At 43.9% G+C, this 102,534-nt stretch carries 80 protein-coding genes and 3 pseudogenes; 42 read left to right on the top strand and 41 right to left on the bottom strand.

Features of this window, described 5'->3' with window-relative positions; genetic code table 11:
• The 5 genes from IQO02_RS22275 to IQO02_RS18530 all read right to left on the bottom strand — a co-directional run.
• Positions 1-661, bottom strand: a 661-nt coding sequence (locus IQO02_RS22275; protein WP_228006066.1) for an ABC transporter ATP-binding protein, incomplete at its 3' end; no start/stop codon positions are given.
• The gene (locus IQO02_RS18545) at positions 661-1,446 is read right to left on the bottom strand and encodes an ABC transporter permease (RefSeq protein WP_016789989.1); all 786 of its coding nucleotides are present in this window, start codon (positions 1,444-1,446) and stop codon (positions 661-663) included. The genes IQO02_RS22275 and IQO02_RS18545, both read right to left, overlap by 1 nt.
• Positions 1,446-2,339, bottom strand: coding sequence for an ABC transporter permease (locus tag IQO02_RS18540; RefSeq protein WP_010432260.1), 894 nt, complete (start codon positions 2,337-2,339; stop codon positions 1,446-1,448). The genes IQO02_RS18545 and IQO02_RS18540 overlap by 1 nt, the downstream gene beginning before the upstream one ends.
• Complete coding sequence (locus tag IQO02_RS18535) at positions 2,336-3,223, bottom strand: alkaline phosphatase family protein (RefSeq protein WP_010432256.1); 888 nt, start codon at positions 3,221-3,223, stop codon at positions 2,336-2,338. The genes IQO02_RS18540 and IQO02_RS18535 overlap by 4 nt, the downstream gene beginning before the upstream one ends.
• Positions 3,224-3,284: 61 nt before the next feature.
• The gene (locus IQO02_RS18530; RefSeq protein ID WP_010432253.1) at positions 3,285-4,367 is read right to left on the bottom strand and encodes an ABC transporter substrate-binding protein; all 1,083 of its coding nucleotides are present in this window, start codon (positions 4,365-4,367) and stop codon (positions 3,285-3,287) included.
• A gap of 211 nt (positions 4,368-4,578) precedes the next feature.
• Here IQO02_RS18530 and IQO02_RS18525 point away from each other — a divergent pair, with 211 nt between their 5' ends.
• Positions 4,579-5,307, top strand: a complete 729-nt coding sequence (locus IQO02_RS18525; protein WP_010432250.1) for a UTRA domain-containing protein — start codon at positions 4,579-4,581, stop codon at positions 5,305-5,307.
• A gap of 108 nt (positions 5,308-5,415) precedes the next feature.
• Here IQO02_RS18525 and IQO02_RS18520 read toward each other — a convergent pair whose 3' ends face one another.
• The 4 genes from IQO02_RS18520 to IQO02_RS18505 all read right to left on the bottom strand — a co-directional run bounded on the left by IQO02_RS18520 (position 5,416) and on the right by IQO02_RS18505 (position 8,688).
• Positions 5,416-6,270 carry an amino acid ABC transporter ATP-binding protein gene (locus IQO02_RS18520; RefSeq protein ID WP_010432249.1) on the bottom strand — a complete coding sequence of 285 codons (855 nt, stop codon included), beginning with the start codon at positions 6,268-6,270 and terminating at the stop codon, positions 5,416-5,418.
• Positions 6,263-6,928 carry an amino acid ABC transporter permease gene (locus IQO02_RS18515; protein WP_016800450.1) on the bottom strand — a complete coding sequence of 222 codons (666 nt, stop codon included), beginning with the start codon at positions 6,926-6,928 and terminating at the stop codon, positions 6,263-6,265. The genes IQO02_RS18520 and IQO02_RS18515 overlap by 8 nt, the downstream gene beginning before the upstream one ends.
• 119 nt (positions 6,929-7,047) lie before the next feature.
• Complete coding sequence (locus IQO02_RS18510; protein ID WP_010432242.1) at positions 7,048-7,689, bottom strand: amino acid ABC transporter permease; 642 nt, start codon at positions 7,687-7,689, stop codon at positions 7,048-7,050.
• 132 nt (positions 7,690-7,821) lie between these two features.
• Positions 7,822-8,688, bottom strand: a complete 867-nt coding sequence (locus IQO02_RS18505; protein ID WP_032544965.1) for a transporter substrate-binding domain-containing protein — start codon at positions 8,686-8,688, stop codon at positions 7,822-7,824.
• A gap of 239 nt (positions 8,689-8,927) precedes the next feature.
• Here IQO02_RS18505 and IQO02_RS18500 point away from each other — a divergent pair, with 239 nt between their 5' ends.
• Positions 8,928-10,442, top strand: a complete 1,515-nt coding sequence (locus IQO02_RS18500; RefSeq protein ID WP_016787466.1) for a PLP-dependent aminotransferase family protein — start codon at positions 8,928-8,930, stop codon at positions 10,440-10,442.
• Positions 10,443-10,629: 187 nt separating this feature from the next.
• Here IQO02_RS18500 and IQO02_RS18495 read toward each other — a convergent pair whose 3' ends face one another.
• On the bottom strand, positions 10,630-11,946 hold the full coding sequence (locus IQO02_RS18495) for an aspartate aminotransferase family protein (protein WP_016800449.1): 1,317 nt from the start codon (positions 11,944-11,946) through the stop codon (positions 10,630-10,632).
• A gap of 362 nt (positions 11,947-12,308) precedes the next feature.
• On the opposite strand from IQO02_RS18495, the gene IQO02_RS18490 reads away from it, so the two are divergent.
• A complete protein-coding gene (locus IQO02_RS18490; RefSeq protein ID WP_029203719.1) occupies positions 12,309-13,004 on the top strand; it encodes a sulfite exporter TauE/SafE family protein in 696 nt (231 codons plus the stop codon).
• A gap of 12 nt (positions 13,005-13,016) precedes the next feature.
• Positions 13,017-13,769, top strand: coding sequence for an SDR family NAD(P)-dependent oxidoreductase (locus tag IQO02_RS18485; RefSeq protein WP_010432215.1), 753 nt, complete (start codon positions 13,017-13,019; stop codon positions 13,767-13,769).
• A gap of 91 nt (positions 13,770-13,860) precedes the next feature.
• Here the strand turns inward: IQO02_RS18485 and IQO02_RS18480 are convergent, their stop codons facing one another.
• Complete coding sequence (locus tag IQO02_RS18480; RefSeq protein ID WP_016800447.1) at positions 13,861-16,236, bottom strand: response regulator; 2,376 nt, start codon at positions 16,234-16,236, stop codon at positions 13,861-13,863.
• Positions 16,237-16,324: 88 nt separating this feature from the next.
• On the opposite strand from IQO02_RS18480, the gene IQO02_RS18475 reads away from it, so the two are divergent.
• Positions 16,325-17,083: a substrate-binding periplasmic protein gene (locus IQO02_RS18475; RefSeq protein WP_010432210.1), complete on the top strand. Its 759-nt coding sequence runs from the start codon at positions 16,325-16,327 to the stop codon at positions 17,081-17,083.
• A gap of 255 nt (positions 17,084-17,338) precedes the next feature.
• On the opposite strand, the gene IQO02_RS18470 is transcribed toward IQO02_RS18475, so the two are convergent.
• Both IQO02_RS18470 and IQO02_RS18465 read right to left on the bottom strand, forming a co-directional pair.
• Positions 17,339-17,827, bottom strand: a complete 489-nt coding sequence (locus tag IQO02_RS18470) for an NADAR family protein (RefSeq protein ID WP_016800446.1) — start codon at positions 17,825-17,827, stop codon at positions 17,339-17,341.
• 263 nt (positions 17,828-18,090) lie between these two features.
• Entirely contained in the window at positions 18,091-18,285 is a 195-nt protein-coding gene (locus IQO02_RS18465; RefSeq protein ID WP_004736928.1) for a PA3496 family putative envelope integrity protein, read from the bottom strand.
• Between the two features lie 362 nt (positions 18,286-18,647).
• Between IQO02_RS18465 and IQO02_RS22600 the strand changes: the two are divergent.
• The 3 genes and pseudogenes from IQO02_RS22600 to IQO02_RS18460 form a co-directional block, all read left to right on the top strand.
• A pseudogene (locus IQO02_RS22600) lies at positions 18,648-19,031 on the top strand (ATP-binding cassette domain-containing protein); the annotation flags it as partial.
• Positions 19,023-19,267, top strand: a pseudogene (locus IQO02_RS22595) (ABC transporter ATP-binding protein); the annotation flags it as partial. The pseudogenes IQO02_RS22600 and IQO02_RS22595, both read left to right, overlap by 9 nt.
• Positions 19,264-19,809, top strand: coding sequence for a hypothetical protein (locus tag IQO02_RS18460; protein WP_016793252.1), 546 nt, complete (start codon positions 19,264-19,266; stop codon positions 19,807-19,809). The pseudogene IQO02_RS22595 and the gene IQO02_RS18460, both read left to right, overlap by 4 nt.
• 387 nt (positions 19,810-20,196) lie before the next feature.
• Here the strand turns inward: IQO02_RS18460 and IQO02_RS18455 are convergent, their stop codons facing one another.
• Positions 20,197-22,176 carry a replication initiator protein RctB domain-containing protein gene (locus IQO02_RS18455; RefSeq protein ID WP_010432193.1) on the bottom strand — a complete coding sequence of 660 codons (1,980 nt, stop codon included), beginning with the start codon at positions 22,174-22,176 and terminating at the stop codon, positions 20,197-20,199.
• A 1,260-nt stretch (positions 22,177-23,436) separates the two neighbouring features.
• Between IQO02_RS18455 and IQO02_RS18450 the strand changes: the two genes are divergently transcribed.
• The 4 genes from IQO02_RS18450 (at position 23,437) to IQO02_RS18435 (ending at position 29,943) form a co-directional block, all read left to right on the top strand.
• A complete protein-coding gene (locus IQO02_RS18450; protein WP_010432190.1) occupies positions 23,437-24,654 on the top strand; it encodes a ParA family protein in 1,218 nt (405 codons plus the stop codon).
• Positions 24,655-24,659: 5 nt separating this feature from the next.
• On the top strand, positions 24,660-25,634 hold the full coding sequence (locus tag IQO02_RS18445; protein ID WP_016767931.1) for a ParB/RepB/Spo0J family partition protein: 975 nt from the start codon (positions 24,660-24,662) through the stop codon (positions 25,632-25,634).
• A 93-nt stretch (positions 25,635-25,727) separates the two neighbouring features.
• Complete coding sequence (locus tag IQO02_RS18440; protein WP_016800445.1) at positions 25,728-27,866, top strand: GNAT family N-acetyltransferase; 2,139 nt, start codon at positions 25,728-25,730, stop codon at positions 27,864-27,866.
• Between the two features lie 406 nt (positions 27,867-28,272).
• Entirely contained in the window at positions 28,273-29,943 is a 1,671-nt protein-coding gene (locus tag IQO02_RS18435; RefSeq protein WP_010432183.1) for a DUF342 domain-containing protein, read from the top strand.
• A gap of 141 nt (positions 29,944-30,084) precedes the next feature.
• Here IQO02_RS18435 and IQO02_RS18430 read toward each other — a convergent pair whose 3' ends face one another.
• From IQO02_RS18430 to IQO02_RS18405, 6 genes are all read right to left on the bottom strand, one after another.
• Positions 30,085-32,199, bottom strand: coding sequence for a type I secretion system permease/ATPase (locus tag IQO02_RS18430; RefSeq protein WP_010432180.1), 2,115 nt, complete (start codon positions 32,197-32,199; stop codon positions 30,085-30,087).
• A gap of 18 nt (positions 32,200-32,217) precedes the next feature.
• Positions 32,218-34,128 (bottom strand): LapD/MoxY N-terminal periplasmic domain-containing protein, encoded by a 1,911-nt coding sequence (locus IQO02_RS18425; RefSeq protein ID WP_010432174.1) that lies wholly within the window; start codon positions 34,126-34,128, stop codon positions 32,218-32,220.
• A 5-nt stretch (positions 34,129-34,133) separates the two neighbouring features.
• A complete protein-coding gene (locus IQO02_RS18420; RefSeq protein WP_010432171.1) occupies positions 34,134-34,802 on the bottom strand; it encodes a transglutaminase-like cysteine peptidase in 669 nt (222 codons plus the stop codon).
• A 59-nt stretch (positions 34,803-34,861) separates the two neighbouring features.
• On the bottom strand, positions 34,862-36,253 hold the full coding sequence (locus IQO02_RS18415; protein WP_010432168.1) for an HlyD family type I secretion periplasmic adaptor subunit: 1,392 nt from the start codon (positions 36,251-36,253) through the stop codon (positions 34,862-34,864).
• 112 nt (positions 36,254-36,365) lie between these two features.
• Positions 36,366-37,664: a sigma-54-dependent transcriptional regulator gene (locus IQO02_RS18410; protein ID WP_010432165.1), complete on the bottom strand. Its 1,299-nt coding sequence runs from the start codon at positions 37,662-37,664 to the stop codon at positions 36,366-36,368.
• Between the two features lie 70 nt (positions 37,665-37,734).
• Entirely contained in the window at positions 37,735-39,690 is a 1,956-nt protein-coding gene (locus tag IQO02_RS18405) for a sensor histidine kinase (RefSeq protein WP_016800443.1), read from the bottom strand.
• 167 nt (positions 39,691-39,857) lie between these two features.
• On the opposite strand from IQO02_RS18405, the gene pdxH reads away from it, so the two are divergent.
• Entirely contained in the window at positions 39,858-40,493 is a 636-nt protein-coding gene (gene pdxH, locus IQO02_RS18400; protein ID WP_016767927.1) for a pyridoxamine 5'-phosphate oxidase, read from the top strand.
• A gap of 100 nt (positions 40,494-40,593) precedes the next feature.
• Here the strand turns inward: pdxH and IQO02_RS18395 are convergent, their stop codons facing one another.
• The 3 genes from IQO02_RS18395 to IQO02_RS18385 form a co-directional block, all read right to left on the bottom strand.
• The gene (locus IQO02_RS18395) at positions 40,594-41,313 is read right to left on the bottom strand and encodes a PAS domain-containing protein (RefSeq protein ID WP_010432139.1); all 720 of its coding nucleotides are present in this window, start codon (positions 41,311-41,313) and stop codon (positions 40,594-40,596) included.
• A 437-nt stretch (positions 41,314-41,750) separates the two neighbouring features.
• Positions 41,751-43,580, bottom strand: a complete 1,830-nt coding sequence (locus IQO02_RS18390; protein ID WP_010432136.1) for an SUMF1/EgtB/PvdO family nonheme iron enzyme — start codon at positions 43,578-43,580, stop codon at positions 41,751-41,753.
• Positions 43,581-43,747: 167 nt separating this feature from the next.
• Entirely contained in the window at positions 43,748-44,851 is a 1,104-nt protein-coding gene (locus IQO02_RS18385; protein WP_010432133.1) for a PEGA domain-containing protein, read from the bottom strand.
• 484 nt (positions 44,852-45,335) lie between these two features.
• Here IQO02_RS18385 and IQO02_RS18380 point away from each other — a divergent pair, with 484 nt between their 5' ends.
• From IQO02_RS18380 to IQO02_RS18360, 5 genes are all read left to right on the top strand, one after another.
• Positions 45,336-46,160, top strand: a complete 825-nt coding sequence (locus tag IQO02_RS18380; protein ID WP_016767923.1) for an AraC family transcriptional regulator — start codon at positions 45,336-45,338, stop codon at positions 46,158-46,160.
• Between the two features lie 181 nt (positions 46,161-46,341).
• A complete protein-coding gene (putA, locus tag IQO02_RS18375; RefSeq protein WP_016800442.1) occupies positions 46,342-49,479 on the top strand; it encodes a bifunctional proline dehydrogenase/L-glutamate gamma-semialdehyde dehydrogenase PutA in 3,138 nt (1,045 codons plus the stop codon).
• Positions 49,480-49,490: 11 nt separating this feature from the next.
• On the top strand, positions 49,491-50,195 hold the full coding sequence (locus IQO02_RS18370; RefSeq protein WP_016785434.1) for a 1-pyrroline-5-carboxylate dehydrogenase: 705 nt from the start codon (positions 49,491-49,493) through the stop codon (positions 50,193-50,195).
• Positions 50,196-50,313: 118 nt separating this feature from the next.
• Positions 50,314-51,840, top strand: a complete 1,527-nt coding sequence (putP, locus tag IQO02_RS18365; protein WP_016767920.1) for a sodium/proline symporter PutP — start codon at positions 50,314-50,316, stop codon at positions 51,838-51,840.
• 601 nt (positions 51,841-52,441) lie between these two features.
• Positions 52,442-52,612 carry a hypothetical protein gene (locus IQO02_RS18360; protein WP_022571093.1) on the top strand — a complete coding sequence of 57 codons (171 nt, stop codon included), beginning with the start codon at positions 52,442-52,444 and terminating at the stop codon, positions 52,610-52,612.
• Between the two features lie 61 nt (positions 52,613-52,673).
• Here IQO02_RS18360 and IQO02_RS18355 read toward each other — a convergent pair whose 3' ends face one another.
• On the bottom strand, positions 52,674-52,844 hold the full coding sequence (locus tag IQO02_RS18355; protein ID WP_010432118.1) for a hypothetical protein: 171 nt from the start codon (positions 52,842-52,844) through the stop codon (positions 52,674-52,676).
• Positions 52,845-53,123: 279 nt separating this feature from the next.
• On the opposite strand from IQO02_RS18355, the gene IQO02_RS18350 reads away from it, so the two are divergent.
• Complete coding sequence (locus IQO02_RS18350; RefSeq protein ID WP_010432115.1) at positions 53,124-53,612, top strand: Lrp/AsnC family transcriptional regulator; 489 nt, start codon at positions 53,124-53,126, stop codon at positions 53,610-53,612.
• A 141-nt stretch (positions 53,613-53,753) separates the two neighbouring features.
• On the opposite strand, the gene IQO02_RS18345 is transcribed toward IQO02_RS18350, so the two are convergent.
• Positions 53,754-54,458, bottom strand: a complete 705-nt coding sequence (locus tag IQO02_RS18345) for a DUF445 family protein (protein WP_016767099.1) — start codon at positions 54,456-54,458, stop codon at positions 53,754-53,756.
• Between the two features lie 304 nt (positions 54,459-54,762).
• A complete protein-coding gene (locus tag IQO02_RS18340; RefSeq protein WP_016800441.1) occupies positions 54,763-56,613 on the bottom strand; it encodes an ABC transporter ATP-binding protein in 1,851 nt (616 codons plus the stop codon).
• Between the two features lie 529 nt (positions 56,614-57,142).
• On the opposite strand from IQO02_RS18340, the gene IQO02_RS18335 reads away from it, so the two are divergent.
• Complete coding sequence (locus IQO02_RS18335) at positions 57,143-58,117, top strand: arginine deiminase-related protein (RefSeq protein ID WP_016787458.1); 975 nt, start codon at positions 57,143-57,145, stop codon at positions 58,115-58,117.
• A 139-nt stretch (positions 58,118-58,256) separates the two neighbouring features.
• Here IQO02_RS18335 and IQO02_RS18330 read toward each other — a convergent pair whose 3' ends face one another.
• The 6 genes from IQO02_RS18330 to IQO02_RS18305 all read right to left on the bottom strand — a co-directional run bounded on the left by IQO02_RS18330 (position 58,257) and on the right by IQO02_RS18305 (position 64,311).
• Complete coding sequence (locus IQO02_RS18330; protein ID WP_010432104.1) at positions 58,257-58,886, bottom strand: esterase/lipase family protein; 630 nt, start codon at positions 58,884-58,886, stop codon at positions 58,257-58,259.
• A 332-nt stretch (positions 58,887-59,218) separates the two neighbouring features.
• On the bottom strand, positions 59,219-59,794 hold the full coding sequence (locus tag IQO02_RS18325) for a mechanosensitive ion channel family protein (RefSeq protein WP_010432101.1): 576 nt from the start codon (positions 59,792-59,794) through the stop codon (positions 59,219-59,221).
• A complete protein-coding gene (locus IQO02_RS18320; protein ID WP_010432098.1) occupies positions 59,794-60,729 on the bottom strand; it encodes a CorA family divalent cation transporter in 936 nt (311 codons plus the stop codon). The genes IQO02_RS18325 and IQO02_RS18320 overlap by 1 nt, the downstream gene beginning before the upstream one ends.
• Before the next feature lie 328 nt (positions 60,730-61,057).
• The gene (locus IQO02_RS18315; protein WP_016785431.1) at positions 61,058-62,680 is read right to left on the bottom strand and encodes a phosphoethanolamine transferase; all 1,623 of its coding nucleotides are present in this window, start codon (positions 62,678-62,680) and stop codon (positions 61,058-61,060) included.
• A 232-nt stretch (positions 62,681-62,912) separates the two neighbouring features.
• Positions 62,913-63,482, bottom strand: coding sequence for a porin family protein (locus IQO02_RS18310; RefSeq protein ID WP_016767103.1), 570 nt, complete (start codon positions 63,480-63,482; stop codon positions 62,913-62,915).
• Between the two features lie 250 nt (positions 63,483-63,732).
• The gene (locus IQO02_RS18305) at positions 63,733-64,311 is read right to left on the bottom strand and encodes a porin family protein (protein WP_010432088.1); all 579 of its coding nucleotides are present in this window, start codon (positions 64,309-64,311) and stop codon (positions 63,733-63,735) included.
• A 350-nt stretch (positions 64,312-64,661) separates the two neighbouring features.
• Between IQO02_RS18305 and IQO02_RS18300 the strand changes: the two are divergent.
• Positions 64,662-65,200, top strand: a pseudogene (locus IQO02_RS18300) (isochorismatase family protein).
• A gap of 53 nt (positions 65,201-65,253) precedes the next feature.
• The gene (locus IQO02_RS18295; RefSeq protein ID WP_016787456.1) at positions 65,254-65,787 is read left to right on the top strand and encodes an AAA family ATPase; all 534 of its coding nucleotides are present in this window, start codon (positions 65,254-65,256) and stop codon (positions 65,785-65,787) included.
• Positions 65,788-65,807: 20 nt separating this feature from the next.
• Here the strand turns inward: IQO02_RS18295 and IQO02_RS18290 are convergent, their stop codons facing one another.
• Together IQO02_RS18290 and IQO02_RS18285 are read right to left on the bottom strand one after the other, a co-directional pair.
• Positions 65,808-65,972 carry a hypothetical protein gene (locus IQO02_RS18290; protein WP_010432080.1) on the bottom strand — a complete coding sequence of 55 codons (165 nt, stop codon included), beginning with the start codon at positions 65,970-65,972 and terminating at the stop codon, positions 65,808-65,810.
• 112 nt (positions 65,973-66,084) lie between these two features.
• On the bottom strand, positions 66,085-68,148 hold the full coding sequence (locus IQO02_RS18285) for an ATP-binding protein (RefSeq protein WP_010432077.1): 2,064 nt from the start codon (positions 68,146-68,148) through the stop codon (positions 66,085-66,087).
• A gap of 208 nt (positions 68,149-68,356) precedes the next feature.
• On the opposite strand from IQO02_RS18285, the gene IQO02_RS18280 reads away from it, so the two are divergent.
• The 4 genes from IQO02_RS18280 to lhgO all read left to right on the top strand — a co-directional run bounded on the left by IQO02_RS18280 (position 68,357) and on the right by lhgO (position 74,663).
• Positions 68,357-69,700, top strand: a complete 1,344-nt coding sequence (locus IQO02_RS18280; protein ID WP_102282467.1) for a sigma-54-dependent transcriptional regulator — start codon at positions 68,357-68,359, stop codon at positions 69,698-69,700.
• Between the two features lie 318 nt (positions 69,701-70,018).
• Complete coding sequence (locus IQO02_RS18275; RefSeq protein ID WP_016789976.1) at positions 70,019-71,032, top strand: TAXI family TRAP transporter solute-binding subunit; 1,014 nt, start codon at positions 70,019-70,021, stop codon at positions 71,030-71,032.
• Positions 71,033-71,245: 213 nt separating this feature from the next.
• Positions 71,246-73,423 (top strand): TRAP transporter permease, encoded by a 2,178-nt coding sequence (locus tag IQO02_RS18270; RefSeq protein ID WP_016767107.1) that lies wholly within the window; start codon positions 71,246-71,248, stop codon positions 73,421-73,423.
• A gap of 25 nt (positions 73,424-73,448) precedes the next feature.
• A complete protein-coding gene (lhgO, locus tag IQO02_RS18265; protein ID WP_016789975.1) occupies positions 73,449-74,663 on the top strand; it encodes an L-2-hydroxyglutarate oxidase in 1,215 nt (404 codons plus the stop codon).
• A gap of 171 nt (positions 74,664-74,834) precedes the next feature.
• On the opposite strand, the gene IQO02_RS18260 is transcribed toward lhgO, so the two are convergent.
• From IQO02_RS18260 to IQO02_RS18240, 5 genes are all read right to left on the bottom strand, one after another.
• Positions 74,835-76,385, bottom strand: a complete 1,551-nt coding sequence (locus IQO02_RS18260; RefSeq protein WP_065099302.1) for a M28 family metallopeptidase — start codon at positions 76,383-76,385, stop codon at positions 74,835-74,837.
• Between the two features lie 128 nt (positions 76,386-76,513).
• On the bottom strand, positions 76,514-78,868 hold the full coding sequence (locus IQO02_RS18255; protein WP_016785423.1) for a M4 family metallopeptidase: 2,355 nt from the start codon (positions 78,866-78,868) through the stop codon (positions 76,514-76,516).
• Positions 78,869-79,429: 561 nt separating this feature from the next.
• On the bottom strand, positions 79,430-79,705 hold the full coding sequence (locus tag IQO02_RS18250; protein ID WP_010432049.1) for a hypothetical protein: 276 nt from the start codon (positions 79,703-79,705) through the stop codon (positions 79,430-79,432).
• A 249-nt stretch (positions 79,706-79,954) separates the two neighbouring features.
• Positions 79,955-81,262, bottom strand: coding sequence for a sensor histidine kinase (locus IQO02_RS18245; RefSeq protein ID WP_010432046.1), 1,308 nt, complete (start codon positions 81,260-81,262; stop codon positions 79,955-79,957).
• A 36-nt stretch (positions 81,263-81,298) separates the two neighbouring features.
• Positions 81,299-82,003: a response regulator gene (locus IQO02_RS18240; RefSeq protein WP_010432042.1), complete on the bottom strand. Its 705-nt coding sequence runs from the start codon at positions 82,001-82,003 to the stop codon at positions 81,299-81,301.
• A gap of 279 nt (positions 82,004-82,282) precedes the next feature.
• Between IQO02_RS18240 and IQO02_RS18235 the strand changes: the two genes are divergently transcribed.
• From IQO02_RS18235 to IQO02_RS18170, 14 genes are all read left to right on the top strand, one after another.
• Positions 82,283-83,380, top strand: a complete 1,098-nt coding sequence (locus IQO02_RS18235) for a hypothetical protein (protein ID WP_016789972.1) — start codon at positions 82,283-82,285, stop codon at positions 83,378-83,380.
• Positions 83,381-83,775: 395 nt separating this feature from the next.
• Positions 83,776-84,378, top strand: a complete 603-nt coding sequence (gene betI / locus IQO02_RS18230; RefSeq protein WP_010432037.1) for a transcriptional regulator BetI — start codon at positions 83,776-83,778, stop codon at positions 84,376-84,378.
• Between the two features lie 96 nt (positions 84,379-84,474).
• Complete coding sequence (gene betB / locus IQO02_RS18225; RefSeq protein ID WP_016768994.1) at positions 84,475-85,935, top strand: betaine-aldehyde dehydrogenase; 1,461 nt, start codon at positions 84,475-84,477, stop codon at positions 85,933-85,935.
• 72 nt (positions 85,936-86,007) lie between these two features.
• Positions 86,008-87,720: a choline dehydrogenase gene (gene betA, locus IQO02_RS18220; RefSeq protein WP_010432031.1), complete on the top strand. Its 1,713-nt coding sequence runs from the start codon at positions 86,008-86,010 to the stop codon at positions 87,718-87,720.
• A gap of 136 nt (positions 87,721-87,856) precedes the next feature.
• On the top strand, positions 87,857-88,834 hold the full coding sequence (locus tag IQO02_RS18215) for a choline ABC transporter substrate-binding protein (RefSeq protein WP_016768995.1): 978 nt from the start codon (positions 87,857-87,859) through the stop codon (positions 88,832-88,834).
• Between the two features lie 71 nt (positions 88,835-88,905).
• A complete protein-coding gene (gene choW, locus IQO02_RS18210) occupies positions 88,906-89,748 on the top strand; it encodes a choline ABC transporter permease subunit (RefSeq protein ID WP_010432025.1) in 843 nt (280 codons plus the stop codon).
• Between the two features lie 2 nt (positions 89,749-89,750).
• A complete protein-coding gene (choV, locus tag IQO02_RS18205; RefSeq protein ID WP_016787449.1) occupies positions 89,751-91,022 on the top strand; it encodes a choline ABC transporter ATP-binding protein in 1,272 nt (423 codons plus the stop codon).
• Between the two features lie 360 nt (positions 91,023-91,382).
• Positions 91,383-91,865: a MarR family winged helix-turn-helix transcriptional regulator gene (locus IQO02_RS18200; RefSeq protein WP_010432019.1), complete on the top strand. Its 483-nt coding sequence runs from the start codon at positions 91,383-91,385 to the stop codon at positions 91,863-91,865.
• Positions 91,866-92,140: 275 nt separating this feature from the next.
• Positions 92,141-93,556: a coniferyl aldehyde dehydrogenase gene (locus tag IQO02_RS18195; protein WP_016768999.1), complete on the top strand. Its 1,416-nt coding sequence runs from the start codon at positions 92,141-92,143 to the stop codon at positions 93,554-93,556.
• Positions 93,557-93,610: 54 nt separating this feature from the next.
• Positions 93,611-94,054, top strand: coding sequence for a hypothetical protein (locus IQO02_RS18190; RefSeq protein ID WP_102282466.1), 444 nt, complete (start codon positions 93,611-93,613; stop codon positions 94,052-94,054).
• A gap of 237 nt (positions 94,055-94,291) precedes the next feature.
• A complete protein-coding gene (locus IQO02_RS18185; RefSeq protein WP_016769000.1) occupies positions 94,292-95,497 on the top strand; it encodes an iron-containing alcohol dehydrogenase in 1,206 nt (401 codons plus the stop codon).
• A 195-nt stretch (positions 95,498-95,692) separates the two neighbouring features.
• Entirely contained in the window at positions 95,693-96,124 is a 432-nt protein-coding gene (locus IQO02_RS18180) for a tetratricopeptide repeat protein (RefSeq protein ID WP_010431998.1), read from the top strand.
• A 107-nt stretch (positions 96,125-96,231) separates the two neighbouring features.
• Entirely contained in the window at positions 96,232-97,977 is a 1,746-nt protein-coding gene (locus tag IQO02_RS18175) for an arylsulfatase (protein WP_010431995.1), read from the top strand.
• Positions 97,978-98,095: 118 nt separating this feature from the next.
• The gene (locus tag IQO02_RS18170) at positions 98,096-99,343 is read left to right on the top strand and encodes an anaerobic sulfatase maturase (protein ID WP_010431991.1); all 1,248 of its coding nucleotides are present in this window, start codon (positions 98,096-98,098) and stop codon (positions 99,341-99,343) included.
• A 105-nt stretch (positions 99,344-99,448) separates the two neighbouring features.
• On the opposite strand, the gene IQO02_RS18165 is transcribed toward IQO02_RS18170, so the two are convergent.
• Positions 99,449-100,027, bottom strand: a complete 579-nt coding sequence (locus tag IQO02_RS18165) for a TetR/AcrR family transcriptional regulator (protein WP_010431988.1) — start codon at positions 100,025-100,027, stop codon at positions 99,449-99,451.
• A 320-nt stretch (positions 100,028-100,347) separates the two neighbouring features.
• Here IQO02_RS18165 and IQO02_RS18160 point away from each other — a divergent pair, with 320 nt between their 5' ends.
• The gene (locus tag IQO02_RS18160; RefSeq protein WP_010431985.1) at positions 100,348-101,004 is read left to right on the top strand and encodes a Qnr family pentapeptide repeat protein; all 657 of its coding nucleotides are present in this window, start codon (positions 100,348-100,350) and stop codon (positions 101,002-101,004) included.
• A gap of 285 nt (positions 101,005-101,289) precedes the next feature.
• Here the strand turns inward: IQO02_RS18160 and IQO02_RS18155 are convergent, their stop codons facing one another.
• Positions 101,290-101,505: a hypothetical protein gene (locus IQO02_RS18155; protein ID WP_010431981.1), complete on the bottom strand. Its 216-nt coding sequence runs from the start codon at positions 101,503-101,505 to the stop codon at positions 101,290-101,292.
• A 440-nt stretch (positions 101,506-101,945) separates the two neighbouring features.
• Here IQO02_RS18155 and IQO02_RS18150 point away from each other — a divergent pair, with 440 nt between their 5' ends.
• Positions 101,946-102,206, top strand: a complete 261-nt coding sequence (locus tag IQO02_RS18150) for a DUF5062 family protein (protein WP_010431978.1) — start codon at positions 101,946-101,948, stop codon at positions 102,204-102,206.
• Positions 102,207-102,534 lie beyond the last annotated feature (328 nt).

Here is a 102,534-nt window from a genome sequence, read left to right as displayed (position 1 = left end):
TCTCTTCGGGTGTGCCGGCTTGCACGATCTCGCCTTTGTTCATCAAGAAGATACGGTCAGACATGATCATCGCTTCTTCTTGATCGTGAGTCACGAAGATCGTGGTCAGGTCCATCTCTTTTTGGATGTCTCGAATCTGTTGGCGCAGATGTTTACGGATCTTCGCATCCAGCGCTGAAAGCGGCTCATCCAACAACAAGATACGTGGTTTAACTACCAAGGCTCTTGCCAAAGCGACACGCTGACGCTGACCGCCTGATAGCTGATGCGGGTAAAACTTCTCTTTGCCCGTTAAGTCCACCAGCCCAATCACTTTCGCGACTTCGCGTTTAATTTCATCGGCAGCAAGCTTTTTCATCTTGAGACCAAACGCAATGTTGCCTTCAACCGTCATGTTCGGGAACAGCGCATAAGATTGAAACACCATGCCGATGCCACGCTGTTGCGGCACTTGGTGAGTAATCTCTTCGCCATTCACCCAGATTTCGCCACCATCAACAGGATTCAAGCCTGCCAAGCTACGCAGTAGAGTTGATTTACCGCAGCCACTCGGGCCAAGCAGAGTAATGAATTCGCCCTTCTCGATTGAGAATTCAATGTCTTCAAACACTGTGTTGTCACCAAAACGCTTGGTGAGGCTTTTCGCATTTACATAGCTCATTATTTTGTTCCTTGGCTGAAACGACTTGCCAACCAAGTCAGTAAGAAAATAAACAGGAAGTACGTCATCACAAGGGCTGACGTGAAGTGACCACTGGTTTGACGCATGTTGTATAGGTAGATTTGCAGTGTCTCGTAGCGTGTACCGACCAAGATGTTGGCGAACACGAACTCACCCAGTAGGAACGAGAACGACAAGAACAGCGACGCCATTAAGCCTTTCTTAAGGTTTGGCAGAATAATCAATAGAAATGCCTTAGTGGTGCTTGCGCCGAGCAGGTGAGCAGCGTCCATCAAGTCGTGCAGGTTGATTGCTTCAAAACTGTTGGCAATCGCGCGATACATAAATGGCAACGCGATAGTGAAGTAGGTGCCAATCAAAATCCACGGCGTGCCTATCAGTGAGATTTCACTGTCTGCATACAATTGAAGTAAACCCACCGATGACACCACAGGAGGCACTGCGAACGGCAATAAGATAAGGATATTCATCACCTTGTCGAGTTTCGGGAAATAGTAAAACACCACGAAAATCGCAGGCAGAACCAACACCACACTCAATGACAGTGCCGCCACGCAGATAAACAGTGAACGACCAAAGGCTTGCAAGAAGCGAGGATCCGTCAGCAGGTTGATATACCAATCTAACGTGAAGCCATCCGGCAGGATCGTTGCGCCCCATCGAGAAGAGATCGAGTAGATAAAGGTCGCTAAGATCGGGATCATCATGATGCCGACAATCGAATAGACAACCGTTTTATGAAAGCGAGTATCTACGGTGTTCATTACTTTCTCTTCCCTACGTAGCTTTTGCTGATCAGCCATTGGTTAATCACGGTGATGAAGGCCAGCATCGCCATCAGAATTACGGAAATTGCGGCAGCTAGGTTGGGTTCTAGGAACAAGTCGCCCGATACTAAGCTCGCGATTCGAATCGTAATCACGTTGTAGTTGCCCGAGGTCAACGCATACACGCTCGCATACGCACCAATCGCATTGGCAATCAAGATGATAAAGGTGCCAAACAAGGCAGGAGATAGCACAGGCAGCGCAATTTTAGTCCAGTATTGCCAAGTTTTCGCACCAAGCAGTGCTGAGGCAGCTTGCCAGTCGTCACTCAGAGCATCAAACGCTGGATAGAGTAACAACACCGCCAATGGGATCTGGAAGTAGATATAAATCGCCAGCAAGCCCCACTTGCCATACAGGTCGAAATCACCCAATAGCCCGTACTGCTTAAGCAGCAAGGTGATAGCACCGTTGGTGCCAAGGATGATGATGAAGGCGAACGACAGAGGCACGCCTGAGAAGTTACTGCTCATGTTGGTAAACGCAATCACCGCATCGCGGATTTTAGAATCAACGCGGCGCAGTGAAGAAACCAGCAGAGTCGCAATCGCCAAGCCAACAATGCTCGACCAAATCGACAACCATAAACTGTTGCCAAAAGCCTGCATCATAAAGGCAGAGTCGAACACTTCAGCGTAATTTTCGAGAGAGAGTTCGTCGTCATAGAAAAAGCTGTTGATCAGCACCCAAACCATAGGTGCCAGTTGGAACAGATAGAAAAATAGGGCGAAAGGCGCAAGCCACAAAGCGGGCTTGAAGCGTTTGAACCAAGATTTGGTTTTGGGTTGAAGCGCAGAGCCATCGCTCTGCGTGATTACAGAACTGCTCATAGGGCCAACAATTCCTGAGTGTAAGACTTATCGTGTTCAAGGTTGAGTAGCTGACAGACGCTGCCGCAGATGTCGGTCTGTTTCACTGAACATTCTTGGTGTGTGAACTTATCGCCAATCACAAAGAATGGCACTTCACGCTCTTCGGGCAGAATGCCACCGTGAGACAAGTCATTGTTCATGCCGTGGTCACTGGTGATGATCACTTGATAACCATCATCTACCCATTTCTCAAGGTAATTCGACAGGTAGATATCCGCGCCACGTGCACTGTTGCGGTATTGGCGAGAATCCAGCCCGTGCTTGTGTCCTATGTCGTCAATGTTCATTGGGTGAATCAGTAAGAAATCAGGTTGATGAGTGACGCGCAGGTGCTCTGCATCCAAGAACAAGGCTTCATCTGGGTAGTGATCCCAGTGATAGAAACAGCCATGTTGAATGTTCATGGTCTCATCGTTGGTAAAGCGGTCACGCACAGCATCAAATGGCGCTCGGTTATACAGCTCACTCACCCAATGATAGGCCGCTGCAGCCGTCACTTTACCTTGCGATTTAGCCAAGCTAAAGATCGACTCATGATTCGATAAACGCACGATTTGGTTGTTAACGATGCCGCTCTCGACAGGGCGGACTCCCGTTAAAATGCACTCATACAGTGGGCGTGACATTGACGGCAATTCACATTGCACAGGGTAAAGAGTGGCGCGCAGTTTGTTTTTTTGCGTGCTCATGATTTGCGAAGTGCCCTGTTGATTTTGGGAAACGCTGTGATTACTGTTTTTCGAGTCACTAAGTTCTAGAAGGCCGTTCAGGTAGCCCATGCAATCACGGGCTACCTGATAATTCAGTCCATCTAAAACAACAAGGATAACCTTATTGCTCATGGTCTATTCTCTATTGCTTGTTACTATAAGCCACCCATTACAGGTGGCGTGTTAAGCGGGGTTATTGCTGGTGAATCAATACGCTTTCTTGCCATTGACGTGGCAAGCGACGTGCTGATTTTTCCCATGCTGAGAAGTCAGATACTGGGTGCACGTTGCTGTATTGCTCGTTCGAGATCAGCTTGTCTTGTACTGATTGAGGTAGCGTAACGCTGCTACGGATTGGACGTGCGTAACCTTCTGCTAGGTTAATTTGGCCTTGGTCACTAAAGATGTATTCACGAGCCAACTTCGCCGCGTTCGGGTTTTTCGCGTATTTATTGATGATGGTGGTGTAACCAGAAATCACTGAGCCATCTTGTGGAATGTTTACCGTAAAGCGCTCACGGTCGATCGTGTCGCGGTAGTTCAATGCGTTGAAATCCCACATGATCGCAACTTCCACTTCGCCTTTTTCAAGGTTTGCGATGCTTGGATCTGTGTAAGATAGGCGACCTTGCTTCGCTAGCTCACCAAAGAATTTAATCGCTGGTTTTAGGTTTGACTCGTCACCGCCGTTAGCAAATGCAGCCGCTAGAATCGCGTTGTTTGCTTGCGCTGCTACGCCTACATCACCGACTGTTACTTTGTAGTCACCTTCTAGTAAGTCACTCCAAGATTTTGGTGCATCTTCAACAAGGTTGTTGTTTGAAATGAACGAAATAGTACCGGTGTAAGCCAGAGCCCAGTGACCATCTTTATCCTTTGCCCAATCTGGAATGTCATTCCAAGTGGTTGGTTTGTATGGCTGTGTTACGTCTTTTTTCACAGCGACACGTGCAAATGCGAAACCAACATCACCGATATCTGCGGTTGCGTTTCTTTTCTCTGCTTCAAATTTCGAGATCTCTTGTGCCGAGCTCATGTCCGTATCCTGATGCTTCAAACCGTAGTTTGCTTTCAGGTCTGCCCATGTGCCTTTCCAGTTTGCCCAACTGTCTGGCATACCCACACTGTAAACCGCACCTTCTTTTTGAGCGGCTTTTACCAGTGACTCAAGATCAGCATCCTTCGCCATCGCTGGCATTGAAAGTGTTGCCGTTATTAATGTTGCACCTATTAATTTAGCTGGCGATACAGTTGAACGGCTAAGCAAAGTTTTCATTGTCTCTATCCCTCTGGACTAGGTCAGTAAGTTCGTTTTGTATGCTATCGCCGGAGTGTGACGCTTTCGCGCAACTTATTTGACAGTTCAGATGCATTTCTGTGGCAGTTATATTTCACTCATATGACAGTAAGCCTTTGTTTACTGTCACATTCCTGTTAACTCCGTGGTTTACCTTATTGAGCACACGAACCTATGGACTAGATCAGTAATGAGAACATTGGCAACAGGGCAATCAGGGACACAGCTAGGCAGAATTAAGGCGAGCATCAGAGAGCAGATTCAATCAGGCATCTTCACCGAGGGGCAAAAACTGCCATCGGAAAGAGAGCTCAGCGAGCTGTTTTCCACCACACGAATCACGCTCAAAGATGCATTGGTGTCATTAGAAACCGAAGGTCTGATATACCGAGAAGAGCGCCGTGGCTGGTATGTATCACCCGAACGAATTCGCTACAACCCATTGTCTCGTTCTCATTTTCACCAAATGATTCGCGAACAACATCGTATTGCAGAAACAAGGCTGCTGAGCACCCGCACAGAGATGGCCGCGGGCGATTACGCCAAAGCATTAGAGATAGAACAGATAACGCCGATACACGTGATTGAGCGACTACGCTTTATTGATGGCCGAGCGGTGCTGTTCGTTGAAAACGTCTTGAAAGCGGCACTGTTTGAAAAGGTGTTGTCAGAAAACCTCACTATGTCGCTGACAGGTATCTACCGAGAAAAATACGGCTACGAGACCCAACGCTCTCGCTTTGACGTGGTCCCTACCTCTGCCCCTGCCCATGTCGCCAAGGCATTGAATTTGGCTGAGGGCCAGCCTGTTCTTAAGATCTGCCGAGTGAACTACAAACAAGATGGCGAGTTAATGGACTGCGAGCTGGAATATTGGCGACCCGATTCTGTGGTGCTCCATATTGATAGCATTGGGTAATGCTGTGCCTGCTTGAGAGAAGAACCCCACACATACAAAAACTCCGACTGATTCAGTCGGAGTTTAGGATTTAGCGGTCAAACATTAAGGTGATGTGAATCATCTAGTTCATGAATCAAGCTTGAGGAACTGTCTAACCCTTGGTGAATCTGGGTTAGTGAAGAACTTCTCTGGGTTGGATTTCTCAATCAATATCCCCTTCTCAAGGAATACTACTTGATCCGACACCTGACGCGCGAATTCCATCTCATGAGTCACCACTACCATGGTGTAACCCTCTTGCGATAGCTTCTTCATTACCAGTAACACCTCTTCGACCAATTCAGGGTCGAGCGCCGAAGTTGGCTCATCAAACAACAATACATCTGGCTCCATCGCGAGCGCCCTAGCAATCGCGACACGTTGCTTTTGTCCACCCGATAACATACTTGGATAACTCTCTAGCTTGTGAGACATGCCAACCTTATCAAGTTGCTTACGAGCCATCTCCTCTGCGTCAGATTTCGCTATCTTCTTAACATGAACCAGCGCTTCCATCACGTTTTGCAACACGGTGAGATGCGGCCATAAGTTGAAGCTTTGAAATACCATGCCAAGGCGCTCTCTGAGTTTCGCTAACTCTTTGTATTTGAGTGGTTTACCCGTTTCAGAGTTGATCCCAATGCGTTCATCACCCATAAAAATCGTGCCGCGCTCTGGCTGCTCTAGCCAATTCATGCAGCGCAATAGTGTTGACTTACCCGAACCTGACGAGCCGAGAATACTCACCACATCGCCTTTTTTTATAGTCAGGTTGATGTCTCGCAGTACTTCGATTCCATCAAACTGCTTCGACAAGTTTTCAACGCTGATGATCGTCTCTCGTTCTTCCAATAGTGGCTCACACTCAATCACTTCCAAACTCACTCCCAAAGAGGGGTTAATCGGTGCTTCTGTTTCAATAATCTCTGATTGTTTAAGCATGGCTAAGCCCTCTAAGTTCAACTTTGGTTTGGATTCGTTTGGTGATGGTTTCAAGTGCAATACTCACAGCCCAGTAGAGCGCGATAGCAATGATGAACGCATTCAATGGGATAAAATATGTGGATTGAATACTGTTAGCCGCCGCAGTAATTTCAGCGACCGTAATAATGCTGAGAAATGCAGTGTCTTTTAAGCAGATAATGAGTTGGTTAGTGATCAGAGGAACCGACTTAAATAACACGTTGGGCGTGATGACTCGGGTGAAGGTTTTCAGCTTAGAAAAGCCATAAGCGTGCGCTGCTTCGATGTAACCAGGCTCTAACCCTTTACGCACACCGCGGAAAATCTCACAGAAATACGTACCATGATAGAGACTGAGCGCTATGATTCCCGCTGTCACTGCGTCCAATCGAATACCAACCTGAGGTAAACCGTAATAGAGCAGGTAGGCTAAGATCAGAAACGGTAAGGTACGCATAATGCCGATCAAACTGTTGATGGTGTACTTAACACCGAGTCTCGAGCTTTCGAGACAGTACAACAAACCAATACCTATGACGAAACTCAAGATTGAAGACGAGACAAAAAGATAAAACGTGGTCACAAAACCAGAAGCAAACAGCTCTTTTTGTTGCCAGATAATATTCCATTCTTCCATATTTACTCCTTATATTTACCCACGAGATAGCACTTCAATACGCAGATAAATCGTGTTTCTGACCAAGTAATCATAACGGCTAAACTGCGACTACTGCTGCTGTTAACAGATGTATGCACTTATTGCTGTAGATAAGTAGCTCGGTTTTCAGCCACAGCTTGCAATTTCACCAACACGCCAATAATCAACATGTATATGGCACCCGCACACAGAATTGGCCCAAGTGGCTCATAGGTAACCGCTGCAATTCGGTTGGTGACACGGGTTAAATCAACAATACCAATCACCGCGATGGCAGGGCTGCCTTTGATTAAGAACGACATTTCATTGACCAATGCAGGTAGGCTCATGATCACCATTTGTGGGAACATGATTCGGCGAAAATAAGTCAGCCGCCTCATACCAATAGCCTCGGCTGCTTCCATTTGCCCTTTTGAAAAGTTGAGAAAGGCATTGCGCCAAATTTCCGCATTAAATGCCGAGGTGTTGAGTGTAAGCGCTAAAATGGCAGAAACGTGTTTGTCTAAATTGATGCCAAATGAGGGAAACGAAAGAAAGATAAACAGAGCCAGAGTCACCAGAGGTGTTGCTCTTGCCCAACTGACATAGATGCCCAGCATTTGATCGACAAATGGGATTTTCATCATTCGAATTAAGGCAATCGCTAGCCCAATCACCACACCCAATACAATCGAGACTGCCGATATCCATGCTGTAGCCCACGCGCCCTGTAGCAACTGTTCCCAAGCGTAATAATCCATAAACGACCTCTTTAAAAAGCGACTTCTTGCAATAGGCTTTTGCGCGAATGACAAATGGGTAAAATCGCTCTAGCCCTTTTGTCATCGGCACAAACAGCGGTTAACTGTTTGTGCCAGCGCGTGCTTACTGATCTACTGGACCGCTGTTAGCTTGTGATACTGCTCTACTGAAGTGATGGCTTCCGAAGGAAGATGCTCGAACGATTCACCGAACCACTTCTTCTGCAACTCTGCCATTTTTCCTGTTTGCTCTAGGTGAATGAAAAACTCAGTGAGGTAAGCCAATAGCTCAGGGCTCTCTTTTGGAACAGGCCAGCTTACGAAACCAGGGCCAGATACCGCCTCACCTTTTTTAAAGACGTTAGACTTAGATTTCACTACCTCGTTAACCGAGACCACACTGTTGATGACGTAGTCGATTCGACCAATAGCTAAATCTGAATACGCTTCTGGGTACGATTGGTACTGAACGACCTTACCTAAAGATTTACCTTGTGCTTCGAGCATTTCTTCGAGCTCTGGCAGTCGCTCTAACAAAGCACTACCCGCTTGTAATCCCACCGTTTTGCCGTCTAGATCCGACACCGTATTGATGTCGTCAGCATCCGCTCTGGTTAAGAAATAATGCTGTGCTGAGGCAATAGGCGGCGTAAAATCAAACACCTTCAATCGAGCGTCTGTCACGATAGCGCCCGTTAGCGCCACATCGTATTGACCCGCAGATACTGAGGCGAGCAACCCTGTCCAGGGTAAGATCTCTTGTTCAATATCGAACTTTGAATATTCACGCAGCTCATCAAGCAAATCTTTATTGATCCCCGCAGGCTTGCCTCGGTCAATGTAGTTGAATGGTGAGTAGTTATCTTCTGTCGCCACTTTCATAAAGCCTTGCTTTTCAATGGCTGAAAGTTCTGATGCTTGTGCAACACCAAAACAACCCAGCACAACGGTTGCTGCCGCCGTTGAAACCCATGCCTTCATCGTCATTCCCTGTCTCATGTGCTTTCCTTATCGAGATTATTTGCCTGCCTTTACTTTATGAACGGAATGCATCTAAGACGTAGAGCCAATTTAATTTTCAGGTTGGGACAGAGCCATTTTCATATAAAAGACAGATCAAATTTCGGGTTCGAGACAGAGTAAAAAATCACCGTTGAGAATTGATATGAACTCTGGCTCATTTCTTGCTCTTTTATACAAATTGGACTGAGGTTCACTGAGAATAAGGACTGTATCTCATGGCGATAAATCACAATTGTTTCATCGAGTTTGATTCCAAAAGAAGCCTGCAAGAACAAGTACGTAGCTATTTGGTGACGGCGATATTGAATGGTATTTTTCCGGCTGAACAAGCGCTCCCATCTTGTCGTAAGCTCTCTAGCCAATTAGGTGTTTCACGCAATACTGTGTCCTTGGTGTACGACAGTTTGCTCGACGATGGCTACCTGATAAGTAAACCTCGCAGTGGTTATTATTTATCAGAAAAGTATCAAAATCCGAGCGATGAAATTGACTCTAGCTTGGATCATTTTGAATCAACAGACAGCAACAATGCACCGGATTGGAGCAAACGAGTGAAGCTGCAATTAAGTCAATACCCACGAATAGTCAAACCGTCGCACTGGAGTTGCTATCAATACCCATTTATTTTTGGCCAGCCTTCAATCAATGACTTTCCATTGGCTCAATGGCGAGAAGCGACAAGAAAAGTGACCTCAGATCCTCATGACCACCGCTGGCTGTGTGACAAAGTTGATAAAGACGTCGATATGCTGGTGGAACAAATACGCACACGGGTGCTACCACAACGAGGCATCCACGCTCAAAGTGATGAAATCCTAATTACAATGGGCTCGCAGAATGCGCTCTATCTGCTTTCGACTTTACTGATGAATGCTCAAAGCCGAGTCGGCGTCGAAAACCCCGGCTATAAAGAAGCAAACCATATTTTTAATCTCTCAGGTGCGCAGTTACACCCTCATCAAGTGGATGAGCAGGGGTTAAAGCTCAATGAACACTCTTCGCTGTGTGACCACTTCTACGTCACTCCGAGCCACCAAGCGCCAACTGGGGTTACCATGAGTGACGAACGTCGAACTCAGTTGCTTGAGATGGCAAAGGCCAATGATGCCATCATTATCGAAGATGACTACGATGCCGAGTGCAACGTTGAGTGGAATCCCAAACCGGCACTTAAAGCTAATGATAAAGATGGCCGAGTCATTTACGTCAGCAGCTTTTCCAAACTATTGGCACCCGGCTTGAGATTAGGCTACATCGTGGCACCCGAAGAGCTGATTTATGACTTAAGAATCTTGCGACGGTTAATGTATCGACACGCACCAAGCCGTATTCAAATGGAAGTCGCGCATTTTATTGAACAAGGCTACTACGACAGTTTTGTAAGACGCTTCAGAGAGAACACGCGTCAGCGTTGGAAACTGCTCAATGATGCCGTCTTAAAGTATTTACCTGATTGCAAACGACTCGCACAAAGCGAGCAAGCCAACTCATTATGGCTACAAACACCGAGCCACATTAACAGCCAACGACTGGCTTCACGAGCCGCACAGAAAGGGATACTGATTGAAACTGGGTATTCACACTTTATGACTAATACCGAAACGGAATCGGGTTATGAATCATTGTCAGAATATGATCCCAACTCTTATTTCCGATTAGGATTTCACGCCATCGATAAAGATCTGATCGCTCCCGGCATCAAAGAGCTGTCTGAAGTAATGAAGATTTAGCATCACTTAGGGCTGTTTACCGACACTATCCATGAGCATGACTTAAAAAGAGAATGACGTAAAAAAGAGCATCAATTGATGCTCTTTTTAGGATCGACATAACAATCTAAAAGCCAGACACTTAAACAAGAATGGGGAGTCCTTATCAAAGTGCCTTGGTTTCGTTACTGGTTATCCGATTGAAAAATTAAGATGCAAGCTCACACAAAACGTCGTCAATGATCTTAACGCCTTTCTTTATCTCGCTTGGTTGAATAACCAAAGGAGGAGCTACATGAATACGATTATTAACAATAAAGGTTAGCAGGCCTCGTTTCGTTAGCTCCGCTTTCAATTGACCCATTTTCTCATTGCTCAATGGCGTTTTACTTTCTCGGTCTTCGACCAATTCAAGCGCCCAGAACATCCCTTTACCGCGCACATCACCAATCATAGGATGCAGCTCTTGAAGACTAAGCAGAAGCGGCCCAAGAACGCTATTCCCGACATTATCAGCATGCGTAACAATGCCCTCTTGCTCCATCACATCGAGCGTTGCAACGATCGAAGCCATCGCTAGAGGGTGACCAGAATACGTTAAGCCACCCATAAAGAAGTTCGACTTAAAGTACTCAACGATCGGTTCGCTGACCACCACACCACCAGCTGGAACATAACCCGAGTTAACCCCTTTCGCGAAAGTAATAAGATCCGGCACGACATTAAAGTGTTCAAACGCAAACCACTTACCCGTTCGACCAAAACCAACCATAACTTCATCAAAGATCAATTGAATGCCGTATTTAGTTGCAAGCTCACGCACACCAATAAGGTAATCTTTTGGCGGAATGAGGAATCCCGCTGTTCCCGGAATGGTCTCTAGAATAATAGCCGCAATCGCCGTTGGCCCTTCGCATTCAATCACTCGCTCTAAATGCTGCAGGGCACGTTCACTCTCTTCTGCCTCAGTCGCCGCGTTGAACTCGCTTCGATAGAGAAATGGATTGAAGAAGTGAACGTGCCCACGGCTATACTCGTTTGGAATACGGCGAAAATCGCCCGTCGCCGCAATCGCTGTACCGGTATTTCCGTGGTAAGAGCGATAAGCAGAAAGCACCTTATCGCGTCCTGTGAACTGTCTTGCCATACGAATTGCATTTTCGTTGGCATCTGCGCCTGCGTTGGTAAAGAACACCTTCTTAAACGTGCTTGGTGCTTTAGACAAAATACGTTTAGCGGCCAAACCACGAGTGAGGTTTGCTGTCGCAGGGGCAACGGTCACCAATGAATCAGCCTGATCTTTAATCGCTTTAATCACTTGTGGATGCTGATGACCAATGTTGGTGTTAACCAGTTGGCTACTAAAATCAAGGTACTCTTTACCTTCGTAGTCCCACATTTTGCACCCTTGCCCACCAGCAATGGCGATAGGCTCAGCCGCTTCTTGAATCGACCAAGAATGAAATACGCTCTTGTCGAGGTCGATAATATCTTGGTTTACAAGCTGTTCTGTTGATACTTCCATTTCATCGTCTCCATAAACAACACTAGATTCACAACCGCTCGTGCTTGACTCATCTTCGAGAATAAAAGACGCGAAACACGAGATTGAAAAGGTTGCGCTATCGGATGCAATAATCTTCGTCCCAAACAGGGCGAAGCTCATAGTGTCAGTTTCAACAAAATCTTGGGCCAGTGAATCAGCTCAAATCTCGTCCCCGATCCAAACAACAGCCTGACCCAATCCAATCGTCGATCTGGCTCTATTCAAAATTCTTAGGTGTGAATAGATTGAAAGGCAGACGAGACAAGTCTCATCGAACGCTAATTAACGCAGCAGCAATATCAAAAGCAAAGAGGTGAGCAAGAGTGGAAATGGGATTGGCGATGACAATGATTCTGCTTGCTGGAGTAATTCGAGGTTATTCAGGGTTTGGGTTTGCGATTATCGCAGCACTCTCTCTCAGCTTTATTGTTTCACCATTGCAAGCAGTAACCATCGCTATCCTGTTGGATTTTTTAAGTACCTTTCCTCTGCTCAAGCGAAGTAAAACCACCATTAATATCCGGCTTATTGCGCCGCTGTGTATAGGCATGTTGGTTGCGGTGCCTTTCTCGCTGTATTTCATTAGCGCGATATCGGAATCAGGCTTGAAGACCTTTATCGCGATGATGTCTTTAGTGGCTGGTGCACTGATTATTTTGGATTTTCGCCTGACATGGTTACACCATCGGCACGCATTTTGGGCAGGAGCTATATCCGGTTTCAGTATGACCGCGGCCTCTTCTGGCGGGCCTCCGTTAGTGACGTATTTAATGAATATCACTATTGAAGCCAAAGAGCAGAGAGCAACCGCCATTGTATTTTTCTTGTTGAGTTCTGCTGTTTCATTAAGCGGATTTATTTGGATCGGTGCATTCAACCAAAACACGTTTACCACAGGCTTATGGTTACTTCCGACGGCTGTGATTGGCAATTTATTAGGGCAGAAACTGTATATCTCAGTACCTAACTTGCCTGCAAAAACAACGACCGCGCCGATCCTTATCGGCATGGCACTACTTATGTTAATTTCAAATTAGAAGGATTTACTTATGGATAAGATAGCGTTCATTACAGGGGCGACATCCGGATTTGGTAAAGCAGCAGCAAAACGCTTTGCAGAAGACAATTGGTCGCTCGTATTGTCGGGTCGTCGTATTGAAAGGTTGCTCGACTTAAAGGAAGAATTGACGGTGCCTGTACATGTGATTCAACTCGACGTTCGAGACGCAGACGCCGTAAAAAAAGCAGTTGATTCGCTACCCGCTGAGTTTTCATCGATTACAGCGCTGGTTAACAATGCAGGCTTAGCCTTGGCACCGGAAGGCGCACCTGATGTGGATTTAAAAGATTGGCACACTATGATCGACACGAATGTCACTGGATTAGTCAATGTCACGCATGCTCTACTTCCGAAGTTAATTGAAAGCGGTGCGGGTAGCTCAATCATCAACGTAGGCTCAATTGCTGGGCAATGGCCGTATCCAGGAAGCCATGTGTATGGCGCAAGTAAAGCATTTGTAAAACAGTTTAGTTACAACCTACGCTGTGACCTTCAAGGTACTGGCGTGCGCGTGACTGACCTATCCCCTGGCATCGCAGAAACAGAATTTACTCTAGTGAGAACTAAGGGTAACCAAATGGCATCAGACAACCTTTACCAAGGCACCACACCACTTTCGGCAGAAGACATCGCAGAGCAGATGTTCTATATAGCAACGCTGCCTGATCACATCAACATCAACCGCGTTGAAGTGATGCCGACTCGCCAAGCATGGTCGCCGTTCGCCATCGACAGAGACTAGTTTCAAACACTCTGAATCAAAAAAGGTGGTCTATTCGACCACCTTTTTTATTACCTTTTAACCCAATACTCAGTCTTCAAAGGCATTTAACCTAAACAATCTTCTGCTCATTTTTACTCGTCGATTCACTATCTTTAGATAAGAACCCTTCGACAATTTCTCTCAGTTTGCCTTGATTTACCGGCTTGGGTAAAAACTCATCCATACCGACATCAAAACATAAATGCTTGTCTCTCTGCACAACGTTGGCCGTCAGCGCAACGATTGGAATATGCTTTGAAGAATCTTCTTCGAGTACTCGGATCTGCTTAGTCGCTTCGAAGCCATCGAGAACTGGCATCTGGCAATCCATAAAGATCATCTCATACTCATTAGCCTTAAATTTCTCTACCCCAATTTCACCGTTGTCTGCAATATCAACCTCGAACCCTAGCTTTTTGAGCATCATCTTGGCCACTTGTTGATTCACTCTAGAATCTTCAACGACCAATACTTTACCGCTAAACAAGGCTTTGGCCGCTTCTGGCTGTAGATCTTCTTTAACAACAACTTCAGGTTTAGTCGATGGAACAGGCTCATTGTCCTTGAACGCAACCTCACCTCTGTTTGAGTAAGTAAATATTTCAGTATCGGCCGCTCTTACGAGGACTTCACTCAGCGTCCATTTAAGCTGGTTATCTTGATAAGGGCGAGCAATGTAGGCAACAAAGCCCACTTGTTTGGCACGCACTTCATCTTGTTTTCGTGGGTCAGCCGATATCATGACCAATTTAGGGCACGCTTTACCGAAGCGCTCGATCAAGCTTCTGGCAAGCTGAAAACCATCAACGTTTGGCATCACTTTATCAATCAGCACCAGATCATAAGGCAATGACTTCACCACAGACTCTGAAACCAGCTCTATTGCTTGACCTGCTGTCTCACAACACTCTGAGGTAACGCCGAACGACTGCAGTTGTGTCGACGTGATACGCATGTTCAGTTGGCTGTCATCCACCAATAACACCGAGACCTTATTGAAATCAATATTACTTTCATCAACATCCAGGCACGGATCAAAGTCAGCCGTAAAGTAAAATGTACTCCCCTTGCCTTCGACACTGGTCAGCTCAAGTTTACTGCCCATCAAGGTCACAATCTTATCGCATATCGTTAGACCTAGCCCTGTGCCTCCGTAAATACGGGTAGTACTGCCGTCGGCTTGTTGGAATTTATCGAAGACTGATTTTTGTTTGTCTTCCGCAATACCGATGCCACTATCAGTAACCTCAAATCTCATCCTTAGTTTTTGCTCAGGTTCTATCACTTGCTCTAAATGGATGGATAGCGTGACATAGCCATGTTCGGTGAATTTGATCGCGTTACCCACTAAATTATTGAGCACTTGTCTTAATTGAGTACCGTCACCAATGACCATGGTTGGAATCTTGGGATCTATCGCCAACTGGAACCTCAGTCCTTTTTGCTCTGCTTTGACTCTGAAGGTCGATTCAACATCAGCAGCGATACCCATCATTTTCATCGGTTCTTGTTGCAGTTCTAATCGACCCGCTTCAATTTTCGAATAATCGAGAATGTCGTTGATTAGATCAAGGAGAGTAAGCGAAGAGGTGTTGAGCATATCGACATACTCTTTTTGCTCTTTCGACATGTCCATTTCAGAGAGCAATGATGACAACCCAATAATCCCATTCATTGGGGTGCGGATCTCGTGACTCATGTTGGCAAGGAATTCACTCTTGTTGCGGTTAGCGATTTCAGCGGTGTTTTTAGCTTTTTCCAATTCTTGATATTGCTGACGAATTCGTTCAATAGATTGGTTGTAGCTAGACTCTAGTGTCGAGATCTCATCTTGATAGGCAGATTCTGTAGGGGTAAGAAAACGTGGCTTATTGTCTTCAACCTGCTGTTCATTGATCTGAGAAGACATAGTCATTAGTCGTTTCACGACCAGGCGATAAACAATGGTTAAACACACCACAGACAGCAAGAAAATTTTAACCGCTTCGAAGGCAAGCAATAAGAGAACTCTCTCCTCGAAATCATTGAGGATCATGCTTAAATCAGACTGCACAGTGAGCGTCGCCAATGGGAAGTCAATGCCGCCCATTTGGTGCACCATTTCCCAAGATTGGGAATAAGACTGACCAGAGGTCTGTTGCCCTAATTCTACGATTTTTTCATCGGGGCTCTCAATCAACAAGTAGCTCACAGAGGGGAGACGGGAAATGCCTTCAGCTTGTACAAGTAATTGGTCGCGATCTTCCACCCACAAGCTAGAAGTTAAGCCAGAAAGGTATCCTGCTTTAACCTGTTCGATCTGAGAGCTGATAAAAGAAACTCGATTTTGGTACTCCACATACAAACCCAGACCTGTCACTATGACTGTAAATAGGGTGCTGATTGCAATGATTGACCCGATCAATTGTCGAGAGAGTCCAATATAGCGTTTTCCTTTTTTCACCATACAAAATTTACCATTATTGTTATCCTAGCAAACTACAATTACTCAACTAGTATAATAGTAGTCATTCATCAAATAACTAGGGAAGGTTATGAAAAAACATCTTATCGTTGCATCCATAGTCAGTTTGTTTTCAAGCAGTTATGCTTTTGCAAGCGAACCTCTTCACTACTACATTATTGCGAGCCAAGCGCAACCTTTTCAAATCGAATCTGACGGGTCATCTCACAGAGGAATGGTTTCAGATATTGTTGAAGCGGTATTCGACGACAGCCAATACGAGATCAACTACCACACTTACCCTTTCAATCGAATGATCGACAAGCTCGATGCTAGAGAAAACCCAAACTGGGTAACCTACGGCAGCCCTAGTTGGGGAAACATCCAGTCGGTTAATCTGTCTGAAGAGCCAATTTACAATGTAAAACATGTATTACTCAGCAGCGGCAAGGAGCCATTTGAGTTTAATACTATTGACGATCTAAACGGAAAAGCCGTTGTGTTGCTTGTAGGTTTCGAGTATCCGAACCTAGAACCTTATATCCAGCAAGGTAAGCTCAACGAAATTCGAGTAAAAGATTATACAGCAGCGTTTCGTGTACTAAATCGTGCGCCAGGCGATACCGTGTTTGTTGAAATGGAATCGAGAATTAAATACAACCTAAATCAGCAAAAGTTAAGTATCGATGACTATCAGATGCAAGAATTTGGTTCAGTGATCAATAATTACCCTATCCATTTGGCATTTGACCCTGAGATGGATCCTAAACTGCAAACGTTCATTAACCAGCGTCTTGATCAAATGAAAGACGATGGCCAGCTCGAAGACATCGTACAAAGCTATCTATAGCTTCAGTTGGTTATATTAGTTTTATATCAAGTTATAGGACCTCACTAGCCCTGTGGCACTTATTTATCTTTGCAACGCCAGTATGACGCGGTAACGCGTTTTTGTACTTTTACTCACACTGAGTCAACTTCCCAAGAAAAAGGCCGCCCTGTTCGCTGAGCGGCCTTTAAAATTCAGTTTTGGTGACGACAAGTCGTTTAGTTAAAATCCAATAGACGAATAGGTTAATGCTAAGCGGTCAGATACAGTAATCGGTCAAATACAGTAATCGGTCAAATGTGATGGCTGAGTACGCAGCTGTTGTCGCACCGCCATCAATATCTCGCCCAAACGGTTCTCGCCAGTTCCATCGCCCCCATCCCCCCAAAAACTATCTTTGTGAGAATGTTCTTTAATCACTGAATCACCCGTATTAGTAAGAAACAAAGCAAACTGCGGATTCTGTCTGAACTTCTCGGCTACGATGAACTCCATCACTTCAACACGAATGTCGTACCAATCCTCACGTACTTGGTCTTCATAATCACGACTTAAGGAAAAGGCTTCTGCGGGCGTTCTGGCTTCGAGAATGATATTGCGTAACGCTTGAGAGGAGAACTTCATCGCTTGGTAATAATGTTCGCTGGTAGCCCAAATATGGTCACCAACCTCGATAGGACAAGCTGCAAAGTTTGAAAGGTATCCGTTTGGATCTTCAGGTTCATAAAACAGCACCTCTTTCGCGTGAGCCACAGAATTAGACATAGCTTTCTCCTTACCAACGACATCGCATATTTTTGCGTTAACTTTAAAATTAGTGGCGTTGAATATTGCTGTCAAACCACTTAGTTCAAGAGTATGTCTTGAGCGTATATTTAGTTAGAAAGAAGGCATATTAAAAAGACGAGGCAGGTTTCAAAGGCAGGAATAAAATCATCCATATTAGGAGTTGGACATAGAAAAATCATAAAAACACTTATAAATCAAAGGGTGGCATTGCACCACCCTCTTAAATGCAATGGGAATGATTAGTGAATCAGACCTAACTCCCTCGCCTCTTCCAGACTCAAACCGCTTTCTCTAATTTCTCTTAGAGCCTCGATACGGCGACGAGCTTCAGCAGATTTCATTTTCTTCTCTGGTTTGAAAGATACTTCTTCTTCAGCATCCCACTTATTTGCAATATTTGTCATTTCATCATGGTTGATAGAATTAATGGACATGTTTTCCTCCGAAAAGCACCATGTAATGGACAGGTAATCTGTAGCAAATGCTATTTCGGTTGTTAAGAAGTTCTGTACTGAAATGTGATGATTCCGACGCTTCACAAAGCTAATTAATAAATGCCTCATTTAAACTTTGCCAAAGCCATTTTCTGCAATTACATTTAAAAGATTCCCCATAAGAAATGTGGTTTGATCCAACTCTCATTTTCCCCTCTTTCAATGCTTCTCTTCTGCTGGAAATTCGTGAAATAACCCAAGATAAATTTCGAGGCACTTCATCCTTTTCGTGCTCGTCGCTTCCACTAAATCCAACACATATTAATGATAATGGTTATCAATATCATAACTAAGTATCAATCATGTCTATGGAAAATTCAGATACACCTCTTCTTGAAGTAAAAAATCGATGTGTCGACTACATCACCGATGACGGTGATTTCAATGCGGTCAAATCCGTTAGCTTTAGCATAGGCCAAGGCGAAATTTTCGGCTTAGCCGGAGAATCAAGTTGTTGCAAAAGCACTATCGCATTTGCCATTAACCGCCTGCAAAGCCGCCGGCTTTCATGTCAGGGGGAAAGATACTGTTTAAAGGGCAAGACCTATTGAGCTTGTCGGATAACCGCTTGAATACATTGCGTTGGAGTGAGATTGCGATGGTATTCCAGAGTGCAATGAACTCTGGAATACCCTGTATTAACCATCGAAGAACAATTTGCCGATGTACTACGTCATCACAAAGGGCAGATCGTCGAATGGGGATCAACTCAGTCGATCTTGACCAATCCACAACACCCTTACACTAGTTGTTGATCTCTGCAGTTCCCGATCCCAATCTACCATTTGGCGAACTCGTCAAAAATGAGCCAAACTATTCAATAGACGCTGATCGTATTCGAGATCAGAGCAGCGAAATACAGCATAAAATCAAACAAGTTGCCAATAATCACTTTGTAAAACAATGGGATAAAATTGCATGAATGAACTAGACACTTGGTTAGAGCGGATCGGAGATTGGTACAAAAACCGAAAGCATGATCAAGTGGACCGGTTAGAACCTTTGATCTTAACGCCTCCAGATGCACTCTGGGGGCCATTGATCACGAACGAGCAGAGCAAAGGCATCGCATGTTGGCTAGACGGATGCCTGAGAATCTTTACGTTTTATCGACATAAAGACGTAACGCTGACGACATCAACAAAGTTTGCAGCACCAAGCGTATCATCGCTCTCAAACGAGGCTGGTGGTTCGCACAATCAAGAAAAGGCCTATCAATACCTGATGTTTGCCTATAGCAAGCTGCAGGCCGTGTCATGCGATCCAAAATCAGAGCCTGACTTGCAAGAGTGGTGTACGCAGCGGCTCCAGCATTTATGTGTACTGGCTTTGGAATTTACTAACCAACAACAAGAACCGCGCTGGAAAGAAGAGTCAGAAAAACTGATCGAATCGCATGTGCGTTTTATGGCAAATCAGCACCAGAACGATGATCAAGGTAATATTCAAAGTCACCTCCACTGATCAAGCCCTTCACGATCAAACATCAAATCAGAATCTCATCAGAGTTAGATCCACAGAAAGAATGATCTAACCTTGATCATGCTTCAGTATCTAATTCTTTAAGCTATTGAATTTTAATGATTAGCTGAATTTCAGGCAAAAAAAAGCGAGTCCCTCAGGAACTCGCGAAAATCTATTCAGTATGATGTAACAAAATATGAGCCAATCTATTAATCATAAGAAAGGACAAAGGTTGTCTATTCGGGATAAATAATAATCAACTGGATGCGTTACATTGTCATCAATTTGTCAGCATTAGGTGCGATTTTAATCAACACCCAATGTGTTCAACCTATCCATTCATCGACCATCAATACGGGCTTACTGCTTGCGGGAAACGGATAATGGCTAATGGCCGATCGCCATTTCATCGAGCGCTAGGAATACATTCTCGTCCAAATGGCCTTCGTGAACTTGTTTACATACTTTGCGACGCACAGCCAAACCTGAGATCAAACGTTCAATCGACAAGTGTCGGTTGCTGGTGCTATCACGGTCGTTATACAACTCAATCAATCGACTCAACGTTTCGTATGGGATGACCTCATCTCCTACTCTCAGCCAATCAAGCTTCTCAATAAGCTCAGAGCACTCTTCTTTGATTGAGGCATGTGAGTGCCCTGTCATTGCTGATAAAGCCGTTATACTGCGCTCCAGGGCCTCTGCAGAGGTATATTTAGAGAGAGTTATCATGATCTCGTCGGCATTTATCTCAACAGAGTGTTTACGCTGTTTAACTCGACGTCCCAATTTACCTCTTGGTGACGGTGCTTTACGTTGGATAGGTTCAAACTCACCATCAATAATCTCAGACAGCTCTTCTAACTTCTGCTTAGATACCATCTCATTACGAAGTGGATTCGGTAACGTTGGTGCCATATTGCGCTTACCGGCGTTAGTGGTTCGTGCTCTTGAGTAACGTAATACCTCTTCCACGTTACACTTGATATCCACTTGGTAATCGGTCGTTTTTCCTTTTTCGATCAGCGAGGTGATCGTCAAGTGGTAACCCCACAAGTTCACTAAGAAGGTGTCTTCTTGATCCCCGACTTCACCTAACTTTCTGAGTTCACGTACCAGATCCATCGAGAAGCGACGCCAATCGATGTTACGAGCTAGTTTCTGATTGAGTTCGCTCAACAACATACAGTCCGTATGCCGACGTGCCATGCGGCTTCTGAAGTAAGAATACATTTGGAAAACCAAGGTATGCTGCTTCAGGATTTCTGGCGGGAATAGGAAGAAATAATCACGGGTTAGAAGCTCTTCATAGAACGAAGGTTCCCAGACTAGGATATATAGGTTCGGTTTAATGCGAATTTCGCCGTCAGAGCCTTCTGTAGGCGCTTCTTCCGACGCGGTAATGGTTCTCGCTAGGAATCGGAAACGATCACTCTTAAAGCCTTCTGGCATGTTCTCACTAAGCCAGCGGCCAGTAAGTTCATGAAGTTGGAAATCGGTAAACTCGATACGATCAATACTATCGCGGATAGAGTCACGAGCTGGACCACTGTCCTTCTTGCCTCGTAATGACAAAATATCCGTAATGTAGAGCGGTGTTTTGTTCGGGGTATGTTTTGCGTCTAGATGGTAGTCATCTTGGTGATGATCATGATACTGAACAGTAAGTGTGAATAACGCAAATAACGTCATCAGATCATCAACCGTCATAATATTTTTAGAAGATCGTGTCTCGATCACAGCTCGAGTGCCAGAGATCGAAACCATCGATTTTTGGTAGCTCTTGCGCGTTCTTGGTGGCGCTAACGCTTGATCAATAATCCCTGCCCAATTGGTTGGCGAAACAATGAATTGATCCGCTTCGTCTTTCATCGTTGGCGGGGTATTGAGTCCGTGTTCATTCAATAAACGTTTGTTTACTTTGGTTTGCGCCAGCGCTTTAGAACGTTTTTGTTTTTCATTTTGCTTAACGCTTTCCGTTACTAAGCTAGTAGCACCTAATACCGATATTAATTGGTTTGGATTAACAAAGCGATGCAACATAGTTTTACCTGCAAGACCTTCTTCAAAGCGAACTGGAAGTTGCTTGAAAAGACCGATATTTACAGCGGCTCTAAGCCTTTGTTGCAAAGCAGCTCGAGTTACTTGACCATCGGTTGATTCGATAATCTCAGTGGTAGAAACATATCCGTCTTTGCTACTAAACCCGCGTAGTGAAATTAGGTTAAGAAGCTCAACTATGCTTTTAGTGACACCTTTGAAGTGTTGATATTGTTCTATCCATTCAACGGCTGTTTCAGATACCTCAAATAAATGACCATCTTTGTGGCTTCGTGCCTTAATTAACAATTTCTCTTCTGGTTTCATTTTTGATCCGTATCACACTAACCGTAATTTCACTATAGTTCCAAAATGATAAAGAAAGAATGATCATAAAGAAAGAGAATTTATTGGTTTTTAAATAACTGATCTTTTTGATTAATATGATCTTAAATGATTAAGTGATCTAATGATCTGTGTGCAAATTCTAATTTAAGTATTTGAATTTAAATAATTAAAAAAAAACCACTTGGAAAGCATGATCATAAAGAGCACGAAACTATGATCATTAAACTTAAGAAAGCATGATCACAGAACTTCAGAACTATGATCATTAAGTGATTGTAAGCATGATCATTATTGATTCGAAAGCATGATCATTGTGCTTGTACAGCTTATCCACAGTCCACAATTCTTCAAGCACCTCTTCATCACTTCTAAGTCGCCAATGTGGATATTTTTGACAGCCAATTCATCGGAACAATGATCAAGTAATGGGGCTTTTATATCGTTGCTCCCCTTTTATGTTTAAAAATTGGTCGAGATTGGTCACACCGTCAGTGGTTGGGCACTTTTAGCTCGCAACATAATAAATCAGGAAGCATGATCATGAAATTGTCATGTTTCTGCATTTTCATTCTGTGTCGATTGAATTTCTAACCAATCAGGCCTTATAGAGCTTGAATCCCCATTGCAAAAGCATTTGTCCGTAAGTTAGCTATAAATTTATATGCTTCCGGAACGATATTTACTTGATCATTTTTCCGGAGGTTGATCATTTCGAACGGACATTCATACGGATCAATATTGATGAGTTTACACCTTGATCATGCTTCATAATATGGACTTATCAATTTTCTGACGTGTTATATATACCATGATCATTCTTCCGGTTGAGGCTCAATTCTCTTTTGTTTAGTGACGTCTCATCTTCGCTTTGTTTTCTATTAACCAAGCTCTTTTTTAGGTTTTACTCTTTGTTGGTTGAAAATCTGTCAATTTCTAATGCAAATCACACAAACCGTAATCTACGGCTGTATTTCAATCGTTCCGAAGTTTTTTCTCTGAAATTCCATTTACATTGTAAATAAGTGATGCTGTAACATTTAAAATGTAAGGTAGAAATAACACTGTTATCGGTGACAAAAATGGATGTTTTTGTGTTCATCTAAGACTAAGTTTCATCAAATTGTAAAAACTCAGTCTATTTTATGTGATTTTACTCATAAATGTATGTTCACGTTTTTGTTGTGTTTGTTGTTAATCGCTGTACAATTTGTACTTGGTTAATCATTACGGAAACTGGCAATGAAAAGAGAACAAACGATTGATAAGCTCTATCAGCTAGCCGAACAAACTCAACAAGTTCAGGCTGACCGAATTGAGATTATTTTGGAAGAGCGAAGTGATGAACATTTCCCTCCAATGTCTAAAGCTATGATGGAGACTCGTTCTGGCTTAACTCGTCGAAAATTGGATGAGGCTATTACTAAGCTTGAAGCGGACGGTCATCAATTTACCAAGAACAACGCCAATCATTACTCGATTTCATTGACCGAAGCTCATATGCTGATGGACGCGGCTGAGGTGCCAAAGTTCCATCAACGCAAGCAGCATGTTGACAATAAACCGTGGATTATCAACGTACAAAACCAAAAGGGTGGTACGGGTAAATCAATGACAGCGGTTCATTTAGCGGCGTGTTTGTCTCTGAATTTAGATAAGCGTTACCGTATTTGTCTAATCGACTTAGACCCACAAGGTTCTTTGCGCCTGTTCTTAAACCCACAAATTAGTGGTGCAGAACACGACAGTATCTATTCTGCAGTCGACATCATGTTGGACAATGTGCCTGAAGGCCAAGATGTTGACCTAGAATTTCTGCGCAAGAATGTACTATTGCCAACTCAATATCCAAACCTAAAGACCATTTCTGCGTTCCCAGAAGATGCGATGTTTAATGCTGAAGCGTGGCAAAGCCTGTCGCAAGACCAGTCACTTGATATCGTTCGCCTTCTAAAAGAGAAACTGATCGACAAAATCGCCGATGATTTTGATGTGATCATGATTGATACCGGTCCGCACGTAGATCCTCTAGTTTGGAATGCCATGTACGCATCAAACGCACTTTTGATTCCATGTGCTGCAAAGCGTTTGGACTGGGCTTCAACCGTTAACTTCTTTCAGCACTTACCAACCGTGTACGAGATGTTCCCGGAAGATTGGAAAGGGCTTGAGTTTGTTCGTCTAATGCCAACCATGTTTGAAGATGACAACAAGAAGCAGGTCTCTGTTTTAACTGAAATGAATTACCTGTTGAATGACCAAGTAATGATGGCAACCATTCCACGAAGCCGTGCATTTGAAACCTGTGCAGATACCTACAGTACGGTTTTCGATCTTACGGTGAGCGATTTTGAGGGCGGTAAGAAAACGCTAGCTGTCGCTCAAGACGCCGTGCAAAAAAGTGCTCTAGAATTAGAGCGTGTATTACATAGCAACTGGCCTTCACTTAATCAGGGATAACAACAATGGCAATTAAAACATCTGACTTAAATGCGAAGCTATTTGGTAAAGCAAACAAACGTCGCGTAGCAACGCCGCAAGAAGCGCAAACTGCTGCTAAAGAACAGGCTCAAGTCATCGAGCTTTCTGTTGCAGGCGAAGATTTGGTTTCATTTGAATTAGTTCGAATTCCAGCAGCTGAAGTTGCGACTCGAACGGTTGTTTTTGAAGAGAATGCACGTGAGCAATCTTTCTTAAATGAACATGCGCTTTCTGACGTTCTTACAACGTTAAAAGAGCGTGGTCAGCAATATCCAGCGGTTGGTCGTAAGAACAAAGACGGTAAGATTGAAGTTCTTGACGGTAGCCGTCGTCGTATGTCATGTATTTTGGCCGACAAAGAATTCCTAATTTATGTTGCTGAAAACATTAATGGCGAACACGCTAAGTTCTTATCAGACGTTGCTAATGCTCATAAACCACTTTCTCTGTATGAGAAAGGTAAAGAGATGCAAGCTAAGCTGGATAAAGGTGAAGCTGAAGACCAGAAAGCACTAGCGAAAATGTTCCAGTGCAGCGAGGCTTTGGTGAGTGGTGCGTTGAAAGCGGCTGCTTTACCGCTTGAATTGCTACAAGCTTACCCAAATGTGAGCGACCTTGGTCGTCCTACAATTGTTAAACTACACAAACAATTTGGTGGTTTGACTAGCGAACAGCAGCAAGCATTACTAGCGAAGTGTGATGCTTCAGAAGGCTTTGTATGGCAGCGTAGCGAAGCTCAAGGGGTCACTCGTTTAACGAAAGACGTGACAGAAACTTTGGAAGGTTGGATTCTTGAATTGGCGCCGGCTCCTGCGAAGAAAGCATCTCCAAAAGTTGAGCTTATTAAAGGTCGTGCATCATACAGCCGTAAGGGGTTGAACTTAGCACTAAACCTTAAGAAAGTGGATGATGCAACAATGGAAGAGATTCTAGCGTTCGTTCAAGCTAAACTCGATTAAGTCGACTGCTTTCCATCACTACTCTAGAGCCGCTTTATGCGGCTTTTTATTTGGCTGTGATAAACTGTGTTCAGACGAATCTGGACGCTAACTATGACAAACCCAACCAATACTTTTCTCCATACTCTTGCCGATATTGCCCAACATAATGATCACCGTTACGGCGTTGTTTTTGATGGTGACTTCAATTGGCAAAACATGGCTATTTCCGCCTTTCTTGAAAACGCCAAATCTCAAACTACTTTTCAGCTTGGTGGCGTTCCGCTTAACGACGTGACTCATGCTCCAGTAAAAAAAGGTCAGAAGCTACTTGGTCGCGAATGCCAAGTTCTTGTTTGTGATTTTAGAGAACAGTTTGACGCGAATGGTTTCAGTGCTGCATTGGGGTCGTTAATGGGGGGCGGTTTATTATTGGTGATGCCGCCAAGTGTTGGTAAATCTGAAACTGGGTTGGATTCAGATTTAGGCAAACGTTGGTTGAAAATGCATTTTGACCGATTATTTTCAGTTTCGCAGAGCAATGAATCCGTAGATGTGATTCAAGCGGGTAACTCACTTCCAGAAAAGAGAAAAACCGAAAAAGAAGTAGACCGATTTGAACAGCAAAACACGGCTGTAGATTTAGTTAAAAAAGTAGTCTTTGGACACCGTAAGCGTCCCTTAATTCTTACTGCCGATAGAGGTCGTGGAAAAAGCTCAACATTGGGTATCGCCGCAGCGCAACTTTTGCTTGAGCGTCCTGGTCTAAACATTATTGTTACCGCGCCTTCGATGAAAGCGATTGAGCCAGTTTTTTCTCACGCAAGCCAACGACTCGATGCTTGCGAAGCTATTGATGCGGCCTATATTTGCTATCAAGGTGGAAGCCTAAGGTTTGTAGCGCCAGACGAGTTACTTAAATCTAATCCAGATTGTGACTTACTTTTGGTGGATGAGGCTGCGGCTATTCCTGTTCCGATGCTTAAATCTATGGTCGATATTTATCACCGCATGGTTTTTTCGACCACTGTTCATGGATATGAGGGAAGTGGGAGAGGTTTTGGACTTAAGTTTGAAGCTTGGCTTTCTGAGTATCGCCCAGGCTGGAAAGGCTACAAACTTGAACAACCTATTCGTTGGAATAACAATGACCCGTTAGAACGTTGGCTGTTTGATTGCTTCCTATTGAATAGTGACTTATCAACTAATGACTCAGCTTTTAACGAGCTAGCTAGTTTTGCAGAAAATGGAATAAATCATCTTAACTTGGTTGAGTTGTCCAAAGAAGATGGTCTTGCTTACCCTGAAAAACTTCAACAATGTTTCGCACTGTTGGTCGATGCTCATTATCAGACGTCTCCAAATGACTTAATGCAGTTCCTTAACAACCCATCTATTCACTTATACGCGGCTTGGCAGGAAGATAACTGTTTAGGCTGTGTGTTAGTGACGGAAGAGGGCGGTTTGGGTGATGAATTAATTCTTCAAATCCAAACTGGGAAACGAAGACCACAAGGTCATCTCGCTCCGGTTTTGTTGGCAAATCAACTTGGCTGTGCACAAGCGGCAACGAATCGTTGCGTTCGAGTGATGAGAATTGCTGTTTCATCCCGACATCAAGGTTTGGGCATCGGCAGTTGGATGCTGGCTAAGTTGTCTGAGCAAATGGAACAAACCGATTATCTGGCGACGAGCTTTGGTGCGACTAGTGAGTTGATTTCTTTTTGGCGAGATAATGAATTTTTACCTGTCCATATTGGCCACCAGCGAGATCAGGCAAGTGGATGTCACTCTGTGTTAATGGTTAAGCCACTTAACAAGATAGCTCAACACTGGATCAGTAAGCTAAAACATCACTTCGAAAGTAGCTTCTGTTTTTTGGTGTCCGGCTCTTTGGTCTCGCTTGAAACTGAAATGGTGCGAGCGTTACTCCCCAATATTTCTAATCCGATTTCTGAGTTCGAAATCCAACTTCTCAAGAACTATGTCGACGGTGGCAATAGCTACGACAGCATTGGTTTTAGTGTGTTGAAGCTGGTTTTGCTGAGTAATGCTTGTCAAATTCAGACAACTAAATCAGAGCTTGTGGGCAATGCTAGTTTCGTTGTCTCTGACTTAGTTATCGCGAAAGTGGTCCAACAGAAAGAGTGGGGGACATGTGTTGAACAATTTAGCCTTGTTGGACGTAAGCGAGCAGAGCTTCAATTTAGACAAGATGTCGGTGTCCTATTATCCAATTTACAGTGTAAATAGCGTAGCTGGTTTTTGAATTGGATTTACAGTGTAAATTAGAATGACGAATTTACACTGTAAACTGAACTTCAATATTGATTCCCAACCTTTCCCATTATCCCCAGACTCATTTATATCATTGATTTTCAATTTTCTCCTGCTATCACTAAATCATACTTTGGCTAAACTAGTTTGAATTTAGCTGATTCACTATTCATTGCGTTTAACTTTAAATGGCGAAAGACATCCCACTCAACCTTTGTAAATACGAATTTGAAGATAAAATGGGTAAGTCTTATTTATGAGTCAGCTTTGCAAGATCGAAAGTAAGTGATGTGACGCTGATTATTCAAATGCGGAGATTCTAAGGTCTGAACGAATTATATAGACTGAATATCAACTGAGTCATTAGGGATACTCAATTCGAATGTGGGATAACATCGTTACATTGTCAGAAGACAAGCAACAAGTAGTTGCTCGTCTACCATCGGGAGTTGTGGTCGACGCAAGCTTCGACAACAAGCCACTACCATCAGTTTTGGAAACGTTAGGCGCGTCTAACTATTTTCTTTTTGAAGAAGAGGTGTTGCGCTTTGTGACTCTTGCTAAAGAAGGAAAAGGTGAAGCGTACGACGGTATGTTGATTGCTGAGGTGCGTGATGCAAGTGTTGCTGTCGAACTGTCTGATGATGAGATGCTCGCGAGTCTTGTGGTTACTGGGCCGTATAATGGTAAACCACTGCTTGGTAGTGACATCATTCACTGCTTAGCTCTGGCACACATAACAAAAGGGATTAATAAGTTAGCGCTCAGAAAAGTATTGATGATGAGTAGCAAGCTGAAACCGGGTGAAAAGTTTATTCAGCCGGTTGCTAAAGGTACACAACCGGTAAAGGGTAAAGACGCTAAGTTTGCCGCGTTAGTTGAAGATATCACGCGACAAGTATTGAAGCCACGTAGTAAAGACGAAGGCAAAATTGATATGCGAGACTTAGGGCAAACCATTACTGTTGGTCAAAATGATCACTTAATGAAGCGCACTCCTGCCACCAAAGGTATCGCTGGTTTTACGGTCCAAGGTCGAGTTATCCCGCCTCTTCCCGGACAAGACAGTTTGATTAAGCCCGGAAAAGGCACTTATATTTCCCCTGATGATCCCAATTTACTCCTCGCTTCATACCCCGGATTACCCATCATTAAAGATCGAACCATTGAAGTGGATGACGCCTTGTGTGTTAGCAACGTCGATGTATCCACCGGCCACGTTAAATTTAAAGGCAATGTGTTTGTCTCTGGAAACATAGAACCGGGAATGATAGTTAAGGCGACGGGGAGTATTACAGTTGGTGGTTTTATCGAGTCGGCCGAAGTTCAGGCTCAAGGTGACATTAAAGTCGCTAAAGGCATTATCGGCCACACCACAAAAGAGGGTGAGCCAAAAAGTTGTAAGGTATTTACGAAAGGATCTATAACAGCAAGCTATGCGCAGAATGCAGAGCTGCAAAGTGCGAATGACATCCGACTTGGCGTACACAGTATGAGTAACGACATTCGCTGTGGCAACAACCTTATTGTCATGGATTCTTTGAAGAAACACGGAACGCTCAGTGGGGGCGAAGCTAAAGTAGGCGGCAAAGTGGAATGTGTGTTCTTAGGCGTTGAGGGAGACACCGCGACCAAGGTCCATGGATTTGCACGTTACGATGGATATAGACAAAAGATTGTTGAACTAAAGGAAACTTATAAGCACGCTCAAGAGCAAACCATGGAAGTGATTCGTCAAGAGCTTGAATTTAAGAAACGCTCAAAAGCCGAGAGAACTGAGGCTGAAGCACTAGAAATAGAGCAGCAACGAGAAAAGAATAACCTCGCGATTGAGAATACCAAATCACACTTGGACACACTCGAAGCCGAGTTTGAAACCAACCTTGCTGAATGCACTGTTGAGGCTCATGAAAAGGTATACACTCGAGTTACGATTCAGTTTGGTGATGAGACAGTCACAACCAAGCGAACCCACGGCGGCAGCGTGTTCTCATTTAACCAATATGAGATCCAGTGTTCGTTTAAAATGGAACAAGAAGACCTCGCTCTGTAACCAAGAGATTTGGCGTTAATTAGTTGATTGATTGGTTGGTTTTGTTGAGTGGCTAATTAGGTGTGCGGCAAATATAAGAAAGGGGAGCTAATGCTCCCCTTTCTATTTCTACTCGCGTTTAAATTCGTTTCATTTTTCCAATTAGCTAGCAGCCCTTACTTTGCCTTGCTTGAGGTCTGATAGAACTTGTGCTTTTGGACCGTCGGCGATAATGCTGCCTTTTTCCATCACAATTACTCTGTCTACAATATCCAACATCGAAGTCTTGTGCGTAATAAGGATTAGGGTCTCACTTGGTTGCAATTGACTCAGCTGATGCTTGATGTGCATCTCTGAGCGATTATCCATGGCGCTGGTTGGCTCATCTAATAAAAGTACTGGCGGGCGACCTAGGAATGCTCTGGCAATGGCGATCGATTGACGCTGGCCACCAGAGAGCAAAGCACCGCCTTCACCGACTTGACGTTCTAAACCTGCAGGATCTTGCTGAGTAAAGGCGGTAACACCGGCACGGTTGGCTGCATCCATCACATCACGATCGTCGACTAGAGGGCGGCCTAATGTAATGTTGTCTCTCACTGAACCATAGAATAGGTTACTGTCTTGAGGAACACAGCCTATGTTGCGTCGTACGTCGACATGGTGCAGTTGTTCCATATCGGTGTCATCAATGCGTACATGGCCTTCTGTGGGCTTATACAGGCCCATAATCAGGCGTTCCAGCGTTGTCTTACCCGAGCCAATACGACCAATAATGGCAACTTTCTCACCCGGAGAAATGTTTAGGGTGAGATCTCTGATAGAAGCAACTGGAGAATCAGGATAATGAAACGTTACTTTATCTAGCGCAATATGGCCTTGGATAATAGGACGGTGGATGTAGCGTTTACCTTCTTCTTGCTCGTCTGGCATCGACATCACTTGTTCAATCAAAGTCATTGATGATTTCGCTTGGTTATAGCGGGTCGAAAGCAGCGACAACTGAACAAGAGGGCCAATGGCACGGCCGCTCAACATGGTTGCGGCAATTAAACCACCCATAGTGAGTTCACCTTCCGCGATGAGATACACCCCGAAAATGATCATCCCAACGTTGGTACTTTGTTGAACGAAGCCAGCAGTGTTTTGGATGCTGTCGGTGATACGTCGACTTTTAATGTTCCAGTTTGCCATATGAGCAACGGCTTCTTCCCAGCGGAACTGAAATTGGCTTTGCGCGCTGAACAGTTTAACCGTCTCTAACCCAGCCAAACTTTCAATTAAGTTCGCGTATTTTTGAGAAGCAAGACGTGACCCTTCTTCAATCGTACGACGCAGTGGTCCTTGGATTAACAGTGCGTAGATAATCAGGACTACTACACCAGCAACAGGAACAAACACGAGGTTCCCTGCCATTAACCAAATTAAAGCAAGGAACATCAACGCGAATGGTAAATCGATTAATGAACCAATAGTTGCAGAGGTAAAGAACTCACGAATAGACTCGAACTCTTGCAGGTTTTTTGCGAAAGCGCCAACTGAAGCGGGCTTGGCTTCCATGCGAATCCCTAACACTTTGCTGAAAAGCTTAGAGGAAATAAGGATATCGGATTTCTTACCCGCGACATCAATAAAGTAACTTCGCATTAATTTTAAAAGCAGGTCGAAAAGGAAGACGACAAAAATACCACTCGCCAATACCCATAGGGTTTCAAATGCGAGGTTAGGTACTACTTTGTCGTATACCAAACGAGTAAACATTGGCGCAGCAATCGCGAATATATTGATCAGAATAGAGGCAATCAACACATCTCGATAGATGTTTTTAGATTCCCAGATCGTACTCCAAAACCAGTGACCCTTACGTGTTTTTAGGACTTCTGGTGAGCGCTCATCATAACGGAACTGTTTTTTTACTAGGAAGTAACGACCGATGAATTGCTCTTTCAGCTCGTCTAGTGGAATGATGATCGGCACCATTCCACTCTCTGCTGTGATGATCTCTGCTTCTTGTTTTTCTGAATCAATACTATTCAGAACGCATGCCTCGCCCTGCTTGAGAAGTAAAATAGCAGGTAGAATGAGGTGAGGAATACTTTCTAAGTCGCAACGATTTTCTTTCGCCACTAATCCTGCTCGTTCAGCTGAACGAGGGAATAGGAAAGGGGTTAGCTTCCCATCAGATAGTGGTAGCCCATTGATCAACGCTTCGGGCGAGTTAGCTAACCCGTAATACCGGCTAACGTAGATCAATGAGTTCAATAGTGGATCTTGCATGTGATATAACCCTTACAACTATTTATCAACAATGAAGCCTTGGAACACTTCTACGTAGTTATCAGACAAAATGTCTAATTGAGTCTGAGTTTCGATTCGAGACGCAATAGTTGTCACGCCTAGGTTGTGAGCGGTTCTAGAGATTGATGTTAAGGTGAATTTCTGTTTTTCGTCATCAAGGTTATGTGTGAACAAGTAATCGAGCTTCACATAGCTTGGACGGTATTCGTTGATGTAATCGAGCGATTGGAAATTACGGCCGTAGTTATCGACACCAAACACCGCATCTGCGTTACGAATGGTGTTACACAATAGCGCCGTGTAGTGTGGAACATTGATGAAGCAACTTTCTGGAATCTCAAAGTGAAGCAAGTGTGCGATAGAAGCGTTTTGATCCAGAGTATTTCCAATCCAACGGATAAAGCTTGGTTGAGAAATACTGCTCGGTGAGATGTTGATAGCAATTGGGCTGGTCACCTCTTTTGCATTCAGTTTCTCAATCATCTTCTCGATAACGTATTGGTCGAGAATGTGGCTCATTTCAAGTTGTTCTAGTGCGTATAGATACTGGTTAGCCCCGTAACGAACACCCTCTTTCTCAATCGCAGAGAACACCTCTTGGTGATACGTTTTGCCAAAAGCGTTATTCGCCGCTTGCAGACGGAAAGTCATTAGGTCGTTGATGATCGCTTCTTCAACCAGCATGCGCCATTGTTGTTTGCCCATCACTGCACCGTGGTCATCAGCTGTTACGTAGCCGTAAGCTAGCTCGCGGTTTGCTTTCGCATTTGATAATGCGTTATCCACCAGCGACATAATTTCGGTACTGGTTTTTCTCTTGTTACTGTAGGTAACACCAAGTGCAATGTGTGGATTCGCCATACCGGTTGGATCTGAACCTAGGTTTTGAATGCAGTTTACGATACTGCTCGCGACGAGTTTAAGTTCGCTCTCGTCGATGTTTGGCATAATAAAGCCAAATTCGTCACTAGAAATTCGAGCTATAGTTATATCTGGCGATGAAATCGAAGCTTGCAGCAGATCGGCAAGTTGGTGTACCAATGCATCGCCTTCTTGATAACCTTTTTCATCGTACTCTTCACTAATAAACTCGGCTTTTAGTACCGCTAAACCACCTAAACTTGACTCTTCTAACCACTGAGTTAACTGAGACATGTAGTAAGCGCGGTTACCTAGTTGAGATACAGGGTCGATATAAGCGCGTTCACGTAGCTTCTGCGCTTCTTTCGCTTGGTTCTTAAAGGCCTGTTCAACTTGTGTCGACATGTGGTTAATTCCATCAACCACTAAGATCAAATCTTTTGTTTTCGGACGAACCAATGGTTCACCAAACTGATTCTTGGCGATTTGATCCATTTTGGTAATGATCAATGAAAGAGGACGCAGTGCTCGTTTAAGGATCCAAGAGATAGAGACCAAACCCAGCAAGAAGATGGCTCCAAATATGGTCACTAAGCGCGTAAATGCTTGCCAAAGTTGATCGTAGGCTGGGCCTGGATGGCTTACAATCTCGACTTCTGCCAGTTGCATCCAACCACTGGTAATTACGCGACGGTCATGAACCGGTTCAAACAGGTTAAGGTTGGTAAACCACTCTGGTACGCCTGTTGGTTTTACTGGGTATGAGCGAAGAATGTCGTCACCGCTGTCGAGAAAAATCAATCGTACGACAGAGTAAGAGCTGCCATCAAACAGGGCGTTGATAACAGACTCTACAGCCACCTTGTCCTTTTCTTCTAGGTAAGGGGCGAGAGCCAGTCCAACAGTATTAATGGTATTACTTACCTCAGAGCGTTGCTGCTCTTCTAAGTATCCACGGGTGGTGTTGAATTCGATCATAAAAACTGACGTCATCAGCAATATGAACACTGCAACCATCCCGACCACAAGCTGTTTATATAAAGTCATTGTACCTACTCATCGTAATTGATAATGGGTTTGTTTAATTTAAGAGAGCGCTCACGAGAACGTAAGTCGTTCCATAAGCTCAATCGTGAAGATTTCCCTGCTAGCTTTCCGCTGCCTGCTGCCGACTTGATCAACCAAAGGTTTTTACCGTTGAAACTGTATATCGGTCGCAGGTCTCTGCGTTTGGAGCCGCGTTTTATTTCAGGGTTTAAGTTGTCTAAAATTAGTGGTTCGGCACTGGGTGTTGAGTAGTATGCCAACACCATATGGAATTGGTTTAGCTCAAGTGCTTTTACATACACTAATCGTAATTTTTTATCTGAGACGCCTAGTTCAAGTAAAGAGAAGTACTTTGCGATAGTGAAATCTTCGCAGTCACCGGCGTTGCTTCCCAAAAATTCCAGTGGTGTCGCCCAATAGTCGTTCTTTCCCCAAAGTATGCTGTCGTCGACAAAGTACATTTGGTTAAAGAACTGGTTAACAGACTCGAGTTTCTCTTTTTCACTCAATCCATCGTATGACGTCATATTTGAACGCCATGTTGCGACTCGCTTTCCGGCTCTTTCCCCATAGGTTTCAGAGACGGCATCTATCCATCGTTGGTCGCTCTTGTTCAGCGCCCCAGAGGTAAAAGAGGTAAGGACTAACAACAAGAGCGAAAATTGAGACTTCATAGCCTCTGCTCTTGTCTGTTTTCCGAGTGTTTAAAGACGTTGTAAACCATCAAGCGTCCTTACTCTTTTAGTGCGTTATTTTGAGCGCTGAGGATCGGTTTCAACATGTACTCAAGCACAGTTCTCTTGCCGGTTATGATATCGACTGAAGCCGTCATACCCGGAATAATAGGTAGCTCTTCATTGTGGCCAAAGCTGTATTTCTCGGTACGTACACGCACGATGTAATAGCTATTGCCCTCTTCATCTTGGGTAGTATCGGCACTGATGTGTTCTAGCACGCCCTCTAGACCACCATATTTAGTGAAGTCATAAGCGCTAAATTTAACAATGGCGGGCAGCTCAGGGCGTAGGAATGCGATGTCTTGTGGGGCGATTTTGGCCTCGACTAATAGAGAATCTTCAGTCGGTACAATCTCTACGATGTCCATACCCGGTTGGATAACACCGCCCACGGTATTAATACCAAGCGTTTTAACGGTGCCAGTTACAGGAGAAACCACCACTGTCCGATTTACTCTGTCTTCAAGCCCAACCGAAGATTCTGTCATTGCTGAGAGTTTGTCTTGCGCTTGGTTGAGCTTTTCCTGTTGTTCTGAGCGGAAGCTCAATGCGGCATCGATACGGCTTAGCATCGCTTCTTTAATCGCTGAGCGTAGGAGAGGGATTTTGAGCTCGCTAGAGGTCAATTCTCGACGAGTATCATTCACTTGTCTTTGAAGCTTGAGTAGCTCAATTCTTGGTACTACCCCTTCATCTGCAAGTGGTTTGGTGATGTCTAGTTCTTGGCGAGCAAACTTATAACTCTGTCTCAAGTTATCGACACGTGCTTTTATCTCAATTAAATCTTGTTGTTTCTGTTCAACTTGTTGATCAAAAACGGAAAGTTGGTTTTTTAGGTTGTTCAAATCTTGGCGGTATTCTGCTTTTTGGCGATTGACCAATTTAGGCTGAAGCTCGTAAAGTGCGGGTGGGAAGGCAAGTTTACCGTAGTCTAGAAGGACACTTTTTTTCCAGTTCTCGACCGAGAACTCTTCATTGATCACGACACTGTTAAAGGAAGCGGAAAGCATTAAAACGTTGGCGGTTAAGTTGGCGACTTGTTGTTCGCGTTCTCGGAAGTCAGAACGAAATCGAGTATCATCGATCAAGAGCAACTGTTGACCTTTTTGAACTTGTTGACCTTCTCGAACTAATATCTCTTTTACCAAGCCGCCCTCAAGGTTTTGCACCACTTGAATCTGGGAGGAGGGGATGACTTTGCCTTGGCCAACGGTGACTTTGTCGATTTCGGCCCATGCAGACCACCCAATAGCAGCAATAAAAAACAGAACGATCACCCATAGCATAATACGCGCACTGGTTGGCGTATTGAGGAGCAGCGCCGCTGTCTTATCATCGACGTACTCAAGTTCGGTTTCGTTCAATTTGCTGAAATTCTTCTGACTCATAACAGTCCTTGTTCGCTAAATAAAAGTGCAAGCCTATTGAGTGTATTCTTACTTTTGATAAATGTTAAGATTTTGCTCCTTTAAATCTTTGAATTTATATATTTTTTAATTCTTATCGATTTTTGAAATCCGTTTTATCAAGTTGGTGCTTTCTTAGCTTGTCATACAGTGTCTTTCTCGATACTTGCAGCTCTTGCTGTACCTCTTTTAATCGTCCTTGGTGGCGATGTAGTGCTTCGATCAAGATGATTTGTTCAAAGCTATCAGTCCGCTGACTTAGTGACTGCTGTTGTTCTTCTATGCTGACATCAAGCTTATTCTCACCAACTTGCTCATCATCTTCATTACTGTCGAGCGGTGGCTGCTTGATTTGCGTTAGTACTCTGAGCTCGGCATGTTGACGAAGTTGTCGAATGTTTTCACTCCAATGAGTGGCAATTAACCGTTGAATCTCTTTTTCAGTAATAACAGGCGGTGGTAACTGATATCGACTTGCCGCACCGCGAGCAAAATGTTTGAACAAAGAGCCAATGTCTTCTGTTCTTTGCGCCAAAGGTAGTAAATTAAATCGACGTAGTTCATTGGTAATTGTAGTAGGAACTATTGTGGTTGCGATAATGATACAAGTTGCATTGGTCTTGCATGAATTTTCACGAAGTAGAATGGGTTTTAGACGTGCCAACCACAGCCACTGTTCTTGAGTTAGTGCTTGTGTTTCATGAATATAGATCGTTCCACCTTGATATTTGTGGAACAGTTGTAAAACAAACTGCTGAAATGTCGCTTCATCGCTGCGTGGTAAATTGAAGGCGGCGATTGGACAAAGCTCTGCTGTGTGATGACTGTGTAAATCATGGGTGTATTGCGCTGTAACTCTTTTTCCTGTTCCTATGTCTCCAACAAACAGCAGTAGTGGGGTTTCTTTACAGTTCAGAGTGATTAACTCACGGCGTAAGGCCTGCATCGCTGGTGATTGACCGATCAGTTTTGGCCCTACTTGATTTTGCATTGCCAATTCTTTTCTTAATAGGTTGTTCTCTTCAACTAATGCGAGTTTATCTGCTGCTTTTTTTACTGCTGTCAGCAGATCGTCGACCACAAAAGGTTTCTCTAGAAAGTCATAAGCGCCGGATTTCATCGCAGATACCGCTGTTTGGACGTCACCATGTCCTGTGAGCACGATGATTTGAAAGTTGGGGTTATGGCTCAAAAGCTTGTGGGTGAATTGAATGCCATCCATTACTGGCATGTGAATATCTGTTATCACGATTCCTGCTTGCGCGACGTCGATCTGCCTCAATGCCTCAATGGCATTGGGGAAACAGACGATAGTGATGCCTTCTATGAGCATGGCTTGTTCTACAGAGTCCCTAATCGCGGGTTCGTCATCGACAAAATAGAGTTTGGGCATAGAGTGCAAAAGCCGAGTCCTTAACAATGGTGTGAAATTGGCATAATCGTGAGTAAACAAAACAAGGGAACTAACCCTGATTCTTATAGAGTGGAATATTTAACGAGAATACCATGCCTGACGGCTCTAACTGTGCTGCGTTAATCGTGCCGTGATACGCTTCAATGATTCGCTTCGAGATCGATAGACCAAGCCCTAAGCCTTCTGGTTTGGTGGTGAAAAATGGGTCGAAGAGCTGTTCAAGCTTATCTTTAGAGATACCTATGCCGTTGTCCCATATGATCAGCTGGCAGGTGTCATTCTTGCGCTGCCATTCCACTCCAATTTGTGGGATCGTTTGTATGTCTAAAGCTTCTAGCTTGGAGCTTTGCTCTTCTAAGATGCTTTGCCCCGAGGTTTTTAGTCTTGGAGTTGACTGTTCCATAGCCTGCTGCTGAAGTGCTTGAGTCGCGTTGTGAATCAGGTTAACCAACACTTGTTCTAGCTCAGTTGGGTGAATGGCTAGATTTATGTCATCCGGCATTGTACTTAACCTCAGTGTAATGCCTTGCTTAATCATCAGCGCACTGAGAATACTGGTGGCGTTATTGACCGCTTGATGCAAGTTTGCCACGTGATGCTCTTGCTTGGTGACTTTGCGGGTGAAGACCTTGAGGCGCGCGATGATCTCAGTAATTGATGTATTTAAAGCAATCATTTTATCTAGGTTGCTTTTGACTAAATCTGTTCGTTTCATTTCAAGCAGCTTCAAGCTGTTCTCGCTGTAAGTTCTCAGCGCTGCAAGTGGTTGGTTGATTTCGTGATTAATGCTAGCCGACAATTCGCCCAATACCGCTAACTTAGCCGTCTGAGTTAACTCTTGTTCGGTCTGCTTTAATTTCAGTTGTGACTCTTGGTATTGAAAGATGGTTTGTTGGAGCTGTTGGTTAGATTGCTTTAAATAATGAGTTCGTTTATCAACGGTCTGTTCTAGGTTCTCATTGAGTCGAGTTAACGCGACCTTCGCAATGTAGGTTTGACGCCACGACCAAGCAATCAGCATCACCAAGCTATAGATGATAATAAAGATGACGTCGATCTGTAGCACTTTAAGCAGCTCGGTTTTTGTCTCTTTTAGCGCAACGACTTGATACTGATTATTGCTAATAGGGGCAGGATATAGGTTGAAAGCACCAAGTTGAAACAGCTGATTGGAGACGAGTTCTTTTTGAATCTGATTTGGTTGAAGATCGTTAGGTAGGATTGTGTCGTTAGCTTTTTGTTGAAGCTTTGCCGATCGAAAGTCTTCGATGATCGAAATTTCACTTTGGCCGTATTGCCGCTGAGTCGCTATCTCTGTTTGTTGTTGTTCACTTAATGGCAACAGTGAATGATACAACCACGAAGTTTGGTTCGACAGAAAGACCACTTGGTTGGAATCGAGTACTACGATCTCAAAATCATCGCTGGTTAGGATGTTTTCGAGATTCTCTAAGCTTACTTTTACTGTGATAACGCCGACTATTTCTTTATCGGTGTACAGTGGCGAGGATAAGAAATAGCCTCGTACATTCGAGCGAGCACCGAGCGCCACGTATTGTGTGTTGTTGCCCTTTATTGCAGAGGCAAAGTAAGGGCGAAACGAGAAGTTTTCTCCAACAAATGTGCGGGGTTGTTGATAATTACTGGAAGCGACCACTGTGCCGCTTCGGTCATGAATATAAATGGTGTCAGCCTGGCTTTGGTTCGACCATTCAAACAACAATTTATTAAGCTGTGTTACGGTTATCTTGTCGGTTTGTGGTGATGAGGTGAAATAAGAGATCAGGCGTGGGTCATGACTGAGTAAATCGGGGATCTGTTTGAACTTATCCAGCTCGGAGTCGATTTGCAGATTCGCTTTGTTGGCTGCTTCGTTGAGTTGCTGAGTAACGATTTTCTCTTGGAATTGTACGGCAAGAAAGTGAGTTGCAGTCAGCCCTGCAGCTCCCAATATTAGTGAGAATAAAACAAAAGGTGTGATTAGGTTGGACGATTTTTTAGTCACTATAAACTCAGGTTACAATCAGTTTACATATAGACTATCAATATGACGGTTAGCGTACCGAGATCTCGTTAACACAGAGCACCTTCTGTAAGACAAAACCAAGGCTTAGACTTGTGTTTCAAAGGATTACGGCGCAAAATCACAAAAAAATCAAAAGGAGCAACCAAATGGAACTGACAGACATTCGTCGTGAATACGCTCAGGGTGGATTGAGACGCAAAGACTTGGCCGCAGACCCAATTGACCAATTCAATCAATGGCTAGAACAAGCCATTGAAGCTAAGTTGACGGATCCTACTGCAATGACAGTAGCGACAGTTGACGAAAATGGTCAGCCATTCCAACGAATTGTGTTGCTGAAAAATGTTGATAAAGATGGCTTCGTTTTCTATACCAATCTAGGTAGCCGTAAAGCACACCAACTTGAGCACAATAGCAAAATTAGTTTGCATTTCCCTTGGCATCCTCTAGAGCGACAGGTTCATGTCACAGGTACAGCTGAAAAGCTGACCGCGTTGGAGAACATGAAATATTTCACATCTCGCCCGAAAGAAAGCCAATTGGCTGCCATTGCAAGTAAGCAAAGTAGCCGAATCTCAGCTCGCGGAATACTGGAAGGTAAGTATTTAGAGCTTAAGCAGAAGTTCGAGAAAGGAGAGATTCCAGTGCCTTCATTTTGGGGTGGTTTCCGAGTACGCGTTGATAGTATTGAGTTTTGGCAAGGTGGCGAACACCGTTTACACGACCGTTTCTTGTTTTCACGTCAAGATAACAGCTGGGACATTGACCGCCTAGCGCCATAATCTGTTTTATAGATTTGCTAACGGATTAACTGCTTTAAAAATACCGTTGATTTGGTGACTAAACACATCAAACAACGGTATTTTTTTGTCTGACTCTCGCTCATTCGCTGTGCAGAACCACGGAAATCTGCTTTTTGAGCAGGGTTTCGGGGATCACTGAGCCCAACCCCGAGTCCAATGCATACTCAATCAATTGGCTTTTGCTGCTCGCATCAAATTTTTGCTTCAATCTGGCGACATGGCCTTCGACAGTCTTAATTGAAATATTTAACGTTAATGCAATGTATTGCGGTTTCTTGCCGAACAGCAGCAAAAATAGCACTTCTGATTCTCGCGAAGTCAGTCGTTTTTTGAGTTTAGATGTGCGTGGCGTTGAACCTGCAATGGATGTCTGACCATCTTTGGCACCTGTCGCCTGGCAAACCCAATGACCAACCTCTAAAATTGCGGTGTCAGTGAGTTCTTGACCGTAGAAGATCGTGCCTTGTACGTTGTTGTTTGCATCAAGCCAAGGGGTTTTGGTAAAAATATGCGCGTGCCAGCGTCCGTCTGGGTAGGGGTGAATATCAAGAATCTTCAGGGTAGTGCGTGTTTCCATCACATGCTTATCTTGAGCCCTGAAATCTTGCGCACACTCAGTGGTTTGACTCGGCATATCGAAATCGGTCAAGCCAGTGCAACTCTCGTTGGGTTTTAAGCCAATCAATTGGTTGTAGGCGAGGTTCGCGTAAACGAAAACCGACTCAGTATCTTTGCAGCCCCAGCAGCCTGGGAGTTGTTCAAATAAAGAACGATGTATGGCATTGAGTGACTCTGGCAAGGTTTTATCTCGTAAGCAGAAGTATGTTAATGATATCAGTTTCTTATAGCGCTGCAATGGCAATTAGAGGCTGAATCCTGAGAGATAAATAGAGCTTGAATCATAGTTAAACGAATTGTTGGTTTACTGTATATATCAAGAGTGATTGGTGATCGAAGTGACTGGATAATAGCCGAAAAAAAGCCAGCCTGAAGAAGGGCTGGCTAAAGACAAGATATGTCTTGTCGACATGTAGAAGATTTCAGATTAATTCACGAGGGTCATGTAAATTAACCTAAGGTATCAGCTAGATACCTAGAGTGACTTACTACTCTATCGATAAATTTACTCCTAGGAATGCTTGTGCATAAGGGGGGAATTCCCCCATAAATACAACTCAATGCGATATTTGAGAGCCTAGCGTAAATATTAGAAACTATTGAGTTGGTTATTGAGTGCTACAGTTCGCGCAATACTCTGAAACCTAAGTAGTTTGCTGCCGTTGACGTTGGCACGTACAGTTCGTTAAACACTTTTGCTTCTTCTGGTGAAAAACTCCACGCACCACCTTTAGCCAAGCCTTTCTGAACGGTTGTCCATTCCCAAACGTTGCCAACCATATCGTAGAAGCCTGTAGGTGTTGGTAAGAATGACTTAACTGGAGAGGTGCTGATGTTTGACCACGGTGTGCCAGCCCAACCGGTATTGGCTTTACCCGAAAGGAATTCATTGCCCCACCAGAAGTTAGTATCTTGGCCTGCTCTTGCTGCGGCTTCCCATTCTTGTGGTGTTGGTAAACGGTAGGCATAGCCTGTATTTTTAGATAACCAGCGAGTATACGCTTTGGCATCACTTTGACTAACACAAACTACCGGTGAGTTATCAGCTTGCTTAAAGCCAGGGTTCAGCCAGTCATTGTCTGAAACCGTTGTGATCTCGGCATTAACGAAGGTATCGCAGGTGTTCATCAGTTCTGCGTCTGTCTGGTAGCCAGTGCTTTCAACAAACGCTTTAAAATCTTGAACGCGAGTTGGTGTCGCTGCTAATGCAAATGGCTGTTTGATCGTCACTTGTTTAGCGTTGTTTTCACCCAATAAATAACGGCCTGAACCCACCACAATCATTTCTGGACTTGGAGTGTCATTTCCCATTGGGTCGGCAAATTTGGTACCGACATTCAGCGAGTTTTGTTTGGCTTGTAATACCGCTCGTAGGTTGTGATCACGGGCGATTTTCAGTTCTTGATGGAAAGAGAGGTAGCCTTCTTTCTCAATTGTGACCATGTGTTGGCCTGTTGGTAGCATTACTTCAACCGGTGTGCTGCCATAGTCCACGCCGTTAATCGATACCTTGTCATTATATTGGTTTGAACGAACCATTAAGTTAACCCAAGCGACTTCTTTTTGCTGGTCATTGGCTTGTTGATCGCTCTGTGTGAAACAGTTTGATGACTGGATACCAAGCAAGCGACAAGGTGTGTTTTTGTCTGGGCGAGTCTCTAAGTTCGCTGCAATCACTGCTCGGTAACGGCTATCTTCAGAGAAACCAGAAGATTTCACTTTGTGTTGTAGAACGTGAATGTTTAGCGAAGCAGACGATAGGTGCTCTTTCACTGTTTTTGATTCAGTCGCGTTGTCTACCAAGCTATGCTGGAATTGCTTAACGGCTTTTTGAAGTGCCAAGGTCACCGTTTGGTCTGCACATTGCGCGAGTGTCATGTCACTGCTACAACGGTTGGTAAAGCTGACCGTTTGCTCTTTGGTTTGAGTGATCTCGTTTCTTAGTCGTTCAGCTCTTGCTCTGAGTTTATCTTGATTGAGGTTTGCGATTGAAGCTTCAGCAGCCGCTTTTTCTGCTTGGATGGCTTCTAGTTCCATCACCAAGCCTTGTTGCTTCTGTTCTGAGTCTGAAATAGCAAGCTTGCTCTCTTTTACAGTTTTCCAAGCGTTTTGGAAACTGTTTTGAGCCGGCGAGATGTCGAAGTCAGGCTCGTCAATCATGCGGGTGTAATCTTGTTCTAGACTAGCTTTCGCTGCTGCGAGTTTTTGCTCAGCTTGAGTGGATAACTTGGCTAGATTTGCCGTTTGCTTTGCTTGGTTATCGACTTGGTTTTGTTTGTCCGTCAGCTTCTTCTCGACAGCCGTTAAAGTGGTATACTTTTCGAAGAGTGAGCTTTCAATGTCGGTGACAGATGTTGTGATTGCTGGTGGTATTATTTCAGCGAAAACAGCTGGTGTCATTAAGCAAGGGGCAAGTGCAAATAATAGAGTGGGAAAACCTTGGCGCATGTTGGGCTACTTCAATCGTAAATTAGGTTAATCGAATAATCTAAACGAACACGCCATTTCGTTTGCAGCTACTTTTTATAACTATCAACAAAATGGCGAGTATTCATTCAGCTTTGTGAAATAGGCACGGCTATCTTAATTAGAGCGCTGAGCTATTCATACTGGACTTAGCTTTCCTTGCTAGGAAGAAGCTTAACCCAAATAGTGTCGCTACCGTTGATGGTAACTGTGCGGTTGTAAGACTCGTAACCTTGTTTTGAAATAGTCACTTGGTGACGACCGCTTGGGAGTGCAACCTCAATCGGTGTGCTGCCGTACTTAATGCCGTTGATCGTCACTGAATCATTGTACTGATCAGAACGTACCATCACGTTTGCCCACTGTTTATCACTCTTTTTAGCCACGGCAACATCACTGCCCTTTAAACAGTAGCGTGTTGAAACGTTCAATAAATTACACGCTGCTACCGCTTCCGGTTTTGCTTGAAGCTGAGCCTGCATTTGCACGAAGTAAGCGTTGTTACCAGAGAAACCACTCTTGATTGCTTGGCTGTCTTGAACATGGATATTCAGCTGAACACCTTGTAAGTTTTGCTTCGCTAGCGCGCTTTCTGTGAGCTGCTCAAGTAATTGGCTTTTGAACGTTTGCACGGCTTTTTGATTGGTCAAGTACTTGCCTTGAGCAGTACACTCTCCCAGTGTCATTGTTGATGCACATGTCGTGGTGTAGCTGGTCTCAAGAACGGCACTTTCACGGAGTTCTGTTGCAATACGTTTTACGCGAGCTTCAACTTTTGATTCTCTTAAGTTAGCCAGCTCATTGTTCAGGCGAGCTTGCTTTTGCTTGATTTGAGAAAGGTGAATTTCACTCTCGTTCATCGCTTGTTGGTTGTCTAACTGAGACGATTGGTTCTCTTTAACGGCCGCCCAAGCATCTTGGTAGCTTTTCTGAAAAGAGACCAAATCAGTTTCTGGATCTTCCAGTAATCGACTGTACTGTTTGTCGAGTACAGACTTGGCTCTGTTACGTTTTGCCTTGAGTTCTTCACCTTCGCGCAACAACTTACTGTTTTGGTTCTGTAGTTGTTTTAGGTTTTCAGTCGCTGATACCTGGGTTGCTGAAATACGCTCAATATCTGAGTTTTTCTCTGTTAGCTTTGCATCGATAGCTGAAACGGGATCGACTTGATTCAGTTCTTCAGCGGATACCGATGCAGATACCCAAAGTGGGGATAGCGCAAGTAAAAGCGCTGAAATTCGAAAGTTAGTCATAGGTCCCTGCAACTTATAGATTGAAATTGGCTCGTTAATAAAGTGTCTACTTCCTAGTTGTGAGTCACTAGTTATTAGCAATTAACACAGTACCCGTCTTTATACCGTTTTATCGTCACCCAATCTACTCAAAAGCCGAGTTTCGCTACTTCGGATACACTTTTTACAAGTTAAAGCTAAATTATTTGAGCTATATAAGAAAATTATTTCTATATGTGGTGGTGAAAATACATCTATTTTAGATATGCATTGCACCTTGTTGCACTTGCTCGCTTTTAAGTACTGAAGCCGCCGGAACGATTGGTTTTACAATGACCGTAGTTTGTACACTCTTGATCATCTTTCCGGAGGCATGATCAAGACGATCTCCGACAATGATCTTTTGTTTAAGGCGAGGAAATGACTCTCATGATCATTTACAAATTCATCTTATGCAGATTTCAGAGTATTATTCTTACTATGTCGACCTGAGTATTTTGATGTTATGCCAAAACCTTTACCCTTTCCAAACCTAGACCTGTCCCCGCTAGGTCTTACGGGCCCTCGCCCGGCTGAGATCATCACTTTGCCATCGCATATGGATTGCCACGAGCATCATTATTCGCAGGTGGTGATTGGCTTAAAAGGTCAGGCGGAGTTTGAAGTCAGAGGTAAAGGGAATTTGGTTGGTCCCGGTCAAGGTTGTGTGGTAACGGCGAGCTCTGATCATGCTTTCGGTGGCGTGGTTGGTCAGTCGGATATTCTCGTACTCAATATGCCTGTGCCAACCGATGATGACCCTCTAATGTTAGAGAAGATTAACCAGCTAGAGTCATCGAACGTATACTTTCAATTAGACGCGCAAATTCAAAAGCTTATCCATATGTTGGTGCAAGAAATGCAGTCGAGCCCTGATGATTTGTTACTGAGTCGAGCATGCAATGACACGGTGATCGCGTTGATGCAAAGGCATATATCCGCATTCGAAACTCCGATTAAAGACTCGCGTTTTGATCTTGAAGCATTGGATCGTTACATCGAGCAACACCTTGCGAACAAGATCTCTGTGGCCCAACTTGCAGGCAGTGTGTTCCTGGGTGAAAGCCAGTTCCACATGCTATTCAAAGATCAAATGGGAATCACCCCACATCAGTATGTGTTAGGTAAGCGTATAGACCGATCTCGTCGTTTAATCGAACAAGGTAACCTTAGCCTTGGTCAGGTCGCTGAACTGGCTGGTTTCTCCGGTCAATCTTCCTTTACTCATACCTTTTCACGCCTTCAAGGCATGTCACCATCTCAATACAAAAAGAAAATTTCTGTTAAATAGTGAAACAAAACGGCATATTATTTTAAAGTTTCATATGTGACGTTGTGTTTGTTTTGTTAATAAAGCGAGTTTTTAGCAAAAAACTCGGAGTTTTTGACAAGTAATCCTTATATACTCTACATACACTGCAGCCATTGTAGAGATCCCGGGCTAATTCCGGGTGTGAGATTAAGGAAAACGCATGTTTACAGCTACTGATGTGTTAAAGCCAGAATTCAATGAGCAGTCGCTTACTGATCTATGGTCGCTTATCTCACCATTATATATGGTGGATGAAACCCAATGGCTAGAGCAACTTCTGCCACTAGCTACCCCTTCTGAATCTGAAAAGCAGCAGATCACAGCCAAAACGACCTCATTGATCGAAGCTATCCGTGCGGATAAGACTTCTATCCAGATGATCGATGCACTGTTGCTTGAATACAGCTTAGATACTCAAGAGGGCATCTTGCTGATGTGTCTGGCGGAAGCCTTAATGCGTATTCCTGATTCAGCTACTGCTGATGCGCTGATTCGCGACAAACTAAGCGTTGCGGATTGGAAGTCTCACCTTAAGAATTCTGATTCAGTGTTTGTTAACGCATCCACTTGGGGCCTAATGCTAACGGGTAAGGTGGTTGGACTTTCATCTAAAGAGCAGAGTGCTGGTCAAGCGGTTAACCGTTTAGTGAATAAGCTTTCTGAGCCGGTAATTCGTAAAGCGATGCACCAAGCAATGAAGGTGATGGGTCACCAATTCGTTCTTGGCCGCAGCATTGCTGAAGCGCAAAAGAACGGTAAGTCTATGCGTGACAAAGGTTTTACCTACTCATACGACATGCTAGGTGAAGCAGCACTGACTACTGCAGACGCAAACAAATACTTCAAAGATTACCTAATGGCGATTGAAGCCGTAGGTAGAGACACATACGTCTCTTCAAAATCGAGCCCAGCACCGTCTGTTTCTATCAAGCTTTCCGCACTTCACCCACGTTATGAAGTAGCGAACGAAGACCGCGTACTGACAGAACTTTGCGACACGCTAGAGCAGTTATTGCGCCGAGCAGTAGAGCTTGATGTTGCGATTACGATTGATGCTGAAGAAGCGGATCGCCTAGAGCTTTCTCTAAAATTATTCGAAAAACTGTACCGTACCGATCTTGTAAAAGGTTGGGGTAAATTTGGTCTGGTTATTCAAGCTTACTCAAAGCGCGCACTACCGGTTCTAGTATGGCTAAACCGCTTGGCGAAAGAGCAGGGTGATTTAATCCCGCTTCGCTTAGTGAAAGGCGCGTACTGGGACAGCGAAATCAAATGGTCACAGCAAGCTGGCTTTACTGATTACCCAGTTTACACACGCAAAGAAGCGACAGATGTAGCTTACCTTGCATGTGCACGTTACCTACTGAGCCCAAGTGTTCGTGGCAATATCTTCCCGCAGTTTGCGAGCCACAATGCTCATACGGTTTCTGCAATTGCAGTGATGACTGAACATAAAGATTTTGAATTCCAACGCTTACACGGCATGGGTGATTCTCTTTATAACCATGCGATGGAAGCTTACCAACAGTCGGTACGTATCTACGCACCGGTTGGCAGCCACAAAGATCTACTGCCATACCTAGTACGTCGTTTGCTAGAAAACGGCGCAAACAGCTCGTTTGTACACCGTCTAGTTGATGCGGGTTGCCCTGTAGCAGAGCTGACTCAACATCCTGTCGATATGCTTCTTGCGTTTGATACGCTGAACAACACTAAGATTCCTCTGCCGCCAGCGGTATTCCCTGAGCGTAAGAACTCTTACGGTGTGAACATTGATATCGAAAGTGAAGCTCACCAGTTTGAAGAGCAGGTTAAGTCTTTCCTTAACAATCAATGGACTGCAGGCCCTGTGATAAACGGTGAATCTCTTGCCGAAAGCATGATCAAGGCAGATCAGAACGTTGAGCAAGTCACCGCACCTTACGATCGTCGTATTCATGTGGGTCAGGTGGCTTTCGCTAACCTTGATCATGTTTCCGCAGCGATCACTGGTGCAGACGCAGCATTCGCTGATTGGAACGCGACTTCGGTTGAAACCAAAGCGGCTGCGCTTGAGAAGTTGGCTGACCTGATGGAAGACAACCTTGCTGAATTGGTGGCGATTTGTCATCAAGAAGCGGGTAAGACAATTCACGACAGTGTTGATGAAGTACGTGAAGCGGTCGACTTCTGTCGTTACTACGCAAAACAAGCGGACAACCTGCAAGGTTTCGAACTAAAAGGTTTTGACGGCCAAACTCGAATCGCTTCACGACAAGGTCGTGGTGTGTTCGTTTGTATCAGCCCTTGGAACTTCCCTCTCGCTATCTTCCTTGGCCAAATTACAGCGGCACTCGTCGCGGGTAACACGGTTGTGGCGAAACCTGCTGAGCAAACAAGCTTGATTGCAGCTCGCGCGGTGGAACTGATGAATGAAGCGGGTTTCCCTGCTGGCACGATTCAACTTCTACCTGGTCGTGGTGCTGAGATCGGCAGTGCGCTAACCAGCCACGATGCCATTGCGGGCGTTGCCTTTACGGGTTCAACCCCAACAGCACAACGCATCAATGTGTCATTGGCAAGCCGTAACGCTAAGCCAGTTCCGTTTATCGCGGAAACCGGCGGCCAGAACGCAATGATCGTCGACAGTACTGCACTGCCTGAACAGGTGGTTCGTGACGTGATTCGTTCTGCATTTGCTTCTGCAGGTCAACGTTGTTCTGCACTGCGTGTGCTTTACATCCAAGAAGACATTGCAGACCGCGTAATTGCACTGATTCACGGTGCAATGGACGAACTGAGTGTTGGTATTCCATACCTTCATAAAACGGATGTTGGTCCGGTTATCGATCAAACAGCGAAGCAAAAGCTGTTAGCTCACTTGAAAAATATGACCCAAACACAGAAAAAAGTCGCTCAACTTACATTGGGTTCTGATTGTGAACATGGTGACTTTGTTCCACCAAGTGCGTTTGAAATCGATGACATCAGTTGCTTGAAAGAAGAACAGTTTGGCCCTGTACTGCACATCGTTCGCTTCAAGGCGAGTGAGTTAGCGCAAGTGGTAGACCAAATTAACCAAACCGGTTTTGGCTTAACTATGGGTATTCACAGCCGTAACGAGACAACTTACCGTTGGATCGAAAAACACGTGCGCGTGGGTAACTGCTACATAAACCGTGACCAAGTAGGTGCTGTTGTTGGTGTTCAACCATTTGGCGGTCAAGGTTTGTCAGGTACAGGCCCTAAAGCAGGTGGTCCTCACTACCTATATCGCTTTACTGATGTTCATTTTTCGCAATCACAAGACAAGGCATAAGGAGCAGTATCATGGTTCATCAAGTGACAGGTTTTTCTGATGCATTGCTTGCGTGGGAACAATGGAATCTGACCGATTTTGATTATAAGAGTGCTCAGGTACTTGCATTGAAATCAGAGATTGAAAGTCAATCTGCGCCTTTGGCTGCAGTGGCGACTTATCATCTAGAACAAGCGTCAGCACTACTTGCGGAGCATCACCTTATGGCAGGCCCAACGGGCGAAACCAATGAGTTGTATGCTGCAGGTCGTGGTGTGGCTTTGGTAATTGTTGATGATTGCCAAGACAAACTGCCAGCACTACAAACGGCAATGGCTCTGATTACTGCTGCACTATTAGCAGGTAACAGCGTTCAATTGTGTAGTGATGATGTGCAGTTTAATACCTTAGTTGCCGATGCAGCTAAGTCGGCTAATTTGCCAACTAACTTGGTGCAGGTTGCCTCGTATGACGCTTCTCAACAGTTGTTGTCTTGCGATGTACGAAGTGTGGGTTATGTCGGTAACTCACAAACGGCACAAGCTATTAATTTACAGCTTGCTAAGCGTGACGGTGCCATCGTCGGTTTAGTCGCTGAAACGGATCTGAATGCAATGAATGTTGCTAACGATCCACACCTATCGCTGCGCTTCATTACCGAGCGTACGCGAACTATAAATATAACAGCTGTGGGCGGTAACGCGACCTTGCTCGAACTTGGAAGCGAAGCTCACTAACCTTCAGTAAAATTGGCTCTAAGGACTTTTGGTTTTCTCCATGAGTGCTTTGGAGCCTCAATACCTAACTCAATGCACTCGCTCGCCTTTACGGTGAGTGTCTTGCATTGAATTAGGCATGGAAGGCTTTCTACAAAATGAGGACTATCAAATGATAGAAAACAGTTTTGCAATAACGACGACGTTCATTGCGTATCTAATTATGATGCTAGCGATCGGTGTTATTGCTTACAAACGTACATCTAACTCTACTGACTACTTCCTAGGTGGTCGTTCGTTAGGCCCATGGCCTGCTGCACTTTCTGCGGGTGCATCAGACATGAGTGGTTGGTTGCTACTTGGCTTGCCTGGTTACGCTTATGCTGCTGGTTTTGAAGCGTTTTGGCTTGCTGGTGGCCTACTTGTGGGTACTTGGGCAAACTGGTTAATCAGTGCTAAACGTCTACGCACTTACAGTATTACAACAGAGTCGCTGACGTTGCCTGAGTTTTTATCTCGCCGCTTCAACGATAACTCTAAGCTGATTCAAACAATCTCTGCTTTCTTTATCCTTTTATTCTTCCTTTTCTACACAAGTTCAGGCTTGGTAGCAGGTGGTAAATTATTTGAAACGGTATTCGGCCTAGATTACACAACAGCGGTAATTATCGGCACGGTATGTGTGGTTTCGTACACCCTGTTTGGTGGCTTCCTAGCGGTATCTTGGACTGACCTAGTTCAAGGCTTGCTAATGTCTGCTGCACTATTGATTGTACCCATCGCAGCAATGAATGGCGGCCTTGGTCAGTTATCTAGCGACCTACACAACATCAACCCAGAGCTACTCACGTTATGGAATGATGCGAAGGGCGAGCCTCTTTCTGCAATCGCGATCATCTCGCTAGCGGCATGGGGTCTAGGTTACTTCGGTCAGCCACACATCCTTGCTCGTTTCAAAGCAACACGTAGCAATAAAGATCTAACAACAGCGCGTCGCATTGCGGTTATCTGGACTGCGCTGTCTATGGTTGGTGCAATGCTTGTGGGTCTTGTTGGTCTGATCTATGTGACTAACTCTGGCGCACCTAAGCTAGACGATGGCGAGAAGATCTTCATGCTTCTTGTAAATGCGATGTTCCACCCAGTAATCGCAGGTATCCTACTGGCTGCAATATTAGCGGCAATCATGAGTACTGCTGATTCACAACTTCTTGTTTCTTCATCTGCAATGGCAGAAGATCTGTACAAGCAAGTTCTGAAGAAAGATGCTACGTCAGAAGAGATTGTTCGTGTAGGCCGTTTCGCGGTTATCCTGATCTCTCTTATTGCACTTGTGCTAGCGATGACGCCAGACAGTTCAGTACTTGGCCTTGTGTCTTACGCATGGGCTGGTTTTGGTGCAGCATTTGGCCCAGCTATCGTATTGAGCCTGTACTGGTCTCGCATGAACCGTAACGGCGCTCTAGCGGGTATCGTGGTTGGTGGTGTGACTATCGTACTTTGGAAACAGTTCACGGGCGGTTGGTTCGATGTGTACGAAATCGTACCAGGAATCATCCTATCGACTCTTTCTATCGTTATCGTGAGCCTAATTACGGGTGAGCCAGAAGACGAAGTGAAGAAGCAACACGCTGAGTTCGAGAAGAATCTGGTAGAACTAGACTAATTTACATTGTAAAACAGATGTGAATTAGCAAAGAACATGAGCTAAAAATAATAGAGTCACTTCGGTGGCTCTATTTTTTTGCCTATTTCCCTAATGCTTTCGACCTCTTTCTGGTCTATATGTCCAAACACTAAAACCCTATGCGAGCGGTCAGATCCATCGCCTCACACGGCTTATGCCAGATCTGAATGAACATTGACTCTGTCCGATATGTTTTTTATTCGTACTTTCTATCATTGTACTTGTGCTGAAATGGAGTACTAAGCCAGAGGATATTGCTGAGCTGTAATTTATAAAATTATGTGTTAATTCGACTAAAGTGCAACGTAGTTTTGAGGTTTACAATGTAAATTGAAACTAGGTTTTAGTGGGTGATAAATGAAAGAGGAAATATCTTTACGACGTTTGATGTCAAAAAATAGAAGAGAAAAATGGCTATTTTTTGAACTTGGCGCTCACTTTTGTTATTAGCTCGGTGAATTGTGGAACCGAATTGGACATGATATGTCAATTGTCAGTAACCACTAAAGACCTATAGGACAAAGGTATGCCTGATCTCTATTGCAAAGGATGTAAAAAAACAACACTACATAAGTCTATAATGAAACGTTGTGAATCAGAGCCCGAGACAGCTTCTGGCCGTATGATGCAATGGACGTCAAAGCTATTTAGTGGAAACCTGTATTACGATATGGAAACTCAGCACTTCTGTCGAACGTGCAACTGTCGTTGCGAAACGGCAAGTTCTGTTCCCCAAGTTGGTTTGGCTTAACATATAGTAAGTGCTTACTAACTTAGATCAAAAAACCTCCGTATAGGAGGTTTTTGCGTTTCTATGCGGCTTTGAGTGTCAGCTTTGTTTCAATGGCACAGCCATCAATCTTCACTTCCCACCCATAGTTTGAGTACTCATTTGCGAGTGCTTGAGCAACATCTTTAGAAACGGTAACGTGTGTCCATGGGCCAATACCGTATGGCTTGTATGCGAGTTCTTGTGTTTTCATAATAGAGTCATCCTTTCTCTTTGATAGTCATATTATTCACTTTGACCTATATCCTTTCTTTCGTTTCTAGCTCAACTTATTTGTTCTTAAGGTCATTTCTATAATAATTTGTTAATGGTCAACGACTGATTTATAAGGCTTGTTATTGGTGTTTGTTGATTTATATTTAATGTGAATAACGCAAGTGTATTTAGTTTTTTAAATGTGTGAGCGGGGTTTTGTCTGATAGCCCTCACTATAGAATATACTGAGCCGAATTTAGAATGTTTAAGGAATATTATGTCTCAGCATCAACTCGACCGTATCGATAAAGAGATACTAAGAATTCTGCATATGAAAGGGCGCTTGCCCGTGGTCGAGCTGGCAAAGCAGGTCAATCTAACCACTTCCCCTTGCTCTGATAGACTCAAGCGATTGGAAAAAGAGGGGTACATAACGGGTTATCACGCTGAGTTATGTTCTGAAAAGTTGGGGCTGGATGTCCAAGTTTTTATCCATATTCGACTCGATCAAACCAGCTTTTCGATTTTTGATAAATTTGCTCAGGCCGTTGAATTGATGCCTGAAGTTGAAGAGTGCTATTCGTTGTCTGGTGATTTTGACACCATGATCAAGGTGCGGGTAAAAGACATGAAAGCGTACCAGGCGTTTATGGCTACTAAATTGGGGACATTACCTGGAGTGATTCAGACACGCAGTGAAGTGGTGATTGAAGAACATAAAAAGGGTTTTGGAGTGAATCCGGAGCTATTATCAACCTTAAAGTAGGGGCTTTCTAGTTAATTCTCGGCAGTTTCTCGTTGCTGTAGCGAATGTTATTCAGATATAAAAATGGAAGCTATTGAGCTTCCATTTTTTATTGAGTGCGGATATATCGGCTAAACGATCGAGTTAGCACTGATAGACAGTTTACAGCGTGATGGCCGCAGAGATTAAGCCAATCACACCACCGAATACACCGCCCCAAACCACTAGCCAGCCAAGGTGCTTCTTGATCATGGTTTGAACCATCTCTTTCACGAGTTTTGGTGTTAGTTCATTCAAACGCTGGTCGATGATCGCTTCAATGTTCTCTTTGATTTCATCCATCATTGCAGGCGATTCAAGTTCATCCTTGATGGCATTTTTTACAGAGTCACTCTTGCTGATTTCAATTACTGACTCTTGCATCTTCTCTACAAATGGCGCTTTCATCGGCTGCAGGGCTTCTGTGCCGCCAACCATCGCCAACATGCCACCAAACTGTGAGTTCTCGATAACATGAACCAGTGAATCGAATGCAGGGTTAAAGTCGATCTTCTTAATCACGGGTTCTAGATTCAGCGACTTTCCGGTCATCTCACTGCTTAGGAAGCGGTCGATGTTACTTTCGGTAAAAAATTGTTCCATCATCAGTTGTTTAATGGCCGCCTTGAACTCTTCAAAGCGCGCTGGAATAACGCCAGAACCGTATAAACCGGGCACTTTCTCGAACAACATGTGAATTGCAAGCCAGTTGGTGATGGCACCAGAAAAGGCAAATAGGCCTGCATAAAGTAAGTATTGGTTGGTCGTCGCATAGCCGCTAGCAAGTAGTAATAACGCTATTACGTTAGTTAAGACACTTTTGTTCATGGTTGATCTCTCGAAAGAATATTGCGTATTGCGCGCATTTTAAGAAAAAAACGCCAAGAAAAAAACAAAAGGATCGACGAAGTTTATCGTGCAGACAGAATAGATGAGAAAGGGCCGAAGCTGAACAGGTATAAAAAAGGCTAGCCTCCCCCCGAAGTCTAGCCTTATTCCAGAACGCGCAAGCGAAGCGTCTTGTCCCGTTAATGTCATTATATAATTACGACATAACATTCTGCTATGTGTAATTTACCAGTAATTGACAAATTGGTGTGAAACACGCCGCACTTTTAAAGTAGCACATAAATTAAACGTTGGTCGCTTGCTCAAGATCATCTGCGATGAAGCCACCCGTTTGATGATTCCACAATTGAGCATAGATGCCATTTTGTTGAATCAACTGTTGGTGCGTGCCTTCTTCTACGATATTACCTGCATCGAGTACGATCAAACGATCCATTGCTGCAATCGTTGATAAACGGTGTGCAATCGCGATGACCGTTTTGCCTTCCATTAGCTCAATCAAACTTTCCTGAATGGCGGCTTCCACCTCTGAATCGAGTGCTGAAGTTGCTTCATCTAGAACAAGCAGTGGAGCATTCTTTAGTAGGACGCGAGAGATAGCGACACGTTGACGCTGACCACCAGAAAGCTTAACACCACGCTCACCTACTTGTGCATCGTAACCAACGTTACCAAATGGGTCGGTGAGCGTTTCTATGAACTCATGCGCGTGCGCTTGCTTCGTGGCTGCATACACTTCTTCATCCGATGCTTCAGGTCGACCGTAAAGAATGTTGTCTTTGATTGAGCGGTGAAGCAATGAAGTATCTTGAGTCACCATACCGATGTTACTACGTAGCGAATCCTGGGTAACGCTCGAGATCTCTTGGTCATCAATTAGGATGCGGCCGCTTTCTACATCGTGGAAACGTAGCAGTAAGTTAACTAGAGTTGACTTACCCGCACCTGAACGGCCAACCAAACCGACTTTTTCGCCTTGTTTGATGTTGAGGTTTAGGTTGTTGATCACCCCCTTATTCTCACCGTAGTTAAAGCTCACGTTATCGAAGTGGATGCCGCCTTGCGGAACTTTAAGTGGTTCAGCGTCTTTTTTATCTTCGATAGCGATAGGTTTAGATAGCGTTTTAATACCATCAATCACAGTACCTAGGTTTTCAAACAGACCACCGATCTCCCACATGATCCACTTAGACATCCCGTTAATACGTAAAGCCAAGCTGACAGCAATGGCAATCGCACCGACCGTGATTGCGTTATCTAGCCATAGGTAGATAGAGATACCAGCAATGCTGAACACCAATAGGTAGTTAGCGAATTCAACGCAGATGTTAAAGCCGGTAACTAAGCGCATCTGACGATGCACAGTATCAAGGAAGCCTTCCATGCCTTCTTCGGCGTATTCGGTTTCTCTTTTACTATGCGAGAACAGTTTCACCGTCGCGATGTTGGTGTAGCTATCGACGATACGACCTGTCATCAGTGAACGAGCATCGGCTTGTTCGGAAGAAACATCTTTTAACTTAGGGACAAAGTGCAGTTGGATACCGACGTAAATGAATAGCCAAATTAGCATTGGAGCCATTAAGCGCCAGTCTGACTCCGCGAGCATGAATAACATCGCCGTAAAGTAAACTGTCACATAGACGAACACATCGACCATTTTAGTCACGGTTTCACGCACCGCGAGCGATGTTTGCATCACTTTTGTCGCAACACGCCCGGCAAAATCATCTTGATAAAATGACAAGCTTTGCTTTAGAAGGTAGCGGTGTGCTAGCCAACGAATCGACATTGGGTAGTTGCCCAGTAAAGTTTGGTGAAGCAATAGCGAGTAAACACTGATTAATATTGGCATCACAATCAACAGCAAAACACCAAGCCCCATCAGAGTGGATCTATTGTCGGCCAAAAAGGTGTCTGGGTTGCTTGTTGATAGCCAGTCCACCAGTTGCCCCATATAACCAAACAGTGCAACTTCGATGATCGCGATGGTCATACTCATTAATCCGAGCACGATTAATGGTTTTTCAAAGCCTCGAGTGTAGTGGCGACAAAACGCCAGTATTCCTGTGGGAGGTTGTATCGGCTCTCCCTTTGGAAAGGCTTCGGTAAAGCCTTCAAATTTCTTGTACATAGATTTCCCTTTATAACTAATGCATCTATTAGCAACTGCATCGTCGTGAAGCTTGTTTTTATAAATTTGGTTTGAAATTTTATAAGTGCTAATGAGTTCTTATCAGTATGACCTCATTAGATAGATTTTCGTTGTTAGTTCTTTTTAAGTGACGCAGGAAAGGTTCAAAGAGTGTCTTTCACGACGCTTATTTTAGATTGATACGGACTGGAAAAGTTAGGCTTATTTCAAACGTAATTGATTGTTATGCAACGGTGATAATCCTAACGTTAAATGAATTAAATTGTAACCTAAACTCGAGCCAAGCTAGAGAATGACGTTGGGATATTTATTCATCAGTTTCTCTAACTAATATGCAAACAGTTGGTTCTTTCTGATGTGCTGTTATCTTGCAGTAAAAATTGCGGAATAAACTGATTTTTGCAGTAATTGTTTGGGATAAATATTCAAATCATTATTATTTTCAGTGAATCTTGTCGTAACAAGTTGTTTACAATTCTGAGGTAGATAAAAGATAGGGACGGTTGAGATGTTAAACCTACACAAAAAGTCACTTCACATTAGTAGTGTTCAAAACGCCAATTGCGTTGTTATGGTGCCACCAAAAGAGTTTCGTTTTAACGAAGAAACTGCGCGTGATAATGAGTTTCAGAACAGAGTGAATCTGACTGAAGCCGAGGTGAAGCTAGAAACGATGGCCGAATTTAAGGCTATGGTGGTTTCGTTGCGTAAAGAAGGTGTGCAAGTTGTAGAGTTTGATTACCCTGAATTGGGTGTAGAAACCCCTGATGCGGTTTTTCCCAATAACTGGTTTAGCACTTGCAGTGACGGTAGTTTATTCACCTTTCCTATGGCGTGTGAGAACCGCCAGCATGAAGTTAAGCCACATGCTCTTATTGAAGCGTTAGAAGCCTCTGGCCGCATTGTTAATCACAGTGAGTCTCTAGAGTCGTATATTGACCAAGGTTCCTATCTAGAGAGCACTGGTGTGATGGTGATCGATCATATTAATAAGACGATCTATGCAGCGCTTTCTCAGCGTTGCGATCGTGAAGTATTAGAAGATTATGCGAAGCGTATTGGTTATTCGCGCGTAGTTTCCTTCCAAACGGCATTACCGTCTGGTCAGCCGATTTACCACACCAATGTGATGATGGCGATTGGTGATAACTTCTGCGTGATCTGTGATGAAGTGATTCCTGAATTTGAGCGTCGTTTTGTGGTGAAATCTCTTGCTAAAGACAAGCAGGTTGTCTCTATTTCAATTGACCAGATGAACCGATTCTGTGGCAATATTTTGCAACTCGAAACGGTGAATGGCGATAAGGTGATTGCAATGTCTCAATCTGCTTATGATGCATTCTCTCCAGCGCAGTTAGCCCAGCTTTCGACACACGGAAAACTGCTGCCATTCAATGTAAAAACGATTGAAGACATTGGTGGTGGTTCGGTTAGATGCATGTTGGGTGAAGTGTTTTTGCCAACACGAGTGAATCTTTTGTAGCTGGCTGCTTATTTCTAGTAATGAATCTTTTAATACCACTCTATCTGTAGAGTGGTATTTTTGTTTTATAAGGGAGTGTATTTAGTTTTTGGCTTTTAGCTATAAAAACCTAGAACCCAAGAAAGCGAAAAACAGCTAATCAGGCAGCTTTGAAAGCTCGGTGCTCTATGAACTGGGCAGAGAGAGTGACCACTTCTTTCGAATATACGAGCGCTGTGTGGTTGAGCTTGAGAGCACAGGTGTCTGTAGCGCCTCTTAGGTTCGCATCTTCGAGTGTGACCGTGCCATCGCCTGGATTCTTGCCTAACACAATTCTTCCTACACCAGCGTCGTAGGTGCCAGTGATCACACCTATCGGCACGTCGATATCATAGTCACCTAAGCCATCACTTAAGATCATTTTGCTCGAACCAAATATAAACCCGAGGCCATGATTAGACAGTGTTTTAGCGATGGTTGCCCCATTGTGAGGTGTACCTGCGGTAATAATGCAGGTGTCTGCAAAGTTGGGTTGGTAGAATTTAAAGTAGTGGCGAATCAGTAAGCCACCGAGTGAATGGCCAAAGAAGTAGACTTCATCATGCTCATCAAACCGCGCATTTATAAAGCGATTAAGGCGCTTTGCAGCAGAAGGAAAACGCAGAGAGTTGTAGGCGAACTTGTGCGTTGTAAAGCCACGTTTTTTGAAGTTCCTATCCAGATATTGCATGATCAACGCAGGCATATATAGACCATGAATTAAAACTATATGTTTGTTTTTATTATTCATTTTTATCCTCCGTATGATGGTGTCTCCAGTATATTTAGTCGCAAATCTAAACTCAATAAAACTTGCGGCTAATGGGACACAAAAGACAGAGGTGTACGTTATAGACAGAGTGCTCGTTATAGATAAAGAGTGGTTACTCCGATCTCACTCCACCATAAACATCAATGGTTAAGCCACCGTTTAGCGTAAGTATCGGGTGTCAGACTTTTTACCTTATTGAAGCTTCTCTCTAATGTTTTTTATTAGCAAGTCACTTGTCACTAAACTCTGCAATCGGTTTTGAACTAAGCACTGTTAATACCTTACGGGTCGGTTCGTTGAGTCTATAAATCTTACGATTTTGAATTTTCAGCTTTGATGAGTTTTGTATCGACAGTTTCACTCTTTAACTCAGGCTCAACTAGTACCTTTATCACGCCTTTTTGTAGGATCAGGTTATTAGGGTAGGTGATGATGTTGCCCGAACTGTGTCGAAGAATAACGTGGAACATGGTGATATCGATGATCACGCCACTGATATCTTCGTCTTTCTCTGCGACTCTTACTCTGTCGCCAATGCGATAAGGGAAGACGAAAAATATTAGTACGCTGGCTGTGAGGTTACTTAGAATCGACCATTGCGCGAATAAAGCGACACCCAGCACCGCAAATATGGATGACAAGAACAGCGAAATATCACCAAAACCCAAGTTAAGAACAATCGTAAACACTGCGATGAAGAGCAGAAACAGTAAGATATTGAAACACTTAATCACGAACTGCTTTCGCTTCAATTCGACGCGCTTATTTTCCGCTAATGTTTCTATCCAATTTTTCCCCAAGCGTTTTATCACCCAATACACAGTGATAAGAAGTAAACCTAAACCCACTTGTTTAAGCCACATATTGGATTGCAAAAACTCAACCATTAAATAAACCTTAATTTTTTCAAAATAACGACTTCAATCGCAACGACCATCAACAGTCCAATACAAAACAGCGGGAATGCCACAGGGTTGTCTGTTCCTGGGATTCCAGCAATATTGACGCCCAATAAACCGGTGAAAAATCCGGCAGGGAGGAAAATACCCGCAATGATAGAAAATAGGTATGTATTTCTATTCATTTTTTCAGCTTGTTGCTGACTTCTACTCGCCAAAAACACATTAATCTGGTCGATATAGAACTCAACGGATTCGTTAATCCTCAAAATGGTATCAAGACTGTTTTTGATATGACTGTTGTGCTTACTCAGCGGGGCTGGTAAGTCATTCATTAAATCCTCGAAAACGTATTTCTGTGGCTTCAAATAGCGTCTTAGTCTGAGTAGCCTAGAATGCAGAGCATTGATGGACTTAATATCGTGATGAGATTCAGACTCTAGCTCATCAATCAGTTGTTCAACGGGAGTCAAGAAGCTTGATATGTAATGGTTGATTCCTCGGATCATGCCTAGTAATACATCAGGTAACGATGTCGGGCCTTGGCTTTGTTTGAGATCAGATATTAGGTTGCTAACCGCTTTTGAAGGGACCTTGCGTGTCGATATTAAAGTGCCTTTGTACCATAAGATACGTAGGCTAAGCATGTCGTCAGGGTTGGCACCTTCGTTTAGATTAATGCCTCGCAGAATCATTAAAAAGCAGTCGTGCCCAAATTGTTCAAATCGAGGACGAGTGTCATCGGTAAGTAGTGAATCGATGATGGCGTTTGGAACCGTATTACTGTGGAGCCATTCTCTCAAACCGTCAGCATCTCTTTGGCAATGATACCAAGTTGATTGCTCGAATTGGGCTGGGCTGGTGGTGTGCTCATGTGCCACACCTTCTGAAAATTGCCAGCTTGAAATTATGAAAGCGTCCATTCGCTGTCCTTAATGATATGACGAAACCATCGATATTAGAGCACGATTTAAGTGCCTATATTAGCTCTATTTTCTTAGAGAACGAGAGCCGAGATAACAAGTGCTGGTAGAACGTTTGGTTAGAGAAGTTACTCTTATGAGTTCTCGGATTTATAAGTACCGTTCCCTAATAAATGTAGCTCATTGTTTCGTCGTTATAAATTAGCACTCTGGTCCCATGTTAGCGACGAAAAAAAAGAAAAGACCGAGGTCTTTTCTTTTGAGAGAGAGTTGAGGAGAGCTTGCTCAGGCAACTCGAGTTTTCCGATGGTTTACATAAGCAAAAGCGCTAACGACACGGTGCGAAGATATCTTGTTCCTCTCTATACTCTTTGGTTTGTACATCCATCAGGCCAAGCAATGAATCGAACAAATTGTCGTGAGAAAAGCTCTGTTCCTTTCCTTCTTTACGCAAGCAAGTGTCACTGAGCCCTTTCTCTGTAGCAAAGTCATCAGACATCCATAGAATCATCGGAACATGGGTTTGTTCTTTCGGTGCTAATGAATAAGGCATGCCGTGTAAGTAGACGCCATTTTCTCCCAATGACTCTCCATGATCGGAAATGTACATCAGCGCGACATTGTACTTATCGGTGAGTTTTTCTAGCTTCTTAATAGCCTGTGAGAGAAAGAAATCTGTGTACAAAATAGTGTTGTCGTAGGTGTTGAGGACTTGCTCTTTGGTACAGTTTTCGATGTCAGAACGTGGACAATCTGGCATAAATTTCCTATGTTCTTCAGGATAACGCTCATAGTAAGTTGGGCCGTGAGAACCGGAAATATGATAGAAAATGATACTATCTTGCTTAAGATCTTGGGTATCTTGCTCAAAGCTCTCTAACATCGCTGTGTCGTAACACACATCGTTGTTACATAGCGGGTCGCTGTCTTTGGCGACGAGAGTCATCTCTTTGATTCGGTGCGCAACGGCTTTGTCTCCACCATCATGTTCTCTCCAAATAGAGTGAATCCCTGCGCGGTTCATGATGTCGACTACGTTGTCTTGGTTGTAGGCTTTGTCGCGATCATAGTTGCTGCGATTCATGTTAGAAAACATACACGGAACAGAAACTGCAGTGGCCGTTCCACACGACTGAACATCAGAGAAAAATATCGGATTGTAGGGCTTGGTATGAGCATTGGTTTCTTTCTCATAGCCATAATATTGATAGTTGTATACACGTGCTGTTTCACCAAGAACAAACACCAATAAGGTTGGTTTTTCTGCTTGTTTAGTTTCTGGTTTTAGCTGTGCGTCTAAGCCTATTTCTTGGTACGGGATTGGCTCTTTGATATAAGTATTATTGATGTACTTAACGGTTGATGCCACGTACTCCGTTGGAATGATCATCTTCTTGAGATGAGAATTATTTCGGCCAATCGATACGTAATCTTTGTAAAATAGCCCTGCAATAATGGCAATGACGATTAACGAACTCAATAATCCTATCGATTTCCAAATAGCAAAATCTTTCCAAGACTCTCTTTCAAGGTTCGTCAATAAAAGTACTAGTGATGGTATACCACCCATCAAAACAAACCAGAAAATAGAATATAGGCTTAAATAACTGGCGGCTTCTCCACTGTTGGTTTCAAAAACGTTTTCTATCATTCCATAGTCAACAAAAATGCCATAGCTGAACATGCTGTAGCTGACCAGAGAGGAAGTAAGCAGTAACAAGATGAAAAAGGCCTTGGCGAATATCGGCCAGTTAAAAACTTGAAAGATAAAGTTGAATGCAGCGAGAAAGAAGAAGGGAATTGAGATTATGAACCCAATACTTTCCGCTTTTGAGGCACTAAGAATATTGAATAACTCGCGCGAGATCGGCAGGTTGATGACAAGTAAATAATACAATGCCAAAACGAAAGGGAGTTTGTTTATCGACATATTTAAGCGCGGTAGATTCATTGTCTTGTTTTCCTGCGTCTCTTGTCCCTTTATTTTAGTCTCGCTACCAAGAAAGCTCTAATATCAATGCATAAAGCTCAGGAAGTGATGGAGAGCGATAAACCGGCTAAAGTGAAATGACGCGATAGGGCGTGTAGAAACAAAAAATTCACTTTACTGAGTGACCTTCATGACAAGGTGGAACAGCAAAGTGAATTAGTATATTTAGCTTATTCTATGTAATTCAATCACATTAGAAGTTGTATGAACCACCGAAGCTAATGCTGTTGAAGGCAAGTGTTTTGTCTTCTTTCTTAAAGCCGTAGTCGTTCTCAACACTCACCGCATCTGCTTGTGAAATTAGGCGAAGTGTTAGGTGTTCGATTGGCGTGTATTCAACACCGACACCAAAGTGGAAACCAGTACCACTGTCGTCATCATAACCAGCACTCTGGTTTGCATTTAGGTCAACAGAACTTAAACCAGCCAATACGAATGGACGGATAGTATTGTCGAACGTGTAACCGATGTTTGCAGATGCTGAAATAGATGTTGGCGACAGTTTTGCTGCCCCCTTTTTGTAGTCTGCGTAATCGTTGTAGCCAAGCTCAACACCAATGATGCGATTGAATTGGTAACCGCCGTATAGGTTGTAGCCCATGCCATTTGAATCTAAATTACCTTGACCATCTGTATCAGAATCTTGGTAGATACTAAGTCCGCCACCAATGTAAGCACCGCCGTCAGTTCCTGCTGCTAAAGCTGGAAGAGAAACTGCGCCAATTAAACCTAGTGCTAATGCTGATTTCGCTATCTTGTTCATCTTTGTTACTCACTCTGTCATGTCTTCAAATGTGATTGTCAGTCACTATCGATTGTTAATCGTTTTTAGTTTGTGGCCTCTAGACCGTTGTTGACAATTATCCCTGAGTTTTTTACTCATTACTGTATGGCTTTGTAAGTTGAATCGTTACATAGAAACAAAAATTCACTTTACTGTGCTGTCTTATTACAGGGCAGAGCAGCAAAGTGAATTTTGGTTATTTACTTACTATGTAATCACTGGGAGCACATCAGAAGTTGTATGAACCACCGAAGCTAACACTATTGAACGCAAGTGTGTGATCATCACTTTTGAATGAGCCGTTACTTCCGAAGGAATAGTTGTCTTCCACATTTACCGCATCCGCTTGAGAAATCAGGCGAAGTGTTAAGTGCTCAATTGGTGTGTATTCAACACCGACACCAAAGTGGAAGCCAGTGCCACTGTCGTCATCATAGTTTGCTGCGCTATTTGCATGAAGGTCGACCGAGCTTAAACCTGCAAGTACAAATGGACGAATGGTGTTGTCGAACGTATAACCGAGGTTAGCTGATACAGAAATAGACGTTGGTGAAAGTTTGTCTGTGCTGTTCTTGTAGTCTGCATAATCGTTGTAGCCAAGTTCCACGCCAACGATACGGTTGAATTGATAACCGCCGTATAGGTTGTAGCCCATTCCGTCTGAATCTAGGCTTGGCGCACCGTCTGTGTCTGAGCCTTGATAGACACTAAGCCCACCACCGAGATAGGCACCTCCATCAGTGCCTGCTGCTAAAGTTGGAAGTGAAACTAAACCAATTAAACCGAGTGCTAATGCTGATTTTTTCATGATAATACCTTGTTTACTTATCCTGTGATGGAAGTCACGGTATCGCTGATTTTTGATCTGTAAAACCCTCAGAAATGAAACCTATCTTCTCATTCATCGTGCGATTATATGCGGCTCTAGAGTTTTCAATAGTTAACGAGATTTTGCGCGGTTATATTGTATATAAATAAAATTCATATATTGACAAATGGTTAAATTTGCTAAATAAAACGATGTTTTTAATTTTTCCTTGATTGGATTTTTATACTAAACTATTGAAATAAAAATATTTTTTAATGGCTCACTAGCGCTGTAGGTGATTTTTTTTGATAAACCCAAGCGTTTGATTCATCCATAACAAGGAAAAAGTAATGCTAATCAAAGAAAAGACAGGCTTGGTTGTTGTGGATGTTCAAGGCAAGTTAGCGTTCCTCGTCGATGAGAGCGATACGCTAATTTCTAACTGTAGAAAGTTGATTAAGGGCGTGCAGGTTTTGGGGCTGCCAATTGTTAGCTTGGAGCAGAATTCTGAGAAGTTAGGTGCTACGGTCGACGAACTTAATGACCTATTGAGTGATGCTAAGCCGATACAAAAATTTACGTTCAACGCGTGTAACGAGCCCAAGTTTGTTGAGGCAGTGCAAGCCAAAGATGTGGATACGTGGTTGGTTTGTGGTATTGAAGCTCACATTTGTGTCTATCAAACCGCAGTGGGTTTGTTGGAACTTGGGTTCAAGGTTCAAGTGGTTAGTGATTGTATTAGCTCGCGAACCGCACTCAACAAGGGCTGGCAATCCGTCGACTAACCGATGCTGGTATCCAAATCACAGGATTGGAAATGAGCTTATACGAGCTAGTGAAAGATTGTCGTGCACCAGAATTTAAGTTCATTCTATCCTTAATTCGTTAACTTGGGTTTCGTTTAGGTCCGATTCGTTAACTTTCCATTTTGAAGAGGTTTATTTGAACAATCTAATCGTATTTACCGGAGGGCCGGGATCTGGAAAAACCTCAGTCATCGATGCTTTGAAAAGTCTGGGCTATCGCTGCGCACCAGAAGTTGGACGTAAAGTGATTCAGCAACAAGTCGAGCAACAAGGTAGAGCCTTGCCGTGGTTAGATAAAGTGGCTTTTCGTGACGAAATGGTGCGAGAGGAGTTAGCGAATTACCAAGCGTTTGAGGAAAGTGAGCAACTCGTTTTCTTTGATAGAAGCATCGTAGATTCATACGGTTACAGCTTGTTAGAAACGTTGCCTATTTCAGAGCCTTTGATGAATAACTGTAATGAACTGGAATACAACAGCAAGGTATTTATCTTCCCGCCATGGGATTCGATTTTCATCAATGACCAAGAGCGCAAGCAAGATTTTGATGAAGCGATCGCCACCTATGAAAAGATGGTGACAGCCTATAATCAGTTTGGTTATCAGCTGGTGGAAGTGCCTAAGCTATCTGTTGAGGTACGAGTCGAGTTTATCTTAGCCTCGGTTGGTTAGATTAATCGAAACAGTCGGTGTTACGGCTCTTGAGAGGCGATTGTCGAACCGCCACCTATACCGACAGCAATGATTTGTCTGGTGCTATGCAGCCAGCTGGCTGCGGTTTCAACGTCTTGCCCTTTGAACAGAGTGCGGTTGATGTCTAGGTTCTTGCTTGATTGTTTCGTTGATACTTTAGTCACTGTTTGCTCAACCGATTCATGCGTCAGACACGAATACCTACCAAGATGTACTCTCTTAATAAGCTAAAATATATACGAGTCAATTATCGTAATTTTTGAGTCATATTAGTAACTACGCACTATCACTATTCTGTAGCGTTAACGTGAATGTCATGCCTTGGTCTGGGTTGTTTTTCGCTATCAAGGTACCTTGCATATCCCGAACATTGTTTGCTGTTATAGCCAGCCCGAGTCCTAAGCCTTCGCCCATCTTTTTGTTGGTATGGAAGGGTTCGAAAATGGTTTCGAGTTGGTCTTCTGATACGCCACAGCCATTATCTTGCACTTTGATGATCACGCGTTGTTGATCGGTATGTGCGCTGATAACAATGGTCGCGGGTGTTTGATTTTGAGTGGCGTCTATTGCGTTTCGAATCAGGTTTCCAAGAACTTGGCTTAGCCTGGCTTCTTCACCCATCACCATAGAAATATTGGAGGCGATTCGTACTCGAATATCGACGTTTTCGAGATCGGCTTGGTGAATGCGTAGGGTTTCTTGCAGTGCGTCTGTCAGTGACACTGGGTATGGCTTTTCAAGTCTTTTAAAGGCGAATGACTTCAATTGGCTGGTCATGTTTGCCATTCGGTCGATAAGACTCATCACTAAGTCCATGTTCGCTTTCAACATCTTGGTCTCGCCTCTTTCCATCAGTAGTTGATTACTTGAAAGCAGGGTTTTTAGACCAGTAAGCGGTTGATTAAGCTCATGAGTGATCGCACTCGACATCCGCCCTAGTGCGGCAAGTTTGCTTGATTCAACCAGTTCTTGTTGTGCGTCTTTCAGGTCTTGTGTTCGCTCTTCTACACGTAGTTGAAGCGTTTTATTAGCGTTTTGCACTGCAATTTCTGCTTTTTTGCGCTTACTAATATCGATCACGGTACACAGATAATAAGTGGTCGCATGCCAAGGAAAGGCACTTATAGAAAACAGTACCGGAAAGTAGCTACCATCGCTGCGTCTTGCCATGGTTTCGACGCTGGTTATTTCGGCCAGTTCTTGGTGTTGCTCTAGGTTCTGAAGCAACTGCAAGGTGGTTGAATTTGGATTGCCTGCCTCAAATAACTGCCAAGCTTTGATGTTACTGATCATTGAATCGGATAGTGAGAAGTAGTTTTTGGCCATGAGGTTAATATCATGGATATGACCATGTTTGTCGATCAGCACTAGCCCAACGTGCGTTTTATTGATCATCCCAGACAGACGCTTTTCCGACTCTTCGATGAGTTTTTGTATTCGTAAATTGCTGAGCTTTTTCTGACGTCTTTGATAAAGAATAACCAGCAATAACAGAATGAACAGACAACCTACTGCGACGCTCCAACTTATCCAACTTGTGGTTTGGTTTAGGCTGGTTAACGGCGTTAGGTAGGTTAAGCGCCAATTCAGGTCGTCTAACTTTATGGATTGAATAAGGTAATCTTTATCTTTCAGTCGCCATACGCGAATGTGGGTTTGGTCATATAGCTCACGCTTTGTAGCGAGCGGTTGTGAAGTGAAATTTTCATTGAACCAATCTGCATTCAATCGGTGATCACTCGATAGAAAAAACTGATCGCGAGGGTTTTGAAACAAGATGGCTTCACCATCGGCAAACCATTGGTCGATCAGTAATGATAAATCAATTTGTACTGCAACAATGCCTACCACATCGGATGCTCGATAAACGGGTGCAGCAATAAAATAATCGGGTGTGACGCCTTTATTTTTGGTTACTAGGGAGATCGCACCGCCTTGCTGGTGGATCTTAGCGACAATAGTGCTGGCGCTTTTTTTACTGAGTTTGTTCCTTTCTACGCTAGAAACAAGCAAATCACCGTTTGCAGAGAGTAGATACCATCCTTTGGTGTTAGCCGCTTTGTCTAACTGAATCAGCTGTTTTTTAATGTGTTTTTGGAGGCGAATGTCACCATCAATAAAACGCACGCTGGTTTCATCGTTCGTCACGAGATAAGGCAAATAGTAAAAACGTTTGAGCGTGCGTCTTGCTTCGGCAATGTATCCAAGGAAGCGCTGTTCTGCGTAACGCTGAGCTTGTTCTAGCTTCCATTGGCTTATGCCACTTTTGGTAGTTACTTGAACTAAACCAATCAATAAACAGGCAAACAGGAACAACCAATATCGATTTTTGTTAACCATTCTTGATTAAATCCTTTTTAAATTATTGAGTTGAAAAGCTGCGTTTTATTACCACATGGAAGGTTGAATCTGGAACAAATTGAAGCTAGCAAACATTATAAAACTGTTAAAGGAGTGTTATTCAAAGTGGGAGCTAGCTCCTTTTAGTCTGCGGCTTTTTTACATACCGTGGTCGATATTATTTAGGTGTAAGCGATGGGAAGAGATCATGCAACGTATTGCTTTGATTGAAGATGATGCAATTGTGCGTCAAGCAACCAGCCAATGGTTGCAGTTGGCAGGCTTCGATGTCACCGCATTTGAGGTTGGACAAGACGCGTTAGATGCGGTCGTGGAAGGTGATTTTCAGACCATCATTAGCGATGTGCGCTTACCTGATATTGATGGTGTTGAACTGTTAAGTCGCTTTAAAGATTTGGTGCCAGAAGTACCTGTTATCTTGATCACCGGACATGGTGATGTCGATATGGCCGTTAAGGCATTACAGCAAGGCGCGTATGATTTTATAGAAAAGCCGTTCGATCCAGAGCGTTTGTCTCAAACGGTATCGGAAGCGGTAGATAAACATCAAAGTGGTCAAGATAGGATAAATCGTCAAAGCTATTTGGATAACCTGAAGGGCATTGAACAAGTTCTGATTGGCCGCAGCAGAGTGATGTGTGCATTACGAGAACAAATACAAAAGGTCGCTTCAATTGATACCAACGTGATCATTTATGGTGAAACTGGCTGTGGGAAAGAGCTCGTTGCCTCTTGTTTACATAAATTTAGTCAGCGTAAACCTCATCCTTTTGTGCCACTAAACTGTGGTGCGATTCCAGAGAATCTATTTGAAAGCGAGCTGTTTGGTCATGAAGCCGGGGCATTTACTGGTGCTGCTAAACGACGCATTGGTAAGCTTGAATTTGCCGACAAAGGTACGGTCTTTCTTGACGAAATAGAAAGTATGCCGTTGTCGATGCAAGTAAAAGTGCTACGTACTTTACAAGACAATGTTGTTGAACGTGTCGGTGGTAATCAACAGCAACATGTTGATTTAAGAATAGTTTCAGCTTCGAAATGCGACCTTTTAAATCATCCTGACTTTCGCCAAGATCTTTTCTATCGTTTGAACGTTGCTCAACTGCATTTACCTCCTCTTAGTGAACGAGAAGACGATGCTCTTATCCTTTTTGAACACTTCACTCAAGAAGCGAACAGCGAAACCCGAGCGGCCAGTGAAGCCGATCGCTATGCCTTGTTGTCGTATGCATGGCAGGGCAATGTGCGTGAACTGCGTAATGTTGCGATTCGTTTTGCGCTGGATGAAAGCCTGACCGTTGGTGATATTTTGGCGTGTCGTCCTAATTCTGTCACAGAGTCCACAGCGGCAGGCATCCCGTTGGCGGTTCAAGTGCAGAGCTTTGAACGGAAAGTGATTCATGATGCGCTAGTGCGTTATCAGGGACGCATCAATGATGTTATGCAAGACTTGGATTTACCTCGTCGAACATTGAACCAAAAGATGGTGCGTTATGGGTTGAATCGAAGTGACTACGTCGATTCTCAATGATCGGTTTGACAGTCGTGTTTATTGGATATTGATGAGCAATAAATGGCTCAGCGTATATTTATCACTTTATAAACATTGATCACATAAATATAACATGATGTGACCTGACCACCTTTAAGGGGATGTTAACTGCGGCTTTGGATAAGCAAAAAATAGCTTACTCATTAGTAGTGAAATAAGCAAAAAATGGCTTACTTTAGGTGGCTTTTAAAATAAATCACAATAAAAACAGTAGTTTAAAAACTGGCATTGTGCTTGCTATCTAGTGATTGTTGTTAACAAAAATATAACGTGAATAACCCTACATGGAGAGTAACAATGAAATACAACAAGCTAGTTAAAACTTTAGCGATAGCAATGGCTTCTCTTGGCCTTATCAGTCATGCGTCAGCTGAAGAAGATCGCAGCTATATTTTAGCGACGGCCTCAACGGGTGGTACTTACTATCCGGTAGGTGTGGCCTTAGCGACATTGAGTAAAGTTAAGCTTGCGCCTAAGCAGCACTTTTCTTTAGCGGCTATCAGCTCTGCGGGCTCGGGTGAGAACGTAAAGTTGTTGAACGAGAACGAAGCTCAGTTCGCTATTCTACAAGGTTTGTATGGTGCTTGGGCTTGGCAGGGTTTAGGGCCATATGAGAAATCTGGCAGACAAACTCAACTGCGTTCAGTTTCCATGTTATGGCAAAACGTAGAACACTTTATTGTGCGTTCAGATCTAGCAAAAACAGGTACGGTAAGCGATCTAGAGAACCTAAACGGTAAGAAATTCTCTATCGGTAAGAAGAACTCTGGGACTGAAAACTCAGGTCGTCAAATCATGCAAGGCTTATCCGTGGACCCAGAACAATTTAAACTCGCCTTTATGGGTTACGGTGGCAGTGCGAGCGCATTACAAAATGGCACAATTGATGGTATGAACACGCCTGCTGGTGTTCCTGTTGGTGCGGTGACGCAAGCCTTTGCAGCACTGGGTGAAGATATTCAAATCTTGTCGTTTACCGATGCACAAATCAAACAAGCGAATGGTGATTACAATATTTGGACCAAGTATGAGATCCCAGCAAACACTTATCCAGGTGTCGATAAACCAATTACTACGATTGCCCAACCTAACTTCCTAGCGGTTCGTGAAGACATTTCTGAAGAAGATGTGTATCAACTGACCAAAGCTATCTATGAAAACCTACCTTTCCTACAAGGTATTCACAAAGCAACCAAAGCAATGGCACTTGAGAAAGGGATCGCAGGCCTTCCTGTTCCGCTTCACCCAGGTGCTGCTCGTTACTATAAAGAAGTGGGTATAGAAATCCCTTCTGAGTTGATCGTCGACTAACCCTTTGTCTTCGATTAGCCATTTATCTTTAACTCGCTATTTGGCGTGAACTGAATATTCGCGTTAATTAATTGCTTGGTGCGTTTTCATCTGTTTCGGCTACTTTGTTTGATTTGATCGTCTCCGGCTCGTTCGATTATTTGAAGTGAAAACGCACCACCTTACTTTATGGATTTTCTCTGCGCGTTTGGCTGTGGAGAGCAGGAGTTTTCTATGAGCGATTCGCTGCAGCAGGAACTGAAAAAATTCGAATTGCCTACCCGAACAGATTTCCCTTGGGTAGGCAAAGCAATAACGACAATGGGAGTGATACTCTCCCTCCTACATATTTGGTTTAATACCTTATCTACCTTGCCAGAGCTTTGGATTTCGGCGACGCATTTCGCTGGTTTCGCAATCATTTGCGCACTTTGGTATCCCGCCCATGTCTCGCTTAAAAAAAGCAAAATAGCATTAGCTATCGATATTGGGATTGCCTTGGCTGCTTTAGCTTGCCTTATCTACATTCCCTTTGCCGAAGATGCGTTGTATGACCGAGGCGTAAAATTTATCGCCAGTGATTGGTTTTTCTCTATCTTGGCGATTGCCATCGTCATTGAGCTGATTAGACGCACTATGGGCTGGTTCATTCCAGTGCTTATCTTAGTGTGCTTAAGTTATGTAGTGCTTTGGGGACAATGGACCAGCGGTATTTTTCATTTTCCGGGTTTAAGCCTTGAGACGTTACTTTATCGAAGCTTTTACTCATCAGAAGGGATGTTTGGTTCGATCTCAAGAATCAGTTGGACCTTCGTGTTCATGTTCATCTTATTTGGCGCATTTTTAGTTCGATCTGGTGTCGGCGACTACATTATTGATGTATCCCGTGCCGCGGCGGGCAAAGTGATTGGTGGCCCTGGTTTCATTGCCGTTATTGGCTCCGGCTTGATGGGCTCTGTCTCCGGGTCGAGCGTAGCAAACACAGTATCGACGGGCGTGATCAGTATTCCCTTGATGCAAAAGGCTGGTTTCCCTTCGCGTTTCGCGGCAGGTGTTGAAGCGGCTGCATCCACTGGCGGGCAGTTGATGCCACCTGTGATGGGTGCGGGCGCGTTCATCATGGCCTCTTACACGCAGATCCCTTATGTCGATATTATTGCGGTTTCCTTTGTTCCTGCGCTTATCTACTTTTTGTCAGTGGCCTTTTTCGTGCGTATTGAAGCGAAGCGTAGTGGTGTACAAAAGGTGACCTCTGGCTGTGAACCTTTGTTAAAGGTATTGCTATCGGGCTGGCACAACCTGATCCCATTGGCCGTGTTAGTGACTTTGCTCGTTCAAGGCTTTACGCCGACTTACGCTGCGGGTATTTCGATTCTTTCTGTGGTGGTGGCATCATGGTTCTCTAAAAATCACAAAATGGGACCGAAAGCGATCATTGAAGCTTTGTCTCAAGGCGCAAAAAACATGGCGACAACGGCTGTGTTACTAGTTGGTATTGGTCTAGTTGTTAATGTCATTAGCACTACGGGAATTGGTAACACCTTCTCTTTGATGATCAACAGCTGGGCGAATGGCGAGTTACTGGTGATGATTGCGTTGATCGCACTGGCGTCTTTGATTCTGGGTATGGGGTTACCAGTAACGGCGGCTTATATTGTGTTGGGAACATTGTCTGCTCCTGCCTTGTATAAATTGATTGCTGAAAGTCAACTGCTCGACTTGTTGGTGTCAGGGCAGCTTCCTGAGCAAGCTAAAGCCATCTTTATGTTGGCTGCGCCAGATAAGCTTGATCTATTGAACGCACCGATGGCGTTGGAAACGGCGAAAGAGATGATTGCGTTAGTTCCTGCTGATTTTGTGGAAACTCTGCTTGAACAGAGCCTTGGCTTAGAAGCTATCAGCCTTGCACTGCTTTCGGCTCACTTAATTATTTTCTGGTTATCGCAAGACAGCAACGTGACTCCGCCTGTTTGTTTAACTGCATTTGCGGCTGCAACCATTGCTAAAACACCCCCGATGAGAACGGGCTTAATGGCATGGAAGATCGCCAAAGGCTTGTATTTAGTACCATTGTTGATTGCCTACACTAACTTGGTAAGTTGGGATGTGGCCTCCGTGTTAGTCACGGGTGGCTTTGCTGTTATTGGTACTTACGCGTTTATCGCGGCGATTGAAGGTTATTTAGAGAGCGAAGTTAATATTATTACTCGAGTAGTGTTGGTTGCGATAGGTGTAGCTCTAGTATGGCCTGATGTTTCAGTCGTGATCCGTTTGGTATGTGTTGCCATTTTTGTTGGTATCTTCATCTACAGCGGTCGTAAATACGATGCAAATCAAGTGAAAAAGGAATCAGAAAGTGAGGAAAAAAAGTTACCTCAAACCGGATCTAACACTGTCGCGTCTTCCCTATAATTAAAGGATTGAATGTAGGAATATTATGAACTCAACATACGACTATATTATCGTTGGTGGTGGCATTGTTGGTGTGTCGACGGCATGGCAATTACAGCAAGCTCACCCTGATAAAAGTATCCTTTTAGTCGAAAAGGAGCGTGGCTTCGCGCAGCACCAAACTGGCCATAACAGTGGTGTGATTCACGCTGGCGTTTACTATGCTCCAGGCAGTTTAAAGGCGGATTTCTGTAGGCGTGGCGTCGAGCGAACTATCGCCTTTTGCAGCCAACACGATATCCCTGTCGAAAACTGCGGTAAGTTGTTGGTCGCAACCAATGAGCAGGAAGTCGAGCGCATGAATGCGCTCTATCAACGTTGTCATGATAACGACATTGATGTCGATTTGTTGGACCAAGCGCAACTGAAACTTGCCGAGCCTAACATCACGGGCTTGGGCGCGATGTATGTCAAAACCACCAGTATCGTCGACTACAAAAAAGTGACCGAAGTAATGGCTCAAGAGTTTGTTGAGGCGGGTGGCAAGCTCAGCCTAGGCACAGAAGTGATCATGGCGGATGAACTGGAAGATGAAGTACAGTTAACGTGCAAAGTAGATGGTCAAACTCTACAACTGAACAGCCGATTCTTGATCACTTGTTCTGGTTTGATGGCCGACAGAATGACTAGCATGCTTGGCATTGAAACCGACTTTCAAATCGTGCCTTATCGTGGTGAGTATTATCAGTTGGACGCGAAACACAACCAGGTGGTGAATCACCTTATCTATCCGATCCCTGACCCAGAACTGCCTTTCTTGGGGGTGCACTTAACACGTATGATTGATGGTTCCGTAACAGTAGGGCCAAATGCAGTTCAAGGTTGGAAGAGAGAAGGCTATGGCAAGCTGAACTTTAGTTTTAAGGACACTTGGCAGATGTTGAGATTTGCGGGCTTTTGGAAAGTGACTGCGAATAATCTGAAAACCGGTTTGGTCGAGCTTAAGAACTCGTGGTGGAAGCCGGGCTATCTAAAATTGGTCAACAAATATTGCCCGAGCATTACGGTGTCAGATTTCAAACCTTACCCAGCAGGCATACGCGCTCAAGCGGTGCTCAAAGATGGTACCTTGGTTCATGATTTCCTGTTTGCAGAAAGCCCAAGAAGCCTGCATGTGTGTAATGCGCCATCGCCAGCAGCGACCTCTGCAATGCCGATTGGTGAATACATTTGTGGCAAGGTGATCAAAAAAACGTCTTAACTGTGAATTAAACTAATGGCTTGTTTGTTCGAACAGGGCTGTTCATAGCAAGTGAAGAGCGTAGATGATAAAAAATCCGCCAGCTCCATTCTATTTAGGATCGAACTTGCGGATTTTTGGTTTTAGCCGTGTTTGCTCGGGTTAGTGGTTAGCAAGCAACTAAACTTAAAGCTAATCAGGAACAAAGTTAGCGACGATGGTGACATCGTTAAAGTTACGGTAGCCGCGCACCATGATGTTGAATTCACCCGCTGGCTTGTTCAATACACACTGCTCGTTGCTACTGTTCTGGTATGGGCGGCAATCGTAGCTTGTTTTCGATACTGTACCATTGTGTTTCACATATAAATCCGCATCACCACTACGAGAGCCTGTTAATGTCACCGTTAACTGACCTGCACTTTCCGTTGTAAATGTGAAGAACTGCTCTTCACCATATCCTGCAGTAAGCCCTTCAACAGGCACGTCATTTTGCAGCTCTTTAGAGCCTGCAACGGGCGAATCAAGGCTGGTTTCGACAAGGTAAGCAATGGCCAGTTTGGCGAACTTGGTCGCATGTGTCGCTGTTGGATCGGAGTTCTCAAGCGTGTCGTGCTGAGTATGAATGTTTGGGTTGTAATCATTGAACATGCTCTCGAATGGCATGGCGGCTGGGTAGCCAACATTGTGCCAAGAGGCGTGGTCAGAACAGGCATAGCCACAATCATCGAAACCGTAACTGATGTCGCTGGCATAGGTGTCGATCAGCTCGCTTAAGTAGGCGTTTAGGTTGCTGTCGGTATAGTCCGTGATGAAGGTGATATCGTGCGCTGAACCGTTGTAGTTGGTCATGTCTAATTGCAACACCGACACAACGTTTGCTTGCTCGTCTCTTAAAGCGTTGGCGACATCTTGTGAGCCGCGCAGCCCTACTTCTTCTGCTGCATAACCATAGAACTTAATTGTTTTGTCGGGCTGAATGCCACTGGCGATCATCAGGCGAAGCGACTCAGTTACGGTCGCAATACCAGACGCATCATCATCGGCTCCCGGTGAGATGGTGCCTTCGCTTGTCCAAGATCCAACAGTCGAATCAAGGTGTCCGCCAACAACGACGATCTCTTCAGGATATTTAGCGCCAAGCAGTGTCACTTCAACGGATTTTTGCGGATATTCGGCATGAGTGATCTGGCGTGCAGACGCATACGGTACGTCTTTAATTTCTGATTCCCAACGATCTAAAAGCCAATCTGAAGCAGCGACACCAGTAGAAGTAGTATAAAAACGGTTGGTGAAGTTGGTTAGATTTTCGATGGTCGTGACCATGTTGTTCGGCTCGACCTGAGCGAGTAGGTCGTTCACTGTGTCTTGATGGCTGATCACCGGCTTTTCGAAGGTGCTCATTGTCAGTGGCATCGCTGCGGCTTTGAGTGCGCTTGCTTTGTCTTCATGCACCATGTAGCCACCACAGCGGTGGGTTTCTTCGTGCATGTGGCTAGAGAGTTTAGCCAGCTGTTTTGCGTTGATTTTCGCGACGATGGAATGCTTGTTTCCCGTCACGCTTGGGTAAACTGTTGCGCCATGTTGAGTCATTATATGCTGTGCGTCAGCATCGGTGGTGATCCAAACTTCTTCGTTCGCTGGTGGTGTGATTCCTAGGGATGCGTAAGCCGAAGTACTGTTGATTAAGGCTAAAGAACCTCCGAGTACAGCCAAAGCTAGCATGCTTTTTTGAATAGCCATTTGTCGTCCTTTTTATGGTGAGTATTGTTGTGTTGATTGGTGTGATTTTTTTTAGTGCGTGGATGTTTCATTTTCTAAACAGATAACCGCGAAAAGGGCCCCTTGCGGAGCCCTGAATTTGCTATCGATTACTGTGCTTTAATGAAACGGTAGTGCTTGGTTTCTGAACAGATATCGCTTGAGGTACACACTTGGTACTCCACATCTACTGTGCCGTTGTGACGGAACTTGTCTACGTATGAGTTGAAGTCTGTCGCACCAACATTCTTGCCGTTACGCTTAATCACGAAGTAGTCGTTGGTGTCGTAATCCCACGTCAGCTTAACGCGAGCCTTGCCGTTCGGATTTTTGTTACCAAACTTCAGTTTTAGTGGGAAGCCTTCCGCTGAATCACCTTCAATCGTGATCGACTTGCTTGTTGATGTCGCAACACCTGCATCGTCAGTCACTGTTAGGGTAACCACGTAGTCGCCAGCTTCAGCATAGGTATAACGAGTCACTTCACCTGTTTGCGTGTTGCCATCGCCTAGATTCCATTGGTAAGAGACGATCTGACCATCGCTGTCCGAACTTGTGCTGCGCAGTTCTACTTCTTTGCCTACAACCGTGTGTTCGAAAGAAGAAACTGGCGGTACGTTAGCATTGCCAGATTCGTACGATGCTGTTAGGTTTGCACCTGCGTAATCTGAGTAACCTAGAACGTTAACCGTGTAACGACCTGCGGTTGGGTTTTCAATCACACACACTTCGTCTGTCACGGTTTCACTCTTACAAATATTTTCTTGAGAGCTTGGCGCATAATCTAGACCGACATACATATCCGGGTCACCAGTAGACACAGCAAGATCAATCGTCAGCTTGTCTTGGCCTTCTGGTACTTCGATATCGAAGTAAGTTTTCGAACCCGTTTCACCAGCGACTGCGGCTTCAACACTATTCTCAAGACGTTGATATTCCGGTTCTGGTGGAAGTGGCGGTTCGCCACAAGGTGATACACCGACTAAGTTGAACGCAGAAACCACATCTTCGGCACTGTAACCAAGGTCAGTTGCTGAGTTTTTCACACCACAAGCTCCTTGCCAAAAATCGGTGTTTTCAGACCAGTAGATTTGGTTGGCTAACACGAACAGTTCGAAGGCTTTCTTGGTGTCCCAACCTTGTGTGGTTGCTAGGTGGTAGAACGCTTTGTTGAACACGCCTGAGCTGTAATGCACGTTCAAGCCATCGTAGTATTCGGATGCGTTGTTGATAGAAGAACCATCGCGTGATGGATCGTCCATGTAACGCAGCGCGCCTTCGCCTTTGAAGATATTTCGGCCGACCATCCAGTCATTGGTGCCCTTCATGTAGTATTCAGCCGCTTCACCCGCCATATCAGAGAAAGCTTCGTTCATACCCCCGGATTGATTCGCGTAAACCAAACCTGAGTTTTGCTCAGTGAAACCGTGGCTCACTTCGTGTGCTGACACGTCTAGGCTAACAAGTGGATAGAAGAAGTTTTCACCATCGCCAAAGGTCATTGCCTTGCCGTCCCAAAATGCATTCTCGTAGTTGTTACCGTAGTGAACACGCATCATGAGTTTGAAAGAGAGTGGCGCTGTGTCGAACCAGTTCTTATACATGTCGAACACGATGTTACCGAAGTAGTGTGCATCGTTGAGCGGAGAGAAGGCTCCATTCACTTCTTTATGTTCGTTACGAGGACATTCATAGCTATACGTGGTGTCGCCATCGGTCGCACCATTTAGGTCAACGGTGACAACATTTTCCGATTCCATCACACACTCTGTGCCATTTTCTACCACATCAAGGTAGTGGTAGTCGGTACCGTATTCGTAAATGCCTGTTTTTTCGTTACCACCGGGGCCTGTTCCGATCTGTGCGTGAGCAATACCTTCCCAACGGTCGATAACTTCGCCTGTATGTGCATCAAGCATGGTGAATGGTCGAGTCGGCTGTTCTCTGCCTTCAACGAGATAAGAGACAACGTAGACTAGGCGTGTTTTGTCATGTCCTTGTTTTCCTGAACTTTGATAAATAAACAGTTCATGTTGGACGTTGTCTAAAGATTTGCTGGTTAAGCCCTGAACCTTGAGATCTTTACTCGCAAGCTCAACCGCTTGAGAGCTGTTGATCGATGGCTTAACAAAAGATCGCTCTAGGGTCGACGTTTTAAGGTAGTTGCCTTGAACAGACTTGAGTGCGCCACCTTGGACACTTTGGGTGGCATTTAGGTAGTGCCCCCAAACAGGTGTTCCCCAGATGTTCTGTTGGATCTTAACTTTGTAGATACCACGCTTTTTGAGGCTCACCTCTTTTACCATCTCAAAGCTAGAGGCATTACTGACACCTAATTGAGTATTTAACCCAGAAAAGTTAGTAAAATTGATCGGTTGATTGATTTGAACGGATTCACTTGCGTGCACAGACAAAGACATAGCGCTGGCTATAGCAACGGCAACTAAACGTTTCTTTATTTTCATTGTTATTTTCTCTTTCCATGTAAAAACAAAGACGAAAGTAACAAACTCATTACAAATAATTCACATCATTCGATCTGATTAATTAGTAGCATGGCAATGATCGCTTTTATTCATGAAACTTATATCTTGCACATTTACAGCTAGTAATCATTTCTGTTTATTTTTGAACCAATTCACCTTTTTTGTTTATAAAATGATGACACTTTTATTAAGTGTTTATTTTTCAAGAGAATTAAGTTTTTTGCGAAAATTGAACTGTGCCGCAATTTACGTGCGATGGGTTGATGGAAGGATCAATGATTTGGGGAGTTCAGTTTGAACGAAAGACTATTAAGCCGAATTTAAAGGAAATTTTGATAAGGAATTGACGACTTTTGGTCTTATTTTCTGAATTGTTAGTTACAAGAGAGTTAGCCAAGTGGAGCTTTATCTAGCACAGAGCACAAAATAAGTGGTATGAAAAAGCCAGCGACGGATAGTCACTGGCTTAGATTGTTTCAGCTTTCTAAAGCTAGCGTTTAAAGGTACGCAAGCTTTATCAAGTTGCTGTTTTTTTAAGAATTATTGCTTTTTACCGCCCACTTGAACGTAGTCGATGCCGATAATACGGTTGATGATACCCATAACAGAGCTTGTATCAGAGTTTGTTGAGCGAATTGTTTCAACCGTTGCACCTTCTGGCACTAATTCCATTGCACGATCTTGAGTGTTACCAGGAACTTGGAAACCCACAATATTGAAGCTTTCAGCGTGTGCAGTGTAAACTTCATCGTTGTGACTAATACCTGAACAACCTGCTAGAGAGATAACGCCTAAAACACACAATAACTTTTTCATAAAAATACCTTAAGAATGATTGGGAATTTAGATAGTAAGCCCATGGCTTCAACTGCTAACAAAGTGCGAGTTAACGAGTAACGGTCTACTTTGCTACTACTTAGCAGTGCTGTAATGACAAGCCATAAACGACAGTGTCATGATTATCTAGACTCAATAAGTTCATTGGGAGACAGCATCTCCCGACCGATGTTGAACATTATTCCAGAGGTGTTTTGTAGTTACTGTATGGGTTTGTCAGCTGAATCGTTACATAGCCGAATTATTACATATCTGAATGGTAATGGTGAATACGGCTCCCTTTAAAGTTTGGCTCTGGCCAACTTCCACGGTTGCGTTATGTTGAGCACAGATCTTATCGACGATAGAAAGCCCCAAACCATGGCCGCTCTTGGCTTTGTTACGCGCTTTGTCGCCAACGTAAAAAGGTTCAAACAGGCGAGCTTGGTGTTCTTGTGCCACGCCATCACCATCGTCATGTACCGCAATCTGTAGTTGATCTTGATGCACGCTAGCCTCAATCGACACCTGTGAACGCGCGAACTTCATTGCGTTACGTACTAGGTTATCTAAGGCTCGGTTAAGCAGCGTTTCATCTGCTAGTATCGAGCTAGGTTGTTCTGGCAGTGATAAGCTGATGTTGAGTTCTGTATCTTTGTTCCAGCGTGTCATCGCATGTTCAAGAAAGTCTCTTATCTCTAATGGCTGTTGTAGGTTTTCGAGGCCAATGCTATCAAGTTTGGCGTAGCACAACAGTTCGTCGACCATCTTTTCCATCTCTTCTGTGTCTTCGACGATACTTTCAACGGTGTGTTGTTGCGATTCATTGAGCGGCGTGTCTTTGAGCATTTCAGCTTGCCACTGGATACGAAATATTGGCGTGCGTAGCTCGTGAGCAACGGCATTAGTAAGTGAGCGGTTACTCTCAATTAAGCGATGAATACGGTCAGCCATTAGGTTGAAGGATTTATTGAGTGAGCCAATGGCTATGCCGCTTGAAGTCTCTGCTCGTGAAGAGAGATCCCCTTCCGCAAAGCGTAGGGTGGCGTATTCAAGTTTTTTGACCCGTCGGAAAATAATAACTAGGTGGCATAAGCCGTATAAGATAAAGCTTGCTAGGAAAAACAACCAAATGAGATCATCTTCAAGCTCGATTTTTTGCCGAACGAACGCTTCATTATCAGGTAAGTAATGGTAGGTATTATCACTGCCTGTGAGGCGAAACCATAGATCTCGTTCATCATCGTGAAAGATAAAGGTATTCGGGTTAGTACTGAAGAACTCTGAAACGGGGGTTGGTATTTCATCTTTTGGACTGAACATGACCAGTTTATTTCGTGTGGTTTCGACAAACTGATTTATCGCTTGTTGAGCTGCTTCAAGACCTTGATTTTTAGCGATGTTTTCTATCAGTTGTTGGTGGGCCGTCGCTTCGTAATCTTCCATTACATATTCGTAGTCGGTATTGAGCTGGTAGACAGAAATTTCGTAGGCAACAAGGCCGGTCATAAAGCAAACTAACAGCCCAAGCAGGGACTCCAAATAGATACGTCGCATAATCGCTCTCTTTCATTACGCTCGTATTGAGCGAGGTTAATGCCAGGCGGTCGAAACAAATAAGTAACCTTTCCCGCGAATGGTCTGAATTTTCTCTGCTGGTGTGTGATCGTCACCGAGTATCTTTCTTAGACGCACAACCTTGTTATCAATTGTCCTATCGATCCCGTCATACTCAATCCCGCGCAGTGTTTGGGTTAAATAGTCCCGTGATAACGGCGTATCTGGGTTGCTTGCCAACAACCAAAGTAGATCAAACTCGCTGTCTGTGAGTGACAAAACAGCACCTGCAAGTTCACACTTCTTGTATGTGTTTTTCAGTACGAGTTGATCAAATTGAAGGTTATCAGAGTCATCAATTGAATGAGCCACCGTTTCTTGACGGCGTAATAGTGAACGGACCCTTGCTAGCAAAACTCTTGGTTTGATTGGCTTGGTGACATAGTCATCAGCCCCTGTCTCTAAACCAGCGACATGATCAAAGTCGTCATCGCTAGCGGTGAGCATCAAGATTTTACCTTTATAGTGCGTACGCGTCTGTCGGCAGATTGTCAGCCCATCGGTTACAGGAAGCATTAAATCCAGCAATACGATGTCAGGTTGTTCGGCAAGAATGGTTTGCGCGGCATTACTGCCATCGTCCAGAACCAATACATCAAAATCTTGCGCGACAAAGTAGTCTTGCAACATTTTCTGAAGTTTCAAATCGTCTTCCACGATGATCATTTTAGGTTTTGTCATTCCATTCCCAGCCTTATCGTGTGTTTAGCTTATACGAGATTACGTGAGTGAACCTTGTTTAGTAATTAATCGCTATTGCATATTGAGTCTAATTGCTTCGCGAAAAATACCTGAGATGAATGATTAAACACTTTTTAAGCTAGTTCAATGCTGATATGAAATTAATAGGAAAATAAAAAACAATGTTCAAAAAGAACATACATACTCTTACATTCTCAAGACAGATAATTCGAGAGCTAAATAATAGAATTTCCCTATCAAATATTTTGGGAAAATGGCATGAACCACTATCAAAAGATTTTACTAGCATTACCTTTGATTCTCTTAGCGGGCTGTAATTCAAGCTCTAACTCGGGTAAAGCGGCAAACAAAGTGCAAATGAAACCTAAGGCCGATTATGTATTTTCATCGGCTAAATTGGGTGAGTTATATCAAGAGAGGCAAGATCTCCAAGAATCCATGAAACTCACCTACGATGGTGTGCTGTATGAAAATATTCAGTTTGCTGAAGACATCAGTGATAAGCAAAAAGTGGTAAGGCTAGCAAGTCGCCTAGGTCAGAGCGTTGATCTGTATCTTCCTGATGCAGGAGTCGATGACTGTGCGATTTACAGTGAGGGTAATTTTTATGACTCCTTTGATTGCGGTACTGCGTTGCGCTCTGTTTCTAATGAAACTACGTTAATTCAAACGAGCGCGACCAGTAAAAAAGCGGTTGAGCTTGAGTATCACAATGAGATGTCGCAATACGTGACGAGTCTTGGCTCTACGATTCTGAGCAAAACTAAAAATGGTAACAAAGTCACTATCATTACTTCATTTGCCTTTAACGCATTTTACCGTGATGTACTCCAGAACACTGGTGCTGTTGAGCGAATTACTTCTACTCTTGGGGTTACAACCTATTCGCAGCTTTTCGATATCGTTAAGCTATACCCAGGCAGTGAAATGATCTTGAAATTTAATAACCATATTGGTGGCAGTGCTGATGATGATATCAACATGTACACCGGTCGCATGATCAATAGCAACAATATGACCACAATCGTTACTCCAACGGGTTCGGTGTTCTCTGGCGGCACGGATCTGTTCGCGGCGGGTAACCCACGAGTTTTACAACGAGCAGATACCACCAAAGCCATTGAGCTTAATAAGCAAGTGGGCGTTCATAGCTGGGCTGAGGGTGATAAAACAGCTAAAGAATTCCCATACACCAACGAAAGCCATCTCAAGCAAGCGACCTACTTTAAAAAGGTCATGGGAGACAAAGGGATCGACTTCTACATCTTCACTTTAGATTCTGCCCCTGCTTCGGGTGAACACTGGATGACAAAGGCCGATTCTGACAAGTATGGGTTCATTACACGTATTGAGTGAGCCTAGGTAGATTCATCGCTTTAGATTTAAAGCTCCGTAAAGGTTGATAATGGTTTGGTCATTATCAACCTTTTTTTATGCACTTTTTCACTTTATATCCTTCCTGCATCAAACACTACTTTAAGGTTTTTACTCGAGGTTCTAAATATCGTTAACCTGATTGATTTTTACTCTTTTTCGCTAAAAACTTTCGACCAATAACTATCACACCTCAAATCTTTAATTGTTTTCGTTAGTGCTCTAAATGATATTTAATTTATTGTTTTATAATGATTTTTGTTGTTTTGAATGCTGTATTGTTACGAGTTTGTTTTAAATAATCATTTGAACCCTAACTAAATTTCTGTCATTTTATATTTAACTGAACGTTCAATATAAAATAAAAGGACTGAGAAATGCCGAAGGTTGGGATGCCTGACATACGTAAACCACAGCTTGTTCAAGCCACCATGACGGTGATTGACCGAGTGGGTTTACACGCCGCGAGTATTGCGTTGATCAGCAAAGAAGCGGGCGTGTCTACAGGTATCATTAATCACTATTTTGGTGGGAAACACGGTCTGCTCGAAGAGACGATGCGTGAAATCCTTCGCCAATTATCCAACACCATCACGACTTCACTAAAAGCGCTTCCTGTTGATGCTCACCAACAGAGAATAAACGCGATCATCGATGGTAACTTCGAAGGTTACCAAGCCGAAAATAAAGTCGCGAAGGCATGGTTGGCATTTTGGTCCTATTCAATGCATGACCAACAATTGAAGAGACTACAGCGTGTAAATGAAAAACGTTTGATTTCACATCTGCGTCTTGAGTTGAAAGGTATTTTGAGTCATGAACAGGCGGATCTCGTTGCTCACGGGATTGCTTCTCTGATTGATGGGTTATGGCTGAGAGGCACGTTAAACCCTGAAGGTATCGATGCTCAAAAGGCTCGTGCCATCATCAATGATTATCTTGATAAACAACTGACGTTTTACTCGTGTAACACCGCATAGAACGTGGTCGTCGCATTGCAATCATAGTACTTGAACGATAAATACTCACACATAGACCAGCAGAGTCTAATAACAATAATTAAGTCAGAATCTCAAATGGAAATGAACTCGTTATACATCGATGGCGCAGCGGTTAAAGCTACGTCTGGTGAAACCTTTGATAGTATCAACCCGGCAAACGGCGAACCTATCGCAACGTTAGGCCAAGCCTCTTCAGCGGACGTGGATAGCGCTATTGAATCTGCGAAACGTGGATTTGCGGTATGGTCAGCAATGACGGCCATGGAACGCAGTCGTATTCTTTTGAAAGCGGTAGCGATACTTAGAGCTCGAAATGATGACCTTGCAAACCTTGAGGTTGTTGACACGGGTAAGCCACTGCAAGAAGCGATTGAAGTAGATGTAGCGTCTGGTGCCGATGTGATTGAATACTTCGCAGGCCTCGCTCCTACACTTCAAGGCGATCAACAACCCCTTAGTGAATCTCAATTTTTCTACACTCGTCGTGAACCGCTTGGCATCTGTGCCGGTATTGGCGCGTGGAACTACCCAATTCAAATCGCGATGTGGAAATCGGCTCCGGCATTGGCTGCGGGTAATGCGATGATTTTCAAACCTTCCGAAGAAACCCCGCTAACGGCACTTAAGCTTGCTGAGATATTTACCGAAGCAGGCCTTCCAGATGGTGTATTTAACGTGGTTCAGGGTGACTACCGTGTCGGCCAAATGCTAACGGCTCATCCAGACATCTCTAAAGTGTCTTTCACAGGTGAAACCGGCACTGGTAAGGCTGTGATGGCGGATAGCGCTAAGACGCTTAAATCGGTGACCATGGAACTTGGTGGCAAATCGCCAATGATCGTGTTTGATGATGCGAAATTGGGTGATGCGGTTTCCGCTTCTATGGTCGCAAACTTTTACACCCAAGGTGAAGTGTGTACCAATGGTACTCGTGTTTATGTACACGAAAACATCTACAACGATTTTATCGACCAACTTAAGACACGCACTGAAAAACTGATCATTGGTGATCCAATGGACATGGAGACTCAAATTGGTGCGTTGATTTCTAAAGAGCACCTTTCAAAAGTTCTTGAAGCGATTGAGCTAGCAAAACAGTCTGGCGCAACATTGCTGACTGGCGGTTATCAAGTGACTGACAACGGGCTAGCGAACGGCAACTTTGTTGTCCCAACCGTGTTTGTGGACTGCGAAGACAACATGCCACACGTCCAACAAGAGATCTTTGGCCCTGTAATGTCGGTGTTGAAGTTCACTGATGAAGACGATGTGATTCGTCGTGCTAACGATACTAAGTACGGCCTGGCTGCTGGCGTGTTCACGCAAAACCTTTCTCGTGCTCACCGTGTTATTCATCAAATGCAGGCAGGTATTTGTTGGGTTAATACGTGGGGTGACTCACCTGCAGAAATGCCTGTTGGTGGCTACAAGCTTTCGGGTGTTGGTCGTGAAAATGGCCCAGAAACTCTACTCCACTATACGCAAACGAAGAGCATTCTTATTGAGCTAGGCGATTACGCCAGCCCTTATGCCTAACGCGTAAAACTTAATTCAACAGGCTAGCTTAAAAGAGCTAGCCTCACTGACTCATCTCAGGGAACTTAAAATATGGAACAACGCTACGATTATATTATCGTCGGCGCGGGTTCGGCCGGCTGTGTGTTAGCGGATAGGCTAACGGAAAGCGGTGAACATAGCGTTTTATTACTGGAAGCGGGTGGTACGGATAAGAGCATTTTTATCCAAATGCCAACGGCGCTTTCCTACCCGATGAATACTGAAAAATATGCATGGCAGTTTGAGACTCAACAAGAGCCAGGCCTTGATGGACGTGAACTGCACTGCCCACGCGGCAAAGTGTTAGGTGGTAGCTCATCAATCAATGGCATGGTTTACGTGCGTGGTCATGCTTGTGACTTCGACCAGTGGGAAGAAGAGGGTGCTGCCGGTTGGAATTATCAAGCGTGTTTGCCTTATTTTCGCCGTGCTGAATCATGGAACAAAGGTGGCGATCAATACCGTGGCGACAATGGCCCAGTAGGCACTTGTAACGGTAACGATATGGATCTGAACCCGCTTTACCAAGCATTCATTGATGCAGGTAAAGACGCTGGTTACCCGGAAACACAAGACTATAACGGCTACCAGCAAGAAGGCTTCGGCACCATGCATATGACGGTAGACAAGGGAGTGAGAGCCTCAACCTCTAACGCTTATCTACGTCGAGCATTGAAGCGTTCAAACCTGACCTTGAAGAAGGGCATCGTGGCGCGCCGTTTCTTACTTGAAGCACAAGACTCAACTGGCCAATCAGGTCTGAAAGCAGTCGGTGTCGAGTTTGAAAAGTCAGGCAATACTCAAGTCGCGGTCGCGAACAAAGAAGTGATCTCTTCTGCCGGTTCTATCGGTTCTGTTCAACTGCTGCAACTTTCTGGTATCGGCCCGAAAGCCGTGCTTGAAAAGGCTGGTGTAGAGCTGAAACACGAACTCAGTGGCGTCGGTGAAAACCTACAAGACCACCTAGAAGTGTACTTCCAATACCACTGTAACGAACCCATCACGCTTAACAGTAAGCTTGGTTTAGTTAGCAAAGGCATGATTGGCGCGGAATGGATTCTGACTCGTAAAGGTTTGGGTGCTACTAACCACTTTGAATCATGTGCGTTTATTCGTTCACGCAAAGGATTGAAGTGGCCGAATATTCAATACCATTTCCTACCAGCAGCTATGCGTTATGACGGTCAAGCGGCTTTTGATGGTCACGGTTTCCAAGTTCACGTTGGGCCTAACAAGCCTGAAAGTCGCGGTACGGTTGCGATCACTTCGGCTGATCCGCATGCCAAGCCAGAGATCATTTTCAACTACATCTCGACCGAGCAAGACCGCCAAGATTGGCGCGATTGTATTCGTCTGACGCGTGAGATTTTGTCTCAACCTGCGATGGACGTTTACCGAGGCGAAGAGATTCAGCCTGGTCTAAATATTACTTCCGATGAAGCGATTGATGAATGGGTTAAGCAGAACGTTGAAAGCGCGTATCACCCTTCATGTGGCTGCAAAATGGGGGCTGATAACGATCCAATGGCAGTGCTTGATGAGGAGTGCCGTGTTCGCGGTATTGATAATCTGCGTGTTGTCGACTCGTCTGTTTTCCCAACTATTCCAAATGGAAACTTGAACGCCCCAACCATTATGGTTGCCGAGCGCGCTTCCGATTTGATTCTTGGTAAGCCGATGCTTAAAGAGCAGGATGTTCCAGTGTGGATTGCTCCTGAGTGGGAAGACAAGCAAAGAACAGATAAACCAGTAAGAGAAGTGTAAGTCTCTGTTATTGAATAGAAAATAGAAAAATCAGTAATAATAAAAATAGTAACAACAAAAATTAGTTAAAAGTCAGCAAAATTGCCCTGATTAGTATGAGTTAGGGCAGAACAAGGAAAGATAAAAAGGAATCATTATGACGACTCAACATAAACAGACCGCTACAAAAACGGCATTAGTAACATTAGCCATCAGTTCATTCGCGTTCAGTGCTTACGCTAACGCTTCAGTAGAGCCACAACAATGTGAAAACGTTCGCTTTGCTGATGTGGGCTGGACAGACATTACTGCAACAACCGCCGTTACTTCTGAACTATTAAAAGGCCTTGGTTACAAAACCAAAACCGACCTACTTTCTGTACCGGTGACTTACTCTTCAATGGCGAATGGTGACATTGACGTGTTCCTAGGTAACTGGATGCCAACCATGGAAGGCGATATTGCTAAGTATCGTGAAGCGGGCACTGTAGAGACAGTTCGTGCCAACCTTGAAGGTGCAAAATACACATTAGCTGTACCTAAGTACGTATACGACGCAGGTGTAAAAAGCTTTGCAGACCTAGCAAAACATGCCGACAAATTTAAAGATCGTATCTACGGTATCGAGCCGGGTAACGATGGTAACCGCTTAATCCAATCAATGATTGATTCTGACGCGTTTGGCTTGAAAGACTTCAGCCTAGTGGAATCAAGTGAAGCGGGCATGGTATCTCAAGTATCGCGTGCGGCACGTCGCAGCCAATGGATTGTTTACCTTGGTTGGGCTCCTCACCCAATGAACAGTAATGTTGAAATGGAATACCTTGCTGGTGGTGACGACTTCTTTGGCCCGAACTATGGTGGTGCGAATGTCTACACCAACGTTCGTTCAAACTATTTGTCAGAGTGTTCAAATGTGGGGCAGCTTCTGCAAAACCTAGAGTTCACTCTAGAGATGGAAAACCAGTTGATGGAAGAGATTCTTAACCAGAAAGCTAAGCCAGAACAAGCCGCTCAACAATGGTTAATCAACAATCCACAACAAGTTGAAGCTTGGTTAGACAACGTAAAAACACATAAAGGTGAATCAGCAACTCAAGCCGTTACTGAATACCTAAAGCAAGTAAAAGCTTAGTTCTACCTATCTCAACAGCTACATAAATAATAAAGGTGAGCTTCGGCTCACCAATAATGAAAGGCAATATTGTGAATTTTATTACGGAAAACAAAATCCCTGTCGGACAATGGATGGAAGCTGGCGTTGACTGGTTAACAATCAACGCAGCAGGCTTTTTTGACGCTGTCTCTATCTTTTTAGAAACCGTTATTCTGTTTTTAGTCGATGTATTTAAGTGGATGCCTCCTGCATTACCTATTGTTATTACGGCAGCCCTTGCATGGTATCTACATCGCAAACTGTCTTTGGTGATCTTCGTCGTCGCCGCGCTTCTGACGATCCTCAACCTTGGCTATTGGCAAGAAATGCTGGAAACCTTTGTTCTCGTCTTTGCGGCGACAACGATTTCCGTATTAATTGGCGTACCGGTTGGCATTATGGCGGCTCACCGTCCTTGGCTATACACGCTGTTGCGCCCGATCTTAGATTTAATGCAGACCGTTCCAACCTTCGTTTATCTGATTCCGACTTTGGTTCTATTTGGCTTAGGTATCGTTCCAGGCTTAATCTCGACCATTATTTTCGCGATAGCCGCGCCGATTCGTTTGACCTATTTGGGGGTGACTAAAGTCCCTGAAGAGTTGATTGAAGCGGGTAAAGCCTTTGGTGCAAGCCGCATGAAGTTGTTGTTAAAAGTAGAACTTCCAGCCGCGCTTCCAAGCATCATGGCAGGCGTAACGCAGTGCATTATGTTATCACTTTCTATGGTAGTGATTGCGGCTCTTGTTGGTGCTGACGGCCTGGGTAAACCTGTGGTTCGAGCGCTAAACACAGTGAACATTTCACAAGGCTTTGAAGCCGGACTGGCGATTGTACTGGTCGCTATTATTCTTGATCGCTTGTGTAAGACACCAAACCAGAAGGAAGCTTAATCATGTCTTTAGTAAATAACGCTATGTCTCAAGAAAGCAAAGCCGTACCTCAAGAACATAAAGCGAATTCTCAAGAGCAGACTGCAGTGGACGCGATTACCATCAAAAACCTTGATGTCGTGTTCGGTAATAAAGCCAATCAAGCACTTGAACTTCTAGACCAAGGTAAAACTCGCCAAGAGATTATCGATGAGACTGGTCAAGTTGTTGGTGTGGATAATGTGTCGTTGACGGTTAAAGAGGGCGAGATATGTGTATTGATGGGTTTGTCGGGCTCGGGTAAATCTTCACTGCTTCGCGCTGTAAACGGTTTGAATGAAATTAGCCGAGGTTCTTTAGCAATCAAAGATGGCGATAAACTGGTGGACTTAGGCGAGCAATGTGACGAAGCGACTCTTCGTCACTTACGTACTCACCGCGTATCAATGGTATTTCAAAAGTTTGCACTGATGCCTTGGTTAACCGTGTTAGATAACGTGGCATTTGGTCTTGAAATGCAAGGCGTAGCCAAAGATGTTCGTCGTGAAAAGGCGCGTGAACAGTTAGAGATGGTTGGTTTAGCTGAATGGGAAACCAAATTCCCTCATGAGCTTTCTGGCGGTATGCAGCAACGTGTTGGTTTGGCGCGAGCGTTTGCGATGGACACAGACATTCTGTTGATGGATGAACCTTTCTCCGCGCTTGATCCACTGATTCGAGCACAGCTTCAAGATGAACTGCTTACATTGCAAAGCAAGCTTAATAAAACGATTTTATTCGTGAGCCATGACCTTGATGAAGCGTTAAAAATTGGTAACAACATTGCGATCATGGAATCGGGTCAACTGATCCAACACGGAAAACCAGAAGAGATCGTATTAACGCCAAAAACCGAATACGTAAAAGACTTCGTTGCCCACACCAACCCATTGAACGTACTTAAAGGTCGTTCATTAATGCAGCCTCTTGGATCATTGACACAAGAGAATGACAGTTGGAAGATCTGTGATGCAAAAGATCTATGGATTGAACTGAATGAAGGTATTTTATCTGTAAAAGGTGAATCCGCTTTGGCTCTTGTTAAGTGGAGTGAGTCTGATGACTTGACCGCAATCAACGCGTCGAGTGTTGTGGTGGCAAGCCCAGAGATCGGTATGCGTGATGCCATTAAGCTGAAACAGATCAGCAATCATCCCATTTTGCTTGTCGAAGACGATCTGTTGGTCGGGATCTTGGACAACAGTGAGTTTTACAGCGCTCTTACAGGTAATTTTCAACTTAATAATGCCGCTTAATGGTTTGAGTTGAGATAATTTGTTCTCTAAGAGATAAAATAGGTAGTGAGACAATGGTAATCTCTCTACCTATTTGATTATAAAATCTTTTTCTCTACCAATGTTTGTGATTTTGGTTACTTTTTTCTTTGTTATATAAATAAAAATCGGCTCTTATTGAGCAAAAGTGTTGGTCTGCGCAGATTCAGATGCATAGAAAAGATTGAGAATAGTATGAACATCAGTACAATGCGGAAAATTAATGAAGTAATTTATCAATTTACAGTGTAATTCGAACGCACCTGACTCAAGAGTTCAGGACATTTCATTGCTTCGATACTGTAAATCCACTCACAGTATATTAGTACAAAGGTCTGCATCTTGGACAAACATGACGAAATCCTGGTCGCTATTCGCCAAATTATTCGCGCTATCGATTTACACTCGAAAAAGCTGAGTAAAGAGTATGGTTTGACTGGCCCTCAATTAATCTTAATGAGAGCAATCCAAGAGATGGGTAATGTGACGATCAAAGAGTTGTCTAATCAAACTAATGTGAGTCAAGCAACCACGACTACAATCATCGATCGCTTAGAATTGAACGGCTATGTACAACGAGTACGTAGTGAATCTGATCGACGCAAAGTACACGCAAACCTGACTGAAAAGGGTCAAGAGTTGTTGAGCAATGCACCACCGCCGCTACAAGATAACTTCGTGAAAAAATTCCAAAACCTTGAGCCGTGGGAGCAAAGTTTACTGCTTTCTTCGATGCAGCGAGTCTCATCTATGATGAACGCAGAAGATATCGATGCTGCTCCAGTACTTCAACTTGAAGGCATTGCGAACGTAGCCAAGAGCTAACGTTAGTTTTAAATTGTATATTTAAAACAAAAACTTAAAGAATTATCAAATGGTCGCATTCAGCGGCCATTTTTGATCCCGCCATTCAAAATCTTCTAATTATCCCTCAGTTATTAGTTACGTATTTTTATTTAAACGCCCCTGATCTATTCCCAGCTTTTGAATGCCTCTTTTCTGGTATTCAAAAACGTATTGACGATTCTCTGACAATAAACTTGTGGACCGACCGGTTTGTTTTGGATTATTGTGTGCTTATATTAACCACGAGGTGATGTATGAAACATGAATTGACGGCTACACAAATGACAGAGACGTTGAAGAATATGCAGGACGCTTTTGCAGATGATCCGATGCCCACTGTGCCGGTGAGAATAGAACAGTTGCTTGCGCTGAAATCTGCTCTCATCGATTACACAGACCGTTTGTGTGTCGCGGTAAGTGAGGACTATGGTCACCGCAGTCGACAAGACACATTGGTGGCTGACATATTGCCTTGCATCGGGAATATTAATTACAGCATTGAGTGTTTGCCTCATTGGTCGACATCTTCGATTCGTCATTCGGGCCCTTTGCTTTCAACTTCTCGTATTGAAGTAGTTTATCAACCTAAAGGCGTGGTAGGGATCATTGCCCCGTGGAATTTTCCAATTATGCTGTCGGTTGGCCCGCTTATATCGGCTCTGGCGGCAGGCAATCGCGCAATGATAAAAATGAGCGAATTTACCCCAGAAACAAATCAAGTATTAAGAGCACTATTGGCGGAAGTTTTTGATGCTGATGAGGTGTGCTTGGTTGAAGGTGAGGTAGAAATCGCAGCCGCATTTTCGGCATTGCCGTTTGATCATCTTCTGTTTACGGGGTCAACCCAAGTGGGTCGCCAAGTGATGAGGTCAGCGGCTGACACGCTAACTCCAGTCACGCTAGAGCTAGGCGGTAAGTCACCGGTTATCGTTGCAGAAGACATGCCAATTGATATCGCGGTTGAGCGAATCATTTATGGTAAGAGCCTCAATAACGGGCAGGTGTGTGTGGCTCCTGACTATGTATTGCTACCTGAAGGGAAAGTTGAATCTTTCATTCAAGAGTATAAAAAACAGTACCAATTGCTATTCGATGAAGGGGTGTATTCCGAGAGTTTGACGTCCCTAATCAATCCTCGTCAATGCGACCGGATAGTGGGTTTGTTGAATGAAGAACGACAAGCTGGAACGCGAACCGTCGCTTGCCATGACGAAGCGATGGACTTAGATAACCACCGCTTGGTGACGCACCTGATTGTTGAACCAAGCCTGTCATCCAAGGTGATGAACGAAGAGATTTTCGGCCCACTATTACCCTTGATTACGTATCGCAATATCGAAGAGGCGCTCCAAGTCATCAATAGCAAACCAAGGCCGTTAGCACTCTACCTGATGAGCTTTGATTTGAGTTTACAGGGTCAGGTTAAGCACCAAGTTCATTCCGGCGGAATGTGTATCAATGACTGCGTTTTCCATTTAGCCGTTGATGATGCGCCGTTTGGTGGCATTGGTGAATCAGGGCAGGGTAATTATCACGGTAAAGAAGGTTTTCTGACTTTCTCTCATGCAAAAACAGTTTTGGAAACGGGCTTAGATCATCGAGTTAAGCATCTGTTTTCAAGAGAAGACAACGAATTAAAAGCAGCTGTGATGAGCATGCTAGGCAAGTAAGTTATACCTGATATTACGTTATTCATTATTAAAAATTTATATAAGAGGCTATTTATGTTGGAACGTTTTTTTGAAAGAACCATACAGTCGTATTTGATGATCACGGGATTCTTGACTGCCACTGCTTTTTCCACCTTTCTGGCACCGGACTGGAGCATGCAGACGTTGTTCTCGTACAACGATACGATGTTGGAAAGTAGCACGTATTTGATGGGTACATATCAGCACTGGGGCGTTATGGTCGGTTGTATCGGCATATTGTTGATGGTCTCGGCGAAGTACAAATCGCTGCGTACTTCGACTATGATTTACAGTGCATTTGAGAAGTCGATGTTTGTGGGCATATTCTTATACAACGTATGTATCAACGATTATGAGTGGTTTTACGGTTGGAGCGGTGTGTTTGCGCTCGATGGATTTGTGACTGTCTACTCTTTAGTTTACCTGTACTACTACCTCACTAGAGACAAAAGCAAGGTGCCAGCTCATCTTCGTTAATAGTTAATAGTTAATAGTTAATAGTTAATAGTTAATAAGTTGCTCATGGTGAGTCAATGACACTTATTTAATGATCACTCACTAACTTATTACTACAGCCCGCATTTGCGGGCTTTTTTCGTTTTGGGGCAATGATCCATAAAGATCTTAATTGACATATCTTTGACATTAACACTCTAGACCGACCGGTTTGTGTTGGTTATTGTTTAGTCATCAACTAGAAATGAGGTAAATACCATGACAACCAATAATTTTAACTTTCAACTTAAAACCATTGTTCATGCTCAAGAGAATGGCATTGAAAATATCCCTTCTCTTTTTGGTCGCTTAGGTGCGCAAAGAGTCGTGCTCTTTTCTGATAAAGGCTTGGAGTCTCTTGGTTTTGTTGAGCAGTTCTCGGCGTTGTTTGTAAACGAAAAGGTGAACCAGCCAGGTAATGAACAAGCAGTTCAACTTGTTGGTGTGTACACCGATATCGCGCCAGACGCGACTTGCGACAACATCAACGCTGCCATTGAGTTTGCAAACAGCGTCAATGCTGATGCGATCTTGTCTGTTGGTGGTGGCAGTGTGATTGATGCTTCTAAAGGTGTGAAATACGCATTTCATAAACAGATAGATGATATCCGTACGGTGATTGCGGGCGGCGGTCATATGGATGTGTGGCCAAACAATGAAGATATTCGAGTGCCACACATTGCGGTTCCGACAACGGCTGGCACGGGCGCAGAAGCCTCTCCGATTGCTGTTTTTTACAATGAACATGAAAACATTAAGGCAAGTCTAGTCGCGTCTGGATTGGAAGCTGATATCGCGATCCTTGATCCAACGGTGACCACTAATCTGCCTGATCATCTGACTCGTTCTACCGCCATGGATGCACTAACACACGCTGTTGAAGCGATTGTCTCGCCAATGAGTAATGCATTCACCGACGCTTACGGTATTCAGGCTGCAAAATTGATTGTTGAAAACTTACCCTTGGCATTGAAAGAGCCAGAAAACCTAACGGCACGCGGCAACCTTCTTCAAGCAAGCACCATGGCGATTTCTGCTTTCTATTCGTCTTTGGGCGGTATTCCGATTCACAACTGTGCTCATGCCTTTGGTGCGATTAGCCACATTCCACATGGCGATGCCAACACGGTATTAATGCCGGTTGTGATTGAAGCACTGCCAGAGTTCTACATGCCGAATGCGGCGAAGTTAGCTCAAGCTTTCTCTGTCGACACTACGGGAACCGATGAGATGGTTTACCAGAGAGTGTTGGATTTCTTAAATAACTTCCAAACCAGTGTCGGTGCGATGAAGCGTTTCAGCAGCTGGGACTTTGATGAGCAAGAGAAGAGCAACATTGCAGAAGCGATTGAAAAAGACATCTGTTTTCAGTTCTACCCAATCTCGAAACAGACGATTGAAACCATCATAGAGAAAGCGATTTAAGTCTCTGTCTTAATCGACTGAATGTTATGACCATTTAATTCAGTCGATGATTCACTCAACAATCATTACTCGAGAGCCAATTATGAAAATTGAAAACGTATTGCTATCAAGCTTATGCATCATCGCGCCATTCCTACTTTTCACCTAATTCATTCAACAGGGACGTCGTGAACTTTATTCCCGAGGAGGAAATAAATGCTCAATAAACGTTTAACTACCGTGATTTTGGCGGGTGTTTTGGTTGTTCTGTTTTTTGCCAAGGCAAGCTTTGGAAGCGAGAGCTTTGAGAATGAAGCCATAAATGATCAAGTACAGCAGCATCAAGATGTCGTGCAACTGTTGGATGAAGCTTACCAAGGGCAATTGGATGCCCAGCTCTCTGTCGCTTACTTATATCTGAGCGGAGATGGCGTAGAACAGAATGATGAAAAAGCCGCGGAGTGGTTCGTCACCGCAGCCAATAACGGTAGCCCTGAAGCTCAAACACAGCTTGGGTTGATGTATATCTCTGGAAGTGGCGTTCAAGCCAGCCAAGCGGAGGCTGTCACCTGGATTGGCATGGCAGCAGCTCAAGAGTATGACCCCGCGCTCGACTTATTACATTGGATGTCGCAAGCCGCGCACTAATTCAAATCCTAACTCAGGTTAATCACAGAAAGGTTAGCCTCAGAAAAAGTTATTCGCAGAAAAGTTAATTACTGAAAAAGTTAATCACAGAAATTGGAGAACGTCTTATGCAGACATTCAAGAAATCTTTAGTCTTCACTGCAATGGCCGCGGCAAGCAGTGCTGCTCTGGCCGCAGAATCAGAAAAACCGAATATTGTTGTCATTGTTGGCGATGATGTGGGCTTTGCCGATACTCAGCCTTATGGCTCAGAAGCCAATACACCAAACCTAATGGCGCTGGCTGAAGAGGGGGTTAAGTTTACTAACTTTCACGCGTCACCAACCTCATCGGTAACGCGCTCTATGATGTTAACCGGAGCAAATAGCCACGAGGTTGGGCTAGGCACCTTCGACTATGCTGTCTATCCGGGTGCGATTGGCAAGCCGGGTTATGAAGGTTACCTCACCAAGAAAGGGGTTACGGTCGCAACGCTGCTTAAAGAGAGTGGTTATAACACTTACCTCTCTGGGAAATGGCACTTGGGGCACGACGATGGTTTCTTACCTGACGATCGAGGTTTTGAAGAGAGTTACGGTATCTTAGCGGGCGGCTCGAATCACTTTAATCGAGATATGATGTTCCCGGCCAAAAATGCCGCGACAGCGGATGCGCTGCAAAAAGGGGATATTCCCGGCGTCGAAGTTGAGCCAACTTACCGTAACGGTGAAGTGGTTGAGGACAAGTACAAAGGCGAGTACTCAGACCAAGTTTACACCAACGAGATCATCAAGATGATCGACAGCAAAAAAGACGACGGTAAGCCTTTCTTCGCTTACGTCCCATTCACCGGTATTCACCTGCCATTGCAAGCGCCTGAGTCTGCCTATCAAGATAAAGTTGATTACTACGTCGAGCATGGTTGGGACTCTGTTCGAGAAGATCGTTTCCAACGCATGAAAGAGATGGGCGTGATTCCAAAAGACGCCGATATTTCAGATCGTAACGCATTAAGCCGCCCTTGGGACTCGCTTTCTGAGAAAGAACAAAAGTGGTACGGCAAGAAAATGGCTGTCGCGATGGGCATGATGGAAATGCAGGACCAGCAAGTGGGTCAGATAGTCGATTACCTGAAAGAAATCGGGGAATACGATAATACTTACATCATGTACCTAGCGGATAATGGCCCAGAAGCGGCGGATATTACCGGTGAAAATATCAGTGATTTGATCCGAACGTGGACTGCTCATCATTTCGATAATTCGACTGAAAACTTAGGTAAGGCGAACTCCAGTGTGTCACTTGGTCCTGAGTGGGCAAGCGCTTCAACTGGTGGCCTATCTTGGTACAAAGCTTACACAGCAGAGGGCGGTATCCGTGTGCCATTTATCGTTAAGCCAGCCAAAGCGCTTTTAGCCGCTGAAGATGCGTTGCAACCGGGAACTCAGACAGATGACTTATCCCAAGTGAAGGACATTGCAGCCACGATTCTTGAGATTGCAGAGGTCGATCATCCAGGAACGGAATATCAAGGTCGAGAAGTGGCGCCGATGAGTGGTGTGAGCTTGTTGCCTTACTTCAAAGGGGAAACGGCAGACGTGCACAGTGCCAACAATGCGATTCCATTTGAATTGTTTGGTAGCGGGATTTTGCTTAAAGGTGATTACAAGATTATCCGAATTTCTACGGGAATGGGCGGCGACAGTGAGTGGCACCTATACAACACCAAGAAAGATCCAGCTGAGCAACATGACTTGAGAAATGAAATGCCAGATCTGTTCCTTGAAATGGTCGCTGAATATCAAGAATACGAAAAAGCGCAAAATATCGTCCCAGTTGACGAAGCGTGGAACCCGTTTGAAAACGTGAAATAGAGGAAAAAAACCACTCGGCCAACCTAATGCCATTAAGCTTGGTTGGCCGATGAACACCGTGTAAAGGAATTACGAATTGTTTTGGCTAATACAATAACTTTACATCGAGGCACTTTTCATGACGACATTATCGCTATCAAATTTGAGTTCAGTTCCGCAGTTCAATGGCAAAGCACACAGCAAGCTTCAAGCGCTAGCAAAACCGATTGGGGCGGTGTGTAATATCAGTTGCACCTACTGTTATTACTTAGAAAAACAGCAGCTGCTTGAATACCCAAAAGGCTCTCAATATACGATGGATGAAGTTCTGTTAGATCGTTATATCAAGCAGTACATAGAAGGGCAGAATACGCCTGAAATTATCTTTTCTTGGCACGGTGGAGAGCCTACCTTGTTGGGGATTGAGTACTTTCAAAAAGTCGTCGAGCTGCAGAAAAAATATTGTCCTAGCTACAGCAAGATTAGCAATGACCTTCAAACCAACGGCACGTTACTGAATGATGCGTGGTGTGAGTTCTTCAAAAAGAATGACTTTATCATTGGTGTGAGCATTGACGGCCCAGAGCACTTACACAATCACTACCGGACCAACCGTGCAGGCAAAGGCACTTTTTCTCAAACAATGCGTGGCATTCGCTACTTGAAGCTGCATAACGTCGAGTTCGCGACCCTAAGCTGCGTGAATGATGTGACAGGAAAATATCCATTAGAGGTCTATCGCTTTCTGCGTGATGAAGTGGGTTCGAAGCAATTGCAGTTTATTCCTGTGGTCGATAAGCGTGAGGCTCATACCAACAATAAATGGTTGAGCAACCAACAAGCGATCATTCCCGTATCAGGCGAGGTTGAACCTTGGAGTGTCGATTCAGTGCAATGGGGAGAGTTTCTGTCGACGGTTTTTGATGAGTGGTTCGAACGCGATTTTGGACAAATATTAGTGCCGTACTTTGAAAATTTTGTCGGAGTATGGATGGGCAGAGAAAGCACCATGTGTACCTTGAGTGAGATCTGTGGAAAAGGGTTAGCAATTGAACCTAATGGCGATGTGTATTCGTGCGATCATTACGTCTTTCCTGAGTTTCAGTTAGGTAATATTCATGAGAAGCCGCTATCGACGCTAGCGTTTTCGCCTGCTCAGCAAAATTTTGGATTCGCGAAGCAAAAGTCGTTGCCCAAACAGTGCCAAACTTGTGAGTTCAAATTTGCTTGTCATGGCGAGTGCCCTAAGAACCGAATTATCAACAGTCGTGATGGTGAGGCTGGGCTAAATTACCTGTGTAAAGGGTGGCTCAAATTCTTTCAACATATCGACCCAGTACTCAATGCTTTGCTTAAAGCCAATAACTTAGCGCCACGGATGGGATAATCGAATCGATCACGTGATAAGCTGAAGCCTAGGTAGAAAAAGAACAAGCCTGAAAAACAAAAAGGCTCGCTATATAAAGCGAGCCTTTTAGTGTGTAGGAGCGGGTTAATTTTTTGAACTCATCGCAAGCAATGTCTCTTCCATGGCATTGTTGAGAATCGAACGGTTGCGCTGCATCGCTGCCATTAGCGTAGAGCCCAGCCATAAGCCATAAAGCGTGCGAGATAGTGATTCAGGATCTACGATATTGAAATCACCCGCTTCATTGCCTTCTTCGAATAGCTTAGCCATACGTAGGATTATCTTTTCTGAACCCTCTGCCATGGTTGATTGTAACGAATTAGCTGTTCCTGCTACCTCTCCGGCTAGTTTTACCACAAGGCACTGAATATTGAAGTCTTCAGTCAACTTCGACGCGCACCAAAATTCGAAATAGGCTTTAACGCGATCACGACGAGAAAGCGACTCATCACTTAAAAAGTCATCTAGCTTAGCGAGATGCTCATCAAAGTAGTTAGTAAGAAGGATCTCACCAAAGTGTTCTTTGGATTTGAAGTAATGGTAAAAAGAACCCTTCGTGCCTTCCGCTTGGTTGATGATTTTCATCAGGCCAACACCAGCAAACCCGTGTTCATTAATAAGGCTAAACCCTGCATCGAGCATAGCTTGTCGCATGTCTTTCATTGTTCTTACTCTTTATGCTGAGAATGAGGAATAGTGTAACGAGCAACATACCAACCGTCCAGTCTAGCGCGTTAGGACGCGGTCAATAATTGACTCGTTCCGTCAAAGTAACATTTTCTCTTATTGGCACTTCTAAGCGACAAAACTTTTTTCAAGATAAGCACATCCTATAAATCGAAAATAACAACCTTAAAGGGCTTGTTTGGTGCCTTAAAATGGCTAAATCAGGGTATTTTAAGTTACTGTTTTTGTTGGTTTTTAATTTGGTGTTTTCTTGAGATCGCAATGGTAGTCTTAGCTTAATTTCTTTAGGGGGCTAAATGGACACCAATAACAGCACTTATCATCAGCACAGTTTTGCTCAGCAAGATTTATCAGAGCTTACATTTACAGCCTGCACGTTTATCCGTTGTGATTTCAGACGTTCGAACTTACGTGATGCAACGTTCATTAACTGTAAATTTATTGAGCAAGGCGATATTGAGGGATGCCACTTTGATATTGCCGACTTACGAGATGCAAGCTTCCAGAATTGCCAGTTGGCGATGGCGAATTTTAGTAACGCGAATTGCTATGGTATTGAGCTACGTGATTGCGATTTGAAAGGGGCGAACTTCACTCGCACTAATTTTGCTAACCAAGTCAGCAATCGAATGTATTTTTGTTCTGCTTATATTACAGGTTGTAACCTGTCATACGCGAATTTTGAACAAGCTTGTTTAGAGAAGTGTGAGTTATTTGAGAATCGTTGGATAGGTACTTACCTTGGTGGCGCGTCATTGAAAGAGTCTGATCTCAGCCGTGGTGTGTTCTCGGAAGACGTATGGGGGCAATTCAGTATGCAAGGTGCCAATTTATGCCATGCTGAATTAGAAGGGTTAGACCCAAGAAAAGTCGATACAACAGGCGTTAAAATTGTTGCGTGGCAGCAAGAGCAACTGCTTGAAAGTATGGGTATCGTAGTGATGCCAGATTGATCTTTTCTGTTTCTGAATACCCATAATATTCAACAAGCCATCACAAGTGATGTAGGACAAACTGAGAACAAGTCTGAACTCTTCGATCAGTCAAATTCGTCAGTTGAAAATTCTACGTGGTTATTGATATTTTTCATAAGCTTGAATGATCAATCTATGATTACGATTAGTGTAAGCTGGATTGGCTATAAATAAAGCCCAATGACTGAAAACGCCCAAAGCGAACAACTTTGGGCGTTTTTACATTTGATTCATTGTCCGTACTGCTGACACTTAAGGCCGTGATTAATGCATACCTGAACGCATTTTGTCGCTGAGTGCGAAGAAAACAAAAAGCACAATACATACCAAAGCGACACACAGCGACACTAAGATAGTTGTAGCGTCAGTCGACATTAACGGGGTAACGAGAGAAGCTAACGCTACTAACATAATCGTGATGTGAACGATTCGTCCGAGGATTGGATTTTTGTGACAGAATGAAGCCCAAAGGTAACGCATTTTTAACACCATTATAAAATTAGTGGGTTTATTCTATTTTCTTAATGAGTGTTTTGTAAATAAGTTTTCGTTACAGGTGACTGTAAATATGATCTCAGTCAGCTTAGTATAAAACTAGTTAAATAACAGTGGTTTATTGGTCTGTCTATGAAGAATTATCATTTAAATACCAACCATAATATTTCGTATTCTTTAGAATGGTAAGCCAAATGTTGCACCATTTTCAGTTTCTTGACTAAGGATCTCATTTATTGAACGTATGATTAAGAGCCCATTTGCTTATCAGTATTCAATGTAAAATAAATTCGAGTAAGCTCCTATCCAGTGGATCAAATTTTTCTATTTATCAGAAAGAGTTTTTCGATTTGAGAGCACGGTAATCTTGTCTACCATTCTGTTTGGTATACTCAATGCTTATTCGGAAAGGTGATGGAGATAATATGTCGAAAACCGCGAAGATCATTAATGAAGATAAACTAGTGAAAAAAGCAGTTGAGGTCGGTTTTAAAATGGCTAAATTGCAAGGTTTTGATTTGCCACATTCATCTCAACCAATAAAGGTCAAAGCGGTGTACTTGTTTCTTGTTGAAGTAAATCAGATCACGCCGTTACCAGAAAGTAAGCTTGATGGGGCAAACATTAAAAAGCGTCTGGCGCTATGGATACATAAAGCATTGCCTGACAATGATCCCTTGAAGTAAACCTTTTCCAAGCTGATATTTCTGGACTCGTTTCCTCTGAGTTCATTATTCATCGATATGTTAGATAAGAAACCTAGCGAGCTCTCGCTAGGTTTTTTTGTTTTTGAGGCCGATATTTTAATAGTGGATAGCGAGTCACTGCCATTCGAAGCGTTGTTATCTACTCGATAGAATGTTCAACACTGAGAGTGTTGGTGATTTATGCCGCTTGATTGGCAATCTGAGCACATAATTTACTAATGACTCTAACCTTCTTTTGACGCTTATTCGGTTAAAGACATTTTCTTAAGATCTCCACCGATCAAATACATTAGAACTCAAAGTATTA

The organism is Vibrio sp. OPT24, from assembly GCF_015163545.1.
Classification (GTDB): Bacteria; Pseudomonadota; Gammaproteobacteria; order Enterobacterales; family Vibrionaceae; genus Vibrio; species Vibrio cyclitrophicus.
Note: the sequence above shows the minus strand (reverse complement) of the source record. Positions and strands in the feature narration are given on the sequence as shown.

What these genes read in the sequence shown, in the direction of transcription:
- IQO02_RS18370 (WP_016785434.1), top strand. Translation starts at nt 49,491, where the DNA reads ATGGTTCATCAAGTGACAGGTTTTTCTGATGCATTGCTTGCGTGGGAA.
- IQO02_RS18545 (WP_016789989.1), bottom strand. Translation starts at nt 1,446, where the DNA reads ATGAACACCGTAGATACTCGCTTTCATAAAACGGTTGTCTATTCGATT.
- IQO02_RS18170 (WP_010431991.1), top strand. Translation starts at nt 98,096, where the DNA reads ATGACGACATTATCGCTATCAAATTTGAGTTCAGTTCCGCAGTTCAAT.
- putA (WP_016800442.1), top strand. Translation starts at nt 46,342, where the DNA reads ATGTTTACAGCTACTGATGTGTTAAAGCCAGAATTCAATGAGCAGTCG.
- pdxH (WP_016767927.1), top strand. Translation starts at nt 39,858, where the DNA reads ATGGAACTGACAGACATTCGTCGTGAATACGCTCAGGGTGGATTGAGA.
- IQO02_RS18360 (WP_022571093.1), top strand. Translation starts at nt 52,442, where the DNA reads ATGAAACGTTGTGAATCAGAGCCCGAGACAGCTTCTGGCCGTATGATG.
- IQO02_RS18510 (WP_010432242.1), bottom strand. Translation starts at nt 7,689, where the DNA reads ATGGATTATTACGCTTGGGAACAGTTGCTACAGGGCGCGTGGGCTACA.
- IQO02_RS18165 (WP_010431988.1), bottom strand. Translation starts at nt 100,027, where the DNA reads ATGAAAGACATGCGACAAGCTATGCTCGATGCAGGGTTTAGCCTTATT.
- IQO02_RS18425 (WP_010432174.1), bottom strand. Translation starts at nt 34,128, where the DNA reads ATGACTTTATATAAACAGCTTGTGGTCGGGATGGTTGCAGTGTTCATA.
- IQO02_RS18540 (WP_010432260.1), bottom strand. Translation starts at nt 2,339, where the DNA reads ATGAGCAGTTCTGTAATCACGCAGAGCGATGGCTCTGCGCTTCAACCC.
- IQO02_RS18275 (WP_016789976.1), top strand. Translation starts at nt 70,019, where the DNA reads ATGAAATACAACAAGCTAGTTAAAACTTTAGCGATAGCAATGGCTTCT.
- IQO02_RS18320 (WP_010432098.1), bottom strand. Translation starts at nt 60,729, where the DNA reads ATGGACGCTTTCATAATTTCAAGCTGGCAATTTTCAGAAGGTGTGGCA.
- IQO02_RS18470 (WP_016800446.1), bottom strand. Translation starts at nt 17,827, where the DNA reads ATGTCTAATTCTGTGGCTCACGCGAAAGAGGTGCTGTTTTATGAACCT.
- IQO02_RS18525 (WP_010432250.1), top strand. Translation starts at nt 4,579, where the DNA reads ATGAGAACATTGGCAACAGGGCAATCAGGGACACAGCTAGGCAGAATT.
- IQO02_RS18215 (WP_016768995.1), top strand. Translation starts at nt 87,857, where the DNA reads ATGACGACTCAACATAAACAGACCGCTACAAAAACGGCATTAGTAACA.
- IQO02_RS18355 (WP_010432118.1), bottom strand. Translation starts at nt 52,844, where the DNA reads ATGAAAACACAAGAACTCGCATACAAGCCATACGGTATTGGCCCATGG.
- IQO02_RS18505 (WP_032544965.1), bottom strand. Translation starts at nt 8,688, where the DNA reads ATGAGACAGGGAATGACGATGAAGGCATGGGTTTCAACGGCGGCAGCA.
- IQO02_RS18475 (WP_010432210.1), top strand. Translation starts at nt 16,325, where the DNA reads ATGAAAAAACATCTTATCGTTGCATCCATAGTCAGTTTGTTTTCAAGC.
- IQO02_RS18190 (WP_102282466.1), top strand. Translation starts at nt 93,611, where the DNA reads ATGTTGGAACGTTTTTTTGAAAGAACCATACAGTCGTATTTGATGATC.
- IQO02_RS18440 (WP_016800445.1), top strand. Translation starts at nt 25,728, where the DNA reads ATGACAAACCCAACCAATACTTTTCTCCATACTCTTGCCGATATTGCC.
- IQO02_RS18285 (WP_010432077.1), bottom strand. Translation starts at nt 68,148, where the DNA reads ATGGTTAACAAAAATCGATATTGGTTGTTCCTGTTTGCCTGTTTATTG.
- IQO02_RS18350 (WP_010432115.1), top strand. Translation starts at nt 53,124, where the DNA reads ATGTCTCAGCATCAACTCGACCGTATCGATAAAGAGATACTAAGAATT.
- IQO02_RS18245 (WP_010432046.1), bottom strand. Translation starts at nt 81,262, where the DNA reads ATGCGACGTATCTATTTGGAGTCCCTGCTTGGGCTGTTAGTTTGCTTT.
- betI (WP_010432037.1), top strand. Translation starts at nt 83,776, where the DNA reads ATGCCGAAGGTTGGGATGCCTGACATACGTAAACCACAGCTTGTTCAA.
- IQO02_RS18180 (WP_010431998.1), top strand. Translation starts at nt 95,693, where the DNA reads ATGCTCAATAAACGTTTAACTACCGTGATTTTGGCGGGTGTTTTGGTT.
- betA (WP_010432031.1), top strand. Translation starts at nt 86,008, where the DNA reads ATGGAACAACGCTACGATTATATTATCGTCGGCGCGGGTTCGGCCGGC.
- IQO02_RS18310 (WP_016767103.1), bottom strand. Translation starts at nt 63,482, where the DNA reads ATGAACAAGATAGCGAAATCAGCATTAGCACTAGGTTTAATTGGCGCA.
- IQO02_RS18335 (WP_016787458.1), top strand. Translation starts at nt 57,143, where the DNA reads ATGTTAAACCTACACAAAAAGTCACTTCACATTAGTAGTGTTCAAAAC.
- IQO02_RS18490 (WP_029203719.1), top strand. Translation starts at nt 12,309, where the DNA reads ATGACAATGATTCTGCTTGCTGGAGTAATTCGAGGTTATTCAGGGTTT.
- putP (WP_016767920.1), top strand. Translation starts at nt 50,314, where the DNA reads ATGGAAGGCTTTCTACAAAATGAGGACTATCAAATGATAGAAAACAGT.
- IQO02_RS18410 (WP_010432165.1), bottom strand. Translation starts at nt 37,664, where the DNA reads ATGCCCAAACTCTATTTTGTCGATGACGAACCCGCGATTAGGGACTCT.
- IQO02_RS18175 (WP_010431995.1), top strand. Translation starts at nt 96,232, where the DNA reads ATGCAGACATTCAAGAAATCTTTAGTCTTCACTGCAATGGCCGCGGCA.
- IQO02_RS18430 (WP_010432180.1), bottom strand. Translation starts at nt 32,199, where the DNA reads ATGCAAGATCCACTATTGAACTCATTGATCTACGTTAGCCGGTATTAC.
- IQO02_RS18330 (WP_010432104.1), bottom strand. Translation starts at nt 58,886, where the DNA reads ATGAATAATAAAAACAAACATATAGTTTTAATTCATGGTCTATATATG.
- IQO02_RS18325 (WP_010432101.1), bottom strand. Translation starts at nt 59,794, where the DNA reads ATGGTTGAGTTTTTGCAATCCAATATGTGGCTTAAACAAGTGGGTTTA.
- IQO02_RS18340 (WP_016800441.1), bottom strand. Translation starts at nt 56,613, where the DNA reads ATGTACAAGAAATTTGAAGGCTTTACCGAAGCCTTTCCAAAGGGAGAG.
- IQO02_RS18240 (WP_010432042.1), bottom strand. Translation starts at nt 82,003, where the DNA reads ATGACAAAACCTAAAATGATCATCGTGGAAGACGATTTGAAACTTCAG.
- IQO02_RS18465 (WP_004736928.1), bottom strand. Translation starts at nt 18,285, where the DNA reads ATGTCCATTAATTCTATCAACCATGATGAAATGACAAATATTGCAAAT.
- IQO02_RS18455 (WP_010432193.1), bottom strand. Translation starts at nt 22,176, where the DNA reads ATGAAACCAGAAGAGAAATTGTTAATTAAGGCACGAAGCCACAAAGAT.
- IQO02_RS18255 (WP_016785423.1), bottom strand. Translation starts at nt 78,868, where the DNA reads ATGAAAATAAAGAAACGTTTAGTTGCCGTTGCTATAGCCAGCGCTATG.
- IQO02_RS18250 (WP_010432049.1), bottom strand. Translation starts at nt 79,705, where the DNA reads ATGAAAAAGTTATTGTGTGTTTTAGGCGTTATCTCTCTAGCAGGTTGT.
- IQO02_RS18450 (WP_010432190.1), top strand. Translation starts at nt 23,437, where the DNA reads ATGAAAAGAGAACAAACGATTGATAAGCTCTATCAGCTAGCCGAACAA.
- IQO02_RS18235 (WP_016789972.1), top strand. Translation starts at nt 82,283, where the DNA reads ATGAACCACTATCAAAAGATTTTACTAGCATTACCTTTGATTCTCTTA.
- IQO02_RS18415 (WP_010432168.1), bottom strand. Translation starts at nt 36,253, where the DNA reads ATGAGTCAGAAGAATTTCAGCAAATTGAACGAAACCGAACTTGAGTAC.
- IQO02_RS18195 (WP_016768999.1), top strand. Translation starts at nt 92,141, where the DNA reads ATGAAACATGAATTGACGGCTACACAAATGACAGAGACGTTGAAGAAT.
- IQO02_RS18380 (WP_016767923.1), top strand. Translation starts at nt 45,336, where the DNA reads ATGCCAAAACCTTTACCCTTTCCAAACCTAGACCTGTCCCCGCTAGGT.
- IQO02_RS18160 (WP_010431985.1), top strand. Translation starts at nt 100,348, where the DNA reads ATGGACACCAATAACAGCACTTATCATCAGCACAGTTTTGCTCAGCAA.
- IQO02_RS18315 (WP_016785431.1), bottom strand. Translation starts at nt 62,680, where the DNA reads ATGAATCTACCGCGCTTAAATATGTCGATAAACAAACTCCCTTTCGTT.
- IQO02_RS18495 (WP_016800449.1), bottom strand. Translation starts at nt 11,946, where the DNA reads ATGGAAGTATCAACAGAACAGCTTGTAAACCAAGATATTATCGACCTC.
- lhgO (WP_016789975.1), top strand. Translation starts at nt 73,449, where the DNA reads ATGAACTCAACATACGACTATATTATCGTTGGTGGTGGCATTGTTGGT.
- IQO02_RS18270 (WP_016767107.1), top strand. Translation starts at nt 71,246, where the DNA reads ATGAGCGATTCGCTGCAGCAGGAACTGAAAAAATTCGAATTGCCTACC.
- IQO02_RS18345 (WP_016767099.1), bottom strand. Translation starts at nt 54,458, where the DNA reads ATGAACAAAAGTGTCTTAACTAACGTAATAGCGTTATTACTACTTGCT.
- IQO02_RS18260 (WP_065099302.1), bottom strand. Translation starts at nt 76,385, where the DNA reads ATGGCTATTCAAAAAAGCATGCTAGCTTTGGCTGTACTCGGAGGTTCT.
- IQO02_RS18420 (WP_010432171.1), bottom strand. Translation starts at nt 34,802, where the DNA reads ATGAAGTCTCAATTTTCGCTCTTGTTGTTAGTCCTTACCTCTTTTACC.
- IQO02_RS18390 (WP_010432136.1), bottom strand. Translation starts at nt 43,580, where the DNA reads ATGCGCCAAGGTTTTCCCACTCTATTATTTGCACTTGCCCCTTGCTTA.
- IQO02_RS18305 (WP_010432088.1), bottom strand. Translation starts at nt 64,311, where the DNA reads ATGAAAAAATCAGCATTAGCACTCGGTTTAATTGGTTTAGTTTCACTT.
- IQO02_RS18485 (WP_010432215.1), top strand. Translation starts at nt 13,017, where the DNA reads ATGGATAAGATAGCGTTCATTACAGGGGCGACATCCGGATTTGGTAAA.
- IQO02_RS18535 (WP_010432256.1), bottom strand. Translation starts at nt 3,223, where the DNA reads ATGAGCAATAAGGTTATCCTTGTTGTTTTAGATGGACTGAATTATCAG.
- IQO02_RS18530 (WP_010432253.1), bottom strand. Translation starts at nt 4,367, where the DNA reads ATGAAAACTTTGCTTAGCCGTTCAACTGTATCGCCAGCTAAATTAATA.
- IQO02_RS18385 (WP_010432133.1), bottom strand. Translation starts at nt 44,851, where the DNA reads ATGACTAACTTTCGAATTTCAGCGCTTTTACTTGCGCTATCCCCACTT.
- IQO02_RS18445 (WP_016767931.1), top strand. Translation starts at nt 24,660, where the DNA reads ATGGCAATTAAAACATCTGACTTAAATGCGAAGCTATTTGGTAAAGCA.
- IQO02_RS18155 (WP_010431981.1), bottom strand. Translation starts at nt 101,505, where the DNA reads ATGCGTTACCTTTGGGCTTCATTCTGTCACAAAAATCCAATCCTCGGA.
- IQO02_RS18435 (WP_010432183.1), top strand. Translation starts at nt 28,273, where the DNA reads ATGTGGGATAACATCGTTACATTGTCAGAAGACAAGCAACAAGTAGTT.
- IQO02_RS18280 (WP_102282467.1), top strand. Translation starts at nt 68,357, where the DNA reads ATGCAACGTATTGCTTTGATTGAAGATGATGCAATTGTGCGTCAAGCA.
- IQO02_RS18500 (WP_016787466.1), top strand. Translation starts at nt 8,928, where the DNA reads ATGGCGATAAATCACAATTGTTTCATCGAGTTTGATTCCAAAAGAAGC.
- IQO02_RS18480 (WP_016800447.1), bottom strand. Translation starts at nt 16,236, where the DNA reads ATGGTGAAAAAAGGAAAACGCTATATTGGACTCTCTCGACAATTGATC.
- betB (WP_016768994.1), top strand. Translation starts at nt 84,475, where the DNA reads ATGGAAATGAACTCGTTATACATCGATGGCGCAGCGGTTAAAGCTACG.
- choV (WP_016787449.1), top strand. Translation starts at nt 89,751, where the DNA reads ATGTCTTTAGTAAATAACGCTATGTCTCAAGAAAGCAAAGCCGTACCT.
- IQO02_RS18150 (WP_010431978.1), top strand. Translation starts at nt 101,946, where the DNA reads ATGTCGAAAACCGCGAAGATCATTAATGAAGATAAACTAGTGAAAAAA.
- IQO02_RS18515 (WP_016800450.1), bottom strand. Translation starts at nt 6,928, where the DNA reads ATGGAAGAATGGAATATTATCTGGCAACAAAAAGAGCTGTTTGCTTCT.
- IQO02_RS18520 (WP_010432249.1), bottom strand. Translation starts at nt 6,270, where the DNA reads ATGCTTAAACAATCAGAGATTATTGAAACAGAAGCACCGATTAACCCC.
- IQO02_RS18185 (WP_016769000.1), top strand. Translation starts at nt 94,292, where the DNA reads ATGACAACCAATAATTTTAACTTTCAACTTAAAACCATTGTTCATGCT.
- IQO02_RS18460 (WP_016793252.1), top strand. Translation starts at nt 19,264, where the DNA reads ATGAATGAACTAGACACTTGGTTAGAGCGGATCGGAGATTGGTACAAA.